Source organism: Streptomyces sp. YIM S03343, assembly GCF_054729195.1.
In genome coordinates this window covers 5,667,605-5,781,205 of sequence record NZ_JBPUKX010000001.1, presented here as the reverse complement: position 1 = coordinate 5,781,205, position 113,601 = coordinate 5,667,605, and the positions used below count along the sequence as shown (strand labels likewise).

General features: G+C 69.5%; 100 protein-coding genes, 2 tRNA genes, 1 other RNA gene and 1 pseudogene (2 of these 104 only partly in view). 30 read left to right on the top strand and 74 right to left on the bottom strand.

Features of this window, described 5'->3' with window-relative positions; all coding sequences use genetic code 11:
* The 3 genes from ACSYGN_RS25265 to ACSYGN_RS25255 all read right to left on the bottom strand — a co-directional run.
* A protein-coding gene (locus tag ACSYGN_RS25265; RefSeq protein ID WP_460399358.1) for an inositol monophosphatase family protein crosses the window boundary here: on the bottom strand, positions 1-811 show its 5' portion. It extends 59 nt beyond the left edge of the window; only the first 811 of its 870 coding nucleotides appear in the window; its start codon is at positions 809-811; its stop codon lies off the left edge, out of view.
* Between the two features lie 93 nt (positions 812-904).
* Entirely contained in the window at positions 905-1,321 is a 417-nt protein-coding gene (locus tag ACSYGN_RS25260) for an Hsp20/alpha crystallin family protein (RefSeq protein ID WP_460399356.1), read from the bottom strand.
* 250 nt (positions 1,322-1,571) lie between these two features.
* Entirely contained in the window at positions 1,572-2,948 is a 1,377-nt protein-coding gene (locus ACSYGN_RS25255; RefSeq protein ID WP_460399354.1) for a DUF445 domain-containing protein, read from the bottom strand.
* Between the two features lie 287 nt (positions 2,949-3,235).
* Here ACSYGN_RS25255 and ACSYGN_RS25250 point away from each other — a divergent pair, with 287 nt between their 5' ends.
* Positions 3,236-4,567 carry an SGNH/GDSL hydrolase family protein gene (locus ACSYGN_RS25250; RefSeq protein ID WP_460399352.1) on the top strand — a complete coding sequence of 444 codons (1,332 nt, stop codon included), beginning with the start codon at positions 3,236-3,238 and terminating at the stop codon, positions 4,565-4,567.
* A gap of 57 nt (positions 4,568-4,624) precedes the next feature.
* Here the strand turns inward: ACSYGN_RS25250 and ACSYGN_RS25245 are convergent, their stop codons facing one another.
* Genes ACSYGN_RS25245 through ACSYGN_RS25230 form a run of 4 tightly spaced genes read right to left on the bottom strand, consistent with a single transcriptional unit; the run spans position 4,625 to position 8,299 of the window.
* Positions 4,625-5,587 carry a DUF1707 SHOCT-like domain-containing protein gene (locus tag ACSYGN_RS25245; RefSeq protein WP_460399350.1) on the bottom strand — a complete coding sequence of 321 codons (963 nt, stop codon included), beginning with the start codon at positions 5,585-5,587 and terminating at the stop codon, positions 4,625-4,627.
* 10 nt (positions 5,588-5,597) lie between these two features.
* A complete protein-coding gene (locus ACSYGN_RS25240) occupies positions 5,598-6,608 on the bottom strand; it encodes an ABC transporter ATP-binding protein (RefSeq protein ID WP_460399348.1) in 1,011 nt (336 codons plus the stop codon).
* Positions 6,609-6,621: 13 nt separating this feature from the next.
* On the bottom strand, positions 6,622-7,470 hold the full coding sequence (locus tag ACSYGN_RS25235) for an ABC transporter permease (protein ID WP_460403723.1): 849 nt from the start codon (positions 7,468-7,470) through the stop codon (positions 6,622-6,624).
* A 28-nt stretch (positions 7,471-7,498) separates the two neighbouring features.
* Entirely contained in the window at positions 7,499-8,299 is an 801-nt protein-coding gene (locus ACSYGN_RS25230; RefSeq protein ID WP_460399346.1) for an ABC transporter permease, read from the bottom strand.
* Positions 8,300-9,349: 1,050 nt separating this feature from the next.
* Here ACSYGN_RS25230 and ACSYGN_RS25225 point away from each other — a divergent pair.
* Positions 9,350-11,812: a transglycosylase domain-containing protein gene (locus ACSYGN_RS25225; RefSeq protein ID WP_460403721.1), complete on the top strand. Its 2,463-nt coding sequence runs from the start codon at positions 9,350-9,352 to the stop codon at positions 11,810-11,812.
* A 126-nt stretch (positions 11,813-11,938) separates the two neighbouring features.
* On the opposite strand, the gene ACSYGN_RS25220 is transcribed toward ACSYGN_RS25225, so the two are convergent.
* Together ACSYGN_RS25220 and ACSYGN_RS25215 are read right to left on the bottom strand one after the other, a co-directional pair.
* Positions 11,939-12,241 carry a GroES family chaperonin gene (locus ACSYGN_RS25220; RefSeq protein WP_460403719.1) on the bottom strand — a complete coding sequence of 101 codons (303 nt, stop codon included), beginning with the start codon at positions 12,239-12,241 and terminating at the stop codon, positions 11,939-11,941.
* Between the two features lie 142 nt (positions 12,242-12,383).
* The gene (locus tag ACSYGN_RS25215; RefSeq protein ID WP_460399344.1) at positions 12,384-12,728 is read right to left on the bottom strand and encodes a DUF3618 domain-containing protein; all 345 of its coding nucleotides are present in this window, start codon (positions 12,726-12,728) and stop codon (positions 12,384-12,386) included.
* 93 nt (positions 12,729-12,821) lie between these two features.
* On the opposite strand from ACSYGN_RS25215, the gene bcp reads away from it, so the two are divergent.
* Both bcp and ACSYGN_RS25205 read left to right on the top strand, forming a co-directional pair.
* Entirely contained in the window at positions 12,822-13,289 is a 468-nt protein-coding gene (bcp, locus tag ACSYGN_RS25210; protein ID WP_460399342.1) for a thioredoxin-dependent thiol peroxidase, read from the top strand.
* Positions 13,290-13,439: 150 nt separating this feature from the next.
* Positions 13,440-13,526, top strand: a tRNA-Leu gene (locus tag ACSYGN_RS25205).
* Between the two features lie 6 nt (positions 13,527-13,532).
* On the opposite strand, the gene rdgB is transcribed toward ACSYGN_RS25205, so the two are convergent.
* From rdgB to ACSYGN_RS25185, 4 genes are all read right to left on the bottom strand, one after another.
* Positions 13,533-14,144: an RdgB/HAM1 family non-canonical purine NTP pyrophosphatase gene (gene rdgB, locus ACSYGN_RS25200; RefSeq protein WP_460399340.1), complete on the bottom strand. Its 612-nt coding sequence runs from the start codon at positions 14,142-14,144 to the stop codon at positions 13,533-13,535.
* 94 nt (positions 14,145-14,238) lie between these two features.
* Positions 14,239-14,706 carry a hypothetical protein gene (locus ACSYGN_RS25195; protein ID WP_460399338.1) on the bottom strand — a complete coding sequence of 156 codons (468 nt, stop codon included), beginning with the start codon at positions 14,704-14,706 and terminating at the stop codon, positions 14,239-14,241.
* A gap of 178 nt (positions 14,707-14,884) precedes the next feature.
* Complete coding sequence (rph, locus tag ACSYGN_RS25190; RefSeq protein ID WP_460399336.1) at positions 14,885-15,634, bottom strand: ribonuclease PH; 750 nt, start codon at positions 15,632-15,634, stop codon at positions 14,885-14,887.
* 170 nt (positions 15,635-15,804) lie between these two features.
* Entirely contained in the window at positions 15,805-16,038 is a 234-nt protein-coding gene (locus tag ACSYGN_RS25185) for a glucose PTS transporter subunit EIIB (RefSeq protein WP_460399334.1), read from the bottom strand.
* 189 nt (positions 16,039-16,227) lie between these two features.
* On the opposite strand from ACSYGN_RS25185, the gene ACSYGN_RS25180 reads away from it, so the two are divergent.
* Both ACSYGN_RS25180 and ACSYGN_RS25175 read left to right on the top strand, forming a co-directional pair.
* Positions 16,228-17,538: a PTS transporter subunit EIIC gene (locus ACSYGN_RS25180; RefSeq protein WP_460399332.1), complete on the top strand. Its 1,311-nt coding sequence runs from the start codon at positions 16,228-16,230 to the stop codon at positions 17,536-17,538.
* A 379-nt stretch (positions 17,539-17,917) separates the two neighbouring features.
* Entirely contained in the window at positions 17,918-19,168 is a 1,251-nt protein-coding gene (locus ACSYGN_RS25175) for a PTS transporter subunit EIIC (RefSeq protein WP_460399330.1), read from the top strand.
* Between the two features lie 112 nt (positions 19,169-19,280).
* Here ACSYGN_RS25175 and ACSYGN_RS25170 read toward each other — a convergent pair whose 3' ends face one another.
* Positions 19,281-19,625: a hypothetical protein gene (locus tag ACSYGN_RS25170; protein ID WP_460399328.1), complete on the bottom strand. Its 345-nt coding sequence runs from the start codon at positions 19,623-19,625 to the stop codon at positions 19,281-19,283.
* A gap of 134 nt (positions 19,626-19,759) precedes the next feature.
* Positions 19,760-20,512: an MBL fold metallo-hydrolase gene (locus ACSYGN_RS25165; RefSeq protein ID WP_460399326.1), complete on the bottom strand. Its 753-nt coding sequence runs from the start codon at positions 20,510-20,512 to the stop codon at positions 19,760-19,762.
* Between the two features lie 272 nt (positions 20,513-20,784).
* Between ACSYGN_RS25165 and ACSYGN_RS25160 the strand changes: the two genes are divergently transcribed.
* On the top strand, positions 20,785-21,234 hold the full coding sequence (locus ACSYGN_RS25160; RefSeq protein ID WP_460399324.1) for a type II toxin-antitoxin system PemK/MazF family toxin: 450 nt from the start codon (positions 20,785-20,787) through the stop codon (positions 21,232-21,234).
* A 65-nt stretch (positions 21,235-21,299) separates the two neighbouring features.
* Here ACSYGN_RS25160 and ACSYGN_RS25155 read toward each other — a convergent pair whose 3' ends face one another.
* The 9 genes from ACSYGN_RS25155 to clpS form a co-directional block, all read right to left on the bottom strand.
* On the bottom strand, positions 21,300-21,875 hold the full coding sequence (locus ACSYGN_RS25155) for a hypothetical protein (protein WP_460399322.1): 576 nt from the start codon (positions 21,873-21,875) through the stop codon (positions 21,300-21,302).
* Positions 21,876-22,169: 294 nt separating this feature from the next.
* Positions 22,170-24,251 carry a S53 family peptidase gene (locus tag ACSYGN_RS25150; RefSeq protein ID WP_460399320.1) on the bottom strand — a complete coding sequence of 694 codons (2,082 nt, stop codon included), beginning with the start codon at positions 24,249-24,251 and terminating at the stop codon, positions 22,170-22,172.
* 592 nt (positions 24,252-24,843) lie between these two features.
* Complete coding sequence (locus ACSYGN_RS25145) at positions 24,844-25,794, bottom strand: PLP-dependent cysteine synthase family protein (RefSeq protein WP_460399318.1); 951 nt, start codon at positions 25,792-25,794, stop codon at positions 24,844-24,846.
* Positions 25,795-25,811: 17 nt separating this feature from the next.
* Positions 25,812-26,090: a MoaD/ThiS family protein gene (locus ACSYGN_RS25140; RefSeq protein ID WP_460399316.1), complete on the bottom strand. Its 279-nt coding sequence runs from the start codon at positions 26,088-26,090 to the stop codon at positions 25,812-25,814.
* Between the two features lie 161 nt (positions 26,091-26,251).
* Positions 26,252-26,344: a putative leader peptide gene (locus tag ACSYGN_RS25135; protein ID WP_460399313.1), complete on the bottom strand. Its 93-nt coding sequence runs from the start codon at positions 26,342-26,344 to the stop codon at positions 26,252-26,254.
* A 162-nt stretch (positions 26,345-26,506) separates the two neighbouring features.
* Positions 26,507-26,929 (bottom strand): M67 family metallopeptidase, encoded by a 423-nt coding sequence (locus tag ACSYGN_RS25130; protein WP_460399311.1) that lies wholly within the window; start codon positions 26,927-26,929, stop codon positions 26,507-26,509.
* Between the two features lie 157 nt (positions 26,930-27,086).
* A complete protein-coding gene (locus ACSYGN_RS25125) occupies positions 27,087-28,595 on the bottom strand; it encodes an amino acid permease (RefSeq protein ID WP_460399309.1) in 1,509 nt (502 codons plus the stop codon).
* 416 nt (positions 28,596-29,011) lie between these two features.
* Positions 29,012-29,617 carry a DUF2017 domain-containing protein gene (locus tag ACSYGN_RS25120; RefSeq protein WP_460399307.1) on the bottom strand — a complete coding sequence of 202 codons (606 nt, stop codon included), beginning with the start codon at positions 29,615-29,617 and terminating at the stop codon, positions 29,012-29,014.
* 46 nt (positions 29,618-29,663) lie between these two features.
* Positions 29,664-29,981: an ATP-dependent Clp protease adapter ClpS gene (gene clpS, locus ACSYGN_RS25115; protein WP_460403717.1), complete on the bottom strand. Its 318-nt coding sequence runs from the start codon at positions 29,979-29,981 to the stop codon at positions 29,664-29,666.
* Positions 29,982-30,037: 56 nt separating this feature from the next.
* On the opposite strand from clpS, the gene ACSYGN_RS25110 reads away from it, so the two are divergent.
* On the top strand, positions 30,038-31,384 hold the full coding sequence (locus ACSYGN_RS25110) for a nicotinate phosphoribosyltransferase (RefSeq protein WP_460399305.1): 1,347 nt from the start codon (positions 30,038-30,040) through the stop codon (positions 31,382-31,384).
* A 126-nt stretch (positions 31,385-31,510) separates the two neighbouring features.
* The gene (locus tag ACSYGN_RS25105) at positions 31,511-32,098 is read left to right on the top strand and encodes an isochorismatase family protein (RefSeq protein WP_460399303.1); all 588 of its coding nucleotides are present in this window, start codon (positions 31,511-31,513) and stop codon (positions 32,096-32,098) included.
* 39 nt (positions 32,099-32,137) lie between these two features.
* On the opposite strand, the gene ACSYGN_RS25100 is transcribed toward ACSYGN_RS25105, so the two are convergent.
* Entirely contained in the window at positions 32,138-32,473 is a 336-nt protein-coding gene (locus ACSYGN_RS25100; protein ID WP_460399301.1) for a hypothetical protein, read from the bottom strand.
* Positions 32,474-32,594: 121 nt separating this feature from the next.
* Entirely contained in the window at positions 32,595-34,973 is a 2,379-nt protein-coding gene (locus ACSYGN_RS25095) for an immune inhibitor A domain-containing protein (RefSeq protein ID WP_460399299.1), read from the bottom strand.
* A gap of 422 nt (positions 34,974-35,395) precedes the next feature.
* Here ACSYGN_RS25095 and ACSYGN_RS25090 point away from each other — a divergent pair, with 422 nt between their 5' ends.
* Complete coding sequence (locus tag ACSYGN_RS25090; RefSeq protein ID WP_460399297.1) at positions 35,396-35,710, top strand: hypothetical protein; 315 nt, start codon at positions 35,396-35,398, stop codon at positions 35,708-35,710.
* A gap of 98 nt (positions 35,711-35,808) precedes the next feature.
* Here the strand turns inward: ACSYGN_RS25090 and ACSYGN_RS25085 are convergent, their stop codons facing one another.
* Positions 35,809-36,456: an RDD family protein gene (locus ACSYGN_RS25085; protein WP_460399295.1), complete on the bottom strand. Its 648-nt coding sequence runs from the start codon at positions 36,454-36,456 to the stop codon at positions 35,809-35,811.
* A gap of 185 nt (positions 36,457-36,641) precedes the next feature.
* Positions 36,642-38,117, bottom strand: coding sequence for an RDD family protein (locus ACSYGN_RS25080; RefSeq protein WP_460399293.1), 1,476 nt, complete (start codon positions 38,115-38,117; stop codon positions 36,642-36,644).
* 240 nt (positions 38,118-38,357) lie between these two features.
* On the opposite strand from ACSYGN_RS25080, the gene ACSYGN_RS25075 reads away from it, so the two are divergent.
* The gene (locus tag ACSYGN_RS25075) at positions 38,358-38,816 is read left to right on the top strand and encodes an SsgA family sporulation/cell division regulator (protein ID WP_460399291.1); all 459 of its coding nucleotides are present in this window, start codon (positions 38,358-38,360) and stop codon (positions 38,814-38,816) included.
* 153 nt (positions 38,817-38,969) lie between these two features.
* Here the strand turns inward: ACSYGN_RS25075 and ACSYGN_RS25070 are convergent, their stop codons facing one another.
* Together ACSYGN_RS25070 and ACSYGN_RS25065 are read right to left on the bottom strand one after the other, a co-directional pair.
* Positions 38,970-40,487 (bottom strand): FAD-binding oxidoreductase, encoded by a 1,518-nt coding sequence (locus ACSYGN_RS25070; protein ID WP_460399289.1) that lies wholly within the window; start codon positions 40,485-40,487, stop codon positions 38,970-38,972.
* Between the two features lie 182 nt (positions 40,488-40,669).
* Positions 40,670-41,332, bottom strand: coding sequence for a TetR/AcrR family transcriptional regulator (locus tag ACSYGN_RS25065; protein ID WP_460399287.1), 663 nt, complete (start codon positions 41,330-41,332; stop codon positions 40,670-40,672).
* A 171-nt stretch (positions 41,333-41,503) separates the two neighbouring features.
* On the opposite strand from ACSYGN_RS25065, the gene ACSYGN_RS25060 reads away from it, so the two are divergent.
* Positions 41,504-43,102: an oleate hydratase gene (locus tag ACSYGN_RS25060; protein WP_460399285.1), complete on the top strand. Its 1,599-nt coding sequence runs from the start codon at positions 41,504-41,506 to the stop codon at positions 43,100-43,102.
* A 118-nt stretch (positions 43,103-43,220) separates the two neighbouring features.
* On the opposite strand, the gene hppD is transcribed toward ACSYGN_RS25060, so the two are convergent.
* A complete protein-coding gene (hppD, locus tag ACSYGN_RS25055; RefSeq protein WP_460399283.1) occupies positions 43,221-44,375 on the bottom strand; it encodes a 4-hydroxyphenylpyruvate dioxygenase in 1,155 nt (384 codons plus the stop codon).
* A 128-nt stretch (positions 44,376-44,503) separates the two neighbouring features.
* On the opposite strand from hppD, the gene ACSYGN_RS25050 reads away from it, so the two are divergent.
* Entirely contained in the window at positions 44,504-44,989 is a 486-nt protein-coding gene (locus tag ACSYGN_RS25050; protein ID WP_460399280.1) for an Lrp/AsnC family transcriptional regulator, read from the top strand.
* A gap of 58 nt (positions 44,990-45,047) precedes the next feature.
* On the opposite strand, the gene ACSYGN_RS25045 is transcribed toward ACSYGN_RS25050, so the two are convergent.
* The 5 genes from ACSYGN_RS25045 to ACSYGN_RS25025 all read right to left on the bottom strand — a co-directional run bounded on the left by ACSYGN_RS25045 (position 45,048) and on the right by ACSYGN_RS25025 (position 49,459).
* A complete protein-coding gene (locus ACSYGN_RS25045) occupies positions 45,048-45,839 on the bottom strand; it encodes a S16 family serine protease (protein ID WP_460399278.1) in 792 nt (263 codons plus the stop codon).
* 111 nt (positions 45,840-45,950) lie between these two features.
* Positions 45,951-46,592, bottom strand: coding sequence for an IclR family transcriptional regulator (locus ACSYGN_RS25040; RefSeq protein ID WP_460399276.1), 642 nt, complete (start codon positions 46,590-46,592; stop codon positions 45,951-45,953).
* Positions 46,593-46,923: 331 nt separating this feature from the next.
* Complete coding sequence (locus ACSYGN_RS25035) at positions 46,924-48,723, bottom strand: DEAD/DEAH box helicase (protein ID WP_460399274.1); 1,800 nt, start codon at positions 48,721-48,723, stop codon at positions 46,924-46,926.
* 149 nt (positions 48,724-48,872) lie between these two features.
* Positions 48,873-49,289, bottom strand: a complete 417-nt coding sequence (locus tag ACSYGN_RS25030) for a type II toxin-antitoxin system death-on-curing family toxin (RefSeq protein ID WP_460399272.1) — start codon at positions 49,287-49,289, stop codon at positions 48,873-48,875.
* Positions 49,259-49,459, bottom strand: a complete 201-nt coding sequence (locus tag ACSYGN_RS25025; protein WP_460399270.1) for a ribbon-helix-helix protein, CopG family — start codon at positions 49,457-49,459, stop codon at positions 49,259-49,261. The genes ACSYGN_RS25030 and ACSYGN_RS25025 overlap by 31 nt, the downstream gene beginning before the upstream one ends.
* A 192-nt stretch (positions 49,460-49,651) precedes the next feature.
* Between ACSYGN_RS25025 and ACSYGN_RS25020 the strand changes: the two genes are divergently transcribed.
* The 3 genes from ACSYGN_RS25020 to ACSYGN_RS25010 all read left to right on the top strand — a co-directional run bounded on the left by ACSYGN_RS25020 (position 49,652) and on the right by ACSYGN_RS25010 (position 50,599).
* Positions 49,652-49,726: transfer RNA gene (locus ACSYGN_RS25020), tRNA-Cys, on the top strand.
* Between the two features lie 215 nt (positions 49,727-49,941).
* Positions 49,942-50,310, top strand: a complete 369-nt coding sequence (locus tag ACSYGN_RS25015; protein WP_460399268.1) for a hypothetical protein — start codon at positions 49,942-49,944, stop codon at positions 50,308-50,310.
* Complete coding sequence (locus ACSYGN_RS25010; protein WP_460399266.1) at positions 50,303-50,599, top strand: hypothetical protein; 297 nt, start codon at positions 50,303-50,305, stop codon at positions 50,597-50,599. Before ACSYGN_RS25015 ends, ACSYGN_RS25010 begins: the two co-directional genes overlap by 8 nt.
* A 36-nt stretch (positions 50,600-50,635) precedes the next feature.
* On the opposite strand, the gene ACSYGN_RS25005 is transcribed toward ACSYGN_RS25010, so the two are convergent.
* From ACSYGN_RS25005 to ACSYGN_RS24970, 8 genes are all read right to left on the bottom strand, one after another.
* On the bottom strand, positions 50,636-51,820 hold the full coding sequence (locus ACSYGN_RS25005) for an SUKH-4 family immunity protein (protein ID WP_460399264.1): 1,185 nt from the start codon (positions 51,818-51,820) through the stop codon (positions 50,636-50,638).
* 177 nt (positions 51,821-51,997) lie between these two features.
* Entirely contained in the window at positions 51,998-52,144 is a 147-nt protein-coding gene (locus tag ACSYGN_RS25000) for a hypothetical protein (protein WP_460399262.1), read from the bottom strand.
* On the bottom strand, positions 52,141-54,465 hold the full coding sequence (locus ACSYGN_RS24995) for a xanthine dehydrogenase family protein molybdopterin-binding subunit (protein ID WP_460399260.1): 2,325 nt from the start codon (positions 54,463-54,465) through the stop codon (positions 52,141-52,143). Before ACSYGN_RS24995 ends, ACSYGN_RS25000 begins: the two co-directional genes overlap by 4 nt.
* On the bottom strand, positions 54,462-56,534 hold the full coding sequence (locus tag ACSYGN_RS24990) for a (2Fe-2S)-binding protein (protein ID WP_460399258.1): 2,073 nt from the start codon (positions 56,532-56,534) through the stop codon (positions 54,462-54,464). Before ACSYGN_RS24990 ends, ACSYGN_RS24995 begins: the two co-directional genes overlap by 4 nt.
* The gene (locus ACSYGN_RS24985) at positions 56,531-57,424 is read right to left on the bottom strand and encodes an FAD binding domain-containing protein (protein WP_460399256.1); all 894 of its coding nucleotides are present in this window, start codon (positions 57,422-57,424) and stop codon (positions 56,531-56,533) included. Before ACSYGN_RS24985 ends, ACSYGN_RS24990 begins: the two co-directional genes overlap by 4 nt.
* Positions 57,425-57,896: 472 nt before the next feature.
* A complete protein-coding gene (locus ACSYGN_RS24980; RefSeq protein WP_460403715.1) occupies positions 57,897-59,633 on the bottom strand; it encodes a beta-N-acetylhexosaminidase in 1,737 nt (578 codons plus the stop codon).
* 149 nt (positions 59,634-59,782) lie between these two features.
* A complete protein-coding gene (locus tag ACSYGN_RS24975) occupies positions 59,783-60,064 on the bottom strand; it encodes a DUF3039 domain-containing protein (RefSeq protein ID WP_460399254.1) in 282 nt (93 codons plus the stop codon).
* A gap of 30 nt (positions 60,065-60,094) precedes the next feature.
* A complete protein-coding gene (locus ACSYGN_RS24970) occupies positions 60,095-60,667 on the bottom strand; it encodes a YqgE/AlgH family protein (RefSeq protein ID WP_460399252.1) in 573 nt (190 codons plus the stop codon).
* A gap of 248 nt (positions 60,668-60,915) precedes the next feature.
* On the opposite strand from ACSYGN_RS24970, the gene murA reads away from it, so the two are divergent.
* Positions 60,916-62,256, top strand: coding sequence for a UDP-N-acetylglucosamine 1-carboxyvinyltransferase (murA, locus tag ACSYGN_RS24965; protein ID WP_460399250.1), 1,341 nt, complete (start codon positions 60,916-60,918; stop codon positions 62,254-62,256).
* A gap of 302 nt (positions 62,257-62,558) precedes the next feature.
* Here murA and ACSYGN_RS24960 read toward each other — a convergent pair whose 3' ends face one another.
* The 10 genes from ACSYGN_RS24960 to ACSYGN_RS24915 all read right to left on the bottom strand — a co-directional run bounded on the left by ACSYGN_RS24960 (position 62,559) and on the right by ACSYGN_RS24915 (position 75,580).
* Positions 62,559-62,840, bottom strand: coding sequence for an HU family DNA-binding protein (locus ACSYGN_RS24960; RefSeq protein ID WP_004000874.1), 282 nt, complete (start codon positions 62,838-62,840; stop codon positions 62,559-62,561).
* A 500-nt stretch (positions 62,841-63,340) separates the two neighbouring features.
* Positions 63,341-64,801, bottom strand: a complete 1,461-nt coding sequence (locus tag ACSYGN_RS24955) for a malic enzyme-like NAD(P)-binding protein (RefSeq protein WP_460399248.1) — start codon at positions 64,799-64,801, stop codon at positions 63,341-63,343.
* Between the two features lie 563 nt (positions 64,802-65,364).
* Positions 65,365-67,722: a HelD family protein gene (locus tag ACSYGN_RS24950; RefSeq protein WP_460399246.1), complete on the bottom strand. Its 2,358-nt coding sequence runs from the start codon at positions 67,720-67,722 to the stop codon at positions 65,365-65,367.
* A 254-nt stretch (positions 67,723-67,976) separates the two neighbouring features.
* The gene (locus ACSYGN_RS24945) at positions 67,977-68,741 is read right to left on the bottom strand and encodes an anti-sigma factor family protein (RefSeq protein ID WP_460399244.1); all 765 of its coding nucleotides are present in this window, start codon (positions 68,739-68,741) and stop codon (positions 67,977-67,979) included.
* Between the two features lie 47 nt (positions 68,742-68,788).
* Positions 68,789-69,310, bottom strand: coding sequence for a sigma-70 family RNA polymerase sigma factor (locus tag ACSYGN_RS24940; protein ID WP_010039908.1), 522 nt, complete (start codon positions 69,308-69,310; stop codon positions 68,789-68,791).
* Between the two features lie 592 nt (positions 69,311-69,902).
* A complete protein-coding gene (locus tag ACSYGN_RS24935) occupies positions 69,903-70,571 on the bottom strand; it encodes a CGNR zinc finger domain-containing protein (RefSeq protein WP_460399242.1) in 669 nt (222 codons plus the stop codon).
* A 104-nt stretch (positions 70,572-70,675) separates the two neighbouring features.
* Positions 70,676-71,854 carry a uroporphyrinogen-III synthase gene (locus ACSYGN_RS24930; RefSeq protein ID WP_460399240.1) on the bottom strand — a complete coding sequence of 393 codons (1,179 nt, stop codon included), beginning with the start codon at positions 71,852-71,854 and terminating at the stop codon, positions 70,676-70,678.
* A 123-nt stretch (positions 71,855-71,977) separates the two neighbouring features.
* Positions 71,978-73,360, bottom strand: coding sequence for a nitrate/nitrite transporter (locus ACSYGN_RS24925; RefSeq protein WP_460399238.1), 1,383 nt, complete (start codon positions 73,358-73,360; stop codon positions 71,978-71,980).
* A 186-nt stretch (positions 73,361-73,546) separates the two neighbouring features.
* Positions 73,547-75,046, bottom strand: a complete 1,500-nt coding sequence (locus ACSYGN_RS24920) for an ATP-binding protein (RefSeq protein ID WP_460399236.1) — start codon at positions 75,044-75,046, stop codon at positions 73,547-73,549.
* 78 nt (positions 75,047-75,124) lie between these two features.
* Entirely contained in the window at positions 75,125-75,580 is a 456-nt protein-coding gene (locus ACSYGN_RS24915) for an ATP-binding protein (RefSeq protein WP_460399234.1), read from the bottom strand.
* Between the two features lie 221 nt (positions 75,581-75,801).
* On the opposite strand from ACSYGN_RS24915, the gene ACSYGN_RS24910 reads away from it, so the two are divergent.
* From ACSYGN_RS24910 to ACSYGN_RS24900, 3 genes are read left to right on the top strand one after another with little or no spacing between them, the layout of a single operon-like run.
* On the top strand, positions 75,802-76,656 hold the full coding sequence (locus ACSYGN_RS24910) for a helix-turn-helix domain-containing protein (protein ID WP_460403713.1): 855 nt from the start codon (positions 75,802-75,804) through the stop codon (positions 76,654-76,656).
* Between the two features lie 11 nt (positions 76,657-76,667).
* Complete coding sequence (locus ACSYGN_RS24905) at positions 76,668-76,850, top strand: DUF397 domain-containing protein (RefSeq protein ID WP_460399232.1); 183 nt, start codon at positions 76,668-76,670, stop codon at positions 76,848-76,850.
* A 52-nt stretch (positions 76,851-76,902) separates the two neighbouring features.
* Positions 76,903-77,460: a hypothetical protein gene (locus ACSYGN_RS24900; protein WP_460399230.1), complete on the top strand. Its 558-nt coding sequence runs from the start codon at positions 76,903-76,905 to the stop codon at positions 77,458-77,460.
* Positions 77,461-77,475: 15 nt separating this feature from the next.
* Here the strand turns inward: ACSYGN_RS24900 and ACSYGN_RS24895 are convergent, their stop codons facing one another.
* The 3 genes from ACSYGN_RS24895 to ACSYGN_RS24885 form a co-directional block, all read right to left on the bottom strand.
* On the bottom strand, positions 77,476-77,991 hold the full coding sequence (locus ACSYGN_RS24895; protein WP_460403711.1) for a GNAT family N-acetyltransferase: 516 nt from the start codon (positions 77,989-77,991) through the stop codon (positions 77,476-77,478).
* Positions 77,992-78,426: 435 nt separating this feature from the next.
* On the bottom strand, positions 78,427-78,984 hold the full coding sequence (locus ACSYGN_RS24890; protein WP_460399228.1) for a hypothetical protein: 558 nt from the start codon (positions 78,982-78,984) through the stop codon (positions 78,427-78,429).
* A gap of 80 nt (positions 78,985-79,064) precedes the next feature.
* Positions 79,065-84,893: a DNRLRE domain-containing protein gene (locus tag ACSYGN_RS24885; protein ID WP_460399226.1), complete on the bottom strand. Its 5,829-nt coding sequence runs from the start codon at positions 84,891-84,893 to the stop codon at positions 79,065-79,067.
* On the opposite strand from ACSYGN_RS24885, the gene ACSYGN_RS24880 reads away from it, so the two are divergent.
* Entirely contained in the window at positions 84,886-85,350 is a 465-nt protein-coding gene (locus ACSYGN_RS24880; protein ID WP_460399224.1) for a hypothetical protein, read from the top strand. The two genes, ACSYGN_RS24885 and ACSYGN_RS24880, sit on opposite strands and share 8 nt — an antisense overlap.
* A 501-nt stretch (positions 85,351-85,851) precedes the next feature.
* On the opposite strand, the gene ACSYGN_RS24875 is transcribed toward ACSYGN_RS24880, so the two are convergent.
* The 3 genes from ACSYGN_RS24875 to ACSYGN_RS24865 are packed head-to-tail and all read right to left on the bottom strand — an operon-like array spanning position 85,852 to position 89,206.
* On the bottom strand, positions 85,852-86,166 hold the full coding sequence (locus ACSYGN_RS24875; protein WP_460399222.1) for an SCO4225 family membrane protein: 315 nt from the start codon (positions 86,164-86,166) through the stop codon (positions 85,852-85,854).
* 23 nt (positions 86,167-86,189) lie between these two features.
* Positions 86,190-86,882 (bottom strand): response regulator, encoded by a 693-nt coding sequence (locus ACSYGN_RS24870; protein WP_460399220.1) that lies wholly within the window; start codon positions 86,880-86,882, stop codon positions 86,190-86,192.
* The gene (locus tag ACSYGN_RS24865) at positions 86,879-89,206 is read right to left on the bottom strand and encodes a sensor histidine kinase (protein ID WP_460399218.1); all 2,328 of its coding nucleotides are present in this window, start codon (positions 89,204-89,206) and stop codon (positions 86,879-86,881) included. The genes ACSYGN_RS24870 and ACSYGN_RS24865 overlap by 4 nt, the downstream gene beginning before the upstream one ends.
* A 362-nt stretch (positions 89,207-89,568) precedes the next feature.
* On the opposite strand from ACSYGN_RS24865, the gene ACSYGN_RS24860 reads away from it, so the two are divergent.
* The gene (locus ACSYGN_RS24860; protein WP_460399216.1) at positions 89,569-90,018 is read left to right on the top strand and encodes a DUF5707 domain-containing protein; all 450 of its coding nucleotides are present in this window, start codon (positions 89,569-89,571) and stop codon (positions 90,016-90,018) included.
* A gap of 69 nt (positions 90,019-90,087) precedes the next feature.
* Here the strand turns inward: ACSYGN_RS24860 and ACSYGN_RS24855 are convergent, their stop codons facing one another.
* A complete protein-coding gene (locus ACSYGN_RS24855) occupies positions 90,088-90,333 on the bottom strand; it encodes a hypothetical protein (protein ID WP_460399214.1) in 246 nt (81 codons plus the stop codon).
* Between the two features lie 585 nt (positions 90,334-90,918).
* Here ACSYGN_RS24855 and ACSYGN_RS24850 point away from each other — a divergent pair.
* Positions 90,919-91,127: pseudogene (locus ACSYGN_RS24850) on the top strand (SDR family NAD(P)-dependent oxidoreductase); the annotation flags it as partial.
* 103 nt (positions 91,128-91,230) lie between these two features.
* Here ACSYGN_RS24850 and ACSYGN_RS24845 read toward each other — a convergent pair.
* On the bottom strand, positions 91,231-91,794 hold the full coding sequence (locus ACSYGN_RS24845; protein WP_460399212.1) for a Uma2 family endonuclease: 564 nt from the start codon (positions 91,792-91,794) through the stop codon (positions 91,231-91,233).
* A 404-nt stretch (positions 91,795-92,198) separates the two neighbouring features.
* Positions 92,199-92,936, bottom strand: coding sequence for an alpha/beta fold hydrolase (locus ACSYGN_RS24840; RefSeq protein WP_460399210.1), 738 nt, complete (start codon positions 92,934-92,936; stop codon positions 92,199-92,201).
* A 361-nt stretch (positions 92,937-93,297) separates the two neighbouring features.
* On the opposite strand from ACSYGN_RS24840, the gene ACSYGN_RS24835 reads away from it, so the two are divergent.
* The 6 genes from ACSYGN_RS24835 (at position 93,298) to ACSYGN_RS24810 (ending at position 102,757) form a co-directional block, all read left to right on the top strand.
* Entirely contained in the window at positions 93,298-94,590 is a 1,293-nt protein-coding gene (locus ACSYGN_RS24835; protein WP_460399208.1) for an ABC transporter substrate-binding protein, read from the top strand.
* Positions 94,587-95,555: a carbohydrate ABC transporter permease gene (locus tag ACSYGN_RS24830; protein ID WP_460399205.1), complete on the top strand. Its 969-nt coding sequence runs from the start codon at positions 94,587-94,589 to the stop codon at positions 95,553-95,555. The genes ACSYGN_RS24835 and ACSYGN_RS24830 overlap by 4 nt, the downstream gene beginning before the upstream one ends.
* Positions 95,552-96,376, top strand: coding sequence for a carbohydrate ABC transporter permease (locus tag ACSYGN_RS24825; protein ID WP_460399203.1), 825 nt, complete (start codon positions 95,552-95,554; stop codon positions 96,374-96,376). Before ACSYGN_RS24830 ends, ACSYGN_RS24825 begins: the two co-directional genes overlap by 4 nt.
* An 11-nt stretch (positions 96,377-96,387) precedes the next feature.
* Positions 96,388-98,637: an alpha-xylosidase gene (gene yicI / locus ACSYGN_RS24820; RefSeq protein ID WP_460399201.1), complete on the top strand. Its 2,250-nt coding sequence runs from the start codon at positions 96,388-96,390 to the stop codon at positions 98,635-98,637.
* A complete protein-coding gene (locus tag ACSYGN_RS24815) occupies positions 98,637-99,647 on the top strand; it encodes a LacI family DNA-binding transcriptional regulator (RefSeq protein WP_460399199.1) in 1,011 nt (336 codons plus the stop codon). The genes yicI and ACSYGN_RS24815 overlap by 1 nt, the downstream gene beginning before the upstream one ends.
* Positions 99,648-99,799: 152 nt before the next feature.
* Positions 99,800-102,757: a glycoside hydrolase family 3 protein gene (locus tag ACSYGN_RS24810; RefSeq protein ID WP_460399196.1), complete on the top strand. Its 2,958-nt coding sequence runs from the start codon at positions 99,800-99,802 to the stop codon at positions 102,755-102,757.
* Positions 102,758-103,108: 351 nt separating this feature from the next.
* Here ACSYGN_RS24810 and ACSYGN_RS24805 read toward each other — a convergent pair whose 3' ends face one another.
* The 8 genes from ACSYGN_RS24805 to ftsE form a co-directional block, all read right to left on the bottom strand.
* Positions 103,109-103,711, bottom strand: coding sequence for a hypothetical protein (locus ACSYGN_RS24805; protein WP_460399194.1), 603 nt, complete (start codon positions 103,709-103,711; stop codon positions 103,109-103,111).
* Between the two features lie 828 nt (positions 103,712-104,539).
* Complete coding sequence (locus ACSYGN_RS24800; RefSeq protein ID WP_460399192.1) at positions 104,540-104,893, bottom strand: hypothetical protein; 354 nt, start codon at positions 104,891-104,893, stop codon at positions 104,540-104,542.
* Positions 104,868-105,356 carry an RNase A-like domain-containing protein gene (locus ACSYGN_RS24795; protein WP_460403709.1) on the bottom strand — a complete coding sequence of 163 codons (489 nt, stop codon included), beginning with the start codon at positions 105,354-105,356 and terminating at the stop codon, positions 104,868-104,870. The genes ACSYGN_RS24800 and ACSYGN_RS24795 overlap by 26 nt, the downstream gene beginning before the upstream one ends.
* 49 nt (positions 105,357-105,405) lie before the next feature.
* Positions 105,406-105,805, bottom strand: a transfer-messenger RNA (tmRNA) gene (gene ssrA, locus ACSYGN_RS24790).
* Positions 105,806-105,934: 129 nt separating this feature from the next.
* Positions 105,935-106,414, bottom strand: a complete 480-nt coding sequence (gene smpB, locus ACSYGN_RS24785) for an SsrA-binding protein SmpB (protein ID WP_460399190.1) — start codon at positions 106,412-106,414, stop codon at positions 105,935-105,937.
* Between the two features lie 93 nt (positions 106,415-106,507).
* Positions 106,508-107,689, bottom strand: a complete 1,182-nt coding sequence (locus ACSYGN_RS24780; RefSeq protein WP_460399188.1) for a S41 family peptidase — start codon at positions 107,687-107,689, stop codon at positions 106,508-106,510.
* Positions 107,690-107,757: 68 nt separating this feature from the next.
* Complete coding sequence (gene ftsX, locus ACSYGN_RS24775; protein ID WP_460399186.1) at positions 107,758-108,675, bottom strand: permease-like cell division protein FtsX; 918 nt, start codon at positions 108,673-108,675, stop codon at positions 107,758-107,760.
* Positions 108,676-108,703: 28 nt separating this feature from the next.
* Complete coding sequence (gene ftsE / locus ACSYGN_RS24770; RefSeq protein ID WP_460399184.1) at positions 108,704-109,393, bottom strand: cell division ATP-binding protein FtsE; 690 nt, start codon at positions 109,391-109,393, stop codon at positions 108,704-108,706.
* Between the two features lie 267 nt (positions 109,394-109,660).
* Between ftsE and ACSYGN_RS24765 the strand changes: the two genes are divergently transcribed.
* Positions 109,661-109,852 carry a hypothetical protein gene (locus tag ACSYGN_RS24765; RefSeq protein ID WP_460399182.1) on the top strand — a complete coding sequence of 64 codons (192 nt, stop codon included), beginning with the start codon at positions 109,661-109,663 and terminating at the stop codon, positions 109,850-109,852.
* A 209-nt stretch (positions 109,853-110,061) separates the two neighbouring features.
* On the opposite strand, the gene ACSYGN_RS24760 is transcribed toward ACSYGN_RS24765, so the two are convergent.
* The 3 genes from ACSYGN_RS24760 to ACSYGN_RS24750 form a co-directional block, all read right to left on the bottom strand.
* The gene (locus tag ACSYGN_RS24760) at positions 110,062-110,691 is read right to left on the bottom strand and encodes a hypothetical protein (RefSeq protein ID WP_460399179.1); all 630 of its coding nucleotides are present in this window, start codon (positions 110,689-110,691) and stop codon (positions 110,062-110,064) included.
* A 312-nt stretch (positions 110,692-111,003) separates the two neighbouring features.
* Positions 111,004-112,110 (bottom strand): peptide chain release factor 2, encoded by a 1,107-nt coding sequence (prfB, locus tag ACSYGN_RS24755; protein ID WP_460399177.1) that lies wholly within the window; start codon positions 112,108-112,110, stop codon positions 111,004-111,006.
* A 604-nt stretch (positions 112,111-112,714) separates the two neighbouring features.
* A protein-coding gene (locus tag ACSYGN_RS24750) for a serine/threonine-protein kinase (protein ID WP_460399175.1) crosses the window boundary here: on the bottom strand, positions 112,715-113,601 show its 3' portion. It continues 355 nt past the right edge of the window; the window shows 887 of its 1,242 coding nt (coding positions 356-1,242); the start codon falls outside the window, past its right edge; the stop codon is at positions 112,715-112,717.

The window sequence follows — 113,601 nt, the reverse complement described above, 5'->3', positions numbered from 1 at the left end:
GCAGCAGCGGTCTGTTGTACTGCGGGAGTTGCGGGACCGCCACCGCTCCCGCCTCAGTCGCGATCAGGTAGGCCGGCAGACCGTCCACCGCGTGGAACTCGCCTATCGCCGCTGCCGTTGCCCGGCCTGCTGCCACCTGGGTCAGGGAGAGGGCCGTCGAGCCCATCACTCGGGTGGTGCAGTGGCGGGTGGACAGGAGGACCATCAGGTGGTCCAGGCCCGGCCAGTGGGCGTGAGCGGCCCATGCCGTCAGGAAGACGTGGCCCGTCACCGTGGTGTGGTCGGCGGCTTGGATCGGGGTGCCGTTCAGGTGGGCGCCGCCGCCCCTTGTCGCCGTGAATGTCTCCCGTCGCCACGGGTCTGCCACCAGGCCCAGGAGGGGGGTGCCGTCTGCTGCCACCAGGCCCAGGGAGAACGAGCACCAGCCGATGCCGTGCGCGTAGTTCGTCGTTCCGTCCACCGGGTCTATCACCCAGTGCGGGGCCTGAGGCGTCGACGGCTTCTCCACGCCGTACTCCTCGCCCTCTATTCCATGGGTCGGGAAGGCGGTGCGGAGGACCGAGCGGGCGTGTGCCTCTATCGCCTCGTCCGTCTCCGTGACTATGTCTGCCGGGCTGGCCTTCTCTCTTACGGCGCGTACGGCGTCGGCCGCGTCGGCCGCACCGCCGGTGGCTCGGGGTTCGCGGATCCGGGCTGTCGCCCATTCCGCCAGGTTCTTTGCCACCTGTAGTGCGTGGTCCAGGTCCGGCCCTGCCGGATCGAGTCCGGTCCGTTCCCCGTCCCGGTCCGCTTCCGGCTTCTCTTCGCTCATGCCGTCCCGTCCCTCGTCCACCAGCAGCCAGGCCGAGCATGCCCGTCCCGCAGGCACATCGCACATGCCTGCGGGACAGCAGCGTTCGGGACGTCAGGTCAGCTGCTTCTTCGTGTCGCCGCCCGTGATCTGGATCTTGCGGGGCTTGGCCTGCTCGGCCACCGGAATGCGCAGTGTCAGGACGCCCGCCTCGTACGACGCGTCGATGCGCTCCGTGTCGAGCGTGTCGCCCAGGAACAGCTGCCGGGTGAAGATGCCCGCGGGGCGCTCCGCCACGATCATCTCCGCGTCCTTCGGAGCGGGGTTGCGGCGCTCGGCGCGGACGTTCAGCACGTTCCTCTCCACGTCGATGTCGATCGACTCCGGGTCGATGCCGGGGAGGTCGAAGTGGACGACGAACTCGCCGTCCGCGCGGTACGCGTCCATCGTCATCGCCGCCGGGCGCGCCGCGCCCAGGACCTGCTGCGCGAGCCGGTCGAACTCACGGAACGGGTCGGTGCGCATGAGCATCACGGGTCACTTCCCTTCATGTTCGGTGCGATGCCCTACGACTTCCTATATAGCTCCATGGAGGAAAGTTGACAAGTCTCGACTCAAGTTTCGGATCGAGTTTCGGATGGGTCCGGGCCTTGCGGGGGCGGGATGATGCTGAGGCAACGCAGGTGCTGGTGGCTAAGCCGGTGCTGGTGGGGTGCCCGCGGGGGTGGGTCGCGCGGCCCGGCGCTTACGAGGCAGCGCCCGCGGCGGGGCGAGCGTCGGCCTACACCCCCGCCGCGCGTGACAGTGTGAAGATCAGCAGGCCCGCCAGTGAGCCCACCACCGTGCCGTTGATTCTGATGAACTGGAGGTCTCGGCCTATGTGGGCCTCGATCTTGCGGGTGGTGTGGTCGGGGTCCCAGCCGGCGACCGTGTCGGTGATCAGGGACGTGATCTCCTTGCGGTAGGTCCTGACGACGTAGACCGCCGCGTTTTCCAGCCAGCCGTCCATCTTGGCCTGCAGCCTCGGGTCCGCCTTCATGCGTGCGCCCAGGGAGAGCAGGGATGTCCGTACCCGCAGGCGTAGTTCGCTGCGTTCGTCCTCCGCGGCCGAGACGATCATGGATCGTACGGCGGTCCACACCGACGCGATCAGGTCCTGGACCTCGCCCCGGCCCAGCACCTCGCCCTTGAGGCGTTCGACGCGTGCCCGGGTGTCGGTGTCGGACTGGAGGTCGGCGGCGAAGTCGGTCAGGAAACGGTCCAGGGCGCCACGGGCCGGGTGCGACGGCATGTCGCGCATCTCTGCGGTGAAGCGGACGAGTTCCTTGTAGACCCGCTCCCCCACCTTCCGGTCCACGAAGCGCGGGGTCCAGCCCGGGGCGCCGCCCTGCACGGCGTCCAGGACCTGGGCGTCGTGCCGTATCAGCCAGTCGTGCGCACGCGTGACGACCAAGTCGACGGCGCGCTTGTGACCGCCGTCGGCCACAATCTTCTCCAGCATCTTGCCTATGCCGGGCGCGACCTCCTGGGCGTCGGCCCGGCGGGTGATCGCCTCCGTGACCACCGCCTGGACGTCCGTGTCCCGCATCACCGCGAGCGCACCCCGCGTCGCCGCCGCCAGTTCCGCTGTCACCCGGTCCGCGTGGTCCGGTACCGCCAGCCACGCGCCGAGTCTGCTGCCGATGCCCACGGCGCGCAGCCGCTGCCGTACGACATCCGCGGACAGGAAGTTCTCGCCGACGAACTCGCCCAGCGAGACTCCCAGCTGGTCCTTCTTGGTGGGGATGATCGCGGTGTGCGGGATCGGCAGGCCGAGGGGGCGGCGGAAGAGAGCCGTGACCGCGAACCAGTCGGCCAGCGCGCCGACCATGCCCGCCTCGGCCGCCGCCGCGACATAGTCGGCCCAGGGGCCCGCGCCCGCGTCCGACGCCCACTTGGCGGCCACGTACACCACCGCCACGAACAGCAGCAGGCCCGCGGCCGTCAGCTTCATACGGCGCACCCCGCGCTGCCGTTCCTCATCGGCGGGGGTGAAGGCGGTCATCGTGCGGTGGGTGGGGGCAGCGGTTCCCGTGCCGGTGCCGCCGCCCGTCGTCGCCGCGGTATCGGGGTCCGGTCGTTCCGGCCTTTCCGGCCGCTCCGTCTGCGTCTGTGTCATCAGCTCCACCCACCCGTCCGTGGTCCCAGCCGTGGGTACCCGTGATCGCCGTGCTATCCGTGATCCCTTACACATTGTCCCTTCCTGTCCGACTCCTGGAACGGAACAGGAGTTCCCGGCGTCTCTCTGACGGGTGAATCGGGCTTCCATCGGGCGGGCAATCGGGCTCCCATCGGGCGGGCACGCACAGGCCTCCCGGGCCGCCGACGGGGAGATCTGCGCGCCCTTCCGGATCATGGGATCATCGGACCGGAGCTTCGGGCTCCCACCGCCCGAGGGGAACCCATATGCCCAGGCGTCATGGCTATGCCCTGCTCAGCGCGCTCATAGCACTGACGGTGGCGATATCCGCCGCCATATACCTCGGCGTGGCAGCCGACGACGGCACCGGGCGGCACGCACCGTCCGGCAGCCACACCCCGCACAGCACCGCCGCCCCCGCCTCCACCGGCACCTGGGTCGGCGCCTGGGCCGCCTCCCCCGTCGGGGGCGAGCCCGGCACCGAGACCGGCGGGTTCGCGGACCGCTCCGTGCGCAACGTCGTCCACACCACCGCCTCCGGCACCGGCGCCCGGATCACCCTCTCCAACCTCTACGGCGAGTCCCCGCTCACCGTCACCCACGCCACCGTCGCCGTCGCCTCGGGCAACGACAGCGCGGACGCGGTGTCCGGCACCATGCGGCGGCTCACCTTCGGCGGCAGCGCCTCCGTCGTCATACGATCCGGCGGCCAGACGATGAGCGACGCCGTCCGCATCGACGTCGCCGACGGCGCGAATCTCCTGGTCACCACCTATTCCCCGATCCCCTCCGGCCCCGTGACCTATCACCCGAACGCCCGCCAGATCTCCTACGTCGCCCAGGGCGACCGCACCGAGGACATGACCGGTGCCCCGTACACGGAGCAGACCTCCTACTGGCGGTATCTCACAGCACTGGACGTGCTCAGCGACGACTCCGACGGCACCGTCGTCGCCTTCGGCGACTCGCTCACCGACGGGATCACCTCCACCGAGAACGCCGACCACCGATGGACCGACGCCCTCGCCACCCGGCTGCGCACAGCCATCGCCTCGGGTCAGAAGCTGCCCCGCTACTCGGTCGTCAACGAGGGCATCAGCGGCAACCAGGTCCTCGCCGACGGTCTCGGCCGCCCCGCCGACAACCAGAGCGGCCTCCGGCGCTTCGGGCGCGACGTGCTCTCCCGCACCAACGCCAAGGTCGTCGTCATCGACCTCGGCGTCAACGACATCCTGCGCAACCCGAGGAGCGCCGACCCGCACAAGATCACCGACGGGCTGCGCACCCTGGTCCGCCGGGCCCACGCCCACGGTCTGAAGGTCGTCGGCGCCACCCTCATGCCCTTCAAGGGCCACCGCGGCTACAGCGACGGCCGCGACACCGTACGGCAGAAGATCAACGCCGAGATCCGGGCGGGCCGGGTCTACGACGCGTACACCGACTTCGACAAGGCGCTGCGCGACCCCTACGACCCGCGCCGGCTGCTGCCCGACTACGACTCCGGCGACCATCTCCACCCGAGCGACCTGGGCTACGGCAGGATGGCGTCCGTCTTCGATCTCAAGGAACTCAAGCGGGCGGGGCAGGCCGAGCTGTAGGCCGCCCGGCCACCGTCAGGCGACTGCCACGCCGTAGGTCCTCCACGCCGTAGGGCCTCAGTAGTCCCCGTACCTGCGCCGCTGCCGGTCGTCGCGGCGCTCCCGGTGCCGTTCGCGCCGTTCCTCCTGGCGCTCGCGGCGCTCCTCGCGGTGCTCGCGCAGCATCTCCAGGTGATCGTCCCAGATCTCACGGGGGTCGTCCGACGAGCCGGACGGGCCGAGTTCGCGGCGGGCCTGCTTACGCTCCAGCTTCTCGCGGCGCCGCTCCTCCTTCAGCCGCTGCCGTTCGGCCCGGGTGGCTTTGCGTTCCACCCCGACGCCGCCCCAGAAGGCGAACCCGCTGATGATCACGCGCGGGGCACCCGGGTCGCCCGGCACACCGTCCTCGCGCTGGTCGAAGCCGCCCATCAGGCCGAAGCCGCGCACCACGACCTCCACGCCGGGCGGCACGATCACCTGCACCCCGCCCATGATCGCGATGCAGTTGATCTCGACCTCGTGGTCGGCGAAGTTCGCCTCGCGCAGATCGATCTCCCCGCCGCCCCAGAAGGCGAAGCAGTTGAAGCGCCTCGGTACGGTCCAGCGGCCCTTGCGCTGGAAGCCGGACAGCACGGCCACCCCCCAGTGGTGGCCCGGGCCGTCCTCGCCGGTGATACGGCCCGCCCAGCTTCCGTCCGCCACGGGCTTCTTGGTGAACGACACGGGATGCGGGGGCGTGACACCCGCGGCCGGCAGGTCACGGGTGATCGGGGTCAGCTCGGCGTACGTCCGTGCCTGGTACGTCGTCTCCAACCGCTCCTCGAACTCCGCCATGTCGAGGCGGCCCTCCGCGACGGCGTCCCGCAACACCTCGGCGACCCGCTCACGATCGGCGTCGGACGCACGGAGGTTCTGGATGTGCGGGTCGTCCGGGTGGTTCGGGTGATCCGCGCGGGCCGGTTGGTTCGCGTGGTTCGGCTGGTTCGCTTGGTTCGGCTGAGCCGGGCGGTCCGGGCGGTCCGGGACTGCGTCGTCGGTCATGGACAGCAGCCTACGAGACCGCTCTACCCGCGTACATCTTTGCGATGACCGCCTCGATGTCGGGTTCCCGCACCGACAGGTCGACCAGCGGATATCCGGCCGCGATCCTGGCCACCAGCGGCGCCGCCGACTGCCCCGCGGGGAACGCCAGCCACTGCCGCGGCCCCTCCACCCGCACCACCCTCGCCCCGGGCACCTCGACAGGAGGCAACTCCCGCTCCAGGTCCACCACCAGCGTCCGTTCGCTGTCCCCCGCCTCGTGCAGCCCGGCGAGCGGGCCGTCGTACACCAGACGGCCGTGGTCGATGACCATCACACGGGAGCACAACTGCTCGATGTCCTGGAGGTCGTGCGTGGTCAGCAGGACGGTGGTGCCGCGCTCGGCGTTCACATCGCGCAGGAACTCCCGCACCTTCACCTTGGAGATGACGTCCAGGCCGATGGTCGGCTCGTCGAGATAGAGGATGTCCGGGTCGTGCAGCAGCGCCGCCGCGATGTCGCCGCGCATCCGCTGGCCGAGCGACAGTTGCCGTACCGGGGTGTCCAACAGGTCCGCCAGTTCGAGGAGTTCGACGAGGCGGTCCAGGTTCGCCCGGTAACGGGCGTCCGGGATGCGGTACATGCGGTGCGCCAGCCGGTACGAGTCGATCAGCGGAAGGTCCCACCACAGCGTCGTACGCTGCCCGAACACCACCCCGATGCGGTGGGCCAGGCGGGTGCGTTCGCGGGACGGGTCGAGACCGGCGACCCTCAGCCGACCGCCGCTGGGGGTGAGGATGCCCGTCAGCATCTTGATCGTCGTCGACTTCCCGGCGCCGTTCGGGCCGATGTAGCCGACCATCTCGCCGCGTTCCACCCGGAACGACAGCGCGTCGACCGCCCGCACCTCGCGCCGCTCCCGGCTGAGCAGCCCGGTCCTGCGGCGCACCTCGAAGACCTTCTCCACGCCGTCGAGTCGGATGAAGGAGTCCGCGCCGTCGTCGGCGGAGCCGACGAAGCCACCGGTGAAGTCCGTGTCCATGCCCATGAGTTCCTCAGTTCCCCGTGCTCCGGTACGACCGCAGGCCCGCCCGCCACGCCAGCCCGGCGAGCGCGCAGCAGCCCGCCGCCACCAGCGGCGTCAGGAACGCCGCCCACTCCGGCAGGCCCAGCGGATACGGCAGCCCCAGCACATAGGTCGCGGGCAGCCAGTTGACGAACGCGAGCGGCACCACGTACGTCACCCCGCGCACCAGTTCCTTCGCGAACACCGTCGGCGGGTACTGGAGCAGAGTCGTACCGCCGTAGGTGAACGCGTTCTGCACCTCGGACGCGTCCTGCGCCACGAACTGGAACGCCGCGCCCGCCACGAACACCGAACAGAAGATCAAGCCGCCGCTGACCACCGTCACCGGCATGAGCAGCAGTTTCAACGGGGTCCAGTCGACGTCGAGCCGGGAGAGGGCGTAGCCCAGCACCAGGATGCCCTGCGCGATACGGCCCAGCCGCTTCAGTCCGAAGCGGTCCGCCGCGACCTGCGCGAGCACCGGCGCCGGGCGCACCAGCAGCGTGTCCAGCGTGCCGTCGCGCACCCGCTGGCCGAGCCGTTCCATCGAGCCGATAGCCAGGTCCGCGATCCCGAACGCCGTGGTGGACAGGCCGTAGAGGAAGGCGACCTGGGGCAGTTCCCAGCCGCCGAGCGCGTCCACCCGGGTGAACATCAGCAGGATCGCGACGAAGTCGAGGACCGTTGCCGCGAAGTTGCCGACGGTGGTCATCACGAAGGACACCCGGTACGCCATCGTGGAGCGGATCCACATCGCGGCGATCATCCGGTAGGCGCGCAGTCCGGCGAGCACACCGTTCACGCGCTCCGCGCCGCCGAAGGGCTCCGGTGCGCGCACGGGGTTCCCGGTCGCCTTCCGGGCGGTCTCAGCCACCCTGCACCACCACCCGCCGTGTCGCCGCCGTCTGCACCAGCCGTCCCAGCCCCAACAGAGCCGCCGCCCATGAGCCTTGGAAGAGGAACGTGCCCCATGGGTCGCCGTGGCCGAGCAGTACGTCCGCCGGCGCCTGGAGCAACGACGACCACGGCAGTGCGCGGGCGATCTCACCGAAGGTGCCCGGGAACACGTTCAGCGGGAGCATCATCCCGGAGAAGAAGTACCCGAGGATCCACGCCATTTGCGTCACCCCGGCGCCGTCCAGCAGCCAGAACGCGCTCAGCGCCACCAGGTAACGGATCCCGAAACTGACCACCATCCCCAGCACCACGGACACCAGGAAGCCCGCCCACGCGGAGAACTCGGTGGGCAGTGCATGCGGGAAGATCAACGACCCGATGACGAACGGCGCGACGCCCCGGCCCAGCAACTGGAACAGCGCCCGTCCCACGTCGGCGGACAGCCACCACAGTTGGAGATCGGCGGGGCGGTAGAGGTCTACGGCGATGTTGCCGGTGCGGATGCGTTCCATCAGCTCGTTCTCGACCCCACCGCCCCCGATGGCCAGCGTGGACAGCAGGGCCTGGCCGAGCCAGACGTACGTCACGGCCTGGGCCTGGTCGTAGCCGCCGAGATGCGGCTTCACGTCCCACAGGGCCAGATAGGTGTAGACGAGGACGAGGCCGAAAACAGTATTGGTGAACACCCCCGCCGCAGTCGCCATCCGATACGTCGCGTACCTTCTGAAACCCCCCGCAGCGACGGCCGTGTACAACCGTCCCGCACCCACTCCGACCGTCCTTCCGCCGTACCGGCACCGAAGCGCAGGAGCCTAGTGCCCGGGTGATCCGACGGGCCAGGCATTTTTCTGCCGCACACGCGCCGGAATCCGGGAACGGAACGCATGGTGGGAGAGTCTTCATCTGGGGGCGCAGAAGGCGTACGAGATCGTACGGGAACGTACGAGGCGAAACAGGAGTCCGTGCACGACATGAGCGACGAGCCGAAGCCGCAGCAGCCGACCGAGCGTTCGGCACCGAGACAGCCGCAGGCGGCGGAGGAGACGGAAGCGCCGAAGGAGTCGGGCGGGGAGAAGGAGAGCAGCGGGAAGAGCCAGAGCGCCGCGCGCGGCGAGCGCGACGACCGCGACGCGCGCAACGGGAAGACCGAGGCGCGCGGAAGCGGGAACGGCGGCAGCGGCGAGGAGAGCCGTGAGGCTCCGGCCGGTCCGGCCCGTCCGGCCGGTCCAACAGCTCCTGCCGCTCCCAGGACCCCGAAGCCCAGGAATGCGCCGGAACCGGCCAAGACGCCGGAGTCGGTGACGGCCCCGGCCGCGAAGCCTGCGAAGTCCACGGATGCCGCAGAGGCCGCCCAGGAGTCCCGGAAGGCTCCGGTGGCCCGGAAGACGCCGGAAGCCGCCGCACGGAACCGCAGCGACGCCTCGGCGGACCGGAAGGCCCCGGCGCAGCCCAAGGGCGGCCCTGCGGGCCCTGCGGGTACGGCACGCCCGGCCACCCCGGCCACCCCGGCGAGCCAGGACAACCCGGAGACCCTCCAGATCCGGAAGATCGAGGACACCCCCCGGAAGGCCACGCGGCCCGGTCAGTCCCGGCAGCCCGGGCAGCCGCGCCAGGCTCCCGCCGCTCCGGACAACCCGGAGACGCTCCAGATCCGCCGTATTCCGGACAACGGCAAGACGCCGCGCACCGGAAAGGACCGCCAGACCCAGCAGACCCAGCAGACCCAGCAGAACCGGCAGACCCAGCGGAACCGGCAGACCCAGCGGAACCAGCAGTCGTCTCCGCCCCAGCAGGACCACAAGACGCAGCAGATCCGCCGTATCCCGGCGAGCGCCGCGACCGCCGCGACCGCCGCCGGTGCGGCCACCGCCGCTGCCGCCGCGAGCGCGGCCGCCGCCACCCCTGCGGCCCCGCCGACCGGCCCGGCCGGGAAGTCCCGAAAGGGCGGCGGACCGCATCAGACGACCGCCTCCCCGGAGCAGCAGCCCGGCACCCCTCCCACAGACGAACCCGAGAACTCCAAGAAGCCCAAGCGCCCCAAGCGCAAGGGCTTGCGCCGTCTCATCCCCACCTGGCGGTTCATGCTCGTCACCGTGGTGGTCGGAGTGCTCCTGCTGTTCGGGCTGTTCTTCCTCGGCTACTCCATGGTCAAGATCCCGCCCGCCAACGCGTTGGCGATGAAGCAGGCGAACGTCTATCTCTACGCGGACGGCAGCCAGATCGCCCGCGACGGTGAGATCAACCGGGAGAACGTCGGCCTCGCGCAGATCTCCAAGGACGCCCAACACGCCGTACTGGCCGCCGAGGACCGGGACTTCTACACGGAGTCGGCCGTCGACCCCAAGGCGATGCTGCGCGCGGGCTGGAACACGGCGACCGGCAAGGGCAAGCAGTCCGGGTCCACGATCACCCAGCAGTACGTGAAGAACTACTACCTGGCCCAGGACCAGACCGTCACCCGCAAGGTGAAGGAGTTCTTCATCTCGATCAAGCTGGACCGCACCAAATCCAAGAACCAGATCCTGGAGGGCTATCTCAACACCAGCTTCTTCGGCCGCAACGCCTACGGCATCCAGGCCGCCGCACAGGCGTACTACGGCGTGGACGCCACCGGTCTCGACGCGGGCCGCGCCGCCTACCTGGCCGCGCTGGTGAACGCGCCCAGCGAGTACGACGTGGTCGCGCACCCGGAGAACAAGGCCGCCGCCGTGGCCCGTTGGAACTATGTGCTGGACGGCATGGTCACCAAGGGCTGGCTGAGCGAGTCGAAGCGGGCCGGGATGAAGTTCCCGATGCCGAAGGAGCAGATCCTCTCCACCGGCTGGTCCGGGCAGCGCGGGTACATCGTCCTCGCGGTCAAGGACTACCTGACCAGCCACAAGATCCTCGACGCGGACCAACTCGCCGCGGGCGGCTACCGCATCACGACGACCCTGGAGAAGGACAAGCAGGACGCGTTCGTGAAGGCCGTCGACGACAAGCTGATGGCCAAGCTCGACAAGAAGCACCGCAAGGTCGACACCTACGTCCGCGCGGGCGGCGCCTCCGTCGACCCGAAGACCGGCAAGGTCGTCGCGATGTACGGCGGCATCGACTATGTGAAGCAGTACACGAACAACGCCACCCGCGGCGACTACCAGGTCGGCTCCACGTTCAAGCCGTTCGTGTTCACCTCGGCGGTGAACAACGGCTCGACCACGCAGTCCGGCAAGACCATCACGCCCAACACCTACTACGACGGCACCAGCAAGCGCACCGTGCAGGGATGGAGCGGCGGCGCCTACGCGCCGGAGAACGAGGACGAGCGGTCGTACGGCCAGATCACCGTGCGCAACGCGACCGACAAGTCCGTGAACTCGGTGTACGCGCAGATGGCGGTCGACGTGGGTCCGTCCAAGGTCAAGCAGACCGCGGTCGGCCTGGGCATCCCGGCCGGCACCAAGGACCTCCAGCCGTACCCGTCGATCGCGCTCGGCACCGCCACCGCGAGCGTGCTCGACATGGCGGAGGCGTACGCGACACTTGCCAACCACGGTGAGCACGGCACGTACACGATGGTCGAGAAGATCACCAGGAACGGCACCAAGGACATCACCCTGCCGCAGTCCACCGTCAAGAAGGCCGTCAGCCGCGAGGCCGCCGACACCACCACCTCGGTGCTCCAAAGCGTCGTCGAGAACGGCACCGCCACGGCCGCGAAGGCCGTGGGCCGTCCGGCGGCCGGCAAGACCGGTACCGCGGAGAGCGACAAGGCGGCCTGGTTCGCCGGGTACACGCCCGACCTCGCCACGGTGGTCTCGGTGATGGGCCAGGACCCGGTGACGGCACGCCAGCAGCCGCTCTACGGCGCGATGGGCCTGGAACGCATCAACGGCGGCGGGGCGCCCACCGAGATCTGGGCCGCGTACACCAAGGCGGCGCTGAAGGGCGAATCGGTGAAGGACTTCAACCTCCAGCTCCAGGACGGCGCCGAGGAGATCGCGCCGCCCAGCATCGCGCCCAGCGACAACCAGTCCACGACTCCCACGAACACCGCGACCCCGAGCACCGGCGGCACGAACGACGGCGGCACGGGCACCGTCACCCCGACCCAGGGCACCACCCCCACGCAGGGCGGCACCCCGACCGACGGCGGCACCTCGACCGGCGGGACGGGCACCGGCGGCGGCACCACGCCCGGCACCGGCACGCCCGGGGGCGGGGGCGCCACGACGAACGGCGGCATCACGGGCGGCATCCTCGGCGGCACCTCCAACGGCACCACCAGTACCCGGAGGCAGTGACCGGACGGGAGTGGCAGAACGGCGATGGGCCGGTGACCCTCTGGTCACCGGCCCATCGCCGTTTCCGTCCTGCCCGCCGTCGGATCAGAGGCACAGGCCCCCGGATCGGAGGTACAGGCCCTCGGATCAGAGGTACAGACCCGTCGAATCTTCCGAGCCCTCGAAGCGGTCCGCCGCCACAGCGTGGAGGTCGCGTTCACGCATCAGCACATAGGCGATGCCCCGCACCTCCACCTCCGCGCGGTCCTCCGGGTCGTACAGGACCCGGTCGCCCGGCTCCACGCTGCGTACGTTCTGCCCCACCGCGACGACCTCGGCCCACGCGAGGCGGCGGCCCACGGCGGCTGTCGCGGGGATCAGGATGCCGCCGCCCGAACGACGCTCGCCCTCGCTGGTGTCCTGCCGCACGAGTACACGGTCGTGCAGCATCCGGATGGGCAGTTTGTCGTGCTGGGTGCTGGTATCGCTTCTCTTGGCGCTCACACCTTCGAACCTACCTGCCTTTGCCGCGTCCGTACGCCGCCGGGTCGGAGGTCATCGGGTCACCAGGTCACCGGGTCGGGTCAGCAGGTCACCGGGAGCGCCGTCGGCGCCGGGCGCCCAGGGCCAGCAGGCCCACCACCCCGACGGCCACCAGCGCGACCGGCACGATCCGCTCCAGGCGGGGCCGGTCCTCCTCGTCGACGAACTGCGCCCTGACCTCGCTCACCACCCGGTTGACGTGGACGTAGGCCTGTCCGAGGGTGCGGTCGACATCGGCCGCGACCTTGGCCTTGGCGTCGCCGACGATGGTCTTCGGATGCACCCGCACCCCGATCTCGTCGAGCGTGTCGGCCAGCGTCGACCGGCGGCGCTCGATGTCCGCCTCGATCTGCGCCGGTGTTCTGGTGTCCGGTGTGTTCGACGTGTCCGCCACCGTACGGCCTCCGAAGTCATCTATTGCTGTTCCGGACAGTCTGTCAGCTTTGCGCTCCGCCGCATCGCCAGGACCCCCCGTTACGCTAGCCGGATGAGCGAGCGACTCCAGCCCGGGGACGTGGCCCCGGACTTCACCCTGCCCGACGCCGACGGTAACGAGGTGTCCCTGGCAGCCCGCAAGGGCCGCAAGGTCATCGTCTACTTCTACCCCGCGGCCCTCACCCCGGGCTGCACCAAGCAGGCGTGCGACTTCACCGACAACCTGGAGCTGCTGGCCGGCGCGGGCTACGACGTGATCGGCGTCTCCCCGGACAAGCCGGAGAAGCTGGCAAAGTTCCGGGAGAAGGAGCACCTCAAGGTCACCCTGGTGGCCGACCCGGACAAGAAGGTCCTGGAAGCCTACGGCGCGTACGGCGAGAAGAAGCTCTACGGAAAGACGGTCGTCGGGGTCATCCGCTCCACGGTCGTCGTGGACGAGGAGGGCAAGGTCGAGCGGGCCCTCTACAACGTCAAGGCGACCGGACATGTGGCCAAGATCATCAAGGATCTCGGGATCTGAGGGTCCCTGAGGGTCCCGCGATGTGATCCTGGTGCCGTCAGCCCGCCCGGTTGGGCGGGCTGATGCGCGTACATCGGCATATCGGCCGCCATCGTCGGGATATGGGTGGCGTTACCGCCCCCCGCGCCCGATAACATGACCGGACACCGGGCGGCCGTGGTGGAATTGGCAGTCACGCTGGGTTTAGGTCCCAGTGGGGTAACACCCGTGAGGGTTCGAGTCCCTCCGGCCGCACCAGAACGTCTACGACCGCTGGTCCAGCAGCTCGCGCAGCACCGGGACGAGCGCACGGAACGCCTTGCCCCGGTGGCTGATCGCGTTCTTCTCCTGAGGCGTCAGCTCCGCGCAGGTCCGCGACTCCCCCTCCGGCTGGAGGACGGGGTCGTAGCCGAAACCGTTCGTGCCCGTCGGGGCGTGCCTCAGGACCCCCACCAGCCGGCCCTCGACCACCCGCTCCCGCCCGTCCGGCAGGGCCAGCGCCGCCGCACAGGCGAAGTGGGCGCCGCGGTGCTCGTCGGCGATATCGGCGAGCTGGGCCAGCAGCAGCTCCAGATTGGCCCGGTCGTCGCCGTGCTTCCCGGCCCAGCGGGCGGAGAAGATGCCGGGCGCGCCGTTCAGTACGTCGACGCAGAGGCCGGAGTCGTCGGCGATCGCCGGGTGCCCGGTGGCCTGCGCCAGGGCGTGGGCCTTCAGGAGCGCGTTCTCGGCGAAGGTGACGCCCGTCTCCTTCACGTCGGGGATGTCGGGGTAGGCCTCGGCGCCGACGAGGTCATGGGGCAGTCCCGCGTCGGCGAGGATGGACCGGAGTTCGGCGATCTTCCCGGCGTTGCGGGTGGCGAGGATCAGACGGGTCATGGGTCCAGTATCCCGAGGGCCCGCCGTCCGTCTCCCGCCACCCGTCAGCCCGCGGCGGCTGCAGCAAGTGCGCCGGCTCCACCGGCTGTGGCCCCTACGACGTGCAGACCTTGGTCAGCTCACCCGCCGCGTCCGTGACGGGGCTGATGTCCGGGGTGTTGTCGCCGTTCTTGATGGCCGTGCGGACGTTACCGACGGCCTTCTGGAGGTGGTCCACCGCCTTGTTGACGTCGGCGTTGTCCGTCTTGTCGCCGATCTTGTCGAGGTCCCGTTCGATGGCGTTCAGGGACTCGTCGGTCTGCGTCGGGTCGTTGGCCGCGTTCTCCACCGCCTGCTGGAGGTCGGTGACGCTGTCGGCTATGGAGTCGGCGGTCTGGACGCAGTCCAGGGCCTTGTCGACCGCGTCGCACCCGGTGGCGAACCCGGCGGTGAGCACGGTGACCGCCAGCGCGGCGGCGACGGCGGTGATACGGCGCCGGCCGCGTGCCCGATCACGACCCTGATCGAGTGTCCGGTCATGTCCCCGGTCATGTCCCCGGTACCGGCGGCGGCTCGCGGCCATGCTGTGTTCCCTCCCCTTGGGCGTGGCCGGGCGCGCGGTGTGATGCCGCGCGCCCGTACCGTTACTGACGCGAGGGCGACCGGCCCGGTTGCCCGCACCGGCCACTCTCTTTTGCGTGCCCTTTACCCACTCGGGGTCCCCGCCTCACCCGCCGCGCCAGTCACACCTGCCCGGCGCGCTACTTCTCGGCAGCCGCGCCGAGAATCGTGCCCAGTGCCTCCTGCTGGAGCGACGCCAGCTCGCCGCAGCCCGCGACCGCCAGGTCCAGCAGTGCGTTCAGCTCGTCGCGTGCGAACGGCTCGGCCTCGGCGGTGCCCTGGACCTCGACGAAGCGGCCGTCGCCGGTGCAGACCACATTCATGTCGGTCTCGGCCCTGACGTCCTCCTCGTAGCAGAGGTCGAGCAGCGGGACCCCGCCGACGATGCCGACCGAGACGGCCGACACGGTGCCGGTGAGCGGCTGGCGGCTCGCGCGGATCAGCTTCCTGCCCCGCGCCCAGGCCACCGCGTCGGCGAGGGCGACGTAGGCGCCGGTGATCGCGGCCGTGCGGGTGCCGCCGTCCGCCTGGAGGACGTCACAGTCCAGGACGATCGTGTTCTCGCCGAGTGCCTTGTAGTCGATCACCGCGCGCAGCGAGCGGCCGATCAGACGGCTGATCTCATGGGTGCGTCCGCCGATCCTGCCCTTGACGGACTCGCGGTCGCCCCGCGTGTTGGTGGCCCGCGGCAGCATGGCGTACTCGGCGGTCACCCAGCCCTCGCCGCTGCCCCTGCGCCAGCGCGGGACGCCCTCGGTGAAGGAAGCGGTGCACAAGACCTTCGTGTCGCCGAAGGAGACGAGGACGGAGCCCTCGGCGTGCTTGCTCCAGCCGCGTTCGATGGTGACGGGGCGGAGCTGTTGGGGGGTGCGGCCGTCGATTCGTGACATGCCGCCGAGCCTAGCCGCAGCTGTGGGCAAGGCAGCCCGCGCCTGTGGAAAGGGACTCGTAGGAGGGACATCGAGGGACATCAGGAAGGGCATCGGGAGAGACATGCCGAAAGGGCCCTCCCAGGCGGGAGGGCCCTACGGCGTGGTGGTGACGGTCTCGTGGAGTCCGGTCACATCATGTCTTCGATCTCCGCGGCGATCGGGTCGGCGTCCGTGCCGATGACGACCTGGATGGCGTTGCCCATCTTCACAACGCCGTGCGCGCCGGCGGCCTTGAGGGCGGCGTCGTCGACCAGGGAGGCGTCGGCCACCTCGGTCCGCAGGCGGGTGATGCAGCCTTCGATCTCCTCGATGTTCTCGATGCCGCCCAGCCCGGCGACGATCTTCTCAGCCTTGGTGGCCATGTTCTGTCTCCCTGATCCGAACTGCTTTGTCGCAGTAACCCACAGTTGGCCCAACTTCGCGAGCGGTCTCGCCGTAGGTGCCGAAGGATGGCGTTCACGACATGGCGACCGTCGTCCACGGTTGGTCTACACCACCTTACGTGCGGTCGCCAAACCGCCCCTGGTCCGCGGCAGCCGGGAGGGACATCCATGAGCGCGGCGAGCGCAGGCAACGCCGGTGGCGCGGACCTCAGTTCGTGGCACATCCGGCGTCGGCGGCTCTTCCAGGGCGTACAGAAGATGGGCCGCAGCCTCCAGCTCCCGATCGCCGTCCTGCCCGCCGCGGGCATCCTCAACCGGCTCGGGCAGCCCGATGTGTTCGGGGACGACGGACTGGGGTGGACCGATGTCTCCAAGGTGATGAAGGGCGCGGGCGGCGCGCTGCTGGACGGTTCGATCGGGCTGCCGCTGCTGTTCTGCGTGGGCGTCGCGATCGGGATGGCGAAGAAGGCGGACGGCTCCACGGCGCTGGCGGCGGTGGCAGGTTTTCTCGTCTACTACGGCGTGCTGCACCAGTTCCCGGAGGGCTGTCCGGGCGGCTCGAAGGAGCTGCCCGGCATCGGCTGCCAGGTGAGCGAGGGGTCGGTGACGGCGTTCACCTTCCAGAACCCGGGGGTGTTCGGCGGGATCGTGCTGGGTCTGCTGTCGGCCTTCTTCTGGGCGCGCTACCACCGTACGAAGCTGGTGGACTGGCTGGGCTTCTTCAACGGCCGCCGTCTCGTCCCGATCATCATGGCGTTCGTGGCCATCGCGTTCGCGGCGCTGTGTCTGTGGGTCTGGCCGCCGATCGGCCGCGGGCTGGAGCACTTCAGCGACTGGCTGAACGGGCTGGGCTCCTGGGGCGCGGGGGTGTTCGGTGTCGCGAACCGGGCGCTGCTGGTGGTGGGCCTGCACCAGTTCCTGAACGTGCCCATCTGGTTCCAGTTCGGCACCTACAAGACGCCCGACGGCACGGTGGTGCACGGCGACATCAACATGTTCCTGGCGGGCGACCCGAACGCGGGCCAGTTCACCTCGGGCTTCTTCCCGATCATGATGTTCGCGCTCCCGGCGGCGGCCCTGGCCATCACGCACACCGCGCTGCCGCACCGCCGCAAGGAGGTCGGCGGTCTGATGCTGTCGGTGGCGCTGACGTCGTTCGTCACCGGCATCACCGAGCCGATCGAGTACTCGTTCCTGTTCGTGGCCCCGCTGCTGTACGCGGTGCACGCGCTGCTGACGGGTGCGTCGATGACGGTCACCTGGGCGCTCGGGGTGCACGACGGGTTCAGCTTCTCCGCCGGTCTGATCGACTACATCATCAACTGGAACCTGGCGACCAAACCCTGGGCGATCATCCCGATCGGGTTGTGCTTCGCCGCCGTCTACTACGTGGTCTTCCGCTTCGCCATCACGAAATTCGACCTGAAAACGCCGGGCCGGGAACCCGAGGAAGAGGTCGAGGACACCACCAAGGCGTGACGGGGACATACCCCCAGGCGTAATCAAAGACGTCACCGAAGGCATCACCGAAGATGTCACCGAAGACGTCACCGAAGACGTCACCGCGGCGATACCCGGAGGCCCCGAATCGGTTGACCGGACGGGGCCTTCGCCATGCACTCTGACGCCCTCCGCAGGAGGGGCCAATAGGCCCGCTGCGCCTTCCGGCTGGCCCGCCCTCAGACCCTCGCCAGGACGCCTCACCCCGGCTTTCAATCTTGCCGAGAATCTTCCATTTTTCCCGATGGAAGCCTTAACCAAACCGTAGTGGTGCTGATGGGTTCCTTATCTCCCCTTCATCGTGCTACAACAGGTCTACACCACTGAGTGGTGTAGACCACCACCCGATGGAGGATCTATGAGCACCGCCACCGCATCGGCGGCCCCCGCAAAGAAGTGGGGATCAAGCCTGTTCCAGGGGCTTCAGAAGGTCGGCCGCAGCCTTCAGCTGCCCATCGCCGTGCTGCCTGCGGCTGGCATCCTGCTGCGGCTCGGTCAGCCCGACGTGTTCGGCGCGGACGGCCTCGGCTGGGGCAAGGTCGCCTCGGTGTTCGCCACCGCCGGCGACGCCGTCTTCGCCAATCTGCCGCTGCTGTTCTGCGTGGGCATCGCCATCGGATTCGCGAAGAAGGCCGACGGCTCCACTGCGCTGGCGGCGCTGGTCGGCTTCCTGGTCTACAAGAACGTGCTGACCGCGTTCCCGATCACGGACGCCAAGATCACCAAGGGCGCCGACATCGCCGCCACGTACAACGACCCGAAGGTCCTCGGCGGCATCATCATGGGCCTGATAGCCGCCGTGACGTGGCAGCGCTTCCACCGCACCAAGCTCCCCGACTGGCTGGGCTTCTTCAACGGCCGCCGTCTGGTGCCCATCCTGATGGCCTTCATCGGCACCGGCATCGGCGTCTTCTTCGGCCTGGTCTGGGAGCCCGTCGGCAAGGTCATCACAAACTTCGGCGAGTGGATGACGGGCCTCGGCGCCGTCGGCGCGGGCATCTTCGGCGCCATCAACCGCGCGCTTCTCCCGGTCGGCATGCACCAGTTCGTCAACACGGTGGCCTGGCAGGAGATCGGCTCCTACAAGGACTCCGCCGGTGTCGTGTGGCACGGTGACCTGCCGCGCTTCTTCCACGGTGACCCGACCGCGGGCCAGTTCATGACCGGCTTCTTCCCGATCATGATGTTCGCCCTCCCGGCGGCCGCCCTCGCGATCACCCACGCCGCCCGCCCGGAGCGCCGCAAGGTTGTCGGCGGCATGATGATCTCCCTCGCGCTGACCTCGTTCGTCACCGGCATCACCGAGCCGATCGAGTTCGCGTTCATGTTCATCGCCCCGCTGCTGTACGTGATCCACGCGCTGCTGACCGCCCTGTCCATGGCCGTCACCTGGTCCCTGGGCGTGCACCACGGCTTCAGCTTCTCGGCCGGCGCGATCGACTACTTCCTCAACTGGAACATGGCCACCAAGCCCTGGATGATCATCCCGATCGGCCTGGTCTTCGCGGCGATCTACTACTTCGTGTTCCGCTTCGCCATCATCAAGTTCAACATCCCGACCCCGGGCCGTGAGCCCGACGAGGAGATCGAGGACCTCACCAAGGCGTAACGCCTGAGGCGAGACCCAACGAGTGAGGCTCGGAACCCCCAGGGTTCCGAGCCTCACTCGTTCATTCGTTCATTGGTCCGCCGAAGCCCACCGCGGCGGTTCGGTCACCGCATCAGACGCAGCCGGGGCCCACGCTCGTGGTGCCCGCGTCGTACCGGTCCCAGCCGGCGGTTCCCCCGCTCATGTAGTGCCACATGTGGAAGCTGCAGTGGTAGCCGGCCGACGGACCGGCGTCCACGCGGATCTTCTTCAGGAACTCGAACTGCCGCCACGCGCCCGAAGGGCACTGCTTGGTGTGAGATTCCGAGATCTTCTTCGGCACCAGACACGTTTGGTTCGTCCACGCGGGCACCTGCTCGGCCGCCGAAGCGGACGCGGTCGGGGCCGCAAACCCCATACCGGCCACCAGCCCCACCGTGGCGACCATTACTGCAGAGTACTGACGTACTCCAGCCATGACATCCCCTGTTCGTTTGTTCGCATGGCACGGCGGAGGTCAACCGCCGCGATCAAGGGAAGATGGTATAGACCTTTTAGATCGTCGGTCAATGGACTACGCACTCCCTCGGCAGACTGCGTCACCGCAGCGCGTCAGATCTCGTACGTCGCCCTCGGCACCGCGAGTTCGACCGGGCCGTCGAAGGCCGCGCGGGCGTCGGCGAGGTTGACCCGGGCGTCGGTCCACGGGGGGATGTGGGTGAGCAGCAGACGCCGGGCGCCCGCCCGTGCCGCCGTCTCCCCTGCCTCTCGGCCGTTGAGGTGGAGGTCCGGGATGTCCTCCTTGCCGTGCGTGAACGCCGCCTCGCACAGGAACAGATCGGTGTCGTGGGCGAGTTCGTCCAGCACCGGGGAGACCCCCGTGTCACCGGAGTACGTCAGCGACCGCCCGCCGTGCTCGACCCGGATGCCGTACGTCTCGACGGGGTGGGCCACCCGGTCGACATGCACCGTGAACGGGCCGATGTCGAAGACGGACGGCTTGATGGTGTGGAAGTCGAAGACCTCACTCATGGACGACGCCGACGGTGTGTCCGCGTACGCGGTGGTCAGCCGGTGCTCGGTGCCCTCGGGGCCGTGGACCGGAAGCGGGGCGGCCCGGCCGCCGTCGTGGCGGTAGTAGCGCGCCACGAAGTACGCGCACATGTCGATGCAGTGATCGGGGTGCAGATGGCTGAGAAAGATCGCGTCGAGGTCGTAGAGACCGCAGTGGCGCTGCAGCTCGCCCAGGGCACCGTTGCCCATGTCGAGGAGCAGCCGGAAGCCGTCGGCCTCTACGAGGTAGCTAGAACAGGCCGATTCCGCGGACGGGAACGACCCCGAGCAGCCGACGACGGTGAGCTTCATGAAGCAGAAACCTCCGCTGGCGGTTGTGACGAAACCGGGAGAACCGGGAGCCCGGAAGAGGCCCCGGAGAGAGCGGACCCGGCGGCTGGAAAGAGGGGGGAAGGGCGTCGTGCGGTCCGTCGAGCGTAAGGCGCCAAACCCCCCGAAGCTCCTCCGTCAAGGGCCGTTGTGGGCGAACTCACCTGCGCTGTCACCGGTTCGGCTGGAAGCGGGTGGTGTGAGGTGTGTCGGGGGGCGCACGGGCGTCGGGGTGCGCCGGTACCGTCGTCCGCATGGACAGGTCATGGTGGCTCGCGCTCGCCGCGGTGGTACTGCTCGCGCTGGTTGCGACGCTGGTCGACGGCTGGGGACGGGGGCAGCGGCCGGGCGGCCGGCGCACCCGGCCGCCCGGCCGCCTTGGCCAAGGCGCCGCCGACCGGCCGCGGCCCGCGGAGATCTGGTGGGCCAACGTCCCCTACGAGGACCGTCCCGGCGCCAAGGACCGGCCGTGTCTGGTGCTGTCGGTGCAGGGCAACCGGGTGCTGGTCGCGAAGATCACCAGCCGCGGTGCCGAGGAGCGGACCGGGGTGATCCCCATGCCGCCCGGCTCGGTCGGGGACGCCCGGGGGCGGGCGAGCTTCCTCCAGACCGGTGAGCTGCGCCAGGTGCCGGTACGGGAGTTCCGGCGCCGGGTGGGCACCGTGGACCCGGCGCTGTGGGACCGGGTACGGCATCTGGCCTGACGACGAGTACGGCATCGTGCCTGATGGGACGGGTGGCGGGCGGGGTTCCACGGCTCAGGGGCTCCTCACTCCCCCCGTACGGTCACAGTGACCCCCCACTCCACTATGGCCTTGCAGGCGACATGGTCAGGAGTCGAGGCGCACAACGGACGGGACGCGGTGAGGCGGGCGGTGCCGGTTCCGGTGGCCCGGTAGGCGGCGTTCGAGTCGCCCGGCAGGACCGCGAAGCCCGCGTTGATGGCCTTCAGAACGCCGGTGTCCTTCGCCTTGACCGGCGACCACGGCCGGTCCTTGCTGCCGTCGAGGCTCACCCGGATCTCGCCGCCCTTCGTCAGACAGACGGTGTGTCCGTTGTCGGCGGCGGTGAGGCTGATCGTGCTCGTGCAGCCGGTGGGGGTGACGGGGGCGGTGGATGTGCTGGGGGATGCCGGTGGGGTCGGTGAGGTCGGGGGTGTCACCGAGCGCGACGGGGACGGGGACGCCGAGGAGGAGGACGGAGACGGGGACGGGGATGCCGACGTCGGTGTCCCGCTCTTCCCCTCCGCCGTGCCGGCGCCGTCCGACGAGCCGCAGCCCGCCATGAACAGCGCCGACACCGCCGTGGCGGTCACGGTGGTCCTCAGGAACGTCGTACGACGCATGGTGCGGCCGCCTCTCTGCGGTTGCCCTGGGTGCTGCGGGGTGCGTGCTCCGGGGTTCCGGCGCTGTCCCGTCGGTTGTTGGACGTGCCTCGCCCGCATCAGGATCCACGCCCCACCGCTTTCTCGCCCCCGCCGCCCCTTCCCGTCCCGTCACGGGGGCTCCGCCCCCGTACCCCCGCTCCTCAAACGCCGGAGGGGCTGAAGTGGCGCACGCCGGAGGAGCTGGATTTCAGACGCGCGAGGGCCCCAGCCGGACGCTCAGCCGGCCGGGGCCCGTTCAGGGGTGGTGGCGGGTCAGCTCGTCGTCACGGCGGTGTCGTCGACGACGAAGCTCGTCTGGAGCGAGGAGTCCTCGACGCCGCTGAACTTCAGCGTGACCGTGGAGCCCGCGTAGGAGGACAGGTCGAAGGACTTCTGGGTGTAGCCGGAGGCGGCGTTGAGGTTGGAGTACGTCGCCAGGGTCGTCGAACCGGCGGTCACCGTCAGCTTGTCGTACGCCGTGCTGCTGCTGGTCTCCGCGGTGTCGACGTGGAGGTAGAAGGTGAAGGTCGCCTTGCAGCCGGACGGGACGGTCACCGACTGGGAGAGCGTGTCGGTGTGGGTGGAGCCGTAGCCGTCGAGCCAGGCGTAGTAGGAGCCGCCGTGCGCCGACTCGCTGCTGGAGTTGGTGATGACACCGCTGGACGCCGTCCAGGTGGTGTTGCCCGACTCGAAGCCCGCGTTCCCCAGCAGCTGCGAGGAGGTGCAGGTGCCGCCGCCGGACGAGCTCACCGTCCAGGTGAAGGAGGCGGAGCCGGAGGCGCCGGTGGAGTCGGTCGCCGTGACGGTCGTGCTGTACGTGCCCGCGGTGGACGCCGTACCCGAGATCAGGCCGGTCGAGCTGCTGATGGACAGTCCGGTGGGCAGGCCGGACGCGCTGTAGGTGAGGGTCGCGCCCGCGCTGTCGCTCGCCGAGATCTGGAGGCTGACCGAGCTTCCGGTGACCGTGGACCGGCTGCCGGGGTTGGTGACGGTGACCGTGTTGCCGGTGCTGGTGCCGGAGGTGAAGGCGGCGGTGCCGTTGGGGGTGCCCCAGCCGGTCGGGCCGTCGTAGCCGGTGCCCGCGGTGCAGAAGTACGAGGTGGAGCAGGAGCCGTTGCTGCCGCTGGTCACGTCGTACAGGTTGGAGGTGTGGGAGTACGGGTACTGCGCCGGGTAGTCGCTGGAGCCCGGGGTGCCCGCGAGGGCGTAGACACCGGCGACGATCGGGGAGGAGGCGCTGGTGCCGCCGTAGACCGCCCAGCCCGAGCCGCCGTAGGTGTCGTAGACGGCGACGCCGGTGGCCGGGTCGGCGACCGCCGAGACGTCGGCCTCCATGCGCTTGGAGCAGCCGGTGTCGGTCTGCCAGCTCGGCTTGGCGTCGTAGGAGGAGCAGCCGGAGCCCGTGCCCTCGCTGCTGGACGTGTTCCACACGGACTCGGTCCAGCCGCGGGAGTTGGAGGACGTGGACAGCGCGGTGCCGCCGACGGCCGTCACGTACTGGGAGGTCGCCGGGTACTCGGCGCCGTAGCCGCTGTCACCGGAGGAGACGGTGATGGCGACGCCCGGGTGCTTGAAGTACGAGGTGTCCTCGCTGGTCTGGGAGGAGGACTCGGAGCCGCCCCAGCTGTTGGAGACGAACTTGGCGCCGAGGGTGACGGCCTCGTTCTCGGCGGTGCCGAGGTCGGAGTCGGTGGCGGAGCTGGCCTCGACCAGGATGATGTTGCAGTTGGGGCAGACCGCGCTGACCATGTCGATGTCCAGCGCCTCCTCACCGGCCCAGCCGGTGTCGTTGGAGGGCAGGGAGCTGGTGGAGCCGGTCTGGCTGACCTGCTTGAAGCAGCCGCTGGCCTTGGTGCAGGACGACAGGCCGTAGGTGGAGCGGTAGGTGGCCAGGTCCGACTCGGCGTTGGGGTCGTTGTACGCGTCGACGATCGCGACGGTCAGGCCGGAGCCGCCGGTCGAGGGCAGGTTGTAGGCGCTGTGCAGGTTGGCCGGGCTGAGACCGGAAGGGGTCGCAGCCAGCGCGGCGGACAGCCGCTGCCTGATGTCGGTGCGGCGCTGCGCGAAACAGGCGGCGTGGCCGGGGGTGGCGGTGCCGCACAGACGCGTGGTCGGCACCTTCTGGCCGGCCTTGCCGGTGGCGTGGAAGGTCTGCCGTTCGGGGGCGGTCAGGGCCTTGGCGTTCTGGGCGACGCGGGAGGTGTGGGAGGCCGCCGCGGTGGCGGGCTGGGCCCCGGCCGCGGGGGCCGCCATCAGTCCGGCGACGGTGAGGGCGAGGGCGGGGAGGGCGGCGGTGAGGAGTCTTCGCAGACTCCGCCGTCGGGTACTCGGGCGGAATTCACGCTGGGGGGTCATCGGGGTGCTGCCTCCATCGGTGGGGTAGAGCAGGCAGGCCCTTGACGCGCGTAGCGGCGGCGGAATGCGCAGTCATGAGCATGACATTCAAGCGTCCTGGGATGCCGATGAGCGTGGCATGACAGGACGGCCCGAACGTAGCCCCGGGCGTCAGCCCCCGGCACCGCACGAGGAAGATCTTTGCCGCGCCATGTGCAGCGTTTAGCCCCCTCATAGGAGGGGGTTGGCGCATTGATGAGAGACGGGTCTACGCGCGGAGCCTGCGCCTGTCAGGCGGATCAGGCCGGAGGGCCCAGCGGCTGATGACCATCAACTGGTGAGCGGGGGTCGGCGAGTGACGGCAGCGCCGTCGGCGGCACCCCCGCTCGAAGCGGCTCGGCACGGGGCCGCTGCGACGGGCCCGCTGAAGCCCTCGTCGGCGGGGCCACCACTGACAGCGGAGGAGCGGGAGGCGGTGGGGTGTGGCTCCGGAAGGAGAGTCGCCCCCGCCGCCCCTTCCCGTTCCCGTCCCCGGGGGCTGTGCCCCCGGACCCCCCTTTCGGCCTGGACGGCCTCGTCCTCAAACGCCGGACGGGCTGTCGGGGGGGCCGGCCTACGCCCAGAGCTGGCCCTGGAGGCGTTCGATGGCCTCCTCGGTGGTGGCCGCGGTGTAGACGCCGGTGGACAGGTACTTCCAGCCGCCGTCGGCGACGATGAAGACGATGTCGGCGCTCTCGCCCGCGGTGAGCGCCTTCCTGCCGACGCCGATCGCAGCGTGCAGGGCCGCGCCCGTGGAGACGCCCGCGAAGATGCCCTCCTGCTGCAGGAGTTCACGGGTGCGGGTGACCGCGTCGGCCGAGCCGACCGAGAAGCGGGTGGTGAGCACGGACGCGTCGTACAGCTCCGGTACGAAGCCCTCGTCGAGGTTGCGCAGGCCGTACACCAGATCGTCGTAGCGCGGTTCGGCGGCGACGATCTTCACGTCCGGCTTGTGCTCGCGCAGAAAGCGGCCGACGCCCATCAGGGTGCCGGTGGTGCCGAGTCCGGCGACGAAATGGGTGACGGACGGGAGGTCGGCGAGGATCTCGGGGCCGGTGGTGGCGTAGTGGGCACCCGCGTTGTCCGGGTTGCCATACTGGTAGAGCATCACCCAGTCGGGGTGCTCGGCGGACAGGTCCTTGGCGACGCGTACGGCCGTGTTGGAACCGCCCGCGGCCGGGCTGGGGATGATCTCCGCACCCCACATGCGCAGCAGGTCCCGGCGCTCCTGGGAGGTGTTCTCGGGCATCACGCACACCATGCGGTAGCCCTTGAGTCTGGCCGCCATCGCCAGCGAGATGCCGGTGTTCCCGGAGGTCGGCTCCAGGATGGTGCAGCCCGGGGTGAGCCGGCCGTCCTTCTCGGCCTGCTCGATCATGAACAGCGCGGGGCGGTCCTTGACCGAGCCGGTCGGGTTGCGGTCCTCCAGCTTGGCCCAGAGCCGGACATCGGCGGACGGCGACAGCCGCGGCAGGTGCACCAGCGGGGTGTTGCCCACCGCGGCCAGGGGAGAGTCGTAACGCATCGGGGATCAGCGGCCGATCAGACCATGCCGCCGGCGACGGCGGGCAGGATCGTCACGTTGTCTCCGTCGGCCACCTTGGTGTGGATGCCCTCCAGGAAACGGACGTCCTCGTCGTTCAGATAGATGTTGACGAAGCGGCGCAGTTCGCCGCCCTCGACGATGCGGGCCTGGATGCCCGAGTGCCGGGACTCGAGGTCGGCGAGCAGAGCGGCAAGGGTGTCACCGCTGCCCTCCACCGCCTTCTGACCCTCGGTGTACTGGCGGAGGATGGTCGGGATGCGGACCTCGATGGCCATGGTCTCGGGCTCCTGTCGGAAAGGGTCGTCGGTTCGGGGACGCGCGCGTTCAGGGTTCCCCCGGCTTCGGCTGCGCGCATGCGTCCATGCACAGGGCCGTGCGCATTCGTCTGTGCGCAGGGGGAGCGCCGCGGCTCACGGCAGCACGGCGGCAGGGGACGTCAAATGGCGCTGTTCAGCCTGCAGAGATCGACGTGCAGCCGCGCCACGAGCAGCGTGCCCGGCGCTTTCTCTGTCACGTCGTGAAGAACCATGAACTCATCGTATCGATTCCCGGTCCGGGTAGTGGAATGTGATCTCATTCTTCGGACAGGATTCATCCACAGTTCGAGACTGTCGGCCCTTGTGCCGGGGCGCGGGATTCGGTAATGACCCCTTCCGCGACCGTGGCCTGTGCCGGTACGGCTCAGTACGGCTCAGTACGCGTCGACGACCACGACCTGCTCCTCGGTCACCCTGCCCTCGACGATGGTGAAGGACCGGAACTGGAAGTCGCCGAGGTCCTCTGTGTCGGCCGTGGAGACAATCACGTAGTGCGTGTAGGGCTCGTTGGCGTAGGAGATGTCGGTGCGGGACGGATAGGCCTCGGTGCCGGTGTGCGAGTGGTAGAAGACCACGGGCACCTCGTCTCGGGCGTCCATCTCCTTGTAGAGATCGCGAAGGTCGTCGGAACTGTACTGGTAGAACGTGGGCGAGCGCGCCTCGTTCAGCATGGGGATGAAACGCTCCGGCCGGTCGCTGCCGTCGGGCCCCGCTATGGCTCCGCACGCCTCGTCGGGGTGGTCCTTGCGCGCATGGGCGACGATCTGGTCGTAGAGGTCCCGGGTGATGGTGAGCATGCGCTCAGGATAAGCAGAAGGGCCACCCCGTACCGATAGGTGGTACGGGATGGCCCAGATGGCGGACACCCTGAGCGGCGGCGGGCGTCCGCAGGAGGGGGCTCTGTTCAGCGCCGCTGGATACGGCTCCGTTCGGCGCCGCGGGATACGGCTCTGCTCAGCGGACCTCGGCGCCGACCTCGGCGGCCTCGCCGGCTGCCTGGGCCGGGATCGTGCCTGTCTTGACCGCTCCCTCGTGGCGCACGGCGACCTCGGGGCGGCGGGCGCGGAGCACGGCCCAGCCGACGGCGAGGGCGGCGGCCCAGCCGGCCATGACGTAGAGGCAGATGCGGGAGTCGGGGTCGTAGGCGATCTCACCCGTGACGAACAGCAGGAAGACGACGGCGACCCAGCTGAACTTCGAACCGCCGGGCGCCGGGAAGGCGGAGGCGGGCAGCCGGCCCGCGACCACCGCGCGGCGGTAGAGGATGTGGCTGATCAGGATCATCAGCCAGGTCCAGATGCCGGCGGCGGTGGCGACGGAGGTGACGTAGCCGAACGCCTTCTCGGGGACGACGTAGTTGAGGACCACGCCGATGGCCATGAAGCAGACCGAGACCGTGATGCCGAACGCCGGGGTCTTGGACGCCGACAGCCGCTTGAAGCGGGCCGGTGCCTCGCCGTTGTCGGCCAGGGTGCGCAGCATCCGGCCGGTGGAGTACATGCCGGAGTTGCAGGACGACAGGGCGGCGGTCAGCACCACGAAGTTGACGATGCCCGCACCGGCGGGGATGCCGATGACCGCGAACGCCTTCACGAACGGGCTGACGCCCGGCGCGAATTCGGTCCACTTGACCACGCAGAGGATGACGCTCAGGGCGCCGACGTAGAACAGCGCGATCCGCCAGGGCAGGGTGTTGATCGCCTTGGGGAGCGTCTTCTCCGGCTCCTCGGACTCGCCCGCGGTGACACCGACCAGCTCGACGGCGAGGTACGCGAACATGACGCCCTGGAGGGTCATCAGGGAGGAGCCGACGCCCTTGGGGAAGAAGCCGTCGAACTGCCAGAGGTTGGAGACATGGGCGGTGTCACCGGCCGCGCTGAAGCCGAAGGTCAGCACACCGAGACCGATCACGATCATGCCGATCAGGGCGGTGACCTTGACCATGGAGAACCAGAACTCCAGCTCGCCGAAGAGCTTCACGGAGATCAGGTTGACCGCGAACAGGACCAGCAGGAAGACCAGTGCCGTCACCCACTGCGGGATGGTGGGGAACCAGTAGTGGACGTAGATCGCGGCGGCGGTCAGCTCGGCCATGCCGGTCACGACCCACATCAGCCAGTAGGTCCAGCCGGTGAAGAAGCCGAAGAACGGGCCGCAGAATTCGCGGGAGTACTCGGCGAACGAGCCCGACACCGGGCGGTACAGGAGGAGTTCACCCAGGGCTCGCATGATGAAGAAGACGATGGCGCCCGCCACCGCGTACATCACGATGAGGCTGGGACCGGCCTTGGCGATGTTCGCCCCGGCACCGAGGAACAGACCGACGCCGATGGCGCCGCCGATCGCGATCATCTGCACCTGGCGGCTGCCGAGCCCTCGCTCGTAGCCCTCTTCCGAGGTGCCTGCGGTGCCCGCGGCGTCCGCGGTGTCTGCGGCTCTTTCTGTGACCCTCTCGGAGGTCATGTGTCTGTGCGCCTTTCTCCATGCCGAACCGGGCCGTGGCCCGGCCCCGGATCACTGCTCGATCCCCCCGGATTGCTGGAGCGTGCCTGGCCGGCGGTCACCGGCTCGGTAGGCGCACCCGGGCCGGACATGGGTGGTGTCCACCCCGGGCGATCGTGAAGATTTACCACGGTCGCATTCGTGATCGTCCGGGGCCGCTGTGGCGAACAGCACGGGAATAAGCGAACAAAAGGATGCCTATATGGGCATAACCGGCCGGATCGATAACGTGATCGTTATCCGGATTTGAGCATCCTCTGAGCGAACACGACCGTTCCGGTCGTAGGAATGCTCAACACGGCGCTCAGCATGGCCGCTCGACACGGCCGGTCGACACGGCCCCGCGAGGGAGGGCCTCAGGGCATTGAGGGAGGGCCTCAGGGCATCAGCGTGGTGACCAGCGTCTCCTGGAGTCCGCCCAGCCAGAGGTACGCCATCACCATCGGCTTGCGCGGGTCCTCGTCCGGGAGCGCGTAGAGGACGTCGGTGTCGTCCTCGTCGGTGATGTCCAGCCGGGTGCTGATCGCCAGGCGCAGGTCGTTGAGGGCGCCGAGCCAGCGCCGGGCGTCGTCCGGACCGAGCTCCAGGACGGCCCCGCCGTCGTCGGGCGCACCGAGCGCGTCCAGCGAGCGGATGACCGCGAGCGCGTTCTCCCGTTTGCCGGCGCGCAGATCGTTCTCGGTGTAGCGGCGGAACTCGGAGGAGTGCAGCCGCTGTTCCTCGGCGTCCAGCGGCGAGCCGGGCTCCTGGTCCGGGTCCCGGTAGGCGTCCGGGAAGAGCCGCTTCAGCACCGGGTCGGAGGGCGGTTCGCTCGGGCCCTCGGCGAAGAGCTCGGCGAGGGGGTCGCCCTGCGCGTCCTCCACCGGGCCGGGGCCGATCAGCTCCAGGAGCTGGACGGCCAGCGAGCGGATGATGGAGATCTCGACGTCGTCGAGCGCGACGGCCGCGCCGCCGCCGGGGAGCGGTTCGAAATGTCCGGGCATGGGTCTTTTCGCTGCTGGGGGCCGCTGGCCGGGCCCGCGGAAGGGGCTACTTGCGGTCCTGCTGGAGGGTGGCCCACAGACCGTAGCCGTGCATGGCCTGCACGTCGCGTTCCATCTCCTCGCGCGTGCCGCTGGAGACGATCGCCCGGCCCTTGTGGTGGACGTCGAGCATGAGCTTGGTGGCCTTGTCCTTCGGATAGCCGAAGTACGACTGGAAGACGTAGGTCACATAGCTCATCAGGTTGACCGGGTCGTTGTGCACGATCGTGACCCAGGGGACGTCCGGCTCGGGTACGGCGAAGACCTCCTCCGCCGACTCGGTTCGTTCGATCTCTACGGGAGCGGGTGACGTCACACAGCCCATGCTGCCACGCTCCGCAGAAATCGTCACACTGACGAAATGTGGGGTAGCATCGTGGCATGAGCACAGCGGACCTAGGGCTGCCGGTGGATGTTCCCTCCACGGCGCTCTTCACGGACCATTACGAGCTGACCATGCTGGAAGCCGCGCTGAAAGCCGGTACCGCCGAACGGCGCAGCGTGTTCGAGGTCTTCACCCGCCGGCTGCCGGGCGGGCGGCGCTACGGCGTCCTGGCGGGCCCCGGGCGGGTCCTGGACGCCGTGGAGAACTTCCGCTTCGACGAGGGCGTCCTGGGCTTCCTGCGCGAGCGCGCCGTCGTCGACGACGAGACCCTTCACTGGCTGTCCGGATACCGCTTCTCGGGCGACATCTGGGGCTATCCGGAGGGCGAGGTGTACTTCCCGGGCTCACCGGTCATGCGGGTCGAGGGCTCCTTCGCCGAATGCGTGCTCCTGGAGACCGTGATCCTTTCGATCCTCAACCACGACTCGGCGATCGCCGCCGCCGCGTCCCGTATGTCGTCGGCCGCCGGGGACCGCCCGCTGATGGAGATGGGCGCCCGCCGCACCCATGAACTGTCCGCGGTCGCCGCCGCCCGCGCCGCCTACGTCGGCGGCTTCTCCTCCACCTCCGACCTCGCCGCCGGCTTCCGCTACGGCATCCCGACCATCGGCACCTCCGCGCACGCCTTCACCCTGCTGCACGACAACGAGCGCGACGCCTTCCGCGCCCAGGTCGACTCGCTGGGCCGGAACACCACCCTGCTGGTCGACACCTACGACGTCGCCGAGGCCGTTCGCGCCGCCGTCGAGGTCGCCGGACCGGACCTCGGCGCCGTACGCATCGACTCCGGCGACCTGCTGCTCGTCGCGCACCGGGTGCGGCAGCAGCTCGACGAGCTAGGCGCCGTGCACACCCGGATCGTGGTGACCTCGGACCTCGACGAGTACGCCATAGCGTCCCTCGCGGCGGCGCCGGTGGACGCCTACGGCGTCGGCACCCAGCTGGTGACCGGCTCCGGGCACCCGACCTGCTCCATGGTCTACAAGCTGGTCGCCCGCGCCGAGTCCGGCGACCCCAAGGCGCCTCTGGTGCCGGTGGCGAAACGGTCCACCGGCGGCAAGACCTCCATCGGCGGCAGGAAGTGGGCCGCACGGCGCCTGGACGCCGACGGCGTCGCGGAGACCGAGATCATCGGCACCGGCCGGGTCCCCGCCGAGCTCGCGGACCGGCAGCTGCTGGTCGAGCTGGTCAAGGGCGGCCAGGTCGTCGGCCGCGAGCCCCTCGACACCGCCCGCACCCGCCACATCGCCGCCCGCGCCAACCTGCCCCTGTCGGCGACCCAGCTCTCCCGCGGGGAGCCGGTGATCCCCACGGAGTACCTTCCGGGGATGCTGGGCAGTTAGGGCCGGTTAGGGCCGCCTCCCCGTCGCCCTCTCCCCTACGCCGCCGTAACTCCGTAGGCTCGGAAGTTCACGGCCGGGCCCGCTCTCCCCCTACTCGACCCGCCCCAGCGCCGAAGGACACCGACCATGCGCCGCGCCTTGATCGTCGTAGATGTGCAGAACGACTTCTGCGAGGGAGGCAGCCTCGCGGTGGCCGGCGGTGCCGATGTCGCCGCCGCCGTCACCGAGCTGATCGCCCAGGCTCCCGCCGGATACCGCCATGTGGTGGCGACCCGCGACCGCCACATCGCACCCGGCGGCCACTTCGCCGACAACCCCGACTTCAAGCGCTCCTGGCCCGCGCACTGCGTGGCCGGTACGGAGGGCGTGGGCTTCCATCCGAACTTCGCGCCCACCGTCGCCTCCGGCGCCGTCGACGCCGTCTTCGACAAGGGGGCGTACGCGGCGGCGTACAGCGGGTTCGAGGGCGCTGACGAGAACGGGGTCCGGCTGGGCGACTGGCTGCGGGCCCGGGAGATCGACGAGGTGGACGTCGTCGGCATCGCCACGGACCACTGCGTACGCGCCACCGCCCTGGACGCGGTCCGCGAGGGCTTCCGCACCCAGGTGCTGCTCGACCTCACCGCCGGGGTGGCCCCGGCGACCACCGAGCGGGCGCTGGAGGAGATGCGCGAGGCGGGCGTGGAGCTGACCGGGAAGCCCGTCGTGCAGTAGGCCGCGGTCCGGCACCGCGGATCGACGCTCGCGCGCCGGTCAGGCCTGCCGTGCCGTTGCCGGGCGGCCCAGCAGAGCCCGGATCGGGCGCCACAGCTCGGGGGTGCGTTCGCCGCCGTCGGGGTCGGTGCGCCAGATGAGGCCGTCCGGGTGATGCAGAACCGCGGTGATCTCGTCCGGGGTCGGCGGGGCCGCGTTGCCCCGCAGATAGACCGCCCGCAGGCCCAGATTGCGCAGCCTGGTCAGGGCGCGCGCCCGGTTGCGGGCGTGGACCAGCACGCGCACACCGCCGGGGCCGCCGGCGGCGGGACGGGGCAGATTCAGTGCCACCACCACCGTGCCGTTCGGCAGCTTGCAGAAACCTCCTGCGGCCATGCGGTCATACCCCTGTCAACATCGGTGTCAATAAGAGAGCCACAGGACGCACCTAAACACGATCGGCGGCGACCCGCCAGGGGGTCGCCGCCGATACGCATGTGACCTGCGATAACTCTGCCTACTTCACCGCGGGGCCGACCTTGATCAGGATCGTGGAGCCGTCACCGGCCTCCTTCACGATCCGGATCTTGGTGTTGGTGTCAGTGATCTTGACGCCCGCGGTGGGGGTCGCCGGGTCGTAGTAGGTGCCGGTGTGATCGTCGAAGACCGGCACGCCCTTCGACGACGGGACGCGTGTCGCGACGTCCGCCTTGTGCAGCGTGATGCCGTCCGTGCGGTACAGGCTGAAGGGCGCGTCGTAGGCCTGGATCCGGCTGCGCATCACGGTGCCGTCGGACCACTTCAGCGCCACCGGGTGCGAGTCGACCGGCAGGACCAGACCGGTGCCCGGGTGGGCGCTGGTGTTGTTGTCCGCCTGCGAGGTGTCCCACTTCCAGATCAGCAGGCCGTTCTGGTACGGGAAGTGCTCGACCCAGCTCGGACGGGTCGTGGTGAAGCCGAAGTTGTACGGGCCGACCTTCAGCGTCCTGTCGTACGACACGTACTGGCGGTTCTCGGCGATGTAGTACTGCGCGTAGTCCTTGGTGAAGGACGCGCCGATACGGGAGAAGCCGCTCGCGGTCCAGGCGGCGTCCGCGCTCTCCGCGTCGTCGGCGAAGAGGGCCGATCCGTCCGCGGTCACCATGATCTCGTCGGCCGCGAAGCCCTTCTGGGCGACGCCGCCGTCGGTCTGGTAGCGGAAACGGAGCTGGATCTTCTGGCCCGCGTAGGCGTCGAGGGGGTACGACAGCTTCTTGTAGCCGTCGGCCGTGCCGGTCAGCGCCGGGGCGTTGCTGGCGTCACGCGGGAGGGGCTGCCCGTCCACCGTCCCGTCCAGCGCGGTCCAGTCGGCACCGCCGTCGGTCGACACCTCGGTGTAGAGGTAGTCGAAGTTGGCCTCGATGTCGTAGTAGCCGTCCAGGGTGAGGGCGGCGGACGTCTTTCCGGTGAGGTCGACGGAACGGGTCAGCGTGTTCTTCAGGTTGTTGCCGCTGCCGCTCCACCACTGGCTCGCGCCCTGCGCCGGGGTGACGACGGTGGTGGTGACCGCCTTCTGGGGCAGGGTGACCACCAGGGCCTGCTTGTCCCAGGTGTTGTACTCGGCGACGCCCAGCTTGTGCGTGGACTGCGTGGCCGCCTTAGCGGTGTCGTAGTTGAGCCAGCCCAGCTGGAGCTTGTCCCAGGCGCTGAAGTCGCCCGGCAGATCCCCGATCGCCTGCTTGCCGGTGCCGAGCCAGGACCCTGAGGACATCAGGGTCCAGAAGCCGGTGGAGTTCTCGCCGCCGCCGGAGGTGTCGTAGTGGTCCGGCAACCCGAGGTCGTGGCCGTACTCGTGGGCGAAGACGCCGAGTCCGCCGTTCTCCGGCTGGATGGTGTAGTCGCCGACCCAGATGCCGGTGTCGCCGATCTGCGCGCCGCCCAGCTTGTTGTTGCCGGGGCCGGTGGCACCGGCGTCGGTGCCGAAGGCGTACCAGCGGTGCGCCCAGATCGCGTCCTGGCCCTGGACGCCGCCGCCCGCGGACTCGTCCTCACCGGAGTGCACGATCTGGAAGTGGTCGATGTAGCCGTCGGGCTCGTTGAAGTCGCCGTCGCCGTCGTAGTCGTAGCGGTCCCACTGGTCGAACTGCGCGAGATCCGTCTTGATGTCGGCGTCGGTGCGGCCGGCCGCCTTCTGCTGGGCGACCCAGGCGGTGACGCCGTCGCTGACGACGTTCCACACACTCGGGCAGTTGGTGTCGCCGCAGGCGTCGTTGCCGTAACGGGCCTCGTTGTAGGGGACCTTGACCCAGTCGGCGACCTCGCCGTCCACCGAGTAGCGGCCCGAGGACTGCTTCTCGTAGAACTTCTTCATCGACTCGGTACCGCTGCCGGTGCCGAAGTACAGGTCCTGGAAGTGCTGCCGGTTGTAGTCCGCCTGCCAGGCCGTGGAGTTGTCCTTGGTGCGGTCCGGCGCGGCGATCTGGTTGTGCAGCGGGCCGGGGGTGCCGCCGAACTCGGAGGTGACCTGGTCACCGAACTCGACGAGGATCGTGAAGATCTTGTCGGTCTTCTCGCGGCCGAGTTCGACGTACTTGCTGTGGCCGCCGCTCTTGCCCTTGAGCTGTACGACCTGCGAGCCGTCCCGGTCCTTGACCTGGGCCTTGCCGGATATGACCTGGCCGAGGGCCTCCTGGCGCTGGGCGTCCTGGGTCCTGGTCAACGGGCCGTCCAGGTCGTGCTCCTGCTGCTTCACCGGCTGCGGGTCGTGCCGGTTCGCGGTGGCGGCCGCGGTGGCGTCCTGTGGGACAGCGGTCGCCGATGACGCTGAGAACGCCGGGGACGCCGAAAACACGGCTGTCGCCGTGGCGAACGCGACGGTGATCGCGGCCGCTCTGAACGACCGTGGTCTGGTGGTCACTTGATGTCCTCCCCTGCCGCGTCCCGCTGCGCGGACAGGGCCTGGGGGTGCGTGAGGTCCGCGCGGGGTACACGTGTTGGTCAAGTGCCGTCATTTGACTAGACGTTCAGAGGAAAAGACAGATCTTGACTTGGACAGGACAAGTGCATTATGCGGACCTGAGGTTCGCTTTACGAACGCCTGCGCCGCGTCCGGACATACACCTCTGCCGCGCCGAACCGGCGCGTATCGCCGTCCCCTGGCCGGACCCTGTGAATCCGTGCGCCCCCTGTGCACCGGTACCGTGGGTTAGGTCACGCTTACCGGGCGTTCCCCTCGGGCATTCAGGCGAATAGAGTCCAAAGGCGGAACGCCAGTGGGTCGGCGGAAAGCCAGGCCGCTATCCCGTCTTACCCCCGTCACCTTCCGAGGACACGATTGCCATGCCTCGTCCGACTGCCGCACAGCTCGCCTACGGTTCCTGCACCGTGATCCTCTCGACGCTCGCCATGCTGCTGCTGTCACAGACGAGTTCGGGTATCGGCATCACGGTCGTCGCAGTTGTCGCACTCGCACTCGGAGTGCTGGTCGCCATGACGGTCCCGGCCCCCCGCTCGCGCACCCTCGTGGCCCGCGGGCATGTCCCGGGCGCCGCCCCTGCCCCTGTCCCCGCCCCGGAACTCGTTCCGGCGGCACCGGTCGAGGCCCCGTCCGTGGTCGAAGTGGTCGAGCCGGTACGGGAGACCACGGCGTCCTGAGGGGGCCCGCGTTGTCACGGCCGGGTCCGTCCGCCGGGCCCGGCTGATCAACGTGTGCCGCTCAATCGTTTGCTGCTGTGCCGCTCAACCTGTGCTGCTCAACCTGTGCTGACCACCACCGTCTTGGCCGCCTTGTCGTGCAGACCCAGCTTGTAGGGCCTGTCGAAGTAGCTCCAGCCGCCCGCGATCGCCGTCCAGATACAGGCGCAGCAGAAGGCGAACGGGATCCACAGCACCGCCGCGCGTGCCAGACAGGTCTGTACGGAGGGCGTGGCGCCGTCGTCCAGGTTGGCCAGCCGCATACCCAGCCACTTCTTGCCCAGCGTCTGGCCGGTCCGGCTCATCAGCACCGTGTCGTAGGCGATGTAGAGGACGGCGGCGAGGGTCTCCTGGGCGAAGGATCTGCCGAACTGGACGTTGTCCGACCTCCACTGGGCCACCCCGAACCCCCAGGACAGCAACGCGACCGCGATCCCCACCATGATCATGTCGATGATCCGCGCGAGGGTGCGCCGGCCGCTGTCGGCGAGCGGAGGCATCCCGGCGAGCGGATCGGCGGGGGCGCCGCCGTAGGGGCCGCCACCGGGGCCCCAGGGGCCACCGCCAGGACCGGAAGGGCCACCGCCAGGAGGGTAGGGGCCACCGCCGGGGGGCGGTGACGCGCCGCCGTTCGGGGGCGGCTGTTTCCTGAACGGATCGTCTTCGGGCGGCGGCTGACCCGAGCCGGGGGGCGGTTCGCTGCTCATGGCCCGAGTGGACCGCGAACGTCTGGGCGCCGCATCCGGCGGGGGTCCGTAAGGGGTACCGGTTCGTCTGGTCCTTCCGTCCACGGCGCTTAGGTGCAGCTGGCCCCTTCGGGCTGGTCCGCCGACGCGGCGCAGTGGGCGGCGCCGGTTCGGTGGCGCGCTCCGCGATCGGCCGACGCGTCCGGTCAGTCCGCTACGAAGGTGTGCGCCGCCTTGTCGTGCCAGCACTGGTGCCACGGGCGGTCGAACAGACACCAGGCGACGCCCACCACACCGATGCCGAGCAGCCCCGGCACGATGTACACGAGCCAGCGGCGCAGCGCGGCGCCGAAGCCCGGCGGTTCGTGAGCCTCGATGTCCTGTACCTCCAGACCGCACAGCTTCTTGCCCAGGGTGCGGCCCCAGCGGGCGGTGGGCAGCACCTCGTAGAGCAGGCCGAAGAGGAGCAGTACTCCGAGTACGGCAGCCAGGCAGACGGAGGTCGTGCCGTCCAGCAGCCAGACGGTGACCGTGCGGCCGGAGAGCTTGGCCTCGTCGATCTTCGCGTCGATGTGGTCCAGGGCCCGGCTGCCGAACGGCACGGCCACGGCGCCGGTGACGGTCACCAGCAGTACCGAGTCGATCAGGCGGGCGGCCAGCCGCTTGCCGAGCCCTGCCGGGCGGGCTTCCGCCTGGCGCCGGGCGGCGGCGAGGAAGATGTCATCGACGGGCGGCTTCCAGGGGACGACAGGGCGGTCGTCGTCGGCACCGGCGAGCTGGTGCACCTGCTGGGCCCAGGACGCCTGGCCCCCACCGGGTCCGCCGGTCAGGGGGGTCGCGGGGGCGGCCGGGGCCATGGGGGTGGGGGCAGGGCTGGGGGCGGGGCTAGGGGCAGGAGGCGCGGACTGTTGCTGTGGCACGTAGGGGGTGGTGAGGGACTGGGGCTGTACCTGCGGGCCCTGGGGGCCTTGGGGGCCTTGGGGGCCTTGGGGGCCTTGGGGCGCCTGTGCGTGTGCCTGTGCCTGCGCCGCCCGGGCCGCCGCAGCCTTCCCGGCACCGAAGCCCGGACCGCTCGGGGCACCCGCAGCACCCGACGGACCCTCAGCCGCTCCCCCGCCCCCCGCGTTGGGTCTCCGGAAGACGAACGCGCCCGTGCTCGGCTCACCCCGCGCCGCCTCCGGCTCGGTGGGCGGGGCACCCGCCGTACCGTCGGTGTGCGCGGCGCGCCCGTCCGGCTCGGCCGGGGACTCGGAGGGCAGCCTCGGGTCGGGCCCCGCCGGGGCGCCCCAGGACACCCGGCGGTCCTGGTCACCGCCGAAGCCGGACTGCCTGGTCCGGTCGGCGCCCCAGGCGGAGGCGGGCTCGGGACGGCTGCCGTACTGCTCGTACCCCTGCTCGGCGGGCCGCACGGGCGCCGGCTGCGGGTCCTCGTCGAAGAAGTGCGGCCCGGTCTCCTCGACTTGGGCCGGGGAGAGGCCGGGAACGGGAGCGGGGCCGGGCGCCTGCGCCGGGACGTGGCCGGGCGGCGGGGCGAGCGGTTCGCCGTCCTGCGGGGCGGGCCGGCTGGTGCCGGGCACCCAGGCGGCGCCGTTCCAGTACCGGACGTATCCGGGGATGGACGGGTCTGGGTAATACCCTTCGCGGGGCCGGTCGTCGCCGGGGGCCGGGGTTGGGGCGCTCATGTCCGTCGTCCCGTATCTGCTCGGGGGTCGTCTGGAAGGCTCCACATTTATCAGAACGAGGCCACGGCCACCGAGACGACGGCCGGACCCGCCCCATTCCGGGCAACGGCGTGCACCGGCGTCACACGTTCGGAAAAAAATTCTCCGAACCCGCGTGATGCTTTCCCTGCCACCTCCTCTCCATGCGTACCGGACCCGCCACGGGCCCGCACGGCACCACCGAGAGAGGACAGGCACGTCATGCACGAACAGCGCCACCGGCATCACCACCCGTCGCACCGCACCGTCGTCGAGCGCGAGCTGGAACTCGGGCTCGTCCTGTCGCCCGAGCACAGCGTTCGGGTCCCGGCACTGCTGAGCTACCGCAGCGACGATCCGTATGCCGTCCATATCGCCTTCCACATCGACTCCGAGCAGCCGGTGCGCTGGACGTTCGCCCGGGAGCTGCTGGTGGAGGGGGTGTTCCGGCCGTGCGGGCACGGGGACGTACGGGTGTGGCCGACGAAGTCCGAGGGCCGCAGCGTCGTACTGATCGCGCTCAGCTCGCCCGACGGGGACGCACTGGTGGAGGCGCCGGTGGCACAGGTGTCGGCGTGGCTGGAGCGCACGCTGTTCGTGGTGCCGCCGGGGACGGAGGGCGAGCAGCTCGGCCTGGAGGACGGTCTGGCCGAGCTGCTGGGCCAGTCGGTGGACGAGTAGTCCGACCGGTGGAGGAAAAGTCCGACCAGTGGGCCAGCCCAGCCGGTGGACAAGCAGCCCAGCCAGTGGACGAGCAGCCCAGCCGGTGGACGAGCAACCCCAGCCGGTGGACGAGCAACCCCAGCCGGTAGACAAGAAGTGAGGACCCGGGGTTCAGAAGACCTTGCCGGGGTTGAGGATCCCCAGTGGGTCGAAGACCTGCTTGATCTGGCGCTGCATCTCGATCCCGACCGGGCCGATCTCGCGGGCCAGCCACTCCTTCTTCAGGACGCCCACACCGTGCTCACCGGTGATCGTGCCGCCGAGTTCCAGACCGAGCGCCATGATCTCGTCGAAGGACTCCCGGGCGCGCCGCGACTCGTCGGGGTCCTGGGCGTCGAAGCAGACGGTGGGGTGGGTGTTGCCGTCACCGGCGTGGGCGACGACGCCGATGGTGAGCTTGTGCCGCTCCGCGATCCGCTCGACCCCTTCGACCAGGTCCCCGAGCCGGGAGCGCGGCACGCACACGTCGTCGATCATCGTGGTGCCCTTGACCGCCTCCAGCGCGGTGAGGGACAACCGGCGTGCCTGGAGGAGGAGTTCGGACTCGGCGGCGTCGTCGGCGGGCACGACCCGGGTGGCCCCGGCGGCCTCGCACAGCGCACCGAGGGCGGTGAGGTCGGCGGTGGGGTCCGGGGTGTCGAAGGCGGCGAGCAGCAGCGCCTCGGTGGTCTCGGGCAGCCCCATGTGGGCCATGTCGTTGACGGCCTTGACGGTCGTACGGTCCATGAGTTCGAGGAGGGACGGCACATGACCGCCCTCCATGATCCGGCACACGGCGTCGCAGGCTGCGGTCACGGAGGGGAACTCCGCCGCCAGCACCAACTGCTCGGGCGGCTTGGGCCGCAGCGCGAGAACGGCCCGTACGACGACGCCGAGCGAGCCCTCGGAGCCGACGAACAGCCGGGTGAGGTCGTACCCGGCGACGCCCTTGGCGGTACGGCGGCCGGTGGACATCAGCCGCCCGTCGGCGAGGACGACGTCGAGCCCGAGGACGTACTCGGCGGTGACCCCGTACTTGACGCAGCACAGTCCGCCGGACGCGGTGCCGATGTTGCCGCCGATGGTGCACATCTCCCAACTGGAGGGATCCGGCGGGTAGTAGAGGCCGTGCTCGCCGACGGCGCGGGACAGCGCGGCGTTGATGACGCCGGGTTCGACGACGGCGATGCGGTCGACGGGACTGATCTCCAGGATGCGGTCCATCCTGGTCAGGGACAGGGCGATGCAGCCCTCGGAGGTGTTGGCCGCGCCCGACAGGCCGGTGCGGGCGCCCTGCGGGACGACCGGGACGCGCAGTTCGGTGGCGGTCCGCATGATGTGCTGGACCTGTTCGGCGGTGCGGGGCAGAACGACCACGGCGGGGGTGCCGGAGGGGCAGAAGCTCGCCATGTCGTTGGCGTAGGAGCGGGTCACGTCGGGGTCGGTGACGACGGCCTCGGCGGGCAGTCCGGCGCGCAGCCGGTCGACGAGATCACCGGGCGCCGGGCCGTCGGCAGCAGGGCCGTCGACAGCAGGGCCGTCGACAGCAGGGCCGTCGGCTGCCGGGCTGTCGACTGCCGGGCCACCGGTGGTCGCCGGGCCGCCGGTGGCGCGGACGTCCTCGTCCGGGCGGGCTTCGATTCGGCTCATGATCCAAGGTTCCCACCCTGAGCGGCGGGTGTGAACCCCGTCACGTCGGCGCGGCTGCCCCGCCCCGGCTTGTCCGGGCGGGCCAGGCGGGGCCGGGGGCACCCGGACTCCGGCCACGGGCACCCGGACTCCGGCGCCTGGCGTCCGGACTCCGGTGCCGGGCGCCCGGACTCCGGCGCTGCTCACCGCACGTCGAGCAGCTCGCGCACCAGGTAGTCGACGTCCGAGCGCAGGACGTCCGGAAGGGCTTCGGGGCGGACCCGGTCGAGTGCGACCTGGACGAGTTTCAGGTAGAGCACCGAGAAGATCGTGCCGGCCGCGCGCCGGATGTCGGCGTCCGAGCGGATCGCGTGGGACTCGGCGTACCGGACGAGGACGCCGGCCATCGCCTCCTCCAGTTGCGTGATACGCCGCAGCGCCTCGGTCCGGTAGGGCCCCTCCACGCCGAACAGCACCTCGCGCTGGTAGACCGCGGTGTTCTCCGGCTGGTCCAGGGCCGCCTGGAACAGCGGTTCGACGAGTCCGACGATCGCCTCGGCCGGGGCCCCGCCCCGCTCGGCGATCACCGCTCCCTGTTCGGTGCCCAGCCGCAGCCGGTCATTCATGACCATGATCAGCAGTTCGGCCTTGGTCTGCGCGTACCGGAAGAGCGTTCCGGCCCCGATGTCGGCCGCCTCGGCGACCTCCTGTGTGGTCACGGCCGAGTACCCCTTGCGGAGGAACAGCTGGCCGGCCGCCTCGAAGATCCGGCGGAGCGTGTCCTGCTTCTTGCGTTCGCGCCGGCCTGGCACCGGCACCGGTGCCGGTGCCGGTGTGTGCGCGACCACCGGTCGTGTCGACCCCACGACGCCGCCTCCCCTCCTCTGGTCGGCAGCCGCCGACAGTCCCCATTATCAGGCCTTCCGGCCTTGGCCGCTCCGAAAAACGGAGTAAGCTCATTATTGAGCACAGTCCACTTGTCCGAACGGCACCTACGCGATCATTCGCCGTCCCGGACCGGCGAGAGGAATCGAGCCATGGCCGCAGAACGCAACGGGAAGCACCTGTGGATAGTCGGAGGTGGCATCGCGGGAATGGCCGCGGCCGCGTTCGCGATCCGCGACGCGCATGTCCCCGGCCCCAACATCCACATCATCGAAGAGCTGGGGCTCACCGGCGGGTCCATGGACGGCGCCGACTCGCCGACCGCCCCTGACGCCTATGTGACGCGCGGCGGCCGCATGTTCGAGGAGAAGGCGTATCAATGCGTCTGGGACCTCTACAGCACCATCCCGTCGCTGGAGGACCCGAAGAAGTCGGTCCGCCAGGAGATGCTCGACTTCAACGAGCGCGTGCGCACCGATGCCCGGGCCCGGCTCATCACGGCGGACCACAGCATCCTCGACGCCAGTGACTACGGCTTCTCCCTGCGGGACCGGCTGGACATGTCCCGGCTGATCTCCACCCCCGAGGCCCTGCTGGGGTCCAAGCGCATCGACGAGGTCTTCAACGAGCACTTCTTCACCAGCAACTTCTGGAGGTGCTGGCGCACCACCTTCGCCTTCCAGAAGTGGCACTCCGCGGCCGAGATGCGCCGCTACTGCCTGCGCTTCCTGCACGTGTTCGAGAAGCTGCACAACCTGAGCGACGTCCGCCGCACCGTGTACAACCAGTACGACTCGATGATCGTCCCGCTCCAGCGCTGGCTGGTCGACCAGGGTGTGGACGTCCGGTTCGCCACCCGGGTCACCGATGTGGACTTCGCGGACAAGGGCGCCGCGGGCCGCCGGGTGACCGGGCTGCACCTGGAGACCAAGGACGGCACCGAACTGCTGCCGCTCGGCCAGGACGACTACGCCCTCATGACCATCGGCTCCATCACCTCGGACGCGCGGTACGGCAACGCCGACACGGTGCCCGAGCTGGTCCGCGACCGGGTCGACCACGGCTGGTCGCTGTGGGAGGAGATCGCGCCCAAGGCCCCCGACTTCGGCCGTCCGACGGCGTTCTGCGGCAACGTCGACGAGCACAAGTGGGAGTCGTTCACCCTCACGATGCACGGCGACACCCTGCTGAAGCGGATCGTCGAGTACTCGGGCAACGAGCCCGGCACCGGCGCCCTGATGACCTGGATCGACTCCGGCTGGCATCTGAACGTCGTCGTGCCGCACCAGCCGCACTTCCCCAACATGCCCGCCGACACGTACACGTTGTGGGGCTACGGCTTCGAGATCGACAACAAGGGCGACTACATCCCGAAGAAGATGTCGCAGGCGACCGGCCGCGAGATCCTCACCGAGCTCGTCCACCAGCTCGGCTTCGAGGACATCCTCGACGAGGTGCTCGCCACCACCGAGATCACCACGGTCATGATGCCGTACGCCTCCGCGCTGTTCGCCACCCGCAAGCCCGGCGACCGGCCCAAGGTCGTGCCGGACCGCTCCCGCAACTTCGCCTTCCTCGGCCAGTTCACCGAGCTGCCGGAGGACATCGTGTTCACCGTGGAGTACTCCATCCACGGCGCGATGCACGCCATCTACACGCTGCTCGGCGTCGACCGGAAGATCCCGCCGATCTACCACGGCATCTTCGACCCGCAGGCGGCCCTGGCCGCCACGAAGACGCTGGTGCGCTGACCACATCTCCGCCCCCGGGGAAGGAGGGCGCCTGAGCGGGCATCCGCCCGCTCAGGCGCCCTCCCTTTTTGACCCTCGTCGGCGCTCTTTGGCGGTCTACGGGTTCCGCTTCGGCGGTCTACAGGTTCCCGCGCCGCTCCTGCTCCCGCTCGATCGCCTCGAACAGGGCCTTGAAGTTGCCCTTGCCGAAGCCCATGGAGCCATGCCGCTCGATGATCTCGAAGAAGACGGTCGGCCGGTCCTGGACCGGCTTGGTGAAGATCTGGAGCAGATAACCGTCCTCGTCGCGGTCGGCGAGGATCTTCAGCTCACGCAGCGTCTCCAGCGGGACCCGGGTGTCCCCGACCCACTCGCCGAGGGTGTCGTAGTAGGTGTCCGGGGTCCCGAGGAACTCGACTCCGGCCGCGCGCATGGTGCGTACGGTCCGGACGATGTCGCTGGTGTTGAACGCGATGTGCTGGACGCCGGCGCCGCCGTAGAACTCCAGGTACTCGTCGATCTGGGACTTCTTCTTGCCGAGCGCCGGTTCGTTGATGGGGAACTTGACCTTGAGGGTGCCGTCCGCGACGACCTTGGACATGAGGGCGCTGTACTCGGTGGCGATGTCGTCACCGACGAACTCCTTCATGTTGGTGAAGCCCATGACCTTGTTGTAGAAGCCGACCCATTCGTCCATGCGGCCGAGCTCGACGTTGCCGACGCAGTGGTCGACGGCCTGGAAAGTGCGCCGGGCGGGGGGTTCGACCATCGGGTCGGCGGCGACGTACCCGGGCAGGTAGGGGCCGTCGTAGCCGGTCCGTTCGACGAGGGTGTGGCGGGTGTCGCCGTAGGTGGCGATGACGGCGAGCACGACGGTGCCGTACTCGTCCTTGAGCTCGCGCGGCTCGGCCACGGAGCGGGCGCCGTGCTCGACGGCGTAGTCGTACGCGACACGGGCGTCGGGGACCTCGATGGCCAGGTCGATCACACCGTCGCCGTGAGCGGCCACATGCTCGGCGAGGAAGTGGCCCCAGGCGGTGGCGGGCTTGATGACGGACGTGAACACGAACCGGGCGGAGCCGTTGACGAGGACGTAGCTCGCGGTCTCCCTGCTGCCGTTCTCCGGTCCGGAGTAGGCGGCGAGGGTCATGCCGAAGGCGGTGGAGTAGTAGTGCGCGGCCTGTTTGGCGTTGCCCACGGCGAAGACGACCGCGTCCATTCCTTTGACCGGGAAGGGGTCGGCCTGCCGGGCGGTCTCGGTCGTGGCAGAGGTGCGGGGTGTGGTCTGCGTCATAGCGGCAGCGTCACGCGGGGAGCACAAGGTGCGCAACAGTTTGCTAGTCGGCTGGACAGTCTGCCCAGTGGATCCGGGGTAGAGGGGAGATATCCGTACAGGATGACCACTGCCTTGGGGAGGCCGCTGTGGCGATCGACGACCTCGACGGACGGATCATCGTGCTGCTGGCCGAGGAGCCGAGGATCGGTGTGCTGGAGATGTCCCGGCGGCTGGGGGTGGCCCGGGGCACCGCGCAGGCGCGGCTGGACCGGCTCCGGTCGAGCGGGGTGATCAGTGGTTTCGGCCCCCAGGTCGACCCGGCGGCCCTCGGCTATCCGGTCACGGCCTTCGCGACGCTCCAGATCCGCCAGGGCCAGGGCCCCGGCGTACGGGCCCATCTGGCGACGGTCCCGGAGGTCCTGGAGCTCCACACCACCACCGGAAGCGGCGACATGCTCTGCCGTCTGGTCGCCCGCTCCAACGCGGATCTCCAGCGGGTCATCGACCGGGTCGTCGCCATCGAGGGCATCGTCCGGGCGTCGACGGCGATCGTCATGGAGAACCCGGTACCGCTGCGGATCATCCCGCTGGTGCGGCAGGCGGCGGAGGGAATACCCGGCGAGGAGGGGTGACTCCGCGTGGGGCGGCCTCCGCGGGGGCCTCCCGCGCGGGGCGGCATCAGCGGTGCGCTCAGCAGTGCGGGACCGAGTCCTTGCCCTTCTCCAGTGCCACCAGGGCGTCCACCGCACCGTTGAGCGTCGTCACCGGGACCAGGCGCAGCCCCTTCGGCAGCTCCGACTTGGCGTCGCCGCATTCCGCCTTCGGAACCAGGAAGACGGTGGCGCCGTCCCTGCGGGCGGCCTGGGTCTTCAGCGCCACACCGCCCACCGCGCCCACCGCGCCGCCGGCGTCGATCGTGCCGGTGCCGGCGACGGTGCGGCCGCCGGTGAGGTCGCCGCCGCTGCCGTCGCCGTCCAGCTTGTCGATGATCCCGAGCGTGAACAGCAGACCCGCGCTGGGGCCGCCGACGTCCGCGAGCTTCAGGGTGACCTTGACCTTCTTGCTGCTCAGGTCCAGGTACTTGAGCGCGGCCGCGGTCGCGGCGTCCTGGGACTCCTCCATCTGGGCCGTGTTGTGCCGCTCGATCTCCTTGACGCTGTCGCCGCTCGGGTAGACCGAGTCACGGGGCAGCACCGCGCGGTCGTGGCGGAACCAGCCGTCGACGACATCGCTGAGGGACACATCGGCGTCGGGGCCGGTCGCCTCGATCGTCGTCATCCGCAGTTCCCCGCTCGTCGTACGGGTCGGGGCGCCGGAGACCGTGATCACCGGGGTGTCCTTGTTCTCGCCGAGCACATCGGCCGTCATACCGGGCTGCGCCACCGCGAACGGCAACGGCGCGAGGACCGCCGTCGCGAGCAGGGCCACGACGGGCAGAGCGCAGACGGCGACGGCCTGGAGGCGCGTGAGACGAGAGAGCACGGGGTCAATGTAACGCGGCGATCGGGTGAGGCCGGGCGCCGGTGCCCGACCGTACGCCGCCGCACACCTGCACACGGACCCCAGCAGGCCTGTACGCGGCCCCCCGTACCGTCAGCGCAGCGCCTCCGCGACCTCCCGCGCCGCGTCCACCACCCTCGGACCGACCCGTTCCGGCACCGCGTCCGCCAGCATCACCACGCCGACGCTGCCCTCGACGCCGGTGACCCCGAGCAGCGGCGCCGCCGCCCCGCTCGCCCCGGCCTCCAGCTCGCCCTGCGTGAGGGTGTACCCGGGATCGGCGAGCGGCTGGCGGCGGGCGGCGAGGATGGCCCGGCCGGCCGCTCCCCTGTCCAGCGGATGGCGGAAGCCGGCGCGGTAGGCGACGTGGTAGTCCGTCCACGACGGTTCAACCACCGCCACGGCCAGGGCCTCCGTCCCGTCGACCAGCGTGAGGTGCGCGGTCGCCCCGATGTCCTCGGCCAGCGAGCGCAGTGCGGGCAGCGCGGCCTCCCGTACCAGCGGATGCACCTGGCGGCCCAGCCGCAGCACCCCGAGCCCGACGCGGGCCCGGCCGCCGAGGTCACGTCGTACCAGCGCGTGCTGTTCGAGGGTGGCGAGCAGCCGGTACACCACGGTCCGGTTCACGCCCAGCTTGGTGGAGAGTTCGGTGACGGTCAGCCCGTGGTCTGTGTCGGCCAGCAGTTTGAGGACTTTGAGCCCCCGGTCGAGCGTCTGGGAGGTCTCCGCGGTCACGACGCCCACTCCTTAGGTGGTGAGGCCGGCGGCCTCCTCGCGGCGGGTGCGTCGCCGAGTCCCGTCGTCGACGCGCTTCAGAGGCCGCCGATCGGCAGGACGGCCCGGCTGCGTCCGGGCCCAGTCGCTTCACGGCTGCGCTCCGCGGCGGCGCTGCCACGGGGCGTGTGCGTAGCGTGACAGTAGCGACCCGGTCCGCTGAGCGAAAGCCTCCGTCCAGAATCCGGTCAGGGCCCTGTGCGGACTGCCGCATGAGGTACGGCGTTTCGCCCCGGATTGCCCGCATCCGCCCCCGCGCTCAGCGCATCCGGGTCGCCGCCCGCCCCCGCGCTCAGCGCATCCGGGTCGCCCACTCCTGGACCTTGGCGATGCGCTGGCGGAGCTGCCCTGCCGTGGCCTCGGCGCTGGGCGGGCCGCCGCAGACCCGGCGCAGCTCGGTGTGGAGGACGCCGTGCGGTTTGCCGCTCTGGTGGACGTAGGCGCTGACCATCGTGTTGAGCTGCTTGCGGAGCTCCATCATCTCCTTGTGGCTGACCACCGGGCGCCGTTCGGCGGGCAGTTCGAGGAGGTCGGCGTCGCTGTCGGGCCTGCGGCGGCTGTGTGCGATCTGGCGGGCCTGGCGCTTCTGGAGCAGCATCTGTACCTGGTCGGGTTCGAGCAGGCCGGGGATGCCGAGGTAGTCCTGCTCCTCCTCGCTGCCGGGGTGGGCCTGCATGCCGAACTCGGCGCCGTCGTAGAGGACACGGTCGAAGACGGCGTCGGACTCCAGCGCCTCGAAGGGCAGCATGTCCTGCTCGCCGGTGTCCTCGTCCTGCTCCTTGTTCGCCTCCTCCATCTCCTTCTCGGACTCGGCGTACGGGTCCTCCTCGCCCTCCTTCTTCGGCTTGTCGAGCGCGTGGTCGCGCTCGACCTCCATCTCGGTGGCGAAGGTGAGCAGGTCGGGGATGGTCGGCAGGAAGACGGAGGCGGTCTCGCCGCGCCGCCGGGACCGTACGAACCGTCCGACGGCCTGGGCGAAGAAGAGGGGCGTGGAGATGGTGGTGGCGTAGACCCCGACGGCGAGCCGGGGCACGTCGACCCCCTCGGACACCATCCGCACGGCGACCATCCACCGATCGGTGCCGTGGCTGAACTCGTCGATCTTCTTCGAGGCGCCGGTGTCGTCGGAGAGGACGACGGTGGCCGAAGTGCCGGTGATCTCGCGGATGAGCTTGGCGTAGGAGCGGGCGGAGTCCTGGTCGGAGGCGATGACGAGGGCACCGGCGTCCGGGATGCCCTTCCTGACCTCGGTCAGCCGCTGGTCGGCGGCGCGCAGCACGCTGGGCATCCACTCGCCGCGCGGGTCGAGGGCGGTGCGCCAGGCCTGGCTGACGGCGTCCTTGGTCATGGGCTCGCCGAGCTTGGCGGCGATCTCGTCACCGGCCTTGGTCCGCCACCGCATATTGCCGGAGTAGGACAGAAAAATAACCGGCCGGACGACATGATCGGCGAGCGCGTTCCCGTACCCGTACGTGTAGTCGGCGGCGGACCGCCGGATCCCGTCCTGCCCCTCCTCGTACGTGACGAAGGGGATGGGGTTGGTGTCGGAGCGGAACGGCGTTCCGGTGAGCGCGAGACGCCGGGTGGCGGGCTCGAAGGCTTCCAGGCATGCCTCGCCCCAGGACTTGGAGTCACCGGCGTGGTGGATCTCGTCGAGGATGACGAGGGTCTTGCGCTGCTCGACGCGGTTGCGGTGCAGCATGGGCCGGACGCCGACACCGGCGTAGGTGACGGCGATGCCGTGGTAGTCCCGGCCGAGCGGACCCGCGCTGTACTCGGGGTCCAGCCTGATGCCTATCCGGGCGGCGGCCTCGGCCCACTGCTTCTTCAGATGCTCGGTGGGCGCGACGACGGTCACCTGCTGTACGAGGTGGTGGTGCAGCAGCCAGGAGGCGAGGGTGAGGGCGAAGGTCGTCTTGCCGGCGCCGGGCGTGGCGACGGCGAGGAAGTCACGCGGCTGCTCCTGGACGTACTTCTCCATCGCCCCCTGCTGCCAGGCACGCAGCCTGCTCGCGGTACCCCAGGGGGCCCGCCCCGGGAACGCCGGGGAGAGGTGGTGGGAGTGGGCGGAGGAAGCGGCGGTGGTAGTCACGGTCTCCGTAGCGGGGGTCGGGCGGCTCGGGCGGGGCGCGGACGGTCCCCGTTCGGCCTCGGCTGCGTAGGACAACCGGGCCACCCTACCGGCGCCTTGCTCGCGTCAAGGGGCGTACGGCACCAGGTCCCTCCTGGGTGGGACCGAGGTCACACCACGCCCTCCGCAAGCTCGCGGAGCCCGTCCCCGATCACCTTGACGTCCTCCAGCTTCCCGCTCGCCACGGCGATGACGAGGCGCTCGGCGGCATCGATGTCGGGGCGGAGCTGCACGTCGTTCATGGCGAGGAAGACGACGCAGGAGACCCAGGCGGTGCGCTTGTTGCCGTCGATGAGGGGGTGGTTGATCAGCAGCGACTGGAGCAGCGCCGCGGCCTTGTCGAACAGATCGGTGTAGGCCTCCTGCCCGAACATCGAGGCGGAGGGCCGGTGCACGGCCGACTCGAGCAGTCCGGCGTCACGGACGACGACTTCCTGGTCACCGAGGGCGTGCCCGGCGATGGCCAGGACGTCCTCGGCCGACAGGTAGATGTGGATCACTTGAGCCGCTCCAGCAATTCGGCCCATTTGGCGGTCTGCTCCTTGGCGGCCTTGCGGACCAGTGCCTCGTGTGCCGTTCTCGCGAGGTAGTCGTCCACGGCCCGCAGCAGTATGGCGTGCATGCTGACCCCCTCCGCCTCGGCGCGCAGCTTCAGTGCTTCCGTCTGGTCGTCACGGAGACGCAGGTTCATCGCCATACCAAAACGGTACCACCCGGTGGGGCCAAACTGGTACCAGTTATCACCGGCAGCCGCTTCCATGAACGCCGCATGGCAGTCGCATTGCAGCCGAGCAGGTTCCCTTGAGCCTCTCGGGGCCCCCGCCGTACGGTCGTTCCACCGAGTCCGAGACACCGGGCTCGCCGGGTCCGGACCCCCGGATCCGCGCAAGGCCGTGTGCCCGAATGGCTCAGGGGCTCGTCTGCAAAGCGAGTAACGCGGGTTCGATTCCCGCCACGGCCTCCAGCTGTCTGACCAGGCAGAACGAAAGGGGCGGCACCCGCGATGGGTGTCGCCCCTCGACCGTGCGTCGCAGTTGCCGTCTCCGTTGTGCGCCTCCCCCGGTCGTTTCAGGTGAAAAACGGGAACAACACGTGCGTTGCCCACCTGGGTAGCAGAATCCAGCGCGGACACTGGCTCAACGCTCATCGCAGTGACGCACTCCAGGGGGAAGGTGAGGCATGGAACCGTGGGTTCTGGTCGCCCTGTCAGGAGCGGTGTTCGCCGCCGTTTCGATCAGCTCCACCGTGCGCGGCATCCTGCGCTCGATCTTCCGGCGCCCGCGCGAGACGTCCGTACTCCTCAAGGTCGACGGCAAGCAGACGGAGCTGAGCAGTTCACACCTTGAAGCACAACGAATAGCGGCCCCGTGGGCCGAGCTACCGCCGGAAACCTTCGCCGCCATCAAGGCCGTGCTCCGCGAGCAGAATCTCAGCGACGAGCAAGCCGAGGCTGTCGCCCAGACTGTGATCCAGCATCTGTACCCGGCAGGCGAGCCGACGCGCGTGACGGGCACCCACGCCGTAGCGGGAGGCGAGGCAGATGAGTGAGAGCGTCACGAACTCCGGCCCCAGCTCCGATGCCGGCCGAACGGCTCCTGCCGGGCCGGTTGCCACCGCCGAAGCCACCACCGTCACGACAGTGACGGCACACTTCAAGTTGGTCTTCATCTGCGTCACAGTGATCACGGTGCTGTCACTGGCGGCCAGTCTCTACATCGGAGTCTTCGTGCCGGACCCCACTGAGGCCGCCAAGTCGGCGATGAACACCTGCTCCACCCTCGCCAACCTGGGTTTCGGCGCCATGGTCGGGCTCCTGGGCGGCAAGGCCTTCAACTGAGTGACGCGGAGCCCTCCCCCGACCGACACGGTCGCGTCACGGGTACAGTCCCCCGCCCGCCTGGTCCTCGAAGGCCTCCGGCCAGTAGCGGGTGCCGTCGTCCGTCGGGGTGGTGGGGGCGGGGTCGCAGGCAAGGGGGTCGAGGGTGGCGAGGGTGCGGGTCAGGGTGTCCGCCAGTTGTTCGTAGGCCTCGGTCAGGCCGTGCTGGGTGTCCAGGGACTTCTCGCGGTGGATCAGCCAGAGGGTGTAGGCCAGGGTGGAGAGGTCGGCGTTCAGGGGGCGCAGGGACGCGTCCGGGGTGTTCCAGCACAGGACGGTGCCCGTCGTGCCGTTCACCACCAGGCAGGTGTCCTCCAGCAGGTAGCCCAGGTTTATCAACTCGTCCGCGTCGGCGGGGAGTTCGAGCGGCGCGTCCCCGTCCTCCGGCTCGTACTCGGCCAGCGTCGGCAGCGGGACGTCCGTGTCCAGGGTGAACCACGTGCCGTCCTCCGGGAGGCCCACCTCGCGCAGGAAGCGGCGGGTCGGCTCATGGGTGAGCGTGGCCGGGAAGTCGACGTCCTCAAAGCGGACGATCTCGCCCGCGCCGAACTCCTCGTCCAGCAGGCGCAGCGGGAGGTCGAGGGTGAGGCCCGAGTGGGTTCCCGGGCCCGCGATCAGGGCCAGCGGGCGGATCAGGGCCGCCATGCGCCAGTACGGGGGGACCTCGCCGTCCGTGTCCTCCTCGAAGAGGGAGAGCAGCGCACGGGAGGCTCCCGCTGCCGCCTGCGGGCCGTGCTGCGTCGCGTATGCGGCGAAACGGCCTCGCAGGGTGGCCAGTTCCTCCGTCAGCGCCGCGAAACGCAGCAGGATCTCCAGGGACGGGGCGAGCGGGAGCTCGTCCATCAGATCCGGGCGGTCCGGGAAGAAGTACGTCGTGGAGATCTCGCCGGTCGTACCGTCCAGCAGGATCGACTCCGACGTCGCGCCGTCCGCGGCGATCAGGTCGCCGATCACCAGGCGGTCACGGAGGGCGAGGTCCAGCAGATCGGGGGTCGCGGTCACGTCCGCCACCGTGTGCAGGCCGTTCGTGCGCAGTGCCGCGAACGTCAGGAGGTCGATCTCCAGCGGGAGTCCGGGGCCGGTCAGCCAGTGGCGCGTCGGTGCGTGCGTGACGTACGGACCGAGGTCGGCCTCGGTCAGAATGATCATCGCCGCGTCGTCGGCGGCCTCTAGCGTGGGCATCGCTGGCTCCCCCGTGCGTGGTTCACGTTCCCGTTCGCGTTCACGTCGGTGGGTGCGACATGCGATATGCGGCATGCGCCGCACGCGCGTCGACCACAGGCGTGGCCCGTCGCTCCCACTGCCCAGCACACTACGCGGCACCACTGACAACGCCCCCCGAGAGCCGCGTCAGCCGCGTCAGCCGGTGAAGTACACGCCGCCCAGCACCACGGCCAGCGCCGCCAGGGCGACCACCGCCATCCAGATCAGCAGCTTGCCCACGCCCGGCGGTGGTTCGTAGCGGTCGGGGTCGTAGCGCGGCGGGTCCGGTTCCTCCGGGGTCACCGGTCCGTCACCACAGCAGCCTGCGGGCGGATCGGGAGGCGGTTGACGGGGCGTCCGGTCGCCGCGCGCACCGCGGAGGCGATCGCCGCCGGGGACGTCACCACCGGCACCGCGCTGACCGCCTTGGCGCCGAACGGCGCGACCACGTCCCGTTCCTCGATCAGCTTCACGATCCGGATGTCGGGCGCGTCCAGCGCCGTGGGCAGGGTGTACCCGGTGAGGTCGGGGTGCCGGATCAGGCCGCGCGGGGTGCGCAGGTTCTCGGTGAGGGCGATGCCCACGCCCTGGGTGACGCCCGCCTCGATACGCGCCGCGAGCTGCGCCGGGTTGAGCACATGGCCGACGTCCTGGGCCACCGCCAGCTCCACGACCCGTACCGAGCCCAGTTCGATGTCGACGTCCACCACCGCGCGGATCGCGCAGAAGGCGAGGCCCACGAAGGCGTCGCCCTGGCCGGCGGCATCCAGGGGTTCCGTGGGGTGGGGGCGGCACTGGGCGGTGGCCCAGAGTTCCTTGCCGTCCATCGCCTCCGACACGGTGGTCGACAGGACGCCGTCGTACGAGGTGATCTTGCCGTCGGTGATCTGGAGCAGCTCGGTCGACATGCCGAACTTGTGCGCCAGGGGCTGGAGGAGCTGGGTGCGGACCATCTTGGCCGCCCGTTCCACCGCGCCGCCCGACACCCAGGTGTGCCGACCACGGCAGCCCGGGCCCGCCGGGGGCTGGTCGGTGTCGACGGGGGCGACATGGACCTCGTCGATGCCCAGGGTGTCCTGGACGATCTGCCGGGCCAGCGTCGAGAAGCCCTGCCCGCTCTCCACGGCCGCGCACAGCACCGTGGCGATGCCGTCCTGGACCTTCACGGTCGCCGTCGAGACCTCGTCGGCGCCCTCCGCGCCCAGCATGTGCACCATGCCGAGTCCGTAGCCGACGCCGCGCCGCACCGCGCCCGGCTCGCCCGCGCCCTCGGGGCCGCCGGGCAGCAGCCACTCCTCCTCGGGCGTGTCCTTGGGCAGCGGCGGGAGGGGGAAGTCCTGGACGGCCTGGAGGAGTTCGGCCACCGGCGCGGGGCAGGTCACCGTCTGGCCGGTGGGCAGTACGTCACCGGTGGCCATGGCGTTGCGCAGGCGCAGTTCCGCCGGGTCGACGCCGAGCTTCTTCGCGAGCTTGTCCATCTGCGCCTCGTAGGCGGCGCAGACCTGCATGGCGCCCTCGCCGCGCACATGGCCGGACGGCGGGTTGTTGGTGCGTACCGCCCAGCCCTCGATGAAGGCGTGGGGGACGACGTACGGGCCGCAGGCGAAGGAGACGGCGGCGGCCAGGGCCTCGCCGGAGGTGTCGGCGTAGGGGCCCGCATCGAGCAGGATCTGGGCCTCGACCTTGACGAGGCGGCCCTCGGCGTCCGCGTGGTGGCGGTAGCGCAGCAGGGTGGGGTGGCGGTGGACGTGGCCGAGGAACGACTCCTCGCGCGTGGCCGTCAGTTTCACCGGGCAGCCGGTGCGCAGCGCGAGCAGGCCGAGGGGAAGTTGGAAGCCCTGGTCCTCGCGGTCGGCGGTGGCGCCGGGCACGCCGGTGACGACGATCTTGACGCGCTCGGGTTCGAGGCCGTAGCAGGCAGCCAGAATGTCGCGGTCGGCGTGCGGGTCGGTCGAGGCCAGGTACAGCTCCACGCCGCCGTCGGGCCGGGGCACGGCCAGGCCGGCCTCGGCCCCTATGGGGGCGGGGTCCTGGCGGCCGATGCGATAGAGGCCCTCGACGACGACCTCACCGACCGTGTCCGGGTCGCCGTGGCGCAGCGGGATGTGGCGGATCAGATTGCCGTCCGGGTGCAGCGGCTCGGCCTCGAAGGACCGCTCGGGGTCGGTGACCGGGTCGAGCACGTCGTACTCGACGATGACGGCGGCGGCGGCCATGCGCGCGGTGTCGGGGTGGTCGGCGGCGACGGCGGCGATGGGCTCGCCGTGGTGGCGCACCACCTCGGAGGCGAACACCGGCCGGTCGGGCGTGCCGCGGCCGTAGACCGGGCTGCCGGGCACGTCCTCATGGGTGATGACGGCCCGCACGCCGGGCATCTCGCGCGCGTGGGTGGTGTCGATGGAGACGATGCGCGCGTGCGGGTGCGGGGAGCGCAGCACGGCCGCCCACAGCAGGCCCTCCGCCCAGAGGTCGGCCGCGTAGGGGAAGGTGCCCTCGGTCTTGGCGCGCGCGTCGGCGGCGGGCAGGGAGACGCCCAGGCCGTGCGGCAGCGGTTCGGGGGCGGCGGCGGAGGCGGGTCCGGAGTGGGGGAGGTCCGGGATGGCGGTGGCTGCGTCGTGGCTCACGCCTGGCCTCCGTCCTGGCCGTGGGACTGGTCGTACGGCTGCTCGTACGGCTGGTCGTAGGGCTGCTGGTCGTACGACTCGTCATAAGACTGCGACTCGCCATAGGCGTGCGACTCGTCATAGGACTGAGATTCGCCATAGGTCTGCGACGCGTCGTACGGCTGATCGTACGGCTGTTCGTGGGGCTGTTCGTGAGACTGAGCGTGGGGCTGATCGTGCGGGGCCTGGCCCGGCGTGTCGAAGCCCGGCGTGTCGAACACCGAGTGGTGCACGCCGCCTGCGCCCGGGCCCGCCTGGTGAGGAATACGTGCCTCGGCGCCGTCCGTCTCAGCCGCCTCGGCCGCGGCGTGCGCCTCGCGTTCGGCGACGACGACCTTGACGGCGTCCAGGACACCCCGGTAGCCGGAGCAGCGGCACAGGTTGCCGGAGAGCGCCTGACGGGTCTCCAGTTCGGTGGGCTCGGGGTTGCCCTCCAGCAGGTCGTGCACGGTCATCGCCATGCCGGGCACGCAGAAGCCGCACTGGACGGCACCGCACTCGGCGAGCGCCCGCTGCACGTCCGACGGCTGCCCGTCCACGGCGAGGCCCTCGACCGTTCGGACCTCGCTGCCGGCCGCGGTGACCGCGGGCACCAGACAGGAGGCGACGAGCCGACCGTCGACCTGGACGTTGCAGGCGCCGCACTCACCCTCGGAGCAGCCGTCCTTGGCGCCCGCCAGGCCGAGGCGCTCACGCAGCACATAGAGCAGCGACTCGCCGATCCAGGCGTCGCCGACGGGACGCTCCACGCCGTTGACGCTCAGGGTGTAGGAGGCGAGCGGGTGTTCGTCCTGCGGGAGCGGGGACGGTTCACCGGAGGCGTCGTCGTCCTGGGCGGGGGCGTCGTCCGCGGCAGTGTCGGCGGGGGGCGTCTCGACGGCTTCGGAGGCGTCGGGGGCGTCGTCGGATGCGGCGGGTGCCTCGGCGTCTCGCTCCTCGCCGCGCCCGGCGGGCCCGGCGGGGGCCGCTACGGCCCTGAGAGCGCCGTCGGCGGGCTCCGGGGCGCCGGGTTCACTCCCGGCCGCCGCGGGGCCGTGGGCGGGCTCGGCGGGGGCTGCGGGCTCGGGTGCCGAGGGGGCGGGGGCGGCCGGGTGTCCACGGCCGTCGGTGCCGTGCAGGTCGGCCTGATAGCCGCGGCCTTCGGTGCCGTCACCGGTGAACTGGTACCCCTGGCCGTCGGTTCCGGGCCGGTCCAGCGGGTAGCCGCGGCCGTCGGTCGCGTGGCGCTCGGGGGCCGGATAGCCGCGCCCGTCGGTCGCGTGGCGCTCGGCGGTCCGGTAGCCGCGCCCGTCGCTCCCGTCGTCGGGGGCCGGGTAGCCACGGCCGTCGGTGCCCTGCCTGTCCTGGCGGAACCCGCGTCCGTCGGTGCCGGACGGCGCCGCCGGGTACCCGCGTCCCTCCGTCCCCGTCGGATCGCCGGTGTACGCCGCCTGCGCGATGCCACCGGGCGGGGTGTCCTGGCCCCAGACCGGGGCCGTCGGCTGCGCCGCCCAGGGGGCGGAGGCGCCGCCGGGCAGAGTGGCTGGAGGTGTGCCGCCCCACTGCTCGACCAGGGACGAAGCAGTGAACTCGCCCGATTCGTCCGGAATATCACCCCCGGCGACAGGGATCGACCACTGCCCGGTCACGTCCTGACCCGGCACCGGACCGGGCGCCTGCCCGGCCTCCGTCCCGCCGGTGTCGCCGAAGTCCCACTGCTGGGTGCTCGCCGGGTGGTACGTGAACCGGTCGTCCGGGGCGCCGTGGGGCACCGCGTTGGGGTCGGGCCACTCCGCGCCGCCCGGCGGTACCGACCAGGCGTCGCCGACGGTCGGCCCGGGACCGCCCTCCGGGGGCGTGGCCGCTATCGGCGGCGGGACATAGCCGTGACCCGGCGCGGCGAGCGGGCTGTTGGCGGCGAGGAGGGCGTCGATGCCGCCCTCGGGGAGCTTCACGAAGGCGGTGGCGCCGTCGTCGTACTCGCCCGGCAACGGGTCCCAGCGGCTCACGCCACGCGGCGGCGTGCCCTCTCCCTGCTGGTCTTCGGTCACGACAGCGCCCTCCCCAGTGCTCGTCGGGCCAGCGCGGCGACGGTGCGCCGCAGGTGCAGTACGGCGGGCGGCAGTTGCTGCACGGAGCCGTCCGCGGCGGGGGCCGGGTCGGGAATGCAGGCAGCGGCGACGTACTCGCCGAAGGCGGCCAGTGCCTCCGGGACGATGGCACGGTTGTTGTCCCAGTCGATGATCTGGGCGACCCATTCCTCGGCGTCCAGCGGGCGCAGCGGCATCGGCGCTATGGCACCGACGGCGCATCTGACGCCGCGCCGGGCGGGGTCGAGGACGAGGGCGACGGAGGCCACGGCCCGCCCGGGGCCGGTGCGGCCGGTCGCCTTCAGGAAGACCTGGGGCGCGTGCAGCAGCGGTACGCGCACATAGCCGATGAGTTCGCCACCGCGCAGCATCTCCATACCGGCGAGCAGATGCGACACCGGGATCTCCCGGCGGGCCCCGTTCCGGCCCGCGATGACCAGGGTCGCCTCCAGCGCGGCCAGCACGGGCAGCGCGTCACCGGTGGGGGCGGCGGAGGCGATGTTGCCGCCCAGGGTGCCCGCGTTGCGGATGTGCGGCGGGCCCGCGGCGCGCGCGGCGGCGGCAAGCGCGGGGATCAGGGCGGCGAAGTCGGGGCGGCCCATGCGCGCGTGGGTGAGGCCGGCGCCGAGCAGCGCGTGGCCGTCCTGGTACTGCCAGCCGCGGATCTCGCTGATCCGGCCGAGGCCGACCAGCGCGGCGGGCCTGAGCTGCCCGGAATTGACGGCGGTCATCAGGTCGGTACCGCCCGCCACGGGCACCGCCGTGGGCAGCGCGGCGAGCGCCGCCACCGCCTCGTCGAGCGTCGTGGGCAGCGTGACGGCCTGCGCCGCCTGCGGTGCGTGCGTGGTCAAAACCGGCTGCCCCTTCCCGCTGCCCCACATGGTCCCACCTGTGTTGCCGTACGGTACGTGCTGACAGGGCGGACGTGGCAACTCTGGCACATCTTCGGGGGCCCCGAAGACACACGTCCGCTAGGCGGCATTCGCCACCTCACCAGCAGGATGGCCGTTTTTCGTACGGCGTTCCCGGTCCATGTGAATTGCCACTCTTCGGTGAGGGGGCGCTCCGCTGGGATGGCCGGGATGTGCCGTCTGGCATCTGTTGTCTGTCATCTGCTGCACCGTCGTGGCTGGTCGCTCCCCCAAGCTCTCAACTTCGTTCGAGCAGGGAGGTACCCCCATCGCGGCGGAGCCGCATATCGATACAGCCCCGCGCCCCTTCGGGGGCGCTACCGAACCCGGACTTCACCCGACCCCGTGTCGCCCCGCCCCGCGTGTCGCGCGCGTCACGTGTTTCTCCGCGCGCGCACGCGCCAGCGCGTGCCTAGGCCCCTGGCGGCGTCCCGTCCTTCGGTCGTCCCTGCACGCCCGGCCGTCGTTGCCACGGCAGTGGGCCCGAGGGCGGGCGGTAGGCGACGCCGAGGGCTTCGAGGCGGCGGTAGTGGGTGGTCATCCGTCGTTCGAAGTCGGCGTAGTCCCGCTGTTCCGGGGCGGGCAGGTCGCTCCATGCCACCTCGGCGAGGGCCGTGAGCCGGGGGAAGGTCTGGTAGTCCACGCGCGCGGTGTCCTCCGTCACCTCGGTCCACATGTTGGCCTGGGTGCCCAGCACGTGGCGGGCCTGCGCCTCGTCGAGGGCGGCGGGAACGGGTTCGAAGCGGTAGACGTCCTCCAGGGTGCGCACATGTCCGATCGGCACGGGTTCGTCGGGGCCCGCGTCCTGGCGGTGGTCCAGGTACACGTACTGCTCGGGGCACATCACGACGTCGTGTCCCGCGCGTGCCGCCGCGATGCCGCCGGAGTATCCGCGCCACGACGACACGGCCGCGCCCTCGGCGAGTCCGCCCTCCAGGATCTCGTCCCAGCCGATGAGTCTGCGCCCGCGCGCGGAGAGCCATTTGTCGAAATGGCCGATGAACCACGCCTGGAGTTCGTCCTCCCCGCCGAGACCGAGTTCACGGATGCGCGCCTGGGCCGCCGGGGAACGCCGCCACTGCTCCTTCGGGCATTCGTCGCCCCCGATGTGGACGAACTCGGAGGGGAACAGGTCGAGTACTTCCTCGAACACCCCCTCGTAGAAGCGGAGGGTGTTGTCAGTGGGGGCGAGTACGTTGTCGGAGATCCCCCAGTTGTCCCAGACGGAGAGGGCGGAGGTGTCGATGACGTCGGTGTTGCCGAGTTCTGGATACGCGGCGACGGCCGCCTGCGAATGCCCGGGTACGTCGATCTCGGGGACGACGCCGATATGCCGTTCGGCGGCGTAGGAGACGATCTCGCGGATGTCGTCCTGGGTGTAGTGGCCGCCGTGCGGCTTGTGCTCCCACAGCGGTGAGGCGCGGTGTCCGAATGTGGTGCGGGAGCGCCAGGAACCGGTGCTGGTGAGTTCCGGATACCGCTCGATCTGGATGCGCCAGCCCTGGTCGTCCGTCAGGTGGAGGTGCAGGACATTGAGTTTGTGCGCGGCCATCAGATCGAGATACCGCAGCACGCCGTCCTTCGGCATGAAGTGACGGGCGACGTCGAGCAGCAGACCCCGCCAGCGGAACCGGGGCGCGTCCCGGATCTCGGCCGACGGCAGCCGCCAGCGGCGGCCGGGCAGCGGGGCGCGCCGGAAGGCGTCGGGGCCGAGCAGTTGCCGTAGCGTCTGGGCGCCCCAGAAGAGACCGGCGGCGTCCGTGCCCGTGAGGCGTACGCCGTGCGGTGCGACGGACAGCGCGTAGCCCTCCGCACCGAGGCCCGCGCCGGGGTCGACGCGGAGCTGTACGGCACCGCGCCCGGCGCCCGCTCCCCCGTCCCCCTCGCCGCTCTCCCCCGGCGGCAGGTCGAACCCCGTGGCCGCTCCCAGGGTGCCGCGCAGCCAGCGCGCCACCCCCTGCGTCCCCGGACCGGTGACCAGGACGGTGGCCGCGTCCAGTTCGAACCAGCCGCCGCCGTCACGGCCGCGGGACACCTGCCGTGGCTTCGGAATGACGTCCGCCGTGACGCCCGCAGCATCGCCCGTGGCGTCCCCGGCTTCCGCCCTGGCATCCCCGGCGTGCGCCGTAACGTCCCCCGCATCCGTCATGGCGTCCACCGCGACCGTCCTCACGTGATCTTGGCCCGATCATTGCCCGATCATGGATCGATCTGGATCGATCTGGATCGATCATCGCTCGCCCGTGACGCGGCCGCGGTCACCCGGGCCAGGACCCCGTCGGCCCCGGGGCCGGCCGGTTACTTCTTCTTGCCGTCGCCGCCCTCGTCGCCGCTGCCCATGGAGTCGTAGATCTCCTTGCACATCGGGCACACCGGGTACTTCTTCGGGTCGCGGCCCGGCACCCAGACCTTGCCGCAGAGCGCCACCACGGGGGTGCCGTCCAGGGCGCTCGCCATGATCTTGTCCTTCTGGACGTAGTGGGCGTAGCGCTCGTGGTCCCCATCACCGTGGGACACCTGCGGCGTCGGCTCTACGAGGGTCCCCGTACCAGTCCCGCGCTCGGGCTCAAGAGTGCTCATAAGGGCCAAGGGTACTGAAGGTCGCACTCGTCAGTTGAGTGAAGGGTCGTCCGGATACGTGGCCACCATGGCCAGTTCGTTGCGCTGCCGGCGCAGCACCTCGCGCCAGAGCCGCTCCGGCTCCGGTGACGACACGTCGCCGGGCTCGGACTCGACGACGTACCAGGCGCCTTCCTCCAGTTCGTCCTCCAGTTGCCCGGGCCCCCAGCCCGCGTATCCGGCGAAGATCCGCAGCGAGCCCAGGGCCGAGGCGAGGAGTTCCGGCGGGGCCTCCAGATCTACGAGGCCGATCGCGCCGTGCACCCGCCGCCAGCCCAGCGGGGCGCCCTCCCCGAGGCCGCCGCCGGGGACGACGGCCACGCCGAGGGCCGAGTCCAGGGAGACCGGGCCGCCCTGGAAGACGACACCGGGTTCGCCGGTCAGGTCCGCCCAGCCCTCCAGGATGTCTCCCACATCCACCGGGGTCGGGCGGTTGAGCACGACACCGAGAGAGCCCTCCTCGTCGTGGTCGAGAAGGAGCACCACCGCACGGTCGAAGTTCGGGTCCGACAGGGCGGGCGAAGCCACGAGCAACCGCCCTGTGAGCGAGGACACCTCGGTCATGCCAGACATGATCCCCCATCTTCCCGCCGCATGGGAGGCAAAGCGGTGACGGGGGCGAGGGCAGGTCAGGGCGCACCGGTGCAGACCGCGCGCACGGCCGCGCCGGTGACCCTTTGTGCCCGATTGGGAACGGTTCGTGTTGTGACACAGCTATGACGCGGCCAGGTGACAGTTGGGCTTACGGGAGAGGGGTGGTCGGCGATTACTCTGTCTCCGGCCCCTGACCCACTCCATGGAACGCGAGATCGATGACCGTCAACGACGATGTCCTGCTTGTCCACGGCGGCACCCCGCTGCAGGGCGAGATCCGTGTCCGCGGTGCGAAGAACCTCGTACCGAAGGCCATGGTCGCCGCGCTGCTGGGCAGTGAGCCGAGCCGGCTGCGCAATGTGCCGGACATCCGTGACGTGCGGGTCGTGCGCGGGCTGCTCCAATTGCACGGGGTGACGGTCCGTCCGGGTGAGGAGCCCGGCGAGCTGGTGCTGGACCCGACCCATGTGGAGAGCGCGAACGTCTCTGACATCGATGCCCACGCGGGTTCGTCGCGCATCCCGATCCTGTTCTGCGGCCCGCTGCTGCACCGGATCGGTCACGCGTTCATCCCGGGCCTGGGCGGCTGCGACATCGGCGGCCGGCCGATCGACTTCCACTTCGATGTGCTGCGGCAGTTCGGCGCGAGCATCGAGAAGCGCGAGGGCGGTCAGTATCTGGAGGCCCCTAAGGGGCTGCGCGGCACGAAGATACGACTGCCGTATCCGTCGGTCGGCACGACCGAGCAGGTGCTGCTGACGGCGGTGCTCGCCGAGGGTGTCACGGAGCTGTCCAACGCGGCCGTGGAGCCCGAGATCGAGGACCTGATCTGCGTCCTGCAGAAGATGGGCGCGATCATCGCGATGGACACCGACCGGACCATCCGGATCACCGGTGTGGAGCAACTGCACGGCTACAACCACCGTGCCCTGCCGGACCGGCTGGAGGCCGCGTCCTGGGCGTCGGCGGCGCTCGCGACCGAGGGCGACATCTATGTCCGCGGGGCGCTCCAGCGCTCGATGATGACGTTCCTCAACACCTACCGGAAGGTGGGCGGCGCCTTCGAGATCGACGACGAGGGCATCCGTTTCTGGCACCCCGGAGGGCAGCTCAAGTCCACCGCACTGGAGACCGACGTGCACCCGGGCTTCCAGACCGACTGGCAGCAGCCGCTGGTCGTCGCCCTGACGCAGGCCACCGGCCTGTCGATCATCCATGAGACGGTCTACGAGTCCCGGCTGGGCTTCACCTCCGCGCTCAACCAGATGGGCGCCCACATCCAGCTCTACCGCGAGTGCCTGGGCGCCTCCGACTGCCGCTTCGGCCAGCGCAACTTCCTGCACTCGGCGGTCGTGTCGGGCCCGACCAAGCTCCAGGGCGCCGACCTGGTCATCCCCGACCTGCGCGGCGGCTTCTCGTACCTCATCGCCGCCCTCGCCGCCCAGGGCACCTCCCGGGTGCACGGCATCGACCTGATCAACCGGGGCTACGAGAACTTCATGGAGAAGCTCTCGGAACTGGGCGCGAAGGCGGAGCTGCCGGGCAAGGCGCTGGGCTGACCGGCTGCCCGGCAGGCACTCGGCCAAGCAGGTCGGGGCGAAGTCCGCTGCGGTTCCTGCAGCGCCCTGAAGGGGCGCGGGGCCCTGCCGCCCTGCGGCTCCGCCGCAGGGCGCGACCAGCCACGACGGGCCCGCAGATGAGCGACGGCCTGTCGCGGCACCTTCTGCGGAGCGCTTGGCCGCAGCCGTGTGCCGCAGGCACAGCCCTGCCTACGCCATGGGGCGGCCCCCGGTGGTCCGGGGGCCGCCCCAACGGTGTCATGGCGCGTCCGTGCGCCGTCCCGTGACGCTCGGACGGCGGATCACTTGCCCTTGGCGGCTTCCTTGAGCTTGGAGCCCGCGGAGACCTTCACGCTGTAACCGGCCGGGATCTGGATGGGGTCGCCGGTCTGCGGGTTACGCGCGGTGCGAGCGGCACGGTGGGTGCGCTCGAAGGTCAGGAAGCCGGGGATGGTGACCTTCTCGTCGCCCTTGGAGACGATGTCGCCGACGACCTCGGCGAACGCGGCCAGCACGGCGTCGGCGTCCTTCCGGGTCACCTCGGCGCGGTCGGCCAGCGCGGCCACCAGCTCACTGCGGTTCATGTTGTTACTCCCGTGTTCATCTTGCCGTTGGGACGTGCCGCGCGACGGAGCCGCAACTGGCACAGCGAAGCCGATGCGCTCGCGCCCAGGGACGCATCCTGCCCCCACCTGCGGCGGGAAAGCCAATCCGGCCACCCGCAGGAGTCGCCAGACCACCCTGGGGAGCCACTGGGGATGCCACCCCGGGGATCCTCGGGCAGTCGCCCTGGTGAGCCGGGCGAAAAGCGCCTGCTCGGCCGTCACCCTAGAGGGCCCCCGGCGGCGGGACGTTCCGCGACGCGCCGGGGCGGAGGCCGCCGTGTCCCTCCTCACAGCCCCCGCACATCCTCGTACGAGCCACGATACGGGCCGGGGGGCGAGGCGCGACACGGGCCCACCGGACGGAGGGGCGGCGAGCGCCCCGCGGTCCTCTGCCCGTGGTCCCCCGGCGGGCGGCTCCCGCGAGCCGCTACGACGCGCGGAAGCCACGGCGCGCAGGACGGCGCGCGGAGGATACGGCGCTACGACGCCGCGCCCACCGCATCCGCCATGCCCGCCGCATCCGCCGCGGCCGCCGCGCCGGAGGCCCGGGCCGCGATGCGCACCGCGCCGGCCACCGCGCCCGCGACCTTGTCGTTGAAGACGCTCGGCACGATGTAGTTCGCGTTCAGCTCGTCCTCGGTCACCACGTTCGCGAGGGCCTTCGCGGCAGCGAGCAGCATCGCGGTGTCGACGGTGCGGGACTGGGCGTCCAGCAGACCGCGGAAGACACCCGGGAAGACCAGCACGTTGTTGATCTGGTTCGGGAAGTCCGAGCGGCCGGTGGCCACGACCGCCGCGGTCTGGCGGGCGACCGCCGGGTCGATCTCGGGGTCCGGGTTCGCGAGCGCGAACACGATGGCATCCTCGGCCATGGCGGCCACGTCACTGCCGTCGAGGACATCCGGCGCGGAGACGCCGATGAAGACGTCGGCGCCGCGCACCGCCTCCTTGAGGGTGCCCGTGAAGCCGTCGTGGTTGGTGTTGTCCGCGACCCAGCACAGCGGCGAGTCCGGCGCGGCGTCCACCAGGTCCGCGCGGCCGGAGTGCACGACGCCGTGGATGTCGGCGACGACGGCGTCCTTCACACCCGCGGCGAGCAGCAGCCTGAGAATGGCCGTACCGGCCGCGCCCGCGCCGGACATCACCACACGGATGCCGTCGATGGTCTTGCCGGTGACACGCAGCGCGTTGGTGAGGGCGGCGAGGACGACGATCGCGGTGCCGTGCTGGTCGTCGTGGAAGACGGGGATGTCGAGGGCCTCGCGCAGCCGGGCCTCGATCTCGAAGCAGCGCGGCGCGGAGATGTCCTCCAGGTTGATGCCGGCGAACCCGGGGGCGATCGCCTTGACGATCTCGACGATGGCGTCGGTGTCCTGGGTGTCCAGGCACAGCGGCCAGGCGTCGATGCCGGCGAACCGCTTGAAGAGGGCCGCCTTGCCCTCCATGACGGGCAGCGCGGCCTTGGGGCCGATGTTGCCGAGGCCCAGCACGGCGGAGCCGTCCGTCACGACCGCAACGGAGTTGCGCTTGATGGTGAGGCGGCGGGCGTCCTCGGGGTTCGCGGCGATCGCCATGCACACCCGGGCCACGCCCGGGGTGTAGATCATGGAGAGGTCGTCACGGCTGCGGATGGGGTGCTTCGACTGCATCTCGATCTTGCCGCCGAGGTGCATCAGGAAGGTACGGTCCGAGACCTTGCCGAGGGTGACGCCCTCGATACCGCGGAGCCTGCCGACGATCTCGTCGGCGTGCGCGGTCGAGGTGGCCGCGATGGTGACGTCCATACGGAGCTTCTCGTGGCCGGAAGCGGTGACGTCGAGGCCGGTCACCGAGCCTCCGGAGGACTCCACGGCGGTGGTGAGCTGCGAGACGGCGGTTCCGCTCGCGGGCACCTCCAGCCGGATCGTCATCGAGTAGGAGACGCTGGGCGCCGTTGCCATGGCCGACTTCCTTCTGCTTTCACCGTGGTGCTGGGGGGTGCTGGGTGTCGCGGCGTATCGCTCAGCGCGGCGTACGGACCGCAGGGTGCCGCCGCGCCTCACCCGGTCTCCCGGAGGGTGGCACGACGGCGTGCCGTCCGATCGTCGCACCTACTACGCAGTAGCGGTTAGTCGGGTCTGGTTACGAACGTATTGTTCGCCGGAAGTTCCGGGAAAACCCCAGAAACACCTGAGCGAACGGACGTGCCCAGGGGGAACACCCAGGGGGGAACACCCAGGGGCAGGGAACAGGCCCGCCCGCCCAGGGAACGGACCCAGGGAACGGACCGTGGACACGGAAGAGGCCCGCGTCACCGGGTGACGCGGGCCTCTCCGACGCTCATGACACCGACCCGCCATGCTCGCCTCGCGGCAAGTGGTCGCTCGTAGCGACAAAGGTTGGGCCCGGGGGCTTGGATCGAGCCGGTGCCGTACCAAGGCTAACAAAGAGATGCCGCGCGGCCATTCCCGTGCGGCCCACTTCACAGGATCCGTTCCCCGGACGGCCCCACCCGGCGCCGCGGTCATTCCCTGAGCAGGTCCGGCACCCCCTTCGCGTCCGGCTCGTCCCGGTCCGTCGAGACGACGGTGAGCTGCTGGGTGGCGCGGGTCAGGGCGACGTAGAGGACCCGTAGCCCGGCCGGGCTCTCGTCGGCGATCTCGGCGGGCGAGACGACGACGGTCGCGTCGTACTCCAGGCCCTTGGCCTCCAGGCTGCCGAGCGCCACCACCCGGTCCCCGAGCCCGGCGAGCCAGCGGGCGGCCTCCTCGCGGCGGTGCATGGCGACGACGACGCCGACGGTGCCGTCGACCAGGCCGAGCAGCCGCTCCGCCTCGGCCCGCACGGTCCGGGCGAGCGCGTCGTGTACGACGGCGAACCCCGGTCGTACGCCGGTGGAGCGGACCGCGGACGGAGGCTCGGCGCCGGGCATGGCGAGGGCCAGGACCCGGGCGGAGAGTTCTGCGATCTCGGCCGGGTTGCGGTAGTTGACCGTGAGGGTGAAGCGGCGGCGCGGGCGGGTGCCGAGCGCCTCGTCGCGGGCCTCGACGGCCTCGTCGGGGTCGGACCAGGAAGACTGCGCGGGGTCGCCGACGACCGTCCAGGTGGCGTGCCGTCCGCGGCGGCCGACCATGCGCCACTGCATCGGGGTGAGGTCCTGGGCCTCGTCGACGATCACATGCGTGTACTCGGTGCGCTCCTGTGCCAGCCGCTCGGCCCGCTCGCGCTGGGTCTCCTCGCGCACCGGCATCAGCTCCTCCAGGCCGGTGAGCTGGTCGAGCGGGTCGATCTCGCGGGAGCGGCGCGGGCGGGCCGGGGTGCCGAGGACCGCCTGGAGCTCGTCGAGCAGGGCGATGTCGTGCACGGAGTGGCCGTCGCGGCGCAGCGAGCGGGCGATCCTGCGGACCTCGCCCTGGTTGAGGACGCGGCGCGACCAGCGGCCCAGACGCCGTTCGTCGGCCATGGCGGTGAGCACACCGCGCGGGGTCAGCTCGGGCCACCAGGCGTCGAGGAAGGCGATGAACGAGTCCTCCTCGGTGACGTCCTCGTCGAAGGAGGAGCGCAGCTCGGCAGCGAGCTGCGGATCGGTGTGCCGGGCGGCGGCGCCGGACTGCTCCCACAGGGCGTCCAGCAGGAGGCGGCGGGCGCGGGGGCGCAGCAGGTTGACCGGGGCGGTGCCGTTCAGCGCGATGTGGCGGAGGCGGTCGAGCTCGGCGGCCTCCAGCTCCAGTCGGCGGCCGAAGGCGACGACACGCAGCCGTTCGGGCGAGCCGTTCAGCTCCAGGGCGCCGCGGGCCGCCTTGCGCAGCACCTTGAGCATGCGGCTGGAGCCCTTGGTGCGGGCCACGGCCGGGGCGTCGTACAGGTCGGCCTCCACACCGTCGACGAGGGAGCCGATCGCGCGGATGGCGACCTGGCCCTCCTCGCCGAGGGACGGCAGGACGCCCTCGGTGTAGGCGACCAGCAGGGGCGTCGGGGAGACGATCAGGATGCCGCCGGCGTAGCGGCGCCGGTCCTGGTAGAGGAGGTAGGCGGCGCGGTGCAGGGCGACGGCGGTCTTGCCGGTGCCGGGCCCGCCCTCGACGTAGGTCACCGAGGCGGCGGGGGCACGGATGACGAGGTCCTGCTCGGCCTGGATGGAGGCGACGATGTCGCGCATGGTGTGGCCGCGGGCCCGGCCGAGCGCGGCCATCAGGGCGCCGTCGCCGACGGCGGCCAGCTCATGGCCGTCGAGGTAGGCGGTCAGCTCGGGGCGCATCAGGTCGTCCTCGACGCCGAGCACCCGGTGCCCCTTGGAGCGGATGACGCGGCGGCGCACGACCCGGCCCGGGTCGACGGGCGTGGACTGGTAGAACGGCGCGGCGGCCGGGGCCCGCCAGTCGATGACCAGCGGCGCGAACTCCTCGTCGAGCACTCCGATGCGGCCGATGTGCAGGGTCTCGGCGATATCGGCGGTGTTGTCGTCTCGCACGGCGCCCTCGGCGGGTTCCACGGCGGTGTAGGCGCCGTCGGGGCCCTTCTTGCCGTCCTTGCCGGGGAGCAGGTCGATACGGCCGAAGAGGAAGTCCTCGTACTCGTTGTTGAGCCGGTTGAGGTGGATACCCGCCCGGAACACCAGGGCGTCCCGCTCGGCGAGCGCGCCCGGCGTGTTGACGTGGCCGCGCTGGGCCGCGTCGTGCATGAGGAACTCGGCCTCGTGGATCTTCTCCTCAAGGCGCTGGTACACCCGGTCCAGGTGTTCCTGTTCGATGCTGATCTCTCGGTCCCGTACGGAATCGACGGTGTCGGTGTCGGCGCTGTCGGCGTTCTTGACGTTCTCGACATCGTCGACGGAGCCGTGATCCGAGCCGACCGCGGTTTCCTGTTGAGCCTGAGCGGCCACCGGGCCCCCTTCTGACGTGCTGGGCAGCCGTCAACCGTACGCGAAGGGGGCCTTCAGAAGCTATGCGCCGACGGCTACGCGTCGACTACGCGTCTACTACGCATCAGCCACGTATCGGCCACACGGCGGTCGCACGCACAGTGGCATACGCAATCGCACCTACGACCGCAACGACCATGTGCGTGGCCGTCCGCCCGGCCGTACGGCGGTCGCACGGCCGGGTACGAGCGGACACCACCGGGTGGACGACCGGTTCAGGTATTGACCTGAACGAGCTTCTTGCCGCTGAAGGTCATCACCTCGAAGTGATCGATCTGGTTCGGCGCGAAGGCCGCTCCACCGTGAACATACAGGGGATTCTTGGCCTCCTCCGTCTTGGCGTTGGGGACGGCGTAGCCCCAGTTCGGGACCGACCAGGAGGTGACGGTCTCGCGTTCGCCGTTCTTGCCCACGGCGATCAGCGAGCACTTCTCCGGGCCGTTCACATTCTTGAGCTGGAGGACGGCGTGGGTGCCCCAGTCCTTCTTCTCAATGGCGACGGTCGCGGTGACATGCGTCTTCGCGTCGGTCGCGGTGACCTTGTCGCCCATGGTCTGGAACGCCGCCTGGGCGGGTCCCATGGCCTGGTTGTTGCCCGTGTCGCTGCCGGATCCGCCGTTCACCGCGACCACCGCGAGGGGCCCGCCGACGATCAGCACGGCCGCCGCGGCGACCAGGTAGAAGCTCCGGCGGCGCTTCTGCGCGCGGGTCTCGGAGACCTCGTCGACCAGCCGCTCCACCAGCCGCGGGCTGGGCCTGGCGGACAGGGACTCCCCGATCGCGGGGGTGCTCCCGGAACCCGGCAGGTCCGCGAGCGCGGCCAGCATCGGCTCCATCCCGGCAAGTTCGTCCAGCTGACGGGCGCACCACTCACAGCCCGCGAGATGAGCTTCGAATGCGGTCGCCTCGGCGTCGTCGAGAATGCCGAGTGCGTAGGCGCCGACGGTTTCGTGCTCGTTCGGGGCCGGAGATCCTTGCATGGCACCAGACATACCCGAACCACCCGTTCCGAATCCCCCGTAAACGCTCATGCCGTCACCCCCCGCTCCTCCAGGGCCAGCTTCATCGACCGCAGGGCGTAGAACACCCTCGAGCGGACGGTGCCGCTGGGTATGCCCAGGGTCTCCGCCGCCTCATTGACGGTACGCCCTTTGAAGTAGGTCTCGACGAGCACCTCCCGGTGGGCCGGGGTCAGGTCGTCGAGAGCGTCGGACAGCGTCATCAGCCACAGCGCCTTGTCGATCTCGTCCTCCGCGGGGATGACCTCCAGCGGCGACGGATCGACCTCCTGAGGCCGGGCCTGCCGGCTGCGGTGTCCGTCGATGACGATGCGCCGGGCGACCGTCACCAGCCAGGGGCGTACCGAACCGGTCGCTCGATTGAGCTGGCCGGCGTTCTTCCAGGCACGGATGAGGGTTTCCTGCACGACGTCCTCTGCTCGCTGCCGATCACCGGCGACCAGTCGCAGGACATAGGCGAGGAGGGGTCCGGCGTGCTCTCGATACAGGGCACGCATCAGCTCCTCGTCGGGTTCCGAGGGCTGGGACATGCGATGTCGGGCCCTCGATGCACGTTCATTGGCCACGACGGAATCCTTGCGCACGCCCACCTCCGATGTCCGGGGGTTCCCCCAGTCGGTCGCTCGCCGTGGGGTACGGACGCGGACTCGGCGGTGTTCAACGTGACGTGACAGTTTTCTGCGAGGTGACGTGACGAGCGGGACATGCGACCACATTCCCACCGCGCGATCTTTACATTTCCGACACAGCAGTTGAGGCGCCGGGACGGTCCGCTGGGACACAGGGACCATTGGGGTGTTGCGCAAATCACGTCCGCTGTGAGCGGGTCCCACTGTGGCGATCGTGTCACATATGCCACGAAGGGGACACAGGGCTGAGGGCGCGGGGGCGCGTCTGGCACGTTCGGGCGTACGCCGGGGGTGTTCGGGGGGCGGGTTCGGGGGGCGTGCTCGGGCGGCGGGCGGGGGTGCGCCCCGGGTGCCCGAGGGGTGGTTCCGGCGGGAGTCGGGGGTCGGGGTTCAGGGGTCGGAGGTCGGGCGGGGCCCCAGGATCCGTGATCGTTCTCGCGCGGTACCCGGGCCGCCCGGGCACCCGGTCGCGTGATCGTTCTCGCCCGGTCGCTCACGTGCGGGCGAGGGCCGCGCGGCGGCGGTGGCGGGCCACCCGTTCCCGGTTGCCGCAGACCTCGCTGGAGCACCAGCGCCGACGCCGCCCCCGCGAGGTGTCGACGTACACGATGGGGCAGTTGTCCCCCTCGCACTGCCGGATCCCGGCGCGGGCGACGGGGTCGGTGAGCAGGTCCACCGCGTCCCTGGCGATCACGGCGAGCAGCGCGGCGCACTCCGCCGGACCGTCCAACTCCCGTACGAGGGACCCGTCCAGCCGCCGTACGGCGCGTGGGGCAGGGGGTGCGACGCGGGCGATGTCGTTGATACGGGCGAGCGAGATGTCGTAGGGCCGGTTCTCGACGTGCGGCCGGGTCTCGATGAACGGCCGGTTCTCGACCGGGCGCCCGAGAGAGGGCGCCGACGTCTCCCCCGCCCCGGCCATCGCCCACCGCACCAACCGGCCGACGTGGGAGCGCAGTTCGCGGAAGCCGGCCGGCCAGGAGGCGTCGGCCCTGCTGAGCGGGGTACCCGGCGGGACGAGACCGGCTCCCCCGATCCAGACACCCAACGAGGCGAGGGAGTCGAGGCGTTCGACGGGGTGGGTGGTGGAGAGGAGGTCCAGACAGATCCGCCCGGCGTCGAACCGCATCTCGTACGGGGCCGGGAACGTACCCAGTGCCATGTGCCTGTCACCGCCTAGAGGGTCGGGGACCGTCTGTCCCCTTACCTTGCCTTCCCGTCGGCGGCGCCGATACCCCTCGTACGGCGTCCCGCGCCCCCGTGTCGTCAGGCGTCGGCCGCGTACTTGGTGTCGGCGGCCGGGTCGAGGGCGAGGCGGTAGCCGCGTTTGACCACGGTCTGGATCAGCTTGGGGGCACCGAGGGCGGTGCGGAGGCGGGCCATGGCGGTCTCCACGGCGTGCTCGTCACGCCCCGCACCGGGCAGGGCGCGCAGCAGGTCGGCGCGGGGGACCACCCAGCCGGGACGGCGGGACAGGGCCCGCAGCAGGGCCATGCCGGCCGGCGGAACCGGCCGGAGCCCGCCGTCGACGAGCACGGCGTGCCCGCGGATCTGCACCCGGTGCCCGGCGATGGGCAACGACCGTGCCCGGCCGGGCAGTTCCTGGCAGAGGAGCTGAACGAGGGGCCCGAGCCGGAAGCGTTCGGGCTGGATGGTGTCGATGCCGTGCGCCTGGAGCGGCAGCGCGGTGACGGGGCCGACACAGGCGGACACCACGTCGTGGTGGAGGGCACCGAGCAACTCCTGCAGCAGCCCGCGCTGTTCGGCCCGGGACAGCAGGGATGCGGCGGCGGGGGCGCTGGTGAAGGTGAGGGCGTCCAGGCCACGGGAGACGCTGGCGTCGAGGAGCCGGTCGACGGGGCCGATGTCCTCGGGCGGCATCCACCGGTACACGGGGACGGAGAGGATCTCGGCGCCGCCGGCCCGGAGCGCCTCGACGAACCCGGGCAGAGGTTCGCCGTGAAGCTGTACGGCGATACGGCGCCCGTCGACGCCCTCCTCCAGCAGCCTGTCCAGTACTTCGGCCATGGACTCGCTGGACGGCGACCACTCCTCGGTCAGCCCGGCGGCACGGATGGCCCCCTTGACCTTGGGCCCACGGGCGAGCAACTCGACCCCCCGCAGCCGCCCGAGCAGCGCCTCCCCGAGCCCCCACCCTTCCGCCGCCTCCACCCACCCGCGGAACCCGATGGCGGTGGTGGCTACCACGACGTCAGGCGCCTGGTCGATGATCTCCTTGGTGGCGGCGAGGAGTTCGCTGTCGTCGGCGAGCGGCACGATGCGCAGGGCGGGCGCGTGCAGCACGGCTGCGCCGCGCCGCTGGAGCAGGGCACCGAGTTCGTCGGCCCGGCGCGCGGCGGTGACCCCGACGGTGAACCCGGCGAGGGGCCCGTGCTGCTTCGGCGAGGTTGTGGCGTTCTCCTGCATGTCATGCATGTCGTACATAGATTCTCGTCCCGCAGTCGAGTCACGTGGTGGCGGCTGCTCGCGTGGTCGCGGCTGCATACCGACCGAGCCTGTCAACGGTGCGTGACAGGCTCGGTTCGGGTTGATGTCGCCGGTGTTACGTCACACCTCGGCGTAGCTGAGCTGGGGCGTCGTCTCGGCGACGCTGCTGGCCCGGACCTGGAGGGCGGGGCGGCGAAGGTATACGGCCCAGGTGACGGCGAAACAGGCGCCGTAGAAGGCGAGGAAGGCGACGAAAGCGCCGGTGCCGGAGCCGTAGGAGAGGAAGGACTGCCGGAAGGCGAGGTTGATCCCGACACCGCCGAGCGCGCCGACGGCACCGATGAGCCCCATGGAGGCCCCGGACAGCCGCCGCCCGTACGCCACGGCAGCCTCCCCGGTGAGCCCCTTGGCAAGGGCCTTGGCCTGGAAGATCCCGGGAATCATCTTGTAGGTCGACCCGTTCCCGAGCCCACTCAGCGCGAACAGCACCACGAACACGGACACGAACAGCGGCAGCGACTTCTGCATGCTGGCGACGACGAGGACGGCGGTGGCGGCGGCCATGCCGACGTAGTTGTAGAGGGTGATGCGCGCCCCGCCGAACCGGTCGGCGAGCCAGCCGCCCACGGGCCGGACGAGGGAGCCGAGCAGCGGGCCGATGAAGGTGAGGTAGGCGGCCTGGAGCGGCGTACGCCCGAACTGGTTGGTGAGCACCTGCCCGAAGGCGAAGCTGTAGCCGATGAACGAGCCGAAGGTGCCGATGTAGAGGAAGGACATGATCCAGGTGTGGGCGTCGCGAGCGGCATCCTTGACGGCACCGGTGTCGTTCTTGACCGATGCCAGATTGTCCATGAACAGCGCGGCGAACACGGCGGCGACGACGATGAGCGGGATGTAGATCCCGAGCAGCACGCGCGGCCCCCCACTGGCCCCGATGATGGCAAGGGCGACCAGCTGAATCACCGGCACCCCGATGTTGCCGCCACCGGCGTTAAGCCCAAGCGCCCACCCCTTCTGCCGGAGCGGGAAGAAGGCGTTGATGTTGGTCATGGAGGAGGCGAAGTTGCCACCCCCGACCCCGGCGAGCAGCCCGACCAGGAGAAAGGTGTCGAAGGACGTCCCCGGCTTCATCACGGCGAACGCGGCGACGGTCGGGACGAGGAGGAGACCGGCGGAGACGATGGTCCAGTTCCGCCCGCCGAACACGGCGACCGCGAAGGTGTAGGGCACCCGGACGACCGCGCCGACGAGGGTGACCATCGAGGTGAGCAGGAACTTGTCGGCGGGGGTGAGCCCGTACTCCGGCCCCATGAAGAGCACGAGGACGGACCAGAGGGTCCAGACCGAGAAGCCGATGTGCTCGGAGAGCACGGAGAAGGCAAGGTTCCGGCGGGCGACCTTCTCTCCGCCGGCGTTCCAGAACGCCTCGTCCTCAGGATCCCAGCGCTGGATCCAGCGGCTCCCCTTCGGGGGCGGTGGTGCGGTTGCGGTACTCGGGGTCATGACGCCTCCTCGGCTCCGGGGCAGGTCCGGGGTCTGGTGGGAGCGGTACGAGTCCCGACGGTAGGGAGGCGGCGTTTCCGGCCTGTGGCTGTGGGTGACCGGAAGGGAACGTTGCTCTCACCCGGCGGGGGGTGGGGGTGAGAGGTCGTAGGGCGGCGGGTCTGATGTGAGTTGTACGGCTGTGAGCTACACGACGGCGTAGAGGTCCCGCAGCCCGACGAGTTGCACCCGCCCCGCCGCTGCCTCGGCGACGAGCTCGGCCGACGGCTCGCTGCGCACGTAGACGGCGAGCGCACAGTCGTCCGCGTCCCAGCCCTGGACGAGGAGCAGTTCACGGATATGTTCGAGCCGCCGCAGATCGGAGCAGGTCCGGGCCTTGTTGGTGGCCTTGGCCTCGCCGAGGAGGGTGATGCGAGCGCGTTTGTCACGGGCGCGGGAGGCCCGGCTGAGGGCGACCACATCGACTTCGTGCCCTCGGTGCTCACGGCAGGCGACCGTGGTCGTACCGACCTGCCCGATGTCGTCGAGGCCACGCTCACGCCCGTAGCGGAGGGTCCACTGTCGGGCGAGGTCCTCGAAGTGCGGTCCGAGGACCTTGGCGGAGAAGGTCTCGCGGGACCGTTCCCAGGCGGCGCGCCCTTCGCGCATCTCGAAGTCGACGAGGTTCGGCCGGACGATCAGGTCGTGAAAACGGACGATGGGGTCGGCGACGGTGATCACGGGCTTGCGCTGGAGAAGGATGTCCTGGTCGTACCGGATGAAGGCGGCGGCTTTCATGATGTTGAGGTGGTATGTCAGCGTCTTGGCGTCCATTCCGACCAGCCCCCCGATCTGGGTGGGCGTGGCGGCGCCGGAGGCAACGGCTTCCCAGATGGCGTGGTAGGTGGCGCGATCGCTTATGCGGGGATCCTCGGCAAGGAGATACTCCGGCTCGGTGAAGAGGATGTGCGACGGGTTGAAGACACTGCGGGACAACCACTCGTAGAACCCGTCGTCACCGGACCCGGGTACCGGCGGCTCACCCACGACGTCACGGTAGCCGGGCGCACCACCGAGCACGGCGTCGACGAGGAAGGCGGTCGCGGGGTCGTCGGCCACGTCCCAGTACTCGGCGGCATCGCGGAAACCGAAGGGCCCGATGCGCATGTCGATGACGGCACGGCCGCGCAGGGCCTGGTCACCGGCGAGGAGGGTGGACATGGTGGAGATGGCGGACCCACAGAGGATGATCCGCAGCGGCGGCTTCCCGGTCGAGGGCCCGCGCTGGTCGTAGAGCGCCTGGAGCACGGAAGGCAGTTCGGGCGAATGGGCGACGAGGTAGGGAAACTCGTCGAGCACGAGAAGCGGAGGGGCGCCGTCTTGGGTACGACGGCTGGTCAGCACATCGGCGGCGGTGTCCATGGCCTCGACCCAGGACCCGAACCGCCCGACCCGGAACCCGAGCCCCTGGGAAAGCCCGTCGGCGAAGCGGTCCAGCGCCATGGCGCGGCTCTGTTGGAGGGCGAGGGTGTAGACCCCACCGACTGCACGGCACAGGTGCTCCAGCAGGAACGACTTCCCGTGCCGTCGGCGCCCTCGTACGACGCCGATGCGCAGGCCGGGGGCAGGGTCAGTGCAGAAGCGGGCGAGTTCGGCCCATTCATGGGTCCGGTCGAAGACGCCGGTGGGCTTGGGGGTGGGCGGCATGGGGCCTCCTCCGACGGTTGGGCGACTAGCCTGATTGCCGTTAGCCTAACTGGAGTGAGGCTAATTTCTCGCAGGTGATCAGCCGATCACGTTCTGCTCGCCACCCACCTCGAACCACAGCAGCTTCCCGGTCCCCCGCCCGAGCGGGTTGCCCCCGAAGGACCAGCCACCCCAGGAGTCGGCGTACTGCTCGACGAGGAACAGGCCGCGACCGCCCTCGGCACAGGCGTCCGGGACGCGCCCTCGGGTCGGACCACCGAAGGGCGCGGGGATGTAGGGGTGCCCGTCCCAGACCCCGACCCGCAGCCGCCCATCGCCAAGTGCGGCCAGCCACAGGGCGGCAGGCCCGTCGGTGTGCTGGTAGGTGTTGGTCACCAATTCGGAGGTCAGCAGCTCGACGGTGTCGATGACTTCTCCCATCCCATGAGTGCTGAGAGCGGCCCGTACGGTCATACGTGCGACACGTGCGGCGCGAGGGTCATGCGGGAGGCGGAGGGCGTACGCCCAAGTGCCGGGCGGGGCTACGGTGACCATGGTGGACCTCCGGGCAGGAAGGGATGGCTGTGCTCAACGGCCATGCCGGGCGGTGGCTTTGCCTTGGGAGGTGCGCTTCCGACCTACGGGTGCACGGAGTTGAGCGGCGTGAAACTCACCATAGACCGCGTGATGTGATACTTAACGTCAAACGAGCGTGATGATTAATAATTCCCTCCTGAGAGTGAATCGCAGGAGGACGCATGACGAGAGAGGGCTCCGTGCCACCCAGTCCCGCCCCTGCCCTGCGCCAGCAGCGCCTTGGCACCGAACTGCGCAAGCTCCGGGAGCGCTCGGGGCTGACCGCAACCGCCGCTGCGGAACTGCTCGGTCTCAAACAGGCCCAGATCAGCAGCATTGAAGCCGGTCGCTATGCCGTCGGCGCCGACCGCGTCCGCACTCTGGCCCGCGCATACAGCTGCGGCGACCCAGCCCTGATCGAAGCCCTCGCCTCGATGACCGGCGGCCGCACTCGTGGCTGGTGGGACAGCTACCGGGATTACTTGCCCGTCGGGTTGATCGACCTCGCTGAACTGGAGCATCACGCGGTCGCTTTGCGAGTAGCCCTCTGCTTGCATATCCCCGCCCTGCTGCAGAGCACGGATCACGCCCGCGCCATGCTGCGAGAGGCGGTTCCGCCCTTCCGCCCGTACGAACTCGAACACCGCCTCTCGTACCGCATCAAGCGGCAAGAAGTGCTGCACCGTTCAGTCCCGCTCCCCTACACGGCGCTGCTGCATGAAGCGGCTCTGCACGTGCAGTACGGAGGTCCGGATATCGCTCGCGTGCAGTTGACACACCTCCTGGACCTCAGCGAACAGGACAACATCACAATCCGGGTGATCCCCTTCGCCTCGCCCCACTTCCCCGGCAATGGCCAGTCCTTTGACTACGCGGTCGGCCCGGTCCCTCAACTCGACACGGTCCAATTGGACACGCATCACGGCGGCTGTGAGTTCCTGGACGCGGATGCGCAGTTGACCAAGTACCGGACCGTGCTGGAACGGATGGAGTCCTGCGCCCTCGAACCTACCGAATCACGACAGATCATCGACAGGATCAAACGCGGCCTCTGAGGGAGAGCGACATGCACATACTCACCTGGCGGAAATCCACGCACAGCCCCGACGGCTCGAACTGCGTCGAGATAGCCGCCACCCCCACCACCATCCACATCCGCGACTCCAAGACCCCAGCCAGCCCCCACCTGACCTTCCCGCTCACCGGTTGGTCGGACTTCGTCACATACGCAGCCGAAACAGAGCGCTGAGTCGATCCGCGTCCCCGGCCGGCCCACCGCTCCATGCGGCAGAGTGGCCGCCATGTCTCCGTCGTATGCTCAGCCCATCCTGAGAACGGCTGTCCTCACAGAGCAGTTGCACATCGTCGGGAAGCTGCTTGAGATCGCCGATCTCCGGGACCTCGAAGTCGACTTCGAGGCGCGTGTCTCCTCGGCACGAGTTCTGACACCGCTGCTCCAACTGCTGCCGCGTGCCGAGTGGTGGCCGGAGGACGAGAAGAGCGACTCGTTGGCGGAGCACGATGATCCGTCGGCGCATCTGCCCCTTCGGATGAGGAGCTGGGGCGAGTCGCCGGAGGCCGTGGGACCGTTCCTCGAAGCTGTGGGCGACAGTCCGGCCGCGGTGCGGTGGGACTTCATGGGCTGGCCCGAGGCACCCGAGGCGGGCCTGGGGCCAGGAGGGGCCCGGGGCGCGTTTGTGACGCTGGTCATCCATGCCCGCGATCTGGAACTGGAAGAACCGGTCACCGATCACACGGTCTTCGTACACGTCAAACAGGTCGAAGCCGAGCGCGCACCGTGGCTGGCCGCCCAGGTCGGATTGCGGGTCATCGGCGATCTGGTGGAAGCACCGTACTGACCGGCACCGCGCCTTCTACAGCGCCCGGAACCTGTCCTCCATGTCGGTGACGCGCTCGGCCCTGCGGCCCATGAGATAGACCCTGCTGTGGGTGCGCTGGACCTCGTGCAGCAGCGTGAAGCCCTGGGTCTCGTTGTACCTCACCAGTTCGGGGAAGTGGCAACCGCGGCGAACCCATGTGCGCCCTTGCTGCGCTGCCCGGTCCACCGCCCACAGGCCCATCACGGTTCCTGGCTTCTTGTCGCGATAAGCGGGGTCGGTGACGGTCGAGTACAGGTAATGAGCTGGCTCGTTCAGCTCGTCGTCGATCCAGCCCCACGGCGGGGTCTGTTCCTGAACGGTCGTGCAGCCGATGATCCGCCGGTCGTCCCCTGCGAGGACGAACACATCACCATCGGGATTCTCGGCCTGCCGTGCGAGTCCGGCCGCGTTCTCCCTCCAGCTCGGAAGACCACGTTCCTCCAGCCAGCCGGAGCGAGCGAGGATCAGGGCTTCGACGGCGGGAATGTCATCGGCTGTGGCCGGGTGCATGGCGAACACGCCGTCTCCTCAGGGTTGGAAGGAACTACAGAAAGACTCGAGCGGCGAGGTGGAGGTCCAACACTTCGAGCAGTTGCGCGTCTCCGTCCTCACGGTACGGCCCCTGCGCCAGCCGAAGGACGGCCGCCCGAAGACCGTGGGGGTTTATTCCCTACAGCGACTATTACGAAGCGCTCAAGAACGGTCGGACGCACGCGGAGTGACGTCGGTGTTGGCCGGGCACGGCTCCAGCACGCACAGGCGCATCCACGCGAGGCGCACCGCTGCATTTTGAACCGTTCCGGGTTCGGTAAAAATCTCTACCGAACCCGGAACGGTTCACCTGCACGCCGCCCGCCCCGCGCTGCAAGAGCACGTCAAGCGCCGATCCTGAGCAGGGCGCCGGTGGTGCCCTGCCGCAGCCGGCGGCCCAACTTAGCCGTTGTGTCAGCCTTCCAGTTCGATTGACTCAAGGACCCGATGCTGAGCGTCGAAGAACCGTACCGTCACAGTTTCACCAGTGGGATAGACGACGAGACCGACGCCCCACGGCGATATTTCTCCCGAATGCCCCCCAATGCTAGTTGAGACCGAAAATGCAACTACTTGATCATTGCACCAAAATTCCGAACAGCACAACTCGAGCGAATCCCCGTTCACTGGCACCCAGTCAACGTGCCGCCCATCCTCGAATACTCCACCCCTGCTGATTGCTTGCCTGTCAAAACGTTTAAGATTAGGTGCGGTTCCACCCGAGAGTCGGTCGGTGTGCCGCCATTGACCTTCTCGCAGGTAAGCGAACATGGTGTAGCTGCGATAGTCTGCCAGTTCTTGATCCCATTCGACCAGCATCACCACACCGATATCGACATGCTTGACTGAGGCGATGACTTGGCACCCTTCACTACTCAAGCGGCCAGCCGCCACCGCATCTGCCGATTCTTTAAGGTGTCGTACCCCTACAGTGAATGGATTGTCTTCACTTATGCCAGCGCGAGTGTTCATAGAACCCAAGATAGCAGGAAAGAGAGCGAGCGGGATGCCGAGCCAGAATTGGCTCGACACCCCGCAGGGATCAACAAAATCTACTTCATGCGACAGGCGTGGGAGAATACCGCCCCCGACTGCCACGTCCCGTCCCAGTCGTACCCGTAGGCGCTTGCTTCACCCCAGAAGTTGATGACCTGCCCGTGTTTAGCATGATTTATCTGCGTGTGCGCATGCCAATACGCGGAGGCCTTGTTACGACCTGCCGCTGGATGCGACATCGCACTGGAGAGTATCCATATGCGGATTTTCTCGCCCGATACATGCTGCTTGTAGTTACTCTTAGGTCCCCACATGTCGAGCCGTACAATAAAACCCCCGCTCCCATTATGCTTGATTTTTACCTGTGTCTTGTAGCCATTCCCCAGGTAATCGACAAAGCTACGGCACCTGGGCAGCGCCGGAGTGGGGTCGACGTACTTGCCACTGAGGTCTGTGCTGTTCACTGGATCGGCACAGGTGTACTCGTAGGCGTTGCAGTTGCCGCCCGTGATCGGGTCCCGGCTCAAGAAGCGGCCGACCGTGCTGTCGTAGAGACGAATGCCCATGAGGACGGCGCCCGTGACAGTGTCAGCGGAACGCTGCTGTCCGCCGAGCCAGCCGTAGCGGGTGGCGGCTGTGCTGTCCTCGGGGTTGCCGTATTCGTCATACGCCTGCACAACCGCGGTCTTCGAGGTGTCCAGTGGCAGTTCCACGGTCACGTCGCCTTGAAGATCCGTTAGCTGCAGAACGGTGTCGCCTGAGGCCCGAGTTTCAGCGTCCAGGCTGCGGTCGATGCCTTGAACGTTGCGGGTGATGGTGCCACTGCTGTCTTCGGCGGTCCAGGTCGGGCTGTCGCAGCCGCAGCCGTAGTGGTTGGCTTTGGCGCTGGTCTGGGTCCAGGTGCCATCGCTGCCTTGTGTTTCGGTGGTCCAGGAGGTCAGGCGCCAGGTTGCATCCAATTCCCACGTCTGGCGGACTCCGTTGACGGCCTCCTGTCGTACGAGGTCGCTGGTGTAGTAGCCGATCGTGGCTCCGGACGCCTGAGTTGTGGTGCGGCCGAACGCATCGTAGGTCGTTCCGGAGGAAACCAGCCGGTCGGCACTGTCGTAGTTGTAGGAGGTGGTGGTGGCGCCGGTGGATGTGCAGGCTGCTCCGACATCGCTGGTCGAGGTGGCGAAGGCGGTGCGGTTGGTGTTGCTGTCGAGGGTGTAGCCGCGGCGGGTGCAGGCTCCGTCCGGGTTCGTGTCGTCCGTTCGGCTCAAGCGGCCAGCCGCGTCGTAGGAGTAGCTGCGCTCCCGGGTCTGGCCATTGGTGTTGGTGTCAGTGACGGCCTCGCCTTGGACGTCGGGGTCGACGCTGTCGGAAGCGACGATGGTGCTGTCGCTGTCTCGCGTGCAGATCCGGGATGTCTGGGCGCCTGTTTCGTCCTGGGTGATGGTGAGGGTGTAGCCGCCGGGGAGGGCCTGTGTGGCCAGGTTTCCGTCGGCGTCGTAGGTCGCGGTGAAAGTGCCGGCGACCGAGTCGGTGCGGGAGGTCTCCAGGCCGCGTGGGTCATGGGAGGTGTCGTAGGTGTAGGTGGTGGTGGACGGGGCGGAGTCAATGGTCTTCACCACGCGGTCCAGCAAGTCATATGCGGTGGTGGTGATGTTGCCCGTGCCGTCGTTGTAGGAGACCTCCCTCCCGAGGGCATCGTAGGTGTGGCTGATGGTCTGTCCGTTTGAGGTCACTGTGGCCACATGGCCGGTGTCGGTGTCGTAGGTGGTGGTGACATCCGACACCGAGGTGCCTGCGCCGCCGCTGATTGCGGTTTTGAGGGCGCGGCCTGCGTTGTCGTAGCTCGTTGTCGTAGTGCGGGTGACGCCGCCGACGGACTCCGAGATCCTGTTGGTGTTGCCCCAGCGGTCGTACTCGTAGGTTTTGGTAGGCAGCTGAGACGGGTTGGAACCACCGTTGGTGATCGCACCGGCTGGTGCGGTGGTGCACACCAGGTCGGCCCATTCTGGGTGTCCGTTGCAGGTGCCGCTGCCGGTTGCTGAGTAGTAGGTGCTCACTGTGGTGTCGGCATCGGTGCCGTCGGACTTGGGCTGCCGTGCCGTCGTCACTCTGCCCTGCGCGTCGTACGAGGTGGTTTTGGTGATGGCGAGGCCGTTGGGATCGGTCACCGTTGTGGTGGGCAGGCCCTTGGCCCAGTCGTACGTGGAGGTGACGGTGCGGATGTCCGCGTCGGAAGGGTAGTCCTTCACGTCAGCGCCGGTCTTTGTCGTAGTGACCTGGTTGGTCACGGACGCAGTGCCGTCGGTGGGCCGTCCTTCGTCATAGGACGTAGTGATGTGCTGCCGGGCGGGGATGTGTGTACCGGCGGGCAAGTCGGTTCCGCCGGACCCAGCCTTGAGTACGGAGGTCAGGGTGACCAAATGCAGCGGGCCGTACTCTGCGGTCTTCTGCAGCCCGTCGCTGGAGTAGACCGAGATGGTCGAGAGTTGCTCTGCACGGTCGGCGATGGCGTCCTGGCCGATGTCCAGCAATGCCAGCTCTGTCTGTTGGGCATCGGTTGCACCCAGAGCAAGCTCCCGGTTCGCAGCCGTGAGTTCACGGGTCGTGTTTCCGAAGCGGTCGTACTCGGTGGTGTCGATATGGCCGCCCGGGGTGGCAGTATTTACCTCTCGGCCGGAGACGTCCGCGTAGGTGATCGTGGCCCGCTGATAGCCAGAGGCGGCCAAGTCGTCGCCCGTGTTGGACGGCGGTGCCGCATCTGCCGGGAAGACGGCGGTGGCATCGGTTGGTACGTCGGTTTGGCCCCACGCTGCGACGTCCGAGGCGCTCATGGCATTCGGCGCCTTGGCGCCGCTGACTGGGACGCTGTAGACGACGCTGGTGGTGGCCGTGCCGTCCGTCTCTGTCTTGGCGCCCTGCTTCAGCTTCGGGCGGGAAGCCGACAGCAGCATGCCCGCTCCTGCAGTGGCCGAGCTGCCAGCGTTGCCGTAGGCGAACGTCCACGGCAGTTCTCCGTGTGCCGTCAGGGTGGTGACGCGGCCTGCCGAGTCGTAGCTATAGGCGGTCTTCAGTGCCGGACTGATCCGTGGATCCCACTCCTGGCGCAGCCGACCCGCGTCGTCGTACGCATACTGTGCGATCACAATGGCAGTTGCCGCCGAGGCGCCCGGATCAGTGGACCATTCCTTGATCTGGCTGACCTGGCCGGCGTAGTTACCGAAGGCCGAATTGGTTGCAGTGGTGGAGGAGGCGTAGACGAACTCAAGCATCCGGCACCCGGTTGTGGACGGCGTGGTCTTGCACGTTGACGCGGAGACTGCCGATGTCGGAGCGATGATGTACTTCGGGCGGGCCAGCGGGTTGGTGTTGGAACTGTTCGGGTCCTGCTCCGACACGACTTCAGTGCTGGAGTCTTCTGTCAGCAGGGACGACTGGGAAACCTGCCAAGTCAGGGCAGCCGAACCGACCTTCGCAAACGTCGTAGTAGTGCCTTCGTCGTCCTTCAGCTTGAAAGTCGAGATCGCAGTCCCATCGTTCGTCGTGTTTCCCGAGCTGTCCATGCTGGTCAGGGTCAGGTCTCCCCAGCTCGGGGCTGCCTTCCATCCCTTGGATGAAGTGGCGGTGAATCCGACCTCTCCCCCCTCCGCGTCGACCACGGCCACTGAAGTGGACGAGGTGCGCTTGAGATATGCCCAATCGGAATCCGCTGCACCAGCGGAAACTCCGGAGGCCCACTGCGGACCAAAAATAGCGGCCTGTCCAGGGGTATCACTACCCGCCGTCGGGCCACGTGATGACGCGGTACGCGATACCGACAGACCAAAGCTTGATACATCCGCCTCAGACAGGGTGAAGTCACCTGTCAGGGTGTTCACCGAGCCGGGGCCGATATCATCGCTCGGGGCGGAACCTGCGTTGCGGTCCACGGTGATCGTGTGCGGCTGCGAGTAGGCGGAGGTCGTGCCGTCGGTGAAAGCCGCCCGGATGTCCAGGGAACCGTCCTGCGAAAGCGAGTCGGCGACATTCCACGTCAAAGCCGCAGGCGAGCCACTGGACACGGCAACCGGCCAGGCCGAAATGGCCGAGCCGTCGGAGGACTTCGTAACATCCACGAACGGGATGCTGGTCCAGGAGTCGGTCTCACCACGCCGGTACTGGTAGGTGACACCCGTGTAGGTGGTCTTACCGGTGGAGGTGAGGCTGACGCGGCGGACGGCGCTGTCGCCCTCGCCCGGGGTCAGCAGGCCGACGCCGCCACCGACACCGAAGGCGTACGTCGTCGCGGAGGACGAGATGTTGCCGCCTGAGTCGACGGTCTTGGCGTACAGCTTGTGCCAGTCCTCGCCCGGCTTGATCGTGATGGTCAGCGGGTCGCCGCCGTTGCCGTCGGTGGTGTCGTAGGCACGGCCCGGCACGAGGGTGTCGTCGAGGCCCCAGTAGTAGCCCATGCCGTCCGTGGAGGACGTGTCGAGGGTGCATGTGGCGCCGCTGTCGGCCTTCGCGGTCCACGTGTTCTCGCTGTACGGGTCACAGGAGATCGTCGGGGCGGCGGGCTTGGCGACGTTCGGCACGAAGTAGATGTACGACGACCATGCCCCGTAGTCCGTACCGTCGTAGCCGCGCACCCGCATCCGCAGGTGTGCCCCGGCCAGTTGGCTCGCGCTCGGGACAGTCAGCGTCGCAGTGCTGCCGGAGGCCACCGAGGACGAAATACCGGTGTAGGAGTAGGAGGTCTCACCGCTGTACGACGGGTCGTTGGTGATCTCGAACTGTGCCTTGGCCGTTGAGCCGTCCGCGTCCGTCACCTTCGCCGACAGCGTCGGCGTGTAGGTCGTCACATATCGCCTACCGTTGTAGGCGTTCACCGAGCTCGGCGAGATCGCGAGCGAACTTGTCGTGGCGTACGAGTTGTAGGTCACGACCAGCTTCGGCGCGTAGCCGGAGGTGGTGTAGTTCGCGGACCGGAAGCGCCGCCAGGTGGTGGAGTCGCTCTCGCTGTCGGCGCGGACCTGGAGGCCGTAGTTGGTGGAGCCGTCCGCCCACGCCTGCACGATCGACTGCAGGTTCCAGTTCGACCAGGCGGCCGGGCAAGAGGAGTCGTAGCCCCAGTGTCCAGTGTTGTTGGCCGCCCCGGTGGTGGTGGTCGTCGGCTGCGCACCCCAGGTGATCGACGACGAGGACCACGACGAGGTGATCCGCTTCGCAACCGTGGCTGCTCCGGAGGTGGAGCAGGTGGCCGAGTAGTAGTTGTACAGCGACATGGTGGCGGCGGTGATGTGCTTGCCGGTGAACGGCGACACTTCAAACTTCAGGTACGAGCGTGCCGTGTCCGTGCCGGAGTCGTAAGTGCCGGACTTCAGTTCCTGGGAGGAGACCTGGGAGTCGGGGTAGTCGGGGTTCTGCACCCAGGTGTCGGTGGTGACCGCGAGGGTCGTGGTCGGGTCGACGGTCACCGGGTAGGTGGCGGTGGCCAGGAAGTCCTTGTCCGGGGTGAGGACCAGGGTCTGCGAGCCGTCGGATGCGGTCTTGATCTTCGTGTCGACGCTGTGCCGGTGGGCGGACTCGCCGGAGGCGGGGTCCTTGGAGGCGTCCCACATCATCGGGGCCGGTGCCTCGGCGATCAGGTCACCGTCGCTGTTCTTCAGCAGCAGGTGCCCGGAATCGGCCTGGGACAGCTTCAGGCCGTTGAGGTCCAGCGGGATCCGGTAGGAGACGGTTCCGTTGTCGGGCTGCAGGGTGAGCTTGATGTTCTCCGAGAAGCCCTGCGCCAGCGCGGTCACGGACAGCGTCTGCCCACTGCCCAGGTCGTAGGAGGCCGTGCTGTTCTTCACTGACGGGGCGGGCAGCGTGTCCTGCCAACCCAGCCCGAAAGACTCCTTGCCCTTGACCACCGATGCCAGCTTCGTGTCGCCGCCGTCGGAGACCGCGATGTCCGCCGCCGCGGCAGCCGGGGTGAGATCGGAGCCGGAGTCGGACAGCGACGTGTCAATGTCCTTCCACTTGCCGCCCTGCTTCACCCGCACCGGACCGGCCGACACCTCGGTCTCCAGCTCACCGCTGGGCAGCGCGTACGTCGTCGCATCCGCCGCCCGCGCGGACAGCACCTCGATCTTCCGGTCCTGCAAACGGGCCATCAGCACCGCCGACGCCTCGTCCTTCGCCTCCGCAGACCCCAACGACTTTCCGGAATCGGAGGATGTGGAGTCGGATGCCGAAGCAGCGGTATCCGCGGCAAACGCCGCCCCGGTGTCCTGTGCTAACAGCGCCGTCTCCACGGCCATCGCCAGCACCACAGCGATTGCCGTCCGCCGCAACCGCCGGACCCGACCTCTTCTCAACCTGCTTTAAAACGCAGGTCTATGACTCATGATCAGCTTCCTCTCTGACGCTCCGTAGCACGGAGCCAACAGAACGAAGCGATCTTTACGGAAGGCCTACAACGCACCGCCGCAAATCACAGGAGCGCCCACGCTAAACCCAAGTGATCATCAAGGGGGATGAAAACTGCTGCGCCGGAACCACGTCACGGCTGCCCTCGATGCACCTTTCGCACACGTAGAGCCCCAGCGCCAGCCGAAGCCTGAGTCACCGACGAGCCCCTCAACCAACTTCAAAATTTTTCCAAACTTTGAAAGAAAAACTATACCAATCGGTCAGGTTGCTACAAAGAGATTGGCCGAGCGGCCATCACGCTGCATGCGAATGGACCACACGCCGTTCCTGCTTCCCCACGACGACCACACGCCGCAGCACGAGCCGGAAGTGGCCCGCAGCCACTCATGACACCCCGCAGCTCACCGCTGAAGCCGCAGGCCGCAGCCCACCGGTGTGATCACCGGATGCCGGAGTTCAAGACACCGAGTCCCGGCCCCGACGCAGGGTTCGGGCGCACCAGCCGATGAGTGTGGCGTTGAGCAGCGCGCCGACGACGACTGCCGCTATGAGCACCTCTGAGCCGCCCGGGAGAGTGAGCAGCACCAGGCAGGTGGGCGCGGTGGCGAACAAGGGGATGACCATCGCCATCGCGCCGTCCGCGGTGGTACCCATGCTTACGACCAACGCCCATATCAACAGGGCAGCGCAGATCGCGAGGTAGCTGAGGGCGAAGACGTCGGTGAGGGCTTGGCGTAGTCGGTGGGTCAGGGAACGGGCGAAGGCAGGCATGGCGGAGGCTTTCTTCTGTGGGGTCAGGGGCGGGAGCCGGGTGGGTTCGGGCGGGCCAGGCCCAGGTCGTAGGCGAGGATCGTCGCCTGTACGCGGTCACGCAGGCCGAGTTTGCGCAGTAGGGCGTTCACGTGGGATTTCACCGTGCCGACGGTGATGCCGAGTTGCTCAGCGATCTCCGCGTTGCTGAGGCCGGACGCCACCAGGGAGAGGACCAGCCGTTCGCGTTCGGTGAGGCTGTGCAGGTCGTGCAGGCCGGGGGGAGTGCGCCCGGATGCGGGGGCCGGAACGGTTTCCGAGGCGTAGTGGCCTATCAGGCGGCGGGTCGCCGAGGGTGCCAGGACGCTCTCACCGGCGGCCACCACTCTTATGCCTTGCAGCAGTTCGGCGGGGTACACGTCCTTCAGGAGGAAGCCCGATGCGCCTGCGCGCAGCGCGTCGAACACGTACGCGTCCAAGTCGAAGGTAGTGAGGACCAGGACGCGGGGTGCGTTCTCTCTGCCCGCGATGATTCGGGTCGCGGCGATGCCGTCCAACTCGGGCATCCGGACGTCCATCACGATTACGTCGGGTGCCAACTCGCCGGTGAGCCGAACCGCTTCGGCGCCGTCGGCTGCCTCTCCGACGACCGTCATGTCCTCCTCGGCGTCGATGACCGCGGCGAATCCCGCCCGTACGATGCCCTGGTCGTCGGCTACCAGCACCCTGAGGCTCATCTTTCCCTCTTCTCGTCTGCAGCGGCGGCCGGATGCGGGCCCGGGGCGAGGGGCAGCCGTAGCCGGGCCGTTCCCGCCGGGCCGGTGGTCAGGGCGCCGTCGAGCGCCGCGACCCGCGCCGCCAGACGGTCCCGTACGGCAGGCCTGCCGACGCCCGGGACCCCGGTGGCCGTAAGCGTCAACGTACCGTCCGCCACGTCGAGTTCGAGTACCGCGGGTTCCTCGTCGCCGGACGCCAGCATCGTCTCGGCAGCGTGGTACGCGGCCAGGTCCACCGCTGTGGGCAGGTGTTCCGGTACACGGTCGGTCAGCCGTATCTCCACCTCGCGACCGGTGGCCCGACACTGCTGGGCGAGCAGGTCCAAGGCCTCAAGGGTGGGTTGCGGATGCAGTTCGGGCTCCGGGCCGCCGCTGCTCTCCCGGACCGTGTCGAGAAGGGCTCGCATCGCCGCCAGGGCCTCGCGGGCTCGCTCAGCGGTCGCTTCGAGCCGGCCCTCCTCCGCCTCCGCGACCATGTCCGCGGCGCGTGACAGCACGGTGGTCTCCAGTCCGGCTGCGATCCTGCGGCGCTCGGCCCAGGCGTCCCGGACGGCTTCCTCGGTCCAGGCGGCGAGATGTTCCTCCCGGGTGTCCCGGTCGCTGCGGTCGCGTCGTCCTCGTAGGGCTCCGTAGCGGTGGGCTGCGGCGGTCGCCAAGGTCGCCCCGGCCGTCGTGCCCACAGCAACCGCCCAGGTGGGAAGCGCGGTGCCCCGTTCCAGTACGGCTGCGGTCGCGGACGCCCCATGCACCGCCACTACGGCGGCCGGGAAGAACCATGGGAGCCATGGGCGCCTTGGGAGGCTCGCTGGCGCTTCGGCGGCCGTGGCGACCGCCACGCACGTGGCCAGCATGCTCAGCGTGGGTGGCAGCAGGACCGGGCCGCCGTACTCCCCCGCCGTCATCGCCACCGGCCACAGCGGGGCCAGGGCAAGCAGGACGCCCTGGGACACGCGCGGCGTCCGCCGCAGCCACAGCAGGGCAACCGCCTGGGCCGCCGCCAGCAGGGCGAAAAGCACCCCCGCCGACACCCGCTGCCCGCTCGCCGCACTCTGCGACCGGATGACCAGCACCGGAAGCAGCGACTGCAGGACGAGACCGGCCGCCGCCGCCAGCTGTGCGAGGCGGTAGCTCCTCGGGGCGGACCGCTCCACCGGGGTGGCCGTCCGGCCGGGCAGGACCGCGCGCACCTCCCAGCCGCCGTCCGCCGTCGGCCCGCTGGTCAGGGTGCCGCCCGCCTCCCGGGCCCGGGACCGCAGGAAGGCCTGGCCGCGTCCCCCGCCGAGGCCGGCGCCATGGGTCGCCGCGCCCTCGGGCGGCGCCGTGCTCGTGACCACGACGTCCGTCCGCGTGTCGCTGTACTGGCACAGCACCCTTGTGTGCGCACCCGGTGCGTGTCGTACCACGTTGGTCAGCGCCTCGCGCACGATGCCGTACGCCGCGTCCGCGACGGCCCCTTCGGGGAGGTCGTCGATCTCGCAGTCCACCTGCCTGCCGACGCGGCCGAATCCCGCGACCAGATCGAGCAACCGCTCCCGGGGTGAGGGAAGTTCGTCGCGCGAGGCCGTGGGTGACCGCACCGCGCCGAGCGCACGGATGACCTCGCGGCCGGTGTCGATGGCGAACCGCAGCGCCTCGTCGGCCAGTTGGGGGCGACGGTCGCGCAACCCGAGGGCCGCGCCCGCCGTGACCACGACGGCTGTCAGATGGTGGGCGCTGACGTCGTGCAACTCCCTTTCCATACGGCGTCGTTCCGCTGCCGGGAGGCGGTGGCGCTCGGACTCGGCCCGTTGCAGACGTTGTTCGGCTGCCCGCGAGGCGCGTCGTCGGCGCCGTACGAACAGGCCGGCACCGCACGCGGCCACGTACAGCAGGGCGGTGAGAACCAGGTCGAGGCCATCGGGGTCGCTGAGCCCGTGCAGCGACAGGCCGTGGAGGAGCTGCCACGCCGCAAGCGCCGTCACGCACAACAGGGCGGTGAACGTGTCGCGTTCGGTAGCCACGGTGAACAGGGCCAACGCCACCCCCGCCGTCCCCAGAACCGCCATCGCCCCTGCGGGCAGCGGACCCGCGCCCAGCGCGCAGGCGGCGGCGACCAGGACGAGCGCGGCCACCGGGCGGGTGCGACGCAGTGCGAGTACGGCCGTCACCGTCCCGGCGACAAGGGCGTCCACGAGGAGGTGAGATGCCGCCGGGACCTCTCCGCGCGCGAACGCCGCACCCGGCCACACCAGTGCCTGGGCGCAGAGCAACAGCACCGGCAGCAGCCGGTCGTCATTTCGCTTCATAGCAGCCAAAGGCTATGGCGGCAGGTGAGCGGTCGGGCTCCGGCTGGAGGGGGATTCCGTTCTCTAACCTGAGGTGCAGACGCGACGATGCCCGGTCAGCCGGTGGACAGCCCGTGCATCTCCTCTATCCCAGGTTGGACGCGGCAATCATCCGGTCGCCCGAGGACCGCGCGGCACGCGGCGGCCTAGTCTCGATCGCATCGGGAAGGCGGCCGGACATCGGCTCGCAACTAGCTCGACCAGCGGTTTCTTCATCACCTTCGGGCGGACCGCGCCGTCCCGCCACGACCCGCAGGCCCACCGGTCAGCATCGGTCACCGGACACCGGTCCTGCTCCGTACCCATCCCAAGGGGGAATTTCCATGTCCAAGCGCATCGTCGTCTCGTCCCTCATCGGCATCACCGCTCTCGGCGCGGTGGCGGCCGGCGGCTACGCCATGGCCTCGACCAACAGCAAGCCGACCCTGAAGAACGGCTCGGCCCACTACACCGCCCCGTCCGGCAACAAGGCGGGCTCGTTCACGTTCGCCGCGGACGTGAGCGACGACTCAGGCATCCGCGGCCTCAAGGTCCTGGTGTGGCCCGCGAGTTCGAAGCTCGACCCGAACGAGGCGGAACTCCGGCACGTGGAGAGCGCCACATGCCGCAGCACCTCGGACGAGACCACCCACTGTGTCTACACGCTGAAGGTCACCACGAAGGACGCGGCCGACCTGGACCCGGGCACGTGGAAGGTCTCGGCCCTGGCAACGGCGAAGGACGGCGACACGCTGTTCGTCCCCCAGGCCACCGCCTTCGAGGTCGCACGCTGACCCATCCCAGCGGCCGGGCACCTCACCGGTGCCTGGCCCCGCGTCAGAGAGGTACAACCATCGTGATAGTCACTCGGCGGCACTCCCGCGCCGGTCGCCGCGGGCTGCGATGTAGGCGTCGTGATTCTCTGCGTAGTCGGCGGGGGCGTCGATGCTGCCGGCGAGAGCGAGGAAGCTGGCCGGGAGCAGGTCACCCTCGTCGTCCGCCTCGTCAGTCTGCTCTTGCGCTCGCGGCGGGAGGACATCGGCGAACTCTTCGTCCTGGCTGATGATCAGGCGGAGGCGGCGGGCCTGGCGAGGACTGAGGTGTTCCACCGCGTACCGCAGGTCTTCGTAGTCGCGTGCTGCCTGCCCCAGCCTGGCACGTAGGCCCCCTCGGCGTCCTGGAGCAGCGACCTTTGCCTCCGCAGCCCGCGCAGGCGGGCGGCCCGAAGCCGGGCCCTGGCAGCGTCCGGGCCTGAGCGGGAGGCGTCCCTCGTCGGTCGGGCAGCGCCGTGCCAGGGTTCCCCGGGGGCCGCCAAGGCTCACATCGTGACGCGTGCGCTCGGCCTTGGCGGCCCCCGGGGGGCCTCGCGTCCGCTGGCCGAAGCCGGGCGTGATGGTGCGGCCGGTGGAGCTGTTCGCCACTCCGTGGGCGCGGACCTTCAACGGTCAGCTTCCCGACGGCGTCGCCTGCCGTGCCGTCCGCTTGGAGCTGGTCGCGGCGGAGGCGGCCCAGTGACCGGCCTCGATAGTCAGGGGCCGCAGCGGAGGCTGCACGGGCTGCGCCCGTTGCCGAGTACCGAGGCAAAGGCGACGTTCGCCGCCTCCGACGCTGTGCTCGCCCGGCTCGGCCTGGCCCCGGCGGATACGGCCGGGCTGGACCTGGCCGACATTCTCCGCCTGATATCGGAGACCGAGCAGCGGGTCCACGCCTGTGCCTGCAACCTGACGGATCCCGCCTCGATCCGCGACTTCGCGTCCAGCGTCACCCAGCACACCGACCGCGTCGACATCCTGATCAACAATGGCTTGTGCTACCTCGAAGGACCGGACCTCCAGTCAGCCTCCGACGCGATGTCGTCGACACCATCGCATCCGGTGCCACGGGCACGGTCCTGACCGTAAAGATCTCGCTTTCGCAGGTCAGCGTCGGTCGGTGAGTCTGCGGAAGTCCGTCGGCGTACGCCGTTGACGAGTTCGGTTGCCGTCAACGTTGCCGTCTGACGGCAACTACTGCCGGGAGAGTCCAGCCGGATCGATTGCGATGGGGAAGGGGGCGTCCAGGTGGGTGGTCGCGCCCGCGAGTGCGGTCGTCCGCTCCACGTATCGGCCGCCTTGCAGCTCGTAGATGACGAGCATCGGGGCAGGATCGAACTCGAGCCGCCAGAAGTGCGGGATGGCGGCCTCGGCGTACAGCATGGGCTTGACCTTGCGGTCCATGGTGCTGTTGCCGGGGGAGACGAGTTCGACGACGAGCTGGACCGCGCCGATATCGACAGTGACCGGATCATCGGCGGTCGCGCCGGCATCGGCCACCACCAGGTCGGGAACGACCAAGCCCGACGGCAGGACGACGTTGACGCCTTCCAGGATCTCCACCGGCGCACCAACAGCCCGGGCGGCCGCGTCCAGGGCGACATGGAGGCGGAACGAGGCCCGCTGGTGGCGGACACCGGGTGCAGGGGACATTACGAGGGACTCCCCCAGCAGCTCGTAGCGGGTGGTGCGATCTTCAGGTAGGGCGAGGACGTCGGCGACGGTCCAGGGCCCGGTGTGATCGAAGGCGACGCTCATTCCCCTTCACCTCCTCGTCCGCCCAGCGGTCTCGGTGTAACCCCGGCACGCGGTACACGGCCAGCATACGGGCGCCCTCACCTGCCGACACCAGCTTTCGCCGCCCCGAGCGACACTCCGAACACGCGTGTCATGAAGCCCTCTACCCGGGATGGCGTCGGCATGGGTTCACGCATGGCGGGCCTGGTCTGCCACGTGCTGACGCGTCGAGAGGTGCGGGCCCGCATCTCCTCGCGCTGGGGCCGGTGAAACCTCCAGGGTCCCGGGGGCTTCCTGTCCTGGTCCGGGGCCGATGACAGTGACTTCCTCGACCCTCATCCCGCCGTCGCTGGTAGTGGTGCCTCGGTGGACGCGGGTGGCCTTGTGCTCCATGATCAGCAAATTCAGCGCCTGCTGCACGCCGGTCAGCGGGTGATCTCGTCCAGCAGGGATGCCAGTTCGATCGGCCGGGAGAACATCGGCCAGTGTCCGGTCGGCAGGTGGTGCAGGTCCATCCCAGCCATCGGCTCGAAGACCGGGTTGCCGCTGTCGGCCAGCATGCGTACCTGTTCGGGGGTGAAGGTCGAGGCGATCACCGAGCAGCGCGTGTCCGGCGGCGGCGTGGGACGGTCCAGGGGGCGAGTGGCGGTCGCGAACGGCTGCGGTGTGGCCGACTTGACTATGCGCGCGAGGCGTTCGCTGGTGAGTCCTGCCAGGTTGTCCGGATCTGCTGCCGGGTCGAACGGCGGTACCGGCAGCCGCCAGCCGTCCCCCTTCTCCGCCACCTGCTTGCGCCACTCCTCCTGCTTCTGGGGCTCATTGAAGTCGATCACAGCCATGCCGGCGGGCAACGGACCGGTGTCCACGTACACGATCCGTGCGATGCGCTCCGGGATCCGGTCGGCGGCGCCGGTGACCGGCAGGTTCGCTCCGCTGTGCCCGACCAGCACCACGTTCCGCAGACTGTTGTCGTCGACGAGACGGACGATGTCGTCTATGTGTGTGTAGACGTCCACATCGGGGGTGGCCTCGGCTGCGCGGTCGGCCAGGCCGGTCAGCGTGAGGGGATAGACGTCATGTCCCGCCGCTCTCAGCTCAGGTGTCACTTCTTCCCATGCCCACGCTCCGAGCCAGAACCCTGGGACCAGAACGATCTCTGCCATGGCTGCCCTCCATTCGTGTTTGCCTTGCCCTGCCGTGTCGCCAGGCTAAGGACGATGGCGGACAGCGGCTGTCCTAAATGCCAGGTGGCCGCCGCATCGAAACCATCGAATCGTTCGGCCCGTCGTACGGCATCCGCGGTTTTTACTGTCCGATAGTCCCAATTCCCACCGCACCCATTGACGCGCTCACAGCCCCCACATACCTTCCCCTGTCGAAGCGCTTCGACGTTACGCATCGAATCGATTCGACAGACGCTGCGTGACACCCCGACTACACCCCGGCTACACCCTGGCTACACCCCGACAAACCCCCGACCAACCCCGACTACCCCATCTGAACTTCCCTCCCTGGAGGAACGGGATGTTGACGACACGAAGGCGTGTGGTGGCTGCGGCGGTGATCCTGTCCGGATCGCTGCTCCTGACCTCCTGCGGCAGCTCGGACAGTGGTTCGTCCGATGGCAAGACTCTGAAGCTCTGGCACTACGAGGGCCCGGACAGCGCGATGGGCGTGGCGTGGAACGCCGCCATCAAGGAGTTCGAGAAGACCCACCCGGGTGTGAAGGTGAAGTTCGAGGAGAAGGGCTTCGAACAGATCCAGAAGACGGCGCCGATGGTGCTCAACAGCTCCGACGCGCCCGACATCATGGAGTACAACAAGGGCAACGCGACCGCGGGTCTGCTCTCCAAGCAGGGGCTGCTCACCGATCTGACGGCGGAGGCCACCAAGCGCGGCTGGGACAAGAAGCTCAGCGCGGGTGTGAGGACGACGAGCCAGTACGACACCAGCGGCGTGATGGGCTCCGGCAAGTGGTACGGCGTGCCCAACTACGCCGAGTACACGATGGTCTTCTACAACAAGGACCTGTTCAAGAAGTACAACGTCGCCGAGCCCACTACGTTCGACGAACTGACCGCCGCCATGGACAAGTTCGTCGCCAAGGGTGTCACCCCGCTCGCCAACGCCGGTGCCGAGTACATGGCGCAGCAGTACCTGTACCAGCTCGCCCTCACCAAGGCCGACCGCTCGTGGGTCGACAAGTACGAGCTGTACAAGGGCAAGACCGACTTCCATGACGCCGCCTGGACCTACGCCGCGAACACCTTCGCCGACTGGGTGAAGAAGGGCTACATCAGCAAGACCTCCAGCAGCACCAAGGCCGAGGACGCGGGCGTGTCCTGGCTGCAGGGCAAGTCGCCGATCCTGTTCTCCGGGAGCTGGTGGTTCGGCCGCTTCCAGTCCGACGCGAAGTTCAGCTGGGATTCGTCGCTGTTCCCGGGCACGAATCTGACGCTGGGTTCCGGCGGCAACCTGTGGGTGGTCCCCAAGGGCGCCAAGAACAAGGACCTCGCCTACGACTTCATCGACATCACCATGTCGAAGAAGATCCAGAACCTGCTCGGAAACAAGGGCGGCGTGCCGGTCGCCGCGGACGCCTCCGCGATCACCGACGCGCAGTCCAAGGCGCTGATATCGAACTTCAACAACCTGTCCGCCAAGGACGGGCTGGCCTTCTATCCGGACTGGCCGGTCGCCGGTTTCTACGACGTCCTGGTCTCCGAGACGCAGAAGCTGATCACCAGCAGTGAGAAGCCGGACGCGTACCTCAGCAACCTCCAGAAGGCGTACGACAAGGGCGTACCGCAGCAATGACGGTCAAAGCCGAACGAGGCGGACGGGTCTCCGGCGGGCGCAGGCCCGCCGGGGCCCCGCCCCGCCGCTCCCGTTCCCCCTACGCGCTGTACCTGGTGCCCGGCGTGATCGCCTTCACGGCGGTCATCGTCCTGCCGTTCGTGATGAACACCTATGTGGGGTTCACCGACTGGCAGGGCGTGGGCAGCCCGAAGTGGACCGGGCTCGCCAACTACCGGGAGCTGATGGACGACAGCGAGTTCTGGGCGTCGTTCCGGCACAGCCTGTTCATGGTCGTCGCCATGGCCGGCATCCCGACCGTGGTCGGACTCGTCCTGGCCGCCGCCCTGTTCGACTACATCGGCAAGCACTTCGGCAGCAAGATCACCGCGATTCTGCGGGCCTGCTTCTATCTTCCGCAGGTTCTGCCGATCGCGGTCGCGGGCATCGTCTGGAGCTGGATCCTGGCCCCGGACAACGGCTCCCTCAACGCCCTCCTCAAGGCGGTGGGCCTCGGCTCCTGGCAGCAGGACTGGCTCGGCGACCCCGACATCGCGCTGTACAGCGTGATGGCGGTGATGGTCTGGGTGCAGATCGGCTTCCCGCTGGTCATCTTCATGGCCGGTCTCCAGCGCGTCGACCCGCAGCTGCACGAGGCGGCCGAGCTGGACGGCGCCGGCTGGTGGGGCCGCTTCTGGCACGTCACGCTGCCGCAGATCCGCGCCGAGATCTATGTCGTCCTGACCTGGTGCACCATCGCCGCCCTGAAGGTGTTCGGCGCGGTCTACGTGCTCACCAAGGGCGGTCCCGGCGGGGCCACGGACGTGCCGTCGTACTTCTCCTTCTCCACCTTCTTCGAGAAGACCCAGGTCGGCTACGGCGCGGCGATCTCCACCGTGCTGACCGTGATCATCCTCGCCCTGGCGCTGCTCGGGCTGAAGCTCCAGACCCGCGCTGAGGACGCGGAGGAGGGGGTGCGCTCATGACGGCGAGACTGCGCCGGATGCCGGTGCTGCTGGCGTTGTGCATCGCGGCTGTCTTCATGATCCTGCCGTTCCTGATCGTCGCGCTCAACGCGATCAAGTCACCGGCGGAGTACTCCGCACACGGCCCGCTCAGCCTCCCCAAGGGCCTCTACCTGGACGGTCTGAAGGACTTCTGGGAGCGCGTCGACTACGGCCAGAAGCTGTTCAACTCGGTGCTGATCAGCGGCAGTGTGGCGGTGCTCGCGGTGGGTCTGTCGATCCTCAACGCGTACGCCATCGGCGTCGGCCGCATCAAGGGCCGCACCTGGGTGCTCGCCTTCTTCGTGCTGGCCAACATGCTCCCGCAGGAGGCGCTGGTCTACCCGGTGTACTACCTGTGCAAGGAGCTCGGGATCTACGACACCCGGCTCAGCGTGATCATCGTGTTCACGGTGATCCAGGCGGCGTTCGGCACCTATCTGCTGTCGTCCGTGCTCGGGCAGTTCCCGCCCGCGATCATCGAGGCGGCGCGGATCGACGGCGCCAACTCCTGGCAGATCCTGTGGCGGATCATCGTCCCGGTCAGCCGGCCCACGCTGGGCGTGCTGATGGTCTTCTTCTTCATCTGGACGTGGAACGAGTTCCTCCTCCCCCTGGTCATGCTGATCTCCAACGACAACCAGACGGTGTCGGTGGCGCTCGGCGTCCTCCAGGGCCAGCGCCTGATGGACGCCACGATGACCAACGCCGCCGCGCTGCTCGGTGTCCTCCCGGCGATCGTCTTCTTCCTCGTCTTCCAACGGACTCTCACCCGCGGCATCGCCGTCGGTGCAGTGAAGTAAGGACCCCCCACGTGAAGTTCACCGACGGCTACTGGCTGCTGCGCGAAGGCGTCACCGCGGCCTACCCGGTCCACGTTCTCGACGTAGCCGCCTCGGACGGCGCGCTGGAGATCCTCGCGCCGACCCAGCCCATCCGCCACCGCGGCGATCTGCTGAAGGGACCGGTCGTGACGATCCGCGCGCACGCACCGCTGCCCGACGTCATCGGCGTCACCTTCACCCACTTCGACGGCGAGCAGCCCCGCGGCCCCCACTTCGAGGTACGGAAGGAGGAGTTCAGCGCGCAGACGTCCTACGACGACGAGACCGCGACGCTCACCTCCGGGGCGCTGTCGGTACGTGTCGCACGCACGGGGACCTGGCAGGTCGACTTCCTCGCGGGCGGCAGAACGCTCACCTCCAGCGGCCCCAAGAGCATGGGCATCATGCGGGACGCGGCCGGCGCGCACTATCTGCGCGAGCAACTCGGCCTGGGCGTCGGCACGTCCGTCTACGGCCTCGGCGAACGGTTCGGCCCGCTGGTCAAGAACGGCCAGGTGGTGGACGTCTGGAACGCCGACGGCGGCACCGCGACCGAACAGGCCTACAAGAACGTCCCGTTCTACCTCACCGACGCGGGCTACGGCGTCTTCGTCGACCACCCCGGCAAGGTGTCCTTCGAGGTCGGTTCGGAGACCGTCTCCCGGGTGCAGTTCAGTGCGGAGACACAGCAGTTGACGTACTACGTCATCTACGGCCCCACCCCCAAGGAGATCCTGCGCAAGTACACCGCGCTCACCGGGCGTCCGGCGCTGCCGCCGGACTGGTCGTTCGGGCTGTGGCTGACCACGTCGTTCACCACGTCGTACGACGAGGAGACGGTCACCTCGTTCATCGAGGGCATGCGGGAGCGCGAACTGCCGCTGGCGGTCTTCCACTTCGACTGCTTCTGGATGCGCGAGTACAACTGGTGCGACTTCGAGTGGGACCCGCGGGTCTTCCCCGACCCGGCCGGCATGCTCGCCCGGCTCAAGGAGCGGGGCCTCAGGGTCTGTGTGTGGATCAACCCGTACATCGCCCAGCGCTCCCCGCTGTTCGCGGAGGGCAAGGCGCTCGGCCATCTGCTGCGCAGGCCCGACGGCAGTGTGTGGCAGTGGGACCTGTGGCAGCCCGGCATGGCGCTGGTCGACTTCACCAGCCCGGCCGCGTGCGAGTGGTACGCGGGCAAGCTGAAGGCGCTGCTGGACATGGGCGTCGACTGCTTCAAGACCGACTTCGGCGAGCGCGTCCCGGTCGACGTGGCCTGGCACGACGGCTCCGACCCGGAGCGGATGCACAACTACTACACCCAGCTCTACAACAAGACCGTCTTCGACCTGCTGGTCGAACACCGGGGCGAGGACGAGGCCGTGGTGTTCGCCCGCTCCGCGACGGCCGGCGGCCAGCAGTTCCCGGTGCACTGGGGCGGCGACTGCGAGGCGACGTACGAGTCGATGGCCGAGTCGCTGCGCGGCGGCCTGTCCCTCGGACTGTCCGGCTTCGGCTACTGGAGCCACGACATCGGCGGCTTCGAGGGCACCCCGACGGCCGCGGTGTTCAAGCGGTGGATCGCCTTCGGCCTGCTGTCCTCGCACAGCCGGCTGCACGGCAGCGCCTCCTACCGGGTGCCGTGGCTGTTCGACGAGGAGGCCGTGGACGTGCTGCGGCTGTTCACCCGTCTCAAGCTCAGCCTCATGCCCTACCTCAGCCGGGCCGCCCGCACCGCCCACACCGACGGCACGCCGATGATGCGCGCGATGGTGCTGGAGTTCCCCGACGACCCCGGGTGCGCGCATCTGGAGCGGCAGTACATGCTCGGCTCCGATCTGCTGGTCGCGCCGGTGTTCAACGACGAGGGCGACGTCAGCTACTACGTGCCCGAGGGCACCTGGACGCAACTCCTCAGCGGCGAGACGGTCACCGGGCCGCGCTGGGTGCGCGAGACGCACGGCTTCCTCAGTGTGCCGCTGCTGGTCAGGCCGGGTGCGGTGATCCCGGTGGGCGCGGTGGACGACCGGCCCGACTACGACTTCGCCGACGGCGTGACGCTGCGCGCGTTCGCTCTGGAGCGCGGGGCGCAGGTGACGGTGCCGGTCGGGGACGTGACCTTCACCGTCGCCCGGGAGGGCGACACGCTGCGGGCGTCGTGCAGCGACCCGTCGAAGCCGTGGGCGCTCGCCGCGGGTGAGCGGACCGCTCGGGCGGCCGCCGGGACCGGATTCCTGACGGTGGAGCTGGACTGATGGTCAAGATCACCGATGTGGCCCGGCACGCGGGTGTCTCCCCCAGCACCGTCTCCTATGCGCTGAGCGGCAAACGGCCGATCTCCCAGGAGACCCGGCGCCGGATAGAGATCTCCATCCGCGAGCTGGGCTACCGGCCGCACGCCGGGGCCCGCGCCCTGGCGAGCAGCCGGTCCAACGTCCTTGCACTGGTGGTCCCTTTACGCGCCGGTATCCACGTCCCGGTCGTCATGCAGTTCGCGGTGTCGGTGGTCACCACGGCCCGCCGCTACGACCACGACGTGCTGCTCCTCACCCAGGAGGAGGGTGAGGAGGGACTGCGCCGGGTCGCCGACACGGCCCTCGTGGACGCCCTGATCGTGATGGACGTCCAGCTCCGTGATCCCCGGGTGCCGCTGCTGCGCTCACTGGAGCGGCCGTCGGTGATGATCGGCTTCCCGCTCGACGCGGAGGGCGTGACCTGCATCGACCTCGACTTCAAGGCGGCCGGTGAGCTGTGTGTGGAGCGGCTCGCCGGGCTCGGGCACCGGGTGGTCGCGCTGGTCGGCTCGCCGCCCGAGGTGTACGTGCGGGAGACCGCGTTCGCCCAGCGGGTGGTCCAGGGCTTCACGGCCGCCGCCGTCCGCAACGGCATGGCCTCCTCGGTGCACCCCTGTGAGGCCGGGCCCGCCGCGGCCCGCCGGGTGGCGGAGCAACTGCTGCGCGAGAAGCCCGCGCTGACGGGGGTGGTGGTCCACAACGAGGCGGTCCTGAAGCCGTTGGCCGACGCGTTCGTGGAACTCGGGCTGCGGATACCGGAGGACCTGTCGGTCACGGCGATCTGCCCGGACGACCTGGCCGGCTCCCTCCGCGTCCCGGTCTCCTCGGTCGCGCTGCCGTCCGCCGAACTCGGGGAGCGGGCGGTCGAGTTGCTGATGCAGAAGCTCGACGGCCAGGCCGTACCGGACGCGACGCTGCTCACGCCGAGGCTGACGGAACGGGCCAGCACGGCGCCGCGCAACGTCCCCTGAACAACAACTGAATCCCCTCGAACGAATCCCCTCCGACGAGTCTCCTCGGATGAGTCTCCTCGGATGAGTCTCCTCGGATGATTCTCCTCGAACGACCGAGTGTCCCGGTGTGCAAGGCCCTGTCGCTAGCGACTAGTTGAAGGAGCCGCATCATGAATGGCACGACCAGCAGCAGAGGCACGAGAGGGAGAGGCGCCCGCGTCTCGTCGCGCGGACGCCGCAGAACCACGCTGGTGGTGGCCCTGGCCCTGATCGCGGGGCTGGGGGCCACCGTCCCGGCCCACTCCGACCCGGAGTACCCCTTCCGCGACCCGTCCCTGTCGGTGGACGCCCGGGTGAGCGATCTGCTCTCCCGGCTCACCCTCGACGAGAAGATCTCCCTCCTCCACCAGTACGAGCCCGCGATCCCCCGCCTGGGCATCCAGTCCTTCCGCACCGGCACCGAGGCCCTGCACGGTGTGGCGTGGCTCGGCAGGACGACGGTGTTCCCGCAGGCCGTGGGGCTGGCCTCCACCTGGGACCCGGCGCTGATCAAGCAGGTCGGCTCGGCGGTCGGCGACGAGGCACGCGGCTTCCAGCAGACCCGTCCGGCGGGCTGGGGCCTCAACCTCTGGGCGCCGGTGGTGAATCTGCTGCGCGATCCGCGCTGGGGCCGCAACGAGGAGGGGTACTCGGAGGACCCGTACCTCACCGGCTCGATCTCCACCGCCTACGGCACCGGACTGACCGGCGGCGACCCGGACCACCTCAAGACCGCACCGACGCTCAAGCACTTCCTCGCCAACAACAACGAGGTGAACCGGGACACGACGTCCTCGGAACTGCGCCCGCGTGTCCTGAAGGAGTACGACGAGCAGGCGTTCCAGCCGGCGATCGAGGCGGACGCGGCGACGGGCGTGATGTCGTCGTACAACCTCGTCAACGGCCGCCCGGACACGGTGAGTCCGGCGCTGAACGACACGGTCCGCAACTGGACCTCGGCGGACCTCCTGAACCTCACGGACGCCTACGCCCCCGGCAATCTGACGGGCAGCCAGAAGTACTACGCCACCCAGCCGGAGGCGGACGCGGCTGCCCTGCGGGCGGGCATCGACAGCTTCACGGACAACGACACGAACTCGGCGGTGACGACGACAGCGATCAAGTCGGCTCTGTCGTCAGGCCTGTTGAACGCATCGGACATCGACAAGGCAGCCGGCCACATCCTGAACATCCGAGTCCGCCTGGGCGAATTCGACCCGGGCGGCGGGAAGTACGGCGCGATCGACGCGTCGGTCATCGACAGCCCGGCCCACCGCGCGCTGGCCCGCAAGGCGGCGACGGAGGCGGCGGTGCTGCTGAAGAACCAGGGCGGCACGCTGCCGCTGCGGAAGTCGACGAGCGCGGCGGTGGTCGGCCCGTTGTCCGACACCCTCTACACGGACTGGTACTCCGGCACCCTCCCCTACGCCGTCACGCCGAAGGACGGCATCGAGGCGAAGCTGGGCACGGCGGTGGCGAGCAGCGAGGGCGTGGACAGGATCACGCTGCGGAACACGGCGACGGGCGGCTATGTCACGGCGGGCGGGGGCGATTCGGGCGCGGCACTGAAGGAAACTGCCGCCGTCCCGGGCACGGACACGCAGTTCGACGTGTTCGACTGGGGCGCGGGGGTGGTCACCCTGCGCTCGGCGGCGAACGGCCGGTACGTCGGCTACAACTGGTCGAACTTCGTGAACGACCAGACGCAGCCGAACGGCTGGTTCGTACAGCAGCAGTTCAAGCTGGAGAAGCAGGACGACGGCACGTATCTGCTGCGCTACGCGGGCTACGAGACTGCGGAGTCGTGGTGGTCGAACCCGGTGTATCTGGGCCCGACCGGCGCGGACGGCACGCTGGGCCTGGTCACGAAGGAGAAGGCGGCGCACTACACGAAGGACGTGGTGCGGGACGGCACCGCGGAGGCGGTCGCGGCGGTCAAGGGCAAGGACACGGCGGTGGTGGTGGTCGGCTCGATGCCGGCGATCAACGGCCGCGAGGCCCACGACCGCACGGACACGGGCCTGGCCCCGACGCAGGAGGCGCTGGTCAAGGCGGTGAAGGCGGCCAACCCGAAGACGGTCGTGATCGTGGAGAACAGCTACCCCACCACCCTGGGCGCCCTCCAGAAGCAGGTCCCGGCCCTCCTCTGGACGACCCACGCGGGCCAGGAGACCGGCAACGCCCTCGCCGACCTCCTCTACGGCGACGCGAACCCGGCGGGCCGCCTCACCCAGACCTGGTACCGCTCGGACTCCGACCTGCCGTCGATCCTCGACTACGACATCATCAAGTCGGCCCGCACCTACGAGTACTTCAAGGGCAACCCGCTCTACCCCTTCGGCTACGGCTTGTCGTACACGAAGTTCCGTTACTCCGACCTCCGCAGGACCGGCGACGGCTACACGGTCCGCATCACCAACACGGGCACCCGCACGGGCGCCGAGGTGGCCCAGCTCTACACCCACCAGCGCACCTCCCGCGACAAGCAGCCCCTGAAGCAGCTCCAGTCGTACGCGAGGGTGACCCTGAAGCCGGGCGAGACGAAGACGGTCCACCTGAAGCTGCCCCGCACGGCTCTGGCCCACTGGGACGTGACGAGGGACAAGTGGGTCGTAGAGACCTCGATGTACGACGTCATGGTCGGGTCGTCGTCGACGGACATCCACGCCCGCACCTCCTGGCAGGTGAAGGGCGAGACGATCCCCCCGAGGAACCTCACGAAGGTGACGCGCGCGGAGAACTTCGACGACTACGCGGAGGGCATCCACCTGGTGGACGAGTCGAAGACGAGCGGCACGGCGGTGTCGTCGGCCTCGGACGGCGCGTGGCTGAAGTTCGCGGACGCGCAGCTCGGCTCGGGCGCACATGAGTTCAGCGCCAGGGTCGCCGGGACGACTGGCGGCACAATCGAGGTGCGCCTGGGCTCCCCGACCGGCACCCTCGCCGGCACGGCACACTTCTCGGGCACGTCGTCGGCGTACGACTACACGACGGTGACGGCGGACCTGACGAAGGCCGCGAAGGGCCGGACGGACATGTACCTGGTCCTGGGCAAGGGCGTACGCCTGTCGACCTTCACGCTGCGCTGAGTTCCTTGCGGTGGAGCGTGACCGGCGGGGCTGTCTTCGTACAAGGCGAAGGCGGCCCGGCTGCCTATTCCCCCACGGAAAGTGGAGGAACGCCGAGTCCGCGGTACCTCTTCGGGGCGGGTGCGGCGATCTCCCATCCGGTCATCATGCTCACGGCTGCCGCATGCCGCTGCACGCCGCTGCCGCCGCCCAGGCAGGGCTCCCGCTCTCCCTGTCACGTCTACCTGGTGCTGTGCGAGGGGCTGCGGCTCTCGACGTTCAGCCTGCGCTGATCACCACGACGAGAACGGCGTTCCTCTCCGGGAGTCCTCCCGGAGAGGAACGCCGTCCGTGGGGGACCGGATCCCCTCGCTAGTCCTGTTCGACCAGGTACTTGACGGAGTCCACCACGAACTCGCCGTAGTGGAGGGCCGCGCCGATGGTCTCCATCCTCGTGTACTGGTCCGGAGACAGCGACCCGCCAGGGGTGTACTCAACGGCCCTCAGCAGTATGCGGAACGCCAGGTCCGGAGTGCAGTGGCGGGCACAGTCGACGAGCGCGGCACGCACCTCGGTGGCCAGGAACTCCATCCTCTCGATCTCGGTGACGACCGCGTCACGGTGGGCCCAGCCGTCCTCCGTGTCGATCCCGGTGAGCGGGCGTACGTCCGGCTTCCCGGACAGCCGGGCGTCACACAGTCCGATGACCGTGCGCGTCCACTCCGCTCCCGTGGTGCGCGCGAAGCTCGCCATGTACTGCGATCCGGCCGTCCACAGCACCTCGAGCGTCTCCGAGGGAAGGTTCTCGACGAGTGTCCCTGCGTCCCGGCGGACCGCCAGGACCTCCTCATCGACCTCCGCAGCAAGGTGTTTCGCGACGACGTCAGCGGCAGTGGGCCCGTCGTATGTCCAGTCCTCGTGGAAGAAACTCATCACCCACGAGACACCGAAAGTGAACTCGGTGAAGCGCTGCACTGCGTGTTACCTCCCTATGTCGGGTAGCAGGTCTGCACGTAGTAGCCGAAGGGGTGCTTCCCCGCATTCTTGGGCACCCTCACGAGCTTGATGACGAAGCCGTGTACCTGGTCCTGGGCAAGGGCGTACGCCTGTCGACCTTCACGCTGCGCTGAGTTCCTTGCGGTGGAGTGAGCCAGGCTGAGCTGTGATTCGAACGCCAGATTTCTGGGCCGTGTGGGCTTGCCCCGCACGGCCGGGCACGGTGTATTTTCATTTTCGTACGTAGCCCCCGCCACGGCGGGCACCGAGACAGGGGCTACAACTCGCCTGGCGTGGCGCCGGAGGCCCCTAATATTGCTGGGGGCCTCCAACTGCCTGGCGAGCCACCAGAGCATCCACCTCCTCACGCGCTTGGCCTGCTGTTCCGGCAAGAGCCGGATCAGCCGGTCGGCGAGAGTCGGTTTCGGCCTGGCGTGACGGCCCACAGGCGCGCCTCCCTTTCCTGAGGAGACGGCTGTCTGAGGCCCGGAACCGTCCCGCTTCGTTCCGGGCCCCGAGGAGCAGGGGCCCGGAACGAGGGAGGCGCACCCAAGGATGCGTCACTCGCGGGACCATACCGCCAACTTCCTTTGCAAGTAGGACACTTCACCCTTAGCGCACTTGACCGATAAGCCGTCACGCCTCGGCCACATCGACCCCCACCTCACGGCCACGGCTACACACCGGGCCGCACCCGCACCCGCCACTTCGCAGCACTTCGCCCCGCCGGACAGATCCGACGGGGCGAAGCAACAAGCCCGAATCAGCCGACAGCGTCCCGGGGGACAGCGGGCCCCTGCGGTGCGGCTAGCCGTCGGTCACCAGGTGCTTCACGTCGGAGACCACGTACTCGCCGTAGCAGAGAGCCGCCCCGAGCCCCTGAAGCCGCGCGTACTGCTCGGGAGTCAGTGGCAGTTCGAATCCCTTGACACTTTCAGGGATGGCTCTCAGCAAGAGCCGGAACGCGAGGTCGGGTGTGCACCGTCGGGCGCACTCGGCCAGAGCCTGCCTGACCTGGTCCGGCAGGAACCGCGCCTGACCGATCTCGGCAAGGACCGCCTCCATCACGTCCGCGCCGTCCTCTGCGTCGGCGCCGGTGAGCGGGCGGATGTTCTGTTTCCCAGCCAGCCAGGCATCACACAGACCGATGATCGTTTCCATCCACTCGGCACCCGTGGTGAAGCCCCGGCGAGGGTTGGAGAACTCGCCTTCGGGATACGTCCCAGCCTGCCACAGTGTCTCGATCATGTCCGAGTCGAGGTGGTCCAGCAGGAATCGGGCATCGCGACGGATGGACAGAACCCATGATCCGGTACCGGTTGCCCGCCTTGCTGATCGTCGTGCCGTCCGTTCGGGCTACCCAGCCCAGAGAGTTCTTCGCCCCGAAGGTGCCTTCCCACACCTTCTCCTGCTTGTTCTTGTCGCGAAGCCACTTGGCGATCTCACTTCCCTTGTCGGCGATCGCGTAGTCCACGACCTGCTGTGCTGTCTGCAGATCGGTGAACACACCGTTCGGCTTGCCCTTCGACGCGGCCAGCGCGAACGCCTCCGCCTCCGTCGGGTCCACTTGCTCGTCGAGGACGTGCGCAAGTCCGGGGGACCCCGATGGTGCCCATCCGGGCATGACGAAGGCCCCGCCGCTCGGAAGCGACGGGGCCTTGCCCACATGGGATGAGTGGAGATGGCGGGAATCGAACCCGCGTCCACCGGTGTGGAATCAGGGCTTCTCCGTGTGCAGTCCGCTGTGCTTTTCTCAGCCCCGGAGATCACGCGGACAAGTCTCCGACGGGCTCAGTCACTGTGAGTTTCCCTCTTCACCCCGTGACCGGGATCGAGGTTGAGTCCCCTTGATGATGCCAGGATCCGGGTCGGGAACACTCCCGGGCTGACACTCCCTCAGTAGGAGAGCTGCGACTCGCTACCTAGATCAGGCAGCGAGGGCGAGCTCGCCCTGGGAGATGGATCGCTTGGAATTGGCGATTATTTTTTTCGGCCTGTGGTTTACGAGATCATGGCCGCTTCCTCGACACGCTTCCCCTGCTTCGACAGCCGCTGTCGAAACCGATCATCCCCATGTTGATTTTTCAATGTGCACACCGGACAACGTCCGATGTCAGTGCCATCGTACGGGATCAGCCTGGTGGCATGCCAGTTTATTTCCCGTCCGCCGGGCCCGTCGGCCTGCCTACGCGACCGGCCTGCCTATGCGCGCTGCTTGCGGCGGGCCGCCGCCACCGCGCGGTCCGTCTCGCGGCGGTCCTGCTGCTCGCGCAGGGTCTGGCGCTTGTCGTACTCCTTCTTGCCCTTCGCCACCGCGATCTCGACCTTGGCGCGGCCGTCCTTGAAGTACAGGGCGAGCGGCACGATCGTATGACCGGTCTCCTGTGACTTCGACTCCAGCTTCTCGATCTCCGCGCGGTGCAGCAGCAGCTTGCGCTTGCGGCGAGCGCTGTGGTTGGTCCAGGTGCCCTGGGTGTACTCGGGCACATGCACGTTGTGCAGCCACGCCTCGTGACCGTCGAGCTGGACGAAACCGTCGACCAGCGAGGCCCGACCCTGGCGCAGCGACTTCACCTCGGTACCGGTGAGGACCAGACCGGCCTCATAGGTGTCGAGGATGTGGTAGTCGTGCCGCGCCTTCTTGTTCTGCGCGATCAGCTTGCGCCCTTTTTCCTTAGCCATAGTGCGGACCATTTTCGCACCATGGGAGGGGCAGGGGGGTACTCATTAACGACCGGTTCGACGTCCGGTTCAGGGTCCGGTTCGCGGTAGGGGCTAGCCGCCCAGGCCGCTCAGGACCGTTTCCGCCCTCGCCACCGCCGCCTGGTCCGACTGGTCGACCTTCGCGTCCTCCAGGTCGGGGGTGATGCCGTGGCCGTCCACGGAGCGGCCGGAGGGGGTGTGGTAGTGGCCGACGGTGAGCTCGGCGACCGAGCCGTCGGGCAGGTCGCTCGGCATCTGGACGGAGCCCTTGCCGAAGGTGCGGGAGCCGACGACTATCGCCCGGCCGCGGTCCTGGAGGGCGCCGGTGAGCATCTCGGCCGCGCTCATGGTGCCCCCGTCGACGAGGGTGACGAGGGGCCGTTCGGTGTCGCCGCCGGGGTCGGCGTGCAGGGCGCGCTGGTCGCCGTTCACGTCGTACGTGGCGACGAGGCCGCCGTCGAGGAAGGCGGAGGCGGTGGTGACGGCCTCGGAGACCAGGCCGCCGGAGTTGCCGCGCACGTCGAGGATGATCCCGGAGTCGTCCGGGGCCTGCCGTACGGCGGTGCGGACGACATCGCCCACGCCCTTGGTGAAGGCGGCGATCTTGATGACGGTGACCCCGTCGGGGAGCTTGCGCACGGTCACGGAGTCGGTGGAGAGACGGGCCCGGCGCAGGGTCTCGGTCCACGCGCGCGTGCCGCGCTGCAGGCCGAGGGTGACCGTGGTGCCGGCGGGGGCGTCCTTCGCGTCACCGCGCAGTAAGGAGACCACCTCGGTGACCGGCCGCCCGTCCACCGCGGTGCCGTCGAGGCTGCGCAGCCGGTCGCCCTTGCGGATCCCGGCCGCCGCGGCGGGCGACCCGGACTGCACCTTGCTGATCTCGATACGGCCGTCCCGCTCACGCCGCGCCCACAGACCGACGCCGGTGTACTGGCCGTCCAGCGCCTCCTGGAACTCCTCGTAGTCGCCCTGGGAGTAGACCGCGCCCCAGCGGTCCCCGCTGCGGCTCACAGCGCGCTCGGCGGCCTCCATGGGGGACTTGCCGTCGGCCATCGCCTCGGCGGCGGCCTTCTCGACGTCGTTGTGCCGGGAACCCGAACGGGCCGTGCCGGACGGGGACTTGCCGTCGGACCGGTCCGCTTCGGGGAAGGAGCCGGTGGCCGCGCCGGTCACCAGGACGCTCGCGAACAGCAATGTCAGGGCGGCCCCGCGGCGGTGACGGCGGGGCTGGCAGAACAGGTCGCGGCCTGACATGGCCGTGAGTCTAGGACAACGCGAGAGGGCCGCACGGCCGGTTGACCGTACGACCCTCTTGGGATGCGTCACACCTTCAGGTACTTGCGCAGGGCGAAGAAGGCGGCCAGAGCGGGCATCAGCAGGCTCGTGGCGAGGATCAGCGGCAGCTTGGTCAGCACGGCGTCCCAGCCGATGAAGTTGATCAGGTTCAGCTTCTGGGAGAGGGCCAGACCGTGGTCGATGATGAAGTACCGCGCGATCACCAGGAATCCGCAGGCCACACCTCCGCCGATCAGTCCGGCGACGGCCGCCTCCATGATGAACGGCGCCTGGATGTAGAACCCGGAGGCGCCGACCAGGCGCATGATGCCGGTCTCACGCCGACGGCTGAACGCCGAGACGCGCACCGTGTTGACGATCAGCATCAGGGCCACCACCAGCATCAGGGCCATCACCGCGCGCGCGGCCCAGTTCATGCCGTTCAGCAGACCGAAGAGGTTGTCCAGGATGCCCTTCTGGTCCTGTACGGACTGCACCCCGTCGCGCCCGTCGAACGCGGTCGCGACCACCTGGTACTTCTGCGGGTCCTTCAGCTTGATCCGGTACGACTCCTGCATCTGGTCCGGCGTGAGGGAGCTGGCCAGCGGAGAGTCGCCGAACTGCTCCTTGTAGTGCTTGTACGCCTGGTCCTGCGACTCGTACGTCACCTTCTCTATGACCGTCATCTTCTTCAGGTCGGAGAGGATCTGCGTCTTCTGGTCCTCGGTGACCGCGCCCTTGGCGCAGTTGGCGTCGGACTCGGCGTCGCTCTTGTTGCAGAGGAAGATCGAGACGTTGACCTTGTCGTACCAGTAGCCCTTCATGGTGCTGACCTGGTCGCTCATGAGGAGCGAGCCACCGAACAGCGCCAGGGACAGGGCGACGGAGACGATGACGGCGAACGTCATCGTCAGATTGCGGCGGAGACCGACACCGATCTCGGACAGAACGAACTGGGCGCGCATGGCGTCTGGTTAAGCCTTTCCGGAACCGTCAGTGCTGATAGCCGTAGACGCCGCGCGCCTGGTCGCGGACGAGGCGGCCCTGCTCCAGCTCGATGACGCGCTTGCGCATCTGGTCCACGATGTTCTGGTCGTGCGTCGCCATCACCACCGTCGTACCGGTCCTGTTGATCCGGTCCAGCAGCTTCATGATGCCGACGGAGGTCTGCGGGTCGAGGTTGCCGGTGGGCTCGTCGGCGATCAGCAGCTTGGGACGGTTCACGAAGGCGCGCGCGATGGCGACGCGCTGCTGCTCACCACCGGACAGCTCGCCGGGTCTCCGGTCCTCCTTGCCGCCGAGCCCGACGAGGTCGAGCACCTGCGGCACGGACTTGCGGATCTCGCCCTTCGACTTGCCGATGACCTCCTGCGCGAAGGCGACGTTCTCCGCGACCGTCTTGTTCGGCAGCAGGCGGAAGTCCTGGAACACCGTCCCGAGCTGGCGGCGCATCTGCGGCACCTTCCAGTTGGAGAGGCGTGCGAGGTCCTTGCCCAGGACGTGCACCTGGCCGTGGCTGCACCGCTCCTCGCGGAGGATCAGCCGCAGGAAGGTGGACTTTCCGGAGCCCGAGGACCCCACGAGGAACACGAACTCGCCCTTCTCCACCTCGAGGGTCACATCCCTGAGTGCGGGGCGGGTCTGCTTGGGGTAGACCTTGGAGACATTGTCGAATCGGATCACGGATGCACCACGGGTCGCCGGGGGTAGATGAGCGTGACCATACGCGAACCCGGTGCAGGCGTGCAGGCGCCGGTCCTGCTTGCGCGCGGCTTGTATGTTTTTGTACCCGCCTTTGGGGTCCTGTGGGGCCGCGCACGGGCCAGTACGAAGGTCGGTGCCCGGGAGCGCACGGAATCTGGGACAGTGGGATCTGGGACAGTGAAAGGGAACATTCCCGGTTGCGGGAACGTTGGTCTGTGTGATGGCCGGTGCAAGGAGGGCGAGCGCATGACGTACGACCGGTTGGTGTGCGCAAACTGTGCAGCGCCCGTGAGCGAGGGCCGGTGCCCCGTGTGCCGGGCGAACCGCGAGCGGCTCCAGCAGGAGAACTTTCTCGGCGGGCTGAACCCGATGATGCTGATCGCACTGCTGGCGGTGCTGATCGCCGCGGTCGCGCTGCTGGCGCACCAGACGGCGTAGGACGGCTGGGCGGCGCAGCTGCGGGGCCGCCGGGCGGGCGTGGTCGTGGGGGCTGCGTGTGACTGGTGCGGCTGTGGTCGTGTGTAGCTGGTGCGGTTGCGGGTGCGGCTGATGTGTGTAGCTGATGCGGTTGCGGGTGTGGCTGGTGTGGCTGTGCGAGAGGCCCGGAGCGGGTGCTCCGGGCCTCTTGTCGTGCGCGGCGGCCTTCGTCAGGCCGCTGCGCCGCCGTCGCGGCCATTCATCAGGCGCGGGAGCACCCGGAAGGCGATACCGCCGGCGATCATCGTCGCGGCGCCGATCAGCAGGAACGCGGTCTGGCCCGCACCGGTCTCGGCGAGCTCGTCGCCGCCGCCCTGGGCGGTGGTGTCCGTGCCGGTGTCGGTGAGGTTCGAGGTGCCTGCCTCCTGGGCGGTGGCGCCGGAGCCGCCGTCGGGGTTGGCGTTGTTGCCGCCGCCGCTGTTCCCGTTGCTGTGTCCGTTCCCGTGCCCGTTGCCGTTGCCGTGCCCGTTGCCCGGGGTGGTGGCGCCACCGTCGGTGGGCTCCTCGGTGGGCTCCGACGGCTCGCCCGTGGGCTCGGTCGGCTCGCTCTCCGACGGCTCCGCACTGGTCGACGGCGCCGGGGCGGAAGAGGTCGGGTCGTCGGGCGGCGTCGACCCCGGGGCGGTCGGGATCGTCGATTCGGTGGGGCCGTCGGCCACGGCGTCGACGCTGGTGCTGCTGTCGGTCGTCCCGCTGAGGTCGAGGGCGGAAGCGGCGCCCGCGGCGGTCAGCGACGCGCCCGCGGCGATCACGACGCCGGCGGCCACACGCGCGACCCGGATCCGCGTTTTGTTGGTCATCTGGTTGCTACCCCCAGTAGCTCATCGTCAATGAGGCGGCGCCCGGGGCTGTGATCGACAGGGGACGGCAACTGCGTTCGCGAAAGCCCCCGGTTCACATGCGCCCCAGAGATACGCATGCCATCCTTCACCCTTCCCATTTTCCATGGCACCGTCAAGGCCATTGCGAACGGGATGCCCCAATTCGGGGCTGTTTGCTGGGAGTTGGATTCTGTGAGTGTGATGTAGAACCCAGATGAAGAAGAACTGCCGCCCACTGGTGAACAGTTGGACGGCAGTTCGGTGATCTCGGTCTTTCTGCTACGGCGCCGGCTACTTCTCCTGCTGCTTGCGCCAGCGAATTCCGGCCTCCAGGAAGCCGTCGATCTCGCCGTTGAACACAGCCTCGGGGTTGCCGACCTCGTACTCCGTGCGCAGATCCTTGACCATCTGGTACGGGTGCAGCACGTACGAACGCATCTGGTTGCCCCAGGAGTTGCCACCGTCGCCCTTGAGCGCGTCCATCCTGGCCTGCTCCTCCTGGCGGCGCCGCTCGAGCAGCTTGGCCTGAAGGACGTTCATCGCGGTCGCCTTGTTCTGGATCTGCGAGCGCTCGTTCTGACAGGAGACGACGATGCCGGTGGGCAGGTGGGTGATGCGCACGGCGGAGTCGGTGGTGTTGACGCCCTGGCCGCCGGGGCCGGAGGACCGGTAGACGTCGATACGGAGCTCGGACTCGTCGATCTCCACATGGTCCGACTGCTCGACCACAGGCAGCACCTCGACGCCCGCGAAGGAGGTCTGGCGGCGGCCCTGGTTGTCGAAGGGCGAGATCCGCACCAGGCGGTGGGTGCCCTGCTCGACGGAGAGGGTGCCATAGGCGTACGGCACCTGCACCGCGAAGGTGGTCGACTTGATGCCGGCCTCCTCGGCGTACGACGTCTCGTAGACCTCGGTCTTGTAGCCCCGCTGCTCCGCCCAGCGCAGGTACATACGCTGGAGCTTCTCCGCGAAGTCGGCGGCGTCGACGCCACCGGCCTCGGCGCGGATGTTGACGAGCGCCTCACGGGCGTCGTACTCCCCGCTGAGCAGCGTCCGGACCTCCATCTCGTCCAGCGCCTTGCGCACCGCGACGAGCTCCGTCTCGGCCTCGGCAAGGGTGTCCGGGTCGTCCTCGGCCTCGGCGAGCTCGAAGAGCACGCCCAGGTCGTCGATCCGGCCGCGGAGGGCCTCCGTCTTCCTGACCTCGGCCTGGAGGTGGGAGAGCTTGCTGGTGATCTTCTGCGCTTCGTCCGGGTTGTCCCACAGGGACGGCGCGGCCGCCTGCTCCTCGAGCACGGCGATGTCTGCCCTCATCTTTTCGAGGTCCAGAACGGCCTCGATCGACTCCATGGTCGAGGAGAGGGACTTGAGCTCTTCGGATACGTCGACGACTGCCACGGCTCCAGCGTAACGGCTCCGCCGGTGGGCGGGGGTCTGCGGCCTTGGGCTCCGCCGTCGGGCCCCCCGAGTGCTGCCTCGGGGCTCCGCCCCGGGCCCGGAGTTCGTCCGGGGGCTGCGCCCCCTGCCCCGGAGCGCTGCGTCGGGGCTGCGCCCCGGCTCTTTTGCCCACCCGCCCGCCCGACTCCGTCGGCTGCATAGCCCCCGCCCCCCGGGGCTCCGCCCCGGACCCCGCAGTGTGATCCGGGGGCTCCGCCCCCGGGTTTCCCACCCACCCACCCGTCTCGGTTGGCTGTGTGGTGCACCGTCCGGCTTGCCGAGTCGACCCCGCCCTGGCTCGGTCAGGCTGTGTCGTTCGCCTCCCGCAGGCCGAGCCGAGCCCCCACCCCCCACACCGCGGATTCGTCGGTCCCCATCCAGCTGACCGAGTCGAGCCCTCCCACCCGAGTCGGTCGGTTGTGTGGGTGCCCATCCAGCCGCCCGAGTCGGGTGGTGGGTGGGCATAGGCCGGAGGTCCAGGGGGCGGAGCCCCCTGGGGCGGGAGCGTACGAGGGCCCAGCCCTCGCACCCACCCGCACCGGGGTGCCGGCGTGCCGACCGCAGGTCACGGCGTGGCCGGGGCCGAGTTCTGGGTGTCCCTCGGGGCGTCGGAGGCGCCGTCGCCCGTCGTGGCCAGCCAGGCGGCCACGCCTATCGCGGCGGCGACGGCCACACCCACCGCGCCCAGCGTGAGACGGCGGCGGCGCGCTGCAGCACGGTGGCGGGCTGCCGAGCCGGGGCGCGGGGCGCCGGGGGTGCGGGGGGCGCGGGCCGTCCCCAGCGCACCGCCCGCCAGCTCGTCCGGCGCAGGCACCCGCATCGACGTGTGCGTGTCCCGGTTGGAGTCCGGCTTGGCGCCCGGCACCAGCGGTACCGCGCCCCTCCGCTCCGGGGCCGGTGGTGCCGGGGCGGCGGACGGGGGCTCGGTCTCCGGCTCCTCCTCGGGGTCGGCGTCCGGCTCGTCGACGTCCAGCGGAGGCATCCCCGCCAGCATCGGCAGCAGCTCCCGCAGCCGTCCGCCCAGCTCGGACGCCCTCAGCCGGGAGGCCGGTGCCTTGGCGAGGCACTGCAGGATCAGCTGCCACAGCTCGTCCGGGATGCCGGGCAACGGGACGACCCGCTCCGTGACATGGCGGCGCAGCACGGCTCCGGGGTGGCCGCCGCCGAACGGTGTGAAGCCCGCGAGCAGCTCGTACAGCACCGTGGCCAGGGCGTAGATGTCGACGGAGGCCCGGGGCGGCAGCCCCTCGACGATCTCCGGGGCCAGATAGTCCGGCGTACCGATGATCTTCGTGGCCTTGCTGCGCTTCGGCGTGTCGATGAGTTTCGCCACACCGAAGTCGGTGAGCAGCGCGCGGTGCGAGCCGCCCGGGCCGAGCGGGCCCTGCATGTCGAGGAGGACGTTCTCCGGCTTCACATCACGGTGCACGACCCCGGCGGAATGCGCGGCGG

Excerpts from the sequence above, each read along its gene's own strand:
- ACSYGN_RS25120 (WP_460399307.1), bottom strand. The coding sequence starts at position 29,617 with ATGCCCGGACATTTCGAACCGCTCCCCGGCGGCGGCGCGGCCGTCGCG.
- ACSYGN_RS25070 (WP_460399289.1), bottom strand. The coding sequence starts at position 40,487 with ATGAGCCGAATCGAAGCCCGCCCGGACGAGGACGTCCGCGCCACCGGC.
- ACSYGN_RS24960 (WP_004000874.1), bottom strand. The coding sequence starts at position 62,840 with ATGAACCGCAGTGAGCTGGTGGCCGCGCTGGCCGACCGCGCCGAGGTG.
- ACSYGN_RS25140 (WP_460399316.1), bottom strand. The coding sequence starts at position 26,090 with ATGGCCATCGAGGTCCGCATCCCGACCATCCTCCGCCAGTACACCGAG.
- clpS (WP_460403717.1), bottom strand. The coding sequence starts at position 29,981 with ATGGGCTGTGTGACGTCACCCGCTCCCGTAGAGATCGAACGAACCGAG.
- ACSYGN_RS24780 (WP_460399188.1), bottom strand. The coding sequence starts at position 107,689 with ATGTCAGGCCGCGACCTGTTCTGCCAGCCCCGCCGTCACCGCCGCGGG.
- ACSYGN_RS25165 (WP_460399326.1), bottom strand. The coding sequence starts at position 20,512 with ATGAAGCTCACCGTCGTCGGCTGCTCGGGGTCGTTCCCGTCCGCGGAA.
- ACSYGN_RS24915 (WP_460399234.1), bottom strand. The coding sequence starts at position 75,580 with ATGGTCACCGTAGCCCCGCCCGGCACTTGGGCGTACGCCCTCCGCCTC.
- ACSYGN_RS25160 (WP_460399324.1), top strand. The coding sequence starts at position 20,785 with ATGGACAGGTCATGGTGGCTCGCGCTCGCCGCGGTGGTACTGCTCGCG.
- ACSYGN_RS25080 (WP_460399293.1), bottom strand. The coding sequence starts at position 38,117 with ATGAGCGCCCCAACCCCGGCCCCCGGCGACGACCGGCCCCGCGAAGGG.
- ACSYGN_RS25245 (WP_460399350.1), bottom strand. The coding sequence starts at position 5,587 with ATGACCGACGACGCAGTCCCGGACCGCCCGGACCGCCCGGCTCAGCCG.
- ACSYGN_RS25100 (WP_460399301.1), bottom strand. The coding sequence starts at position 32,473 with ATGGCCGCAGGAGGTTTCTGCAAGCTGCCGAACGGCACGGTGGTGGTG.
- ACSYGN_RS24795 (WP_460403709.1), bottom strand. The coding sequence starts at position 105,356 with ATGCCCGGATGGGCACCATCGGGGTCCCCCGGACTTGCGCACGTCCTC.
- ACSYGN_RS24830 (WP_460399205.1), top strand. The coding sequence starts at position 94,587 with ATGACGGTCAAAGCCGAACGAGGCGGACGGGTCTCCGGCGGGCGCAGG.
- ftsX (WP_460399186.1), bottom strand. The coding sequence starts at position 108,675 with ATGCGCGCCCAGTTCGTTCTGTCCGAGATCGGTGTCGGTCTCCGCCGC.
- ACSYGN_RS24765 (WP_460399182.1), top strand. The coding sequence starts at position 109,661 with ATGACGTACGACCGGTTGGTGTGCGCAAACTGTGCAGCGCCCGTGAGC.
- ACSYGN_RS25075 (WP_460399291.1), top strand. The coding sequence starts at position 38,358 with ATGCACGAACAGCGCCACCGGCATCACCACCCGTCGCACCGCACCGTC.
- ACSYGN_RS24760 (WP_460399179.1), bottom strand. The coding sequence starts at position 110,691 with ATGACCAACAAAACGCGGATCCGGGTCGCGCGTGTGGCCGCCGGCGTC.
- ACSYGN_RS25175 (WP_460399330.1), top strand. The coding sequence starts at position 17,918 with ATGAGCACCGCCACCGCATCGGCGGCCCCCGCAAAGAAGTGGGGATCA.
- ACSYGN_RS24980 (WP_460403715.1), bottom strand. The coding sequence starts at position 59,633 with ATGACGGATGCGGGGGACGTTACGGCGCACGCCGGGGATGCCAGGGCG.
- ACSYGN_RS25155 (WP_460399322.1), bottom strand. The coding sequence starts at position 21,875 with ATGCGTCGTACGACGTTCCTGAGGACCACCGTGACCGCCACGGCGGTG.
- ACSYGN_RS25260 (WP_460399356.1), bottom strand. The coding sequence starts at position 1,321 with ATGCTCATGCGCACCGACCCGTTCCGTGAGTTCGACCGGCTCGCGCAG.
- ACSYGN_RS25085 (WP_460399295.1), bottom strand. The coding sequence starts at position 36,456 with ATGAGCAGCGAACCGCCCCCCGGCTCGGGTCAGCCGCCGCCCGAAGAC.
- ACSYGN_RS25105 (WP_460399303.1), top strand. The coding sequence starts at position 31,511 with ATGCGCCGCGCCTTGATCGTCGTAGATGTGCAGAACGACTTCTGCGAG.
- ACSYGN_RS24810 (WP_460399196.1), top strand. The coding sequence starts at position 99,800 with ATGAATGGCACGACCAGCAGCAGAGGCACGAGAGGGAGAGGCGCCCGC.
- rph (WP_460399336.1), bottom strand. The coding sequence starts at position 15,634 with ATGTCACGAATCGACGGCCGCACCCCCCAACAGCTCCGCCCCGTCACC.
- murA (WP_460399250.1), top strand. The coding sequence starts at position 60,916 with ATGACCGTCAACGACGATGTCCTGCTTGTCCACGGCGGCACCCCGCTG.
- ACSYGN_RS25220 (WP_460403719.1), bottom strand. The coding sequence starts at position 12,241 with ATGCTGCACGACCGTGTACTCGTGCGGCAGGACACCAGCGAGGGCGAG.
- ACSYGN_RS25195 (WP_460399338.1), bottom strand. The coding sequence starts at position 14,706 with ATGGCCGCGAGCCGCCGCCGGTACCGGGGACATGACCGGGGACATGAC.
- ACSYGN_RS25090 (WP_460399297.1), top strand. The coding sequence starts at position 35,396 with ATGCCTCGTCCGACTGCCGCACAGCTCGCCTACGGTTCCTGCACCGTG.
- ACSYGN_RS24945 (WP_460399244.1), bottom strand. The coding sequence starts at position 68,741 with ATGCAAGGATCTCCGGCCCCGAACGAGCACGAAACCGTCGGCGCCTAC.
- ACSYGN_RS24920 (WP_460399236.1), bottom strand. The coding sequence starts at position 75,046 with ATGCCGCCCACCCCCAAGCCCACCGGCGTCTTCGACCGGACCCATGAA.
- ACSYGN_RS24800 (WP_460399192.1), bottom strand. The coding sequence starts at position 104,893 with ATGGAAACGATCATCGGTCTGTGTGATGCCTGGCTGGCTGGGAAACAG.
- ACSYGN_RS24895 (WP_460403711.1), bottom strand. The coding sequence starts at position 77,991 with ATGCACCCGGCCACAGCCGATGACATTCCCGCCGTCGAAGCCCTGATC.
- ACSYGN_RS24905 (WP_460399232.1), top strand. The coding sequence starts at position 76,668 with ATGCACATACTCACCTGGCGGAAATCCACGCACAGCCCCGACGGCTCG.
- ACSYGN_RS24845 (WP_460399212.1), bottom strand. The coding sequence starts at position 91,794 with ATGAGCGTCGCCTTCGATCACACCGGGCCCTGGACCGTCGCCGACGTC.
- ACSYGN_RS25170 (WP_460399328.1), bottom strand. The coding sequence starts at position 19,625 with ATGGCTGGAGTACGTCAGTACTCTGCAGTAATGGTCGCCACGGTGGGG.
- ACSYGN_RS25125 (WP_460399309.1), bottom strand. The coding sequence starts at position 28,595 with ATGACCTCCGAGAGGGTCACAGAAAGAGCCGCAGACACCGCGGACGCC.
- ACSYGN_RS24935 (WP_460399242.1), bottom strand. The coding sequence starts at position 70,571 with ATGGCACTGGGTACGTTCCCGGCCCCGTACGAGATGCGGTTCGACGCC.
- ACSYGN_RS24840 (WP_460399210.1), bottom strand. The coding sequence starts at position 92,936 with ATGGCAGAGATCGTTCTGGTCCCAGGGTTCTGGCTCGGAGCGTGGGCA.
- ACSYGN_RS25110 (WP_460399305.1), top strand. The coding sequence starts at position 30,038 with ATGAGCACAGCGGACCTAGGGCTGCCGGTGGATGTTCCCTCCACGGCG.
- ACSYGN_RS24970 (WP_460399252.1), bottom strand. The coding sequence starts at position 60,667 with ATGACCGAGGTGTCCTCGCTCACAGGGCGGTTGCTCGTGGCTTCGCCC.
- ACSYGN_RS25185 (WP_460399334.1), bottom strand. The coding sequence starts at position 16,038 with ATGGCCACCAAGGCTGAGAAGATCGTCGCCGGGCTGGGCGGCATCGAG.
- ACSYGN_RS24925 (WP_460399238.1), bottom strand. The coding sequence starts at position 73,360 with ATGACCCCGAGTACCGCAACCGCACCACCGCCCCCGAAGGGGAGCCGC.
- ACSYGN_RS25030 (WP_460399272.1), bottom strand. The coding sequence starts at position 49,289 with ATGGGCCGAATTGCTGGAGCGGCTCAAGTGATCCACATCTACCTGTCG.
- ACSYGN_RS24890 (WP_460399228.1), bottom strand. The coding sequence starts at position 78,984 with ATGAACACTCGCGCTGGCATAAGTGAAGACAATCCATTCACTGTAGGG.
- ACSYGN_RS25180 (WP_460399332.1), top strand. The coding sequence starts at position 16,228 with ATGAGCGCGGCGAGCGCAGGCAACGCCGGTGGCGCGGACCTCAGTTCG.
- ACSYGN_RS25250 (WP_460399352.1), top strand. The coding sequence starts at position 3,236 with ATGCCCAGGCGTCATGGCTATGCCCTGCTCAGCGCGCTCATAGCACTG.
- ACSYGN_RS24900 (WP_460399230.1), top strand. The coding sequence starts at position 76,903 with ATGTCTCCGTCGTATGCTCAGCCCATCCTGAGAACGGCTGTCCTCACA.
- ACSYGN_RS24835 (WP_460399208.1), top strand. The coding sequence starts at position 93,298 with ATGTTGACGACACGAAGGCGTGTGGTGGCTGCGGCGGTGATCCTGTCC.
- hppD (WP_460399283.1), bottom strand. The coding sequence starts at position 44,375 with ATGACGCAGACCACACCCCGCACCTCTGCCACGACCGAGACCGCCCGG.
- bcp (WP_460399342.1), top strand. The coding sequence starts at position 12,822 with ATGAGCGAGCGACTCCAGCCCGGGGACGTGGCCCCGGACTTCACCCTG.
- ACSYGN_RS24875 (WP_460399222.1), bottom strand. The coding sequence starts at position 86,166 with ATGCCTGCCTTCGCCCGTTCCCTGACCCACCGACTACGCCAAGCCCTC.
- ACSYGN_RS25025 (WP_460399270.1), bottom strand. The coding sequence starts at position 49,459 with ATGGCGATGAACCTGCGTCTCCGTGACGACCAGACGGAAGCACTGAAG.
- ACSYGN_RS24825 (WP_460399203.1), top strand. The coding sequence starts at position 95,552 with ATGACGGCGAGACTGCGCCGGATGCCGGTGCTGCTGGCGTTGTGCATC.
- ACSYGN_RS25060 (WP_460399285.1), top strand. The coding sequence starts at position 41,504 with ATGGCCGCAGAACGCAACGGGAAGCACCTGTGGATAGTCGGAGGTGGC.
- ACSYGN_RS24975 (WP_460399254.1), bottom strand. The coding sequence starts at position 60,064 with ATGAGCACTCTTGAGCCCGAGCGCGGGACTGGTACGGGGACCCTCGTA.
- ACSYGN_RS24865 (WP_460399218.1), bottom strand. The coding sequence starts at position 89,206 with ATGAAGCGAAATGACGACCGGCTGCTGCCGGTGCTGTTGCTCTGCGCC.
- ACSYGN_RS25150 (WP_460399320.1), bottom strand. The coding sequence starts at position 24,251 with ATGACCCCCCAGCGTGAATTCCGCCCGAGTACCCGACGGCGGAGTCTG.
- ACSYGN_RS24940 (WP_010039908.1), bottom strand. The coding sequence starts at position 69,310 with ATGTCCCAGCCCTCGGAACCCGACGAGGAGCTGATGCGTGCCCTGTAT.
- rdgB (WP_460399340.1), bottom strand. The coding sequence starts at position 14,144 with ATGACCCGTCTGATCCTCGCCACCCGCAACGCCGGGAAGATCGCCGAA.
- ACSYGN_RS25015 (WP_460399268.1), top strand. The coding sequence starts at position 49,942 with ATGGAACCGTGGGTTCTGGTCGCCCTGTCAGGAGCGGTGTTCGCCGCC.
- ACSYGN_RS25135 (WP_460399313.1), bottom strand. The coding sequence starts at position 26,344 with ATGGTTCTTCACGACGTGACAGAGAAAGCGCCGGGCACGCTGCTCGTG.
- ACSYGN_RS24815 (WP_460399199.1), top strand. The coding sequence starts at position 98,637 with ATGGTCAAGATCACCGATGTGGCCCGGCACGCGGGTGTCTCCCCCAGC.
- ACSYGN_RS25130 (WP_460399311.1), bottom strand. The coding sequence starts at position 26,929 with ATGCTCACCATCACCCGGGACCTCTACGACCAGATCGTCGCCCATGCG.
- ACSYGN_RS25255 (WP_460399354.1), bottom strand. The coding sequence starts at position 2,948 with ATGACACAGACGCAGACGGAGCGGCCGGAAAGGCCGGAACGACCGGAC.
- ACSYGN_RS24930 (WP_460399240.1), bottom strand. The coding sequence starts at position 71,854 with ATGTACGACATGCATGACATGCAGGAGAACGCCACAACCTCGCCGAAG.
- ACSYGN_RS25005 (WP_460399264.1), bottom strand. The coding sequence starts at position 51,820 with ATGCCCACGCTAGAGGCCGCCGACGACGCGGCGATGATCATTCTGACC.
- ACSYGN_RS25010 (WP_460399266.1), top strand. The coding sequence starts at position 50,303 with ATGAGTGAGAGCGTCACGAACTCCGGCCCCAGCTCCGATGCCGGCCGA.
- ACSYGN_RS25240 (WP_460399348.1), bottom strand. The coding sequence starts at position 6,608 with ATGGACACGGACTTCACCGGTGGCTTCGTCGGCTCCGCCGACGACGGC.
- ACSYGN_RS24860 (WP_460399216.1), top strand. The coding sequence starts at position 89,569 with ATGTCCAAGCGCATCGTCGTCTCGTCCCTCATCGGCATCACCGCTCTC.
- ACSYGN_RS25145 (WP_460399318.1), bottom strand. The coding sequence starts at position 25,794 with ATGCGTTACGACTCTCCCCTGGCCGCGGTGGGCAACACCCCGCTGGTG.
- ACSYGN_RS24870 (WP_460399220.1), bottom strand. The coding sequence starts at position 86,882 with ATGAGCCTCAGGGTGCTGGTAGCCGACGACCAGGGCATCGTACGGGCG.
- ACSYGN_RS24955 (WP_460399248.1), bottom strand. The coding sequence starts at position 64,801 with ATGGCAACGGCGCCCAGCGTCTCCTACTCGATGACGATCCGGCTGGAG.
- smpB (WP_460399190.1), bottom strand. The coding sequence starts at position 106,414 with ATGGCTAAGGAAAAAGGGCGCAAGCTGATCGCGCAGAACAAGAAGGCG.